Source organism: Streptomyces akebiae (assembly GCF_019599145.1).
GTDB lineage: Bacteria > Actinomycetota > Actinomycetes > Streptomycetales > Streptomycetaceae > Streptomyces > Streptomyces akebiae.
The window spans coordinates 7286787-7400965 of the sequence record NZ_CP080647.1 but is presented as its reverse complement, the minus strand read 5'-3'; the positions used below and the strand labels follow the sequence as shown (position 1 = coordinate 7400965).

96 protein-coding genes, 1 tRNA gene, 1 other RNA gene, 4 pseudogenes and 1 riboswitch (2 of these 103 cut by a window edge) are annotated in these 114179 nt (G+C 71.2%); of the genes and pseudogenes, 48 read left to right on the top strand and 54 right to left on the bottom strand.

What is annotated here, in order from left to right; translation table 11 throughout:
* Both K1J60_RS32050 and K1J60_RS32045 read left to right on the top strand, forming a co-directional pair.
* Positions 1–2218, top strand: the 3' portion of a protein-coding gene (locus K1J60_RS32050; RefSeq protein WP_220649247.1) for a CHAT domain-containing protein. The gene continues 1295 nt to the left of window position 1, outside the view; only the last 2218 of its 3513 coding nucleotides appear in the window; its start codon lies beyond the left edge, outside the window; its stop codon occupies positions 2216–2218.
* Between the two features lie 96 nt (positions 2219–2314).
* Complete coding sequence (locus K1J60_RS32045; RefSeq protein ID WP_220649246.1) at positions 2315–2818, top strand: hypothetical protein; 504 nt, start codon at positions 2315–2317, stop codon at positions 2816–2818.
* Positions 2819–2993: 175 nt separating this feature from the next.
* Here the strand turns inward: K1J60_RS32045 and K1J60_RS32040 are convergent, their stop codons facing one another.
* Positions 2994–3266, bottom strand: coding sequence for a glutamine synthetase (locus K1J60_RS32040; protein ID WP_259408021.1), 273 nt, complete (start codon positions 3264–3266; stop codon positions 2994–2996).
* 743 nt (positions 3267–4009) lie between these two features.
* On the opposite strand from K1J60_RS32040, the gene K1J60_RS32035 reads away from it, so the two are divergent.
* Complete coding sequence (locus K1J60_RS32035) at positions 4010–4720, top strand: antitoxin VbhA family protein (RefSeq protein ID WP_220649244.1); 711 nt, start codon at positions 4010–4012, stop codon at positions 4718–4720.
* Complete coding sequence (locus K1J60_RS32030) at positions 4717–5286, top strand: Fic/DOC family protein (RefSeq protein WP_220649243.1); 570 nt, start codon at positions 4717–4719, stop codon at positions 5284–5286. Before K1J60_RS32035 ends, K1J60_RS32030 begins: the two co-directional genes overlap by 4 nt.
* A gap of 58 nt (positions 5287–5344) precedes the next feature.
* Here the strand turns inward: K1J60_RS32030 and K1J60_RS32025 are convergent, their stop codons facing one another.
* The 7 genes and pseudogenes from K1J60_RS32025 to K1J60_RS31990 all read right to left on the bottom strand — a co-directional run bounded on the left by K1J60_RS32025 (position 5345) and on the right by K1J60_RS31990 (position 12370).
* Positions 5345–6217, bottom strand: coding sequence for a hypothetical protein (locus K1J60_RS32025; protein WP_220649242.1), 873 nt, complete (start codon positions 6215–6217; stop codon positions 5345–5347).
* 41 nt (positions 6218–6258) lie between these two features.
* Entirely contained in the window at positions 6259–7134 is an 876-nt protein-coding gene (locus K1J60_RS32020; protein WP_220649241.1) for a restriction endonuclease subunit S domain-containing protein, read from the bottom strand.
* Between the two features lie 290 nt (positions 7135–7424).
* On the bottom strand, positions 7425–8696 hold the full coding sequence (locus tag K1J60_RS32015; protein WP_220649240.1) for an N-6 DNA methylase: 1272 nt from the start codon (positions 8694–8696) through the stop codon (positions 7425–7427).
* A gap of 879 nt (positions 8697–9575) precedes the next feature.
* Positions 9576–9985: RNase P RNA component class A (rnpB, locus tag K1J60_RS32010), an RNA gene on the bottom strand.
* 127 nt (positions 9986–10112) lie between these two features.
* Positions 10113–10829 (bottom strand): annotated as a pseudogene (locus K1J60_RS47225) (DMT family transporter); the annotation flags it as partial.
* 82 nt (positions 10830–10911) lie between these two features.
* Complete coding sequence (locus K1J60_RS31995) at positions 10912–11736, bottom strand: helix-turn-helix domain-containing protein (RefSeq protein WP_220649238.1); 825 nt, start codon at positions 11734–11736, stop codon at positions 10912–10914.
* A gap of 55 nt (positions 11737–11791) precedes the next feature.
* On the bottom strand, positions 11792–12370 hold the full coding sequence (locus K1J60_RS31990) for a Uma2 family endonuclease (RefSeq protein ID WP_220649237.1): 579 nt from the start codon (positions 12368–12370) through the stop codon (positions 11792–11794).
* Between the two features lie 196 nt (positions 12371–12566).
* On the opposite strand from K1J60_RS31990, the gene K1J60_RS31985 reads away from it, so the two are divergent.
* Both K1J60_RS31985 and K1J60_RS31980 read left to right on the top strand, forming a co-directional pair.
* Positions 12567–13352 (top strand): MerR family transcriptional regulator, encoded by a 786-nt coding sequence (locus tag K1J60_RS31985; RefSeq protein WP_220649236.1) that lies wholly within the window; start codon positions 12567–12569, stop codon positions 13350–13352.
* On the top strand, positions 13349–14008 hold the full coding sequence (locus tag K1J60_RS31980; RefSeq protein ID WP_259408020.1) for a hypothetical protein: 660 nt from the start codon (positions 13349–13351) through the stop codon (positions 14006–14008). Before K1J60_RS31985 ends, K1J60_RS31980 begins: the two co-directional genes overlap by 4 nt.
* Here K1J60_RS31980 and K1J60_RS31975 read toward each other — a convergent pair.
* Positions 13959–15494 carry an RNB domain-containing ribonuclease gene (locus K1J60_RS31975; protein ID WP_220649235.1) on the bottom strand — a complete coding sequence of 512 codons (1536 nt, stop codon included), beginning with the start codon at positions 15492–15494 and terminating at the stop codon, positions 13959–13961. The genes K1J60_RS31980 and K1J60_RS31975 overlap by 50 nt on opposite strands.
* Positions 15495–15780: 286 nt before the next feature.
* Here K1J60_RS31975 and yaaA point away from each other — a divergent pair, with 286 nt between their 5' ends.
* Entirely contained in the window at positions 15781–16563 is a 783-nt protein-coding gene (gene yaaA / locus K1J60_RS31970) for a peroxide stress protein YaaA (RefSeq protein WP_220649234.1), read from the top strand.
* Between the two features lie 154 nt (positions 16564–16717).
* Positions 16718–17380 carry a bifunctional 4-hydroxy-2-oxoglutarate aldolase/2-dehydro-3-deoxy-phosphogluconate aldolase gene (gene eda / locus K1J60_RS31965; protein WP_220649233.1) on the top strand — a complete coding sequence of 221 codons (663 nt, stop codon included), beginning with the start codon at positions 16718–16720 and terminating at the stop codon, positions 17378–17380.
* Here the strand turns inward: eda and K1J60_RS31960 are convergent.
* Genes K1J60_RS31960 through K1J60_RS31950 form a run of 3 tightly spaced genes read right to left on the bottom strand, consistent with a single transcriptional unit; the run spans position 17366 to position 20514 of the window.
* Positions 17366–18877, bottom strand: a complete 1512-nt coding sequence (locus K1J60_RS31960) for a bifunctional RNase H/acid phosphatase (protein WP_220649232.1) — start codon at positions 18875–18877, stop codon at positions 17366–17368. The genes eda and K1J60_RS31960 overlap by 15 nt on opposite strands.
* Positions 18878–18898: 21 nt before the next feature.
* Positions 18899–19642 (bottom strand): zinc ribbon domain-containing protein, encoded by a 744-nt coding sequence (locus K1J60_RS31955; protein ID WP_220651798.1) that lies wholly within the window; start codon positions 19640–19642, stop codon positions 18899–18901.
* On the bottom strand, positions 19639–20514 hold the full coding sequence (locus K1J60_RS31950) for a Nif3-like dinuclear metal center hexameric protein (protein ID WP_220649231.1): 876 nt from the start codon (positions 20512–20514) through the stop codon (positions 19639–19641). Before K1J60_RS31950 ends, K1J60_RS31955 begins: the two co-directional genes overlap by 4 nt.
* A 194-nt stretch (positions 20515–20708) precedes the next feature.
* Here K1J60_RS31950 and K1J60_RS46220 point away from each other — a divergent pair, with 194 nt between their 5' ends.
* Positions 20709–22247: a hypothetical protein gene (locus K1J60_RS46220; protein ID WP_259408019.1), complete on the top strand. Its 1539-nt coding sequence runs from the start codon at positions 20709–20711 to the stop codon at positions 22245–22247.
* 131 nt (positions 22248–22378) lie between these two features.
* A complete protein-coding gene (locus K1J60_RS31940; RefSeq protein ID WP_192829657.1) occupies positions 22379–22543 on the top strand; it encodes a hypothetical protein in 165 nt (54 codons plus the stop codon).
* A gap of 170 nt (positions 22544–22713) precedes the next feature.
* Here K1J60_RS31940 and K1J60_RS31935 read toward each other — a convergent pair whose 3' ends face one another.
* The 4 genes from K1J60_RS31935 to K1J60_RS31920 form a co-directional block, all read right to left on the bottom strand.
* On the bottom strand, positions 22714–23691 hold the full coding sequence (locus K1J60_RS31935; RefSeq protein WP_220649230.1) for a 3-oxoacyl-ACP reductase: 978 nt from the start codon (positions 23689–23691) through the stop codon (positions 22714–22716).
* A 139-nt stretch (positions 23692–23830) separates the two neighbouring features.
* Positions 23831–24907, bottom strand: coding sequence for a Zn-dependent alcohol dehydrogenase (locus tag K1J60_RS31930; protein WP_220649229.1), 1077 nt, complete (start codon positions 24905–24907; stop codon positions 23831–23833).
* Positions 24908–24952: 45 nt separating this feature from the next.
* Positions 24953–25813 (bottom strand): MaoC/PaaZ C-terminal domain-containing protein, encoded by an 861-nt coding sequence (locus K1J60_RS31925; RefSeq protein ID WP_220649228.1) that lies wholly within the window; start codon positions 25811–25813, stop codon positions 24953–24955.
* A gap of 229 nt (positions 25814–26042) precedes the next feature.
* The gene (locus K1J60_RS31920) at positions 26043–26441 is read right to left on the bottom strand and encodes a hypothetical protein (RefSeq protein WP_220649227.1); all 399 of its coding nucleotides are present in this window, start codon (positions 26439–26441) and stop codon (positions 26043–26045) included.
* Between the two features lie 214 nt (positions 26442–26655).
* Between K1J60_RS31920 and K1J60_RS31915 the strand changes: the two genes are divergently transcribed.
* Complete coding sequence (locus K1J60_RS31915) at positions 26656–28170, top strand: MFS transporter (protein WP_259408018.1); 1515 nt, start codon at positions 26656–26658, stop codon at positions 28168–28170.
* Positions 28171–28349: 179 nt separating this feature from the next.
* Entirely contained in the window at positions 28350–29087 is a 738-nt protein-coding gene (locus K1J60_RS31910) for a class I SAM-dependent methyltransferase (RefSeq protein ID WP_259408017.1), read from the top strand.
* A 42-nt stretch (positions 29088–29129) separates the two neighbouring features.
* Here the strand turns inward: K1J60_RS31910 and K1J60_RS31905 are convergent, their stop codons facing one another.
* Both K1J60_RS31905 and K1J60_RS31900 read right to left on the bottom strand, forming a co-directional pair.
* A complete protein-coding gene (locus tag K1J60_RS31905; protein WP_220649226.1) occupies positions 29130–31280 on the bottom strand; it encodes a restriction endonuclease in 2151 nt (716 codons plus the stop codon).
* 128 nt (positions 31281–31408) lie between these two features.
* Positions 31409–32131: a hypothetical protein gene (locus K1J60_RS31900; RefSeq protein ID WP_220649225.1), complete on the bottom strand. Its 723-nt coding sequence runs from the start codon at positions 32129–32131 to the stop codon at positions 31409–31411.
* A 141-nt stretch (positions 32132–32272) separates the two neighbouring features.
* On the opposite strand from K1J60_RS31900, the gene K1J60_RS31895 reads away from it, so the two are divergent.
* From K1J60_RS31895 to K1J60_RS31880, 4 genes are all read left to right on the top strand, one after another.
* Complete coding sequence (locus K1J60_RS31895) at positions 32273–33253, top strand: N-acetylmuramoyl-L-alanine amidase (protein ID WP_220649224.1); 981 nt, start codon at positions 32273–32275, stop codon at positions 33251–33253.
* Between the two features lie 393 nt (positions 33254–33646).
* Complete coding sequence (locus tag K1J60_RS31890) at positions 33647–34492, top strand: DUF5336 domain-containing protein (RefSeq protein WP_220649223.1); 846 nt, start codon at positions 33647–33649, stop codon at positions 34490–34492.
* 117 nt (positions 34493–34609) lie between these two features.
* A complete protein-coding gene (locus K1J60_RS31885; RefSeq protein WP_220649222.1) occupies positions 34610–35620 on the top strand; it encodes an LLM class F420-dependent oxidoreductase in 1011 nt (336 codons plus the stop codon).
* A gap of 85 nt (positions 35621–35705) precedes the next feature.
* Positions 35706–35993, top strand: a complete 288-nt coding sequence (locus K1J60_RS31880; RefSeq protein WP_184894776.1) for a hypothetical protein — start codon at positions 35706–35708, stop codon at positions 35991–35993.
* A gap of 156 nt (positions 35994–36149) precedes the next feature.
* Here K1J60_RS31880 and K1J60_RS31875 read toward each other — a convergent pair whose 3' ends face one another.
* From K1J60_RS31875 to K1J60_RS31865, 3 genes are read right to left on the bottom strand one after another with little or no spacing between them, the layout of a single operon-like run.
* Entirely contained in the window at positions 36150–37217 is a 1068-nt protein-coding gene (locus K1J60_RS31875) for a prenyltransferase/squalene oxidase repeat-containing protein (protein WP_033527341.1), read from the bottom strand.
* Positions 37214–37990, bottom strand: a complete 777-nt coding sequence (locus K1J60_RS31870) for a class I SAM-dependent methyltransferase (RefSeq protein WP_220649221.1) — start codon at positions 37988–37990, stop codon at positions 37214–37216. Before K1J60_RS31870 ends, K1J60_RS31875 begins: the two co-directional genes overlap by 4 nt.
* Positions 37984–39384 (bottom strand): glycosyltransferase family 4 protein, encoded by a 1401-nt coding sequence (locus K1J60_RS31865; protein ID WP_220649220.1) that lies wholly within the window; start codon positions 39382–39384, stop codon positions 37984–37986. The genes K1J60_RS31870 and K1J60_RS31865 overlap by 7 nt, the downstream gene beginning before the upstream one ends.
* A 217-nt stretch (positions 39385–39601) precedes the next feature.
* On the opposite strand from K1J60_RS31865, the gene K1J60_RS31860 reads away from it, so the two are divergent.
* Positions 39602–40264 (top strand): TetR family transcriptional regulator, encoded by a 663-nt coding sequence (locus K1J60_RS31860; protein ID WP_220649219.1) that lies wholly within the window; start codon positions 39602–39604, stop codon positions 40262–40264.
* A 395-nt stretch (positions 40265–40659) separates the two neighbouring features.
* Here K1J60_RS31860 and K1J60_RS31855 read toward each other — a convergent pair whose 3' ends face one another.
* Positions 40660–40893, bottom strand: a complete 234-nt coding sequence (locus K1J60_RS31855) for a ferredoxin (RefSeq protein ID WP_220649218.1) — start codon at positions 40891–40893, stop codon at positions 40660–40662.
* Positions 40893–42383: an aldehyde dehydrogenase gene (locus tag K1J60_RS31850; RefSeq protein ID WP_220649217.1), complete on the bottom strand. Its 1491-nt coding sequence runs from the start codon at positions 42381–42383 to the stop codon at positions 40893–40895. The genes K1J60_RS31855 and K1J60_RS31850 overlap by 1 nt, the downstream gene beginning before the upstream one ends.
* A 162-nt stretch (positions 42384–42545) precedes the next feature.
* On the opposite strand from K1J60_RS31850, the gene K1J60_RS31845 reads away from it, so the two are divergent.
* Positions 42546–43574, top strand: a complete 1029-nt coding sequence (locus K1J60_RS31845) for an MBL fold metallo-hydrolase (protein ID WP_220649216.1) — start codon at positions 42546–42548, stop codon at positions 43572–43574.
* A 292-nt stretch (positions 43575–43866) separates the two neighbouring features.
* On the opposite strand, the gene K1J60_RS31840 is transcribed toward K1J60_RS31845, so the two are convergent.
* Positions 43867–44703 (bottom strand): phosphotransferase, encoded by an 837-nt coding sequence (locus tag K1J60_RS31840; RefSeq protein ID WP_220649215.1) that lies wholly within the window; start codon positions 44701–44703, stop codon positions 43867–43869.
* A gap of 90 nt (positions 44704–44793) precedes the next feature.
* Positions 44794–44878: riboswitch (cobalamin riboswitch) on the top strand.
* Positions 44879–45000: 122 nt separating this feature from the next.
* On the opposite strand from K1J60_RS31840, the gene K1J60_RS31835 reads away from it, so the two are divergent.
* The 6 genes from K1J60_RS31835 (at position 45001) to K1J60_RS31810 (ending at position 51693) form a co-directional block, all read left to right on the top strand.
* On the top strand, positions 45001–46338 hold the full coding sequence (locus K1J60_RS31835; RefSeq protein WP_220649214.1) for a prenyltransferase/squalene oxidase repeat-containing protein: 1338 nt from the start codon (positions 45001–45003) through the stop codon (positions 46336–46338).
* Positions 46339–46454: 116 nt separating this feature from the next.
* On the top strand, positions 46455–47066 hold the full coding sequence (locus tag K1J60_RS31830) for an SCO2322 family protein (RefSeq protein WP_259408340.1): 612 nt from the start codon (positions 46455–46457) through the stop codon (positions 47064–47066).
* Positions 47067–47272: 206 nt separating this feature from the next.
* Entirely contained in the window at positions 47273–48346 is a 1074-nt protein-coding gene (locus K1J60_RS31825; RefSeq protein ID WP_317619732.1) for a CbiQ family ECF transporter T component, read from the top strand.
* The gene (locus K1J60_RS31820; protein WP_220649212.1) at positions 48343–50094 is read left to right on the top strand and encodes an ABC transporter ATP-binding protein; all 1752 of its coding nucleotides are present in this window, start codon (positions 48343–48345) and stop codon (positions 50092–50094) included. Before K1J60_RS31825 ends, K1J60_RS31820 begins: the two co-directional genes overlap by 4 nt.
* Positions 50091–50933, top strand: coding sequence for an ECF transporter S component (locus tag K1J60_RS31815; RefSeq protein ID WP_220649211.1), 843 nt, complete (start codon positions 50091–50093; stop codon positions 50931–50933). The genes K1J60_RS31820 and K1J60_RS31815 overlap by 4 nt, the downstream gene beginning before the upstream one ends.
* Positions 50934–51282: 349 nt before the next feature.
* The gene (locus tag K1J60_RS31810) at positions 51283–51693 is read left to right on the top strand and encodes an aggregation-promoting factor C-terminal-like domain-containing protein (RefSeq protein WP_450166706.1); all 411 of its coding nucleotides are present in this window, start codon (positions 51283–51285) and stop codon (positions 51691–51693) included.
* 129 nt (positions 51694–51822) lie between these two features.
* On the opposite strand, the gene K1J60_RS31805 is transcribed toward K1J60_RS31810, so the two are convergent.
* Together K1J60_RS31805 and K1J60_RS31800 are read right to left on the bottom strand one after the other, a co-directional pair.
* Positions 51823–55623, bottom strand: coding sequence for an nSTAND1 domain-containing NTPase (locus K1J60_RS31805; RefSeq protein WP_220649209.1), 3801 nt, complete (start codon positions 55621–55623; stop codon positions 51823–51825).
* A 293-nt stretch (positions 55624–55916) separates the two neighbouring features.
* Entirely contained in the window at positions 55917–57086 is a 1170-nt protein-coding gene (locus K1J60_RS31800) for a steroid 3-ketoacyl-CoA thiolase (protein WP_220649208.1), read from the bottom strand.
* A gap of 235 nt (positions 57087–57321) precedes the next feature.
* Here K1J60_RS31800 and K1J60_RS31795 point away from each other — a divergent pair, with 235 nt between their 5' ends.
* On the top strand, positions 57322–58557 hold the full coding sequence (locus K1J60_RS31795) for a cytochrome P450 (RefSeq protein WP_220649207.1): 1236 nt from the start codon (positions 57322–57324) through the stop codon (positions 58555–58557).
* 86 nt (positions 58558–58643) lie between these two features.
* Here K1J60_RS31795 and K1J60_RS31790 read toward each other — a convergent pair whose 3' ends face one another.
* Both K1J60_RS31790 and K1J60_RS31785 read right to left on the bottom strand, forming a co-directional pair.
* On the bottom strand, positions 58644–59132 hold the full coding sequence (locus K1J60_RS31790; RefSeq protein WP_220649206.1) for a hypothetical protein: 489 nt from the start codon (positions 59130–59132) through the stop codon (positions 58644–58646).
* On the bottom strand, positions 59129–61159 hold the full coding sequence (locus tag K1J60_RS31785) for a bifunctional glycosyltransferase 87/phosphatase PAP2 family protein (protein WP_220649205.1): 2031 nt from the start codon (positions 61157–61159) through the stop codon (positions 59129–59131). Before K1J60_RS31785 ends, K1J60_RS31790 begins: the two co-directional genes overlap by 4 nt.
* Before the next feature lie 273 nt (positions 61160–61432).
* On the opposite strand from K1J60_RS31785, the gene K1J60_RS31780 reads away from it, so the two are divergent.
* Both K1J60_RS31780 and K1J60_RS31775 read left to right on the top strand, forming a co-directional pair.
* The gene (locus K1J60_RS31780; protein WP_220649204.1) at positions 61433–62770 is read left to right on the top strand and encodes a DUF2330 domain-containing protein; all 1338 of its coding nucleotides are present in this window, start codon (positions 61433–61435) and stop codon (positions 62768–62770) included.
* Between the two features lie 111 nt (positions 62771–62881).
* Positions 62882–63553, top strand: coding sequence for an O-methyltransferase (locus tag K1J60_RS31775; protein ID WP_220649203.1), 672 nt, complete (start codon positions 62882–62884; stop codon positions 63551–63553).
* Positions 63554–63597: 44 nt separating this feature from the next.
* Here K1J60_RS31775 and K1J60_RS31770 read toward each other — a convergent pair whose 3' ends face one another.
* The gene (locus tag K1J60_RS31770) at positions 63598–63993 is read right to left on the bottom strand and encodes an FHA domain-containing protein (RefSeq protein ID WP_033527320.1); all 396 of its coding nucleotides are present in this window, start codon (positions 63991–63993) and stop codon (positions 63598–63600) included.
* A 118-nt stretch (positions 63994–64111) separates the two neighbouring features.
* Here K1J60_RS31770 and K1J60_RS31765 point away from each other — a divergent pair, with 118 nt between their 5' ends.
* A complete protein-coding gene (locus tag K1J60_RS31765; protein WP_220649202.1) occupies positions 64112–64531 on the top strand; it encodes a DnaJ family domain-containing protein in 420 nt (139 codons plus the stop codon).
* Between the two features lie 96 nt (positions 64532–64627).
* Positions 64628–67288: an NACHT domain-containing protein gene (locus K1J60_RS31760; protein WP_220649201.1), complete on the top strand. Its 2661-nt coding sequence runs from the start codon at positions 64628–64630 to the stop codon at positions 67286–67288.
* A gap of 110 nt (positions 67289–67398) precedes the next feature.
* Here the strand turns inward: K1J60_RS31760 and K1J60_RS31755 are convergent, their stop codons facing one another.
* Positions 67399–67986 (bottom strand): hypothetical protein, encoded by a 588-nt coding sequence (locus K1J60_RS31755; protein ID WP_220649200.1) that lies wholly within the window; start codon positions 67984–67986, stop codon positions 67399–67401.
* A gap of 5 nt (positions 67987–67991) precedes the next feature.
* Positions 67992–68720 carry a hypothetical protein gene (locus K1J60_RS31750; RefSeq protein ID WP_220649199.1) on the bottom strand — a complete coding sequence of 243 codons (729 nt, stop codon included), beginning with the start codon at positions 68718–68720 and terminating at the stop codon, positions 67992–67994.
* A 222-nt stretch (positions 68721–68942) separates the two neighbouring features.
* Here K1J60_RS31750 and K1J60_RS31745 point away from each other — a divergent pair, with 222 nt between their 5' ends.
* Complete coding sequence (locus K1J60_RS31745; RefSeq protein WP_259408015.1) at positions 68943–69518, top strand: GNAT family N-acetyltransferase; 576 nt, start codon at positions 68943–68945, stop codon at positions 69516–69518.
* On the opposite strand, the gene K1J60_RS31740 is transcribed toward K1J60_RS31745, so the two are convergent.
* Positions 69484–71565, bottom strand: a complete 2082-nt coding sequence (locus tag K1J60_RS31740) for an MDR family MFS transporter (RefSeq protein ID WP_263013091.1) — start codon at positions 71563–71565, stop codon at positions 69484–69486. The genes K1J60_RS31745 and K1J60_RS31740 overlap by 35 nt on opposite strands.
* A 411-nt stretch (positions 71566–71976) precedes the next feature.
* Between K1J60_RS31740 and K1J60_RS31735 the strand changes: the two genes are divergently transcribed.
* Positions 71977–73116, top strand: coding sequence for a peptidoglycan-binding domain-containing protein (locus K1J60_RS31735; protein ID WP_220649197.1), 1140 nt, complete (start codon positions 71977–71979; stop codon positions 73114–73116).
* A 52-nt stretch (positions 73117–73168) separates the two neighbouring features.
* Complete coding sequence (locus K1J60_RS31730; RefSeq protein WP_220649196.1) at positions 73169–73489, top strand: antibiotic biosynthesis monooxygenase family protein; 321 nt, start codon at positions 73169–73171, stop codon at positions 73487–73489.
* Between the two features lie 320 nt (positions 73490–73809).
* Here K1J60_RS31730 and K1J60_RS31725 read toward each other — a convergent pair whose 3' ends face one another.
* Both K1J60_RS31725 and K1J60_RS31720 read right to left on the bottom strand, forming a co-directional pair.
* The gene (locus K1J60_RS31725) at positions 73810–74157 is read right to left on the bottom strand and encodes a DUF6959 family protein (protein WP_259408013.1); all 348 of its coding nucleotides are present in this window, start codon (positions 74155–74157) and stop codon (positions 73810–73812) included.
* Positions 74158–74296: 139 nt separating this feature from the next.
* A complete protein-coding gene (locus tag K1J60_RS31720; RefSeq protein WP_220649195.1) occupies positions 74297–74659 on the bottom strand; it encodes a winged helix-turn-helix transcriptional regulator in 363 nt (120 codons plus the stop codon).
* A gap of 69 nt (positions 74660–74728) precedes the next feature.
* Between K1J60_RS31720 and K1J60_RS31715 the strand changes: the two genes are divergently transcribed.
* Positions 74729–75682 carry an NAD(P)-dependent oxidoreductase gene (locus tag K1J60_RS31715; protein ID WP_220649194.1) on the top strand — a complete coding sequence of 318 codons (954 nt, stop codon included), beginning with the start codon at positions 74729–74731 and terminating at the stop codon, positions 75680–75682.
* 115 nt (positions 75683–75797) lie between these two features.
* Here the strand turns inward: K1J60_RS31715 and K1J60_RS31710 are convergent, their stop codons facing one another.
* Positions 75798–76463 carry an HAD family hydrolase gene (locus K1J60_RS31710; protein ID WP_220649193.1) on the bottom strand — a complete coding sequence of 222 codons (666 nt, stop codon included), beginning with the start codon at positions 76461–76463 and terminating at the stop codon, positions 75798–75800.
* A gap of 176 nt (positions 76464–76639) precedes the next feature.
* The gene (locus K1J60_RS31705) at positions 76640–77221 is read right to left on the bottom strand and encodes a TMEM165/GDT1 family protein (RefSeq protein ID WP_220649192.1); all 582 of its coding nucleotides are present in this window, start codon (positions 77219–77221) and stop codon (positions 76640–76642) included.
* 728 nt (positions 77222–77949) lie between these two features.
* Here K1J60_RS31705 and K1J60_RS31700 point away from each other — a divergent pair.
* The 5 genes from K1J60_RS31700 (at position 77950) to K1J60_RS31680 (ending at position 84383) form a co-directional block, all read left to right on the top strand.
* The gene (locus K1J60_RS31700; protein ID WP_220649191.1) at positions 77950–78594 is read left to right on the top strand and encodes an HNH endonuclease family protein; all 645 of its coding nucleotides are present in this window, start codon (positions 77950–77952) and stop codon (positions 78592–78594) included.
* Between the two features lie 142 nt (positions 78595–78736).
* A complete protein-coding gene (locus tag K1J60_RS31695; RefSeq protein ID WP_220649190.1) occupies positions 78737–80401 on the top strand; it encodes an alkaline phosphatase D family protein in 1665 nt (554 codons plus the stop codon).
* Between the two features lie 525 nt (positions 80402–80926).
* Positions 80927–83023 carry an FAD/NAD(P)-binding protein gene (locus K1J60_RS31690; protein WP_220649189.1) on the top strand — a complete coding sequence of 699 codons (2097 nt, stop codon included), beginning with the start codon at positions 80927–80929 and terminating at the stop codon, positions 83021–83023.
* Between the two features lie 86 nt (positions 83024–83109).
* Positions 83110–83565 (top strand): DoxX family protein, encoded by a 456-nt coding sequence (locus tag K1J60_RS31685; RefSeq protein ID WP_220649188.1) that lies wholly within the window; start codon positions 83110–83112, stop codon positions 83563–83565.
* Positions 83566–83774: 209 nt separating this feature from the next.
* Positions 83775–84383 carry a DedA family protein gene (locus K1J60_RS31680; RefSeq protein WP_033527304.1) on the top strand — a complete coding sequence of 203 codons (609 nt, stop codon included), beginning with the start codon at positions 83775–83777 and terminating at the stop codon, positions 84381–84383.
* A 116-nt stretch (positions 84384–84499) separates the two neighbouring features.
* On the opposite strand, the gene K1J60_RS31675 is transcribed toward K1J60_RS31680, so the two are convergent.
* Entirely contained in the window at positions 84500–84727 is a 228-nt protein-coding gene (locus K1J60_RS31675; protein WP_045557946.1) for a DUF2277 domain-containing protein, read from the bottom strand.
* Positions 84728–84912: 185 nt separating this feature from the next.
* Between K1J60_RS31675 and K1J60_RS31670 the strand changes: the two genes are divergently transcribed.
* Entirely contained in the window at positions 84913–85857 is a 945-nt protein-coding gene (locus tag K1J60_RS31670; RefSeq protein ID WP_220649187.1) for a ketopantoate reductase family protein, read from the top strand.
* A gap of 89 nt (positions 85858–85946) precedes the next feature.
* Here the strand turns inward: K1J60_RS31670 and K1J60_RS31665 are convergent, their stop codons facing one another.
* Positions 85947–86894, bottom strand: coding sequence for a LysR family transcriptional regulator (locus K1J60_RS31665; protein ID WP_220649186.1), 948 nt, complete (start codon positions 86892–86894; stop codon positions 85947–85949).
* Positions 86895–87069: 175 nt separating this feature from the next.
* Between K1J60_RS31665 and K1J60_RS31660 the strand changes: the two genes are divergently transcribed.
* On the top strand, positions 87070–87396 hold the full coding sequence (locus tag K1J60_RS31660) for a hypothetical protein (RefSeq protein WP_033527301.1): 327 nt from the start codon (positions 87070–87072) through the stop codon (positions 87394–87396).
* 95 nt (positions 87397–87491) lie between these two features.
* Positions 87492–87773, top strand: a pseudogene (locus tag K1J60_RS46210) (hypothetical protein); the annotation flags it as partial.
* Here K1J60_RS46210 and K1J60_RS31655 read toward each other — a convergent pair.
* From K1J60_RS31655 to K1J60_RS31645, 4 genes and pseudogenes are all read right to left on the bottom strand, one after another.
* Positions 87742–88110, bottom strand: a pseudogene (locus tag K1J60_RS31655) (IS6 family transposase); the annotation flags it as partial. The pseudogenes K1J60_RS46210 and K1J60_RS31655 sit on opposite strands and share 32 nt — an antisense overlap.
* 154 nt (positions 88111–88264) lie before the next feature.
* A complete protein-coding gene (locus tag K1J60_RS31650) occupies positions 88265–90265 on the bottom strand; it encodes an RICIN domain-containing protein (protein WP_220649185.1) in 2001 nt (666 codons plus the stop codon).
* A gap of 621 nt (positions 90266–90886) precedes the next feature.
* Positions 90887–91168: pseudogene (locus tag K1J60_RS46205) on the bottom strand (hypothetical protein); the annotation flags it as partial.
* Between the two features lie 159 nt (positions 91169–91327).
* Positions 91328–91399 (bottom strand) — tRNA-Val (locus K1J60_RS31645).
* A gap of 194 nt (positions 91400–91593) precedes the next feature.
* Here K1J60_RS31645 and K1J60_RS31640 point away from each other — a divergent pair.
* From K1J60_RS31640 to K1J60_RS31630, 3 genes are all read left to right on the top strand, one after another.
* Entirely contained in the window at positions 91594–92415 is an 822-nt protein-coding gene (locus K1J60_RS31640) for a DUF4097 family beta strand repeat-containing protein (protein WP_220649184.1), read from the top strand.
* 99 nt (positions 92416–92514) lie between these two features.
* Positions 92515–93984, top strand: coding sequence for a hypothetical protein (locus tag K1J60_RS31635; RefSeq protein ID WP_220649183.1), 1470 nt, complete (start codon positions 92515–92517; stop codon positions 93982–93984).
* Between the two features lie 147 nt (positions 93985–94131).
* Positions 94132–94788 carry a DUF4383 domain-containing protein gene (locus K1J60_RS31630; RefSeq protein ID WP_220649182.1) on the top strand — a complete coding sequence of 219 codons (657 nt, stop codon included), beginning with the start codon at positions 94132–94134 and terminating at the stop codon, positions 94786–94788.
* A 20-nt stretch (positions 94789–94808) separates the two neighbouring features.
* Here K1J60_RS31630 and K1J60_RS31625 read toward each other — a convergent pair whose 3' ends face one another.
* The 3 genes from K1J60_RS31625 to K1J60_RS31615 form a co-directional block, all read right to left on the bottom strand.
* Positions 94809–95951: an amidase domain-containing protein gene (locus K1J60_RS31625; RefSeq protein WP_220649181.1), complete on the bottom strand. Its 1143-nt coding sequence runs from the start codon at positions 95949–95951 to the stop codon at positions 94809–94811.
* A 115-nt stretch (positions 95952–96066) separates the two neighbouring features.
* Positions 96067–97353 (bottom strand): polysaccharide deacetylase family protein, encoded by a 1287-nt coding sequence (locus tag K1J60_RS31620; RefSeq protein WP_220649180.1) that lies wholly within the window; start codon positions 97351–97353, stop codon positions 96067–96069.
* 47 nt (positions 97354–97400) lie between these two features.
* Positions 97401–99527, bottom strand: coding sequence for a transglycosylase domain-containing protein (locus K1J60_RS31615; RefSeq protein ID WP_220651794.1), 2127 nt, complete (start codon positions 99525–99527; stop codon positions 97401–97403).
* A 418-nt stretch (positions 99528–99945) separates the two neighbouring features.
* On the opposite strand from K1J60_RS31615, the gene K1J60_RS31610 reads away from it, so the two are divergent.
* Both K1J60_RS31610 and K1J60_RS31605 read left to right on the top strand, forming a co-directional pair.
* On the top strand, positions 99946–100173 hold the full coding sequence (locus K1J60_RS31610) for an FmdB family zinc ribbon protein (protein WP_220649179.1): 228 nt from the start codon (positions 99946–99948) through the stop codon (positions 100171–100173).
* Positions 100174–100270: 97 nt separating this feature from the next.
* Positions 100271–100990: a DedA family protein gene (locus tag K1J60_RS31605; RefSeq protein ID WP_220651793.1), complete on the top strand. Its 720-nt coding sequence runs from the start codon at positions 100271–100273 to the stop codon at positions 100988–100990.
* Between the two features lie 19 nt (positions 100991–101009).
* Here K1J60_RS31605 and K1J60_RS31600 read toward each other — a convergent pair whose 3' ends face one another.
* Genes K1J60_RS31600 through K1J60_RS31590 form a run of 3 tightly spaced genes read right to left on the bottom strand, consistent with a single transcriptional unit; the run spans position 101010 to position 105788 of the window.
* Complete coding sequence (locus tag K1J60_RS31600) at positions 101010–101828, bottom strand: HAD family hydrolase (RefSeq protein WP_220649178.1); 819 nt, start codon at positions 101826–101828, stop codon at positions 101010–101012.
* A complete protein-coding gene (locus K1J60_RS31595; RefSeq protein ID WP_220649177.1) occupies positions 101828–104590 on the bottom strand; it encodes a phosphoribosyltransferase in 2763 nt (920 codons plus the stop codon). Before K1J60_RS31595 ends, K1J60_RS31600 begins: the two co-directional genes overlap by 1 nt.
* A gap of 31 nt (positions 104591–104621) precedes the next feature.
* Positions 104622–105788, bottom strand: a complete 1167-nt coding sequence (locus K1J60_RS31590) for an HpcH/HpaI aldolase/citrate lyase family protein (protein ID WP_220649176.1) — start codon at positions 105786–105788, stop codon at positions 104622–104624.
* A gap of 190 nt (positions 105789–105978) precedes the next feature.
* On the opposite strand from K1J60_RS31590, the gene K1J60_RS31585 reads away from it, so the two are divergent.
* A complete protein-coding gene (locus K1J60_RS31585) occupies positions 105979–106815 on the top strand; it encodes a TerD family protein (protein WP_220649175.1) in 837 nt (278 codons plus the stop codon).
* 41 nt (positions 106816–106856) lie between these two features.
* On the opposite strand, the gene K1J60_RS31580 is transcribed toward K1J60_RS31585, so the two are convergent.
* The 6 genes from K1J60_RS31580 to K1J60_RS31555 form a co-directional block, all read right to left on the bottom strand.
* Positions 106857–107597: a TerD family protein gene (locus K1J60_RS31580; protein WP_220649174.1), complete on the bottom strand. Its 741-nt coding sequence runs from the start codon at positions 107595–107597 to the stop codon at positions 106857–106859.
* Positions 107598–107706: 109 nt separating this feature from the next.
* Positions 107707–108852, bottom strand: a complete 1146-nt coding sequence (locus K1J60_RS31575; RefSeq protein ID WP_220649173.1) for a DUF475 domain-containing protein — start codon at positions 108850–108852, stop codon at positions 107707–107709.
* A 125-nt stretch (positions 108853–108977) separates the two neighbouring features.
* On the bottom strand, positions 108978–109553 hold the full coding sequence (locus tag K1J60_RS31570) for a TerD family protein (RefSeq protein ID WP_184894669.1): 576 nt from the start codon (positions 109551–109553) through the stop codon (positions 108978–108980).
* 169 nt (positions 109554–109722) lie between these two features.
* Entirely contained in the window at positions 109723–110298 is a 576-nt protein-coding gene (locus K1J60_RS31565) for a calcium homeostasis/redox stress adaptation protein (protein ID WP_033527289.1), read from the bottom strand.
* Positions 110299–110411: 113 nt separating this feature from the next.
* The gene (locus K1J60_RS31560) at positions 110412–110870 is read right to left on the bottom strand and encodes a peroxiredoxin (protein ID WP_033527288.1); all 459 of its coding nucleotides are present in this window, start codon (positions 110868–110870) and stop codon (positions 110412–110414) included.
* Positions 110871–111036: 166 nt separating this feature from the next.
* Positions 111037–111477 (bottom strand): DUF3052 domain-containing protein, encoded by a 441-nt coding sequence (locus K1J60_RS31555; protein WP_033527287.1) that lies wholly within the window; start codon positions 111475–111477, stop codon positions 111037–111039.
* A 423-nt stretch (positions 111478–111900) separates the two neighbouring features.
* Between K1J60_RS31555 and aceE the strand changes: the two genes are divergently transcribed.
* Positions 111901–114179, top strand: partial view of a pyruvate dehydrogenase (acetyl-transferring), homodimeric type gene (gene aceE, locus K1J60_RS31550; protein WP_220649172.1) — the 5' portion only. It continues 469 nt past the right edge of the window; only the first 2279 of its 2748 coding nucleotides appear in the window; it begins with the start codon at positions 111901–111903; its stop codon lies off the right edge, out of view.

Genomic DNA, 114179 nt, shown 5'->3' with positions numbered 1-114179 from the left:
CGCGCTCGCCGGGGAGACGGACGACCCGCGGATGTTCGAACTGGTGGACGCGGAGCAGCCCTGGTCCGGGCGCCTGGCCGCCCTCGCACACCTCACCGGAACCGACGCGCACGCCGGGGCGGCGGCGGAGGCTCGCCCCACGGCGGCCGGGTCCACCCGGTCGCTGACCGTGGTGCTGGACGACTTCGAGGCCAACCTGACCCGTGACCCGGAGGGCCGGACCCGTTTCACCGACCCCGAACTGGCGGACTTCCTCACCGCGTGGACCACCCTGCTGACGGGCGCGTCCCTGGTGATCGTCTCCCGTCATCCCCTCCCGACGACAGCCGGACCCGCCTCCCGGCGTCTTCGCCGGCTTCCGCTTCCTCCGCTCACCCCGGACGAGACCGATCTGATGCGACTGCGGCTGCCCCTGTCGCGCAAGCTCCCCCGGACGAAGTGGCAGGAGATCCGCCAGGTCGTCGGCGGCCATCCTCGTACGTACGCCTATCTGGAGGCGCTCCTGGGCGCCGGCCGGCCGACGGACGACCTGGTGGCCCGTGTCGGCCGGCTCAACGGTGGCCTCGACGCCGCGCGCGCCCGCGTGCGGGGGCAGGTGCGCCCCGCCCTGCGGGAGGCACTGAGCCTCACGGCCGCCGACACACTGCTCGGCGACCTGCTGTCCAGCCTGGACCCGACGAGCCGCGCCCTGCTGCACCGCGCGGCGGTGCACCGTGTGCCCGTCCCGGCCTCGGCGTTCACCGGCTCGGGGGACGCGGAGGGCTCGGGAGGCACGGGAGACACGGAGAGCACGGAGGGTACGGGAGACACGGAGGGCACGCGCGCACGTCTCGACGCGCTGGCCGCCTCCGGGCTGCTGGCCGAGGACGGCACGGGTCCGGCCGGTGCGCCGTTGTGGAGCGTCCACCGCTGGACCGCGGCCGAACTGGACCGCCTCGATCCGCGGGCCGCACACGACGCCCACCGCCGTGCGGCCGCGTACACGGAGGAGATCTTCTCCGACACCGGCCTGCCCGAACCGGTACGCATCGACGCGGCGTTCGAGTCCCTGCACCATCTCGTCGCCGTCCAGTTGCACCGGGAGGCGGGAGTGCTGGGCCGCCGCCTGTGCGGCGTGCTGCACGCGAGGGGCCGCTGGACGACCGAGCGGGCGCTGTGCCGGCGGATGCTGGAGTGGAGCGAACCGGGCACGGAGTCGGAGGCCATCGTCCACCGCCAGCTCGGTCTCATCGCCCGGGACCGGGGCGACATGAAGGAGGCACGCGAACACCTGGAACGGGCGCTATCCGTCAGCACGGCCGCCGGCGACCGGCTGGGTATCGCCTACGCCGAGCACCAGCTCGGATCCGTCGAGCACGAACAGGGCGATCACCGCATCGCCAGGGCCCGATACAGCCGGGCCCGTACGGCCTTCCACGAGTTGGGGCTGGAACGGGACGCCGCCGCCGCTCTGTACCAGCTGTCCATGCTAAACGCCGACAGCGGACGCCCGGCAGAGGCCAGAGCCGGCTTCGAGGAGGCACAGGAGATCTTCACGCGGCTCGAGGATCTCGGCGCGGTCAGCGCCTGTCACCGGAGCCTGGCCTTCCTGGCGGAGGACGACGGGGATCTGGACACCGCCATGGCGCACTGCCGCTCGGCACTCGGTCTCTGCGAGCGCACGGGTGACGTGGCGCAGGCTGAGGAACTGCGCAACCAGATCGGCACCCTGTACGTGCTCACCGAGAACTACGAGGCGGCGCACGCCGAGTTCGACGCCGCCCTGCGCTCGGCCACCGCCCGTGACGCAACCGAGGAGATGGCCCGGTCCCACCAGCATCTGGGGGTCTGCGCGGAACGCATGGGCGCCCTGGAGATCGCGGAGGAACACACCCGCACGGCCCTCGAACTGAACCGGGAACTGGAGCGTGTCGCGGCACAGGCCCAGTGCCTCAGGCGCCTCGCCGGCCTGGCCCGGCTGCGCGGCAGACCGGCGTACGGGCTCTCGTACGCCCGGCGGGCTCTCGTCCTTCTCGGCCGTACCGACGAGACCACGTACCGTCCCGACACCTACCTCACCATCGGTGACTGCCTGCGTGACCTCGGACGGCTGACGCAGGCCCGGCGCTTCTACACGTCCGGCCTCCACGGCGCCAGGAACACCCACACCGCCGAGGGCGCGCGTGCGGCCCTGGCGGAGCTGGAAGTCGACAGTAAGCAGAAAGAAGGTGAACAGTAGGCAGAAAGCAGTTGACAGCATCTCGGGTACTTTCACTATGCTGCTCTCCGTCGGGGCGTTCGCCCGCGTGGGCTTGCAGAGTGAAGGGGAATCGCAGTGATCAAAGTGACCATCGAGGCCGACCCGGCGGATATGCCCGCGCTGATTCAGGCGCTGGCGGCCCAGGGCGCCGACATCACCCTGCGCAGCACGGCCAGGTCCGGTGCGGACCGCGGCGGGCCCGCACTGGATCCGGCCGTGCTCGACCTGCTGCGTACCCGGGCTCCCGCCCAGCAGCTCGACCATTTCGTCTCCTTCGTGGAGACGGAGGTCCACGAGCACGGAGCCGTCGCCGAACTGGGCACCGACAAGACGAGCTACGTCAAGCTCTACGTCCCCGGCCCCCGCAAGGTGGGTGCGTACTGCTACGTCCGCCCCGACCGCGGCTACCTGGACTTCCGCGTGCCGATCGACGCCGCGGACGGCTGCCGCTTCGCCTACGCGCGCGACGTCCAGCGGGACAACGCTCACCCGGTGCGCTGCCCCCTGACGAAGGCGGACGCCCTGCCCGAGGCGCACCGGCTGTCAGCCCTGGCCAGGGAGATCGCGCAGAACGCGTGACGGGGCGGTACCGCCCCCTGCACTGCTCCAACTCGTCCGGCGCCTTCGCCGCCGCGTTCCTGACCGTCCGCGACCCGCCGGGCGATCCGCCAGTCGTGCTGAGGTCAGGAGCACGGGCGCCGGTACACGCGCATGCCGGATGCTCACTGCTGTCGGCCCCTTCCGGGAGGGCTCGTCAGGCTCGCGAGAACCATCGCTGCCGTTCGGCACCGGTCACCTGGCGCCGGGCATGGCCGACTTCCCTCTGGGCGAGATGGGCGTAGTGCTGGACCACCTCGGCACCGAAGGCCTCCTGGGCCAGGACACTGCTCCGGAACGTGGCCGGCGCGTCAGCGAGGGTGGGCGGCACAGATATGCCACCCCCGCTGTACACGTTGCCAGCCGTTTCAGGAGTGATGGCGAGCCGCTGCTCGATGCCGTGATCCATGGCCGCCAGGACTGCTTTCAACTCTGTCCGAGGGACTTTCTAAGGGCTTTCCGCCGTCAGACACGGCAAGCCCCCGAAAGATCAGAAAGAGCCGCCGCCCCAGATCAGAGACCCTTTTCCCAGGCAAAGCCGCAGGTGGCGGCAGACGAGTCGGGCTATACGCCCACTTTGGGTCAACCCTGGCCACGGCCACACCCCGACCCGCCTGACCAGGTACTTTACGTAAGGCGGAGGGCCCGATGCGGCCGCTGGGACTTCTCGGGGATATTCGGTCGGGAGGCTTCAGGCGTGAGGGAGGCGAACGTGCGCCCGAAGGACGTGGAGCCCTCGCCCATTGCTGGCCCTACTCGAATTCGCTGCGTCCACAGGTCTCGGCAGGACCAGGATCGCGGTGACCACAGCGAGCTCCAACTGTTGGCAGTACACGACTTGGCCTCGATGTCCGTGACCACTTCTACGCTGCTGGCGGAGCGAGCCGCCAGTCAGTACGGAGCTGGGATGCCGCCTCGCCTCAATCAATCCGAACCAGGCCACCGAGCGGATGCGCGAGGCTGGGGCGAAGACCCTGGCCCCGTACCCGGGCGCGGACGGTCCATGGCACTGCGGCCGTACGACCTGCGAGACAAGGCTCGGACTGCTGCCCTCCGGTGCAGCAAGGGGCAGCGCCGTCACTTCAAGTAGTTACACATATTGCACTTGGTTCACTTGTTTCATATGGTTGAGGGTGATAGCAGCCACTCAAAGCTGAGGACGCACCTGTGCCCGTGACCCGCCAGGAACAGAAACCGGCCAAGCAGAAGAAGCACCCCACCGACGACAGTACGACGACCTTCAGCCACGAGATCGAGACCTCCCGCTCTCGGAAGAAGGTGCCGCGCAAGCGCCCCACCGAGAACCCGCCCACACTGCGTGGGACCCAGGCGCAGCGGACGCGGAAGGAGCAGCGCAAACGCAGCGTCGAGGAGGCCGTGCCGTGCCTACGTGACGCCCTCACCAGCAGTGCCGAGACGTTCCACATCACCGTCGCCGAAGCGGGCAAGGTCACCATGGAGGTGCCACGTGAAGCCCTGACGGTCCTCATGGAGACCATGGCGCTCATTACCTCCGGCCGCACCGTCGAGGTAATCGCCAAGAGTACGGAGCTGTCCACTATCCAGGCAGCGAAGACCCTCGGCGTCTCCCGGCCGCACCTGGTCAAGCTGCTCGACAAGGGCGTGATCGACTTTCGCAGGGTCGGCACCCACCGCCGCGTGGACGCCGCATCTCTAGAGGACTACCGACGACGCGAACAGAACGAGCAAGCCCAACGTCGCCGAGTGGCGGTCGCCTCCGCCATCGGCTCCACTGAGGCCGAGGGGCTGCGCGTCAGCGCAGACACCACCGCCGGCCTCGACGCCTACGCCCGCGGAGAACTCGACGCCGCAGCCTTGCGCGCCCGCACCCTCGCCCGCTACACCCGTAAGGCCGCTGAGTGACCGACCCCTACAGCGAGCCCAACGGTGTCCTTCGAAACAGTCTCGGCATCACAGACGCAACCGAGCTCTCCGAGGCCGAAGCGGACATCGCCGCCGTGGAACTCGCCATCCTGGACGCCGAGCCGCTGCCTGGCAGCTACGACCTCGCACACCTGCAAGCGTTCCACCGGCGGATCTTCGGCAGCGTGTACCCGTGGGCCGGGGAGCTGCGAACCATTGAGATCTCCAAGGGCACATCGTTCTGCCCGTCGATCCACATCGCGTCCTTCGCAAAGGACGTGTTCCACAAGCTCGCCGACAACAACCACCTGCAAGGCTTGGACCGCCTGGAGTTCATCCGAGCCCTGGCCGACCTGTACGGCGATGTGAACGCCATCCACCCCTTCCGGGAAGGCAACGGCCGCACCCAGCGCGCCTTCCTCACCCAACTCGCCCGCGAAGCGGGATACACCATCTCCTGGCAGGACATGGACCAAGAGGAGAACATCGCCGCATCGGTGGCCAGCTTCAACGCGAACAACGACCTACTGGAGAAGATGCTCGACGCCCTCGTACGTCCCGCCTGACTGGCGTCCGCCGGCGGCGCCGTCACCGAGATCGGCCTGCCGGTCACGACCTCTCAGCTCAGTCATCGAAGGCGACGAGTTCCCATACAAGATCGTCCCAGGTTCCTTCCCGGACCGCCCGGGAAGCCGACTCCTTGAGTTCCAGAGCGACCTGAGAGCAGAGGAACTGCGTGATGCCCATAATCGTGAGCCGGACCTGATTCCAGTCACGGGCTAGTTCTTTCACATCGACAAAGCGCGGCCGGTCAGGCATGTCGGCTACATGCGACAGTGTGTTCCGCCGCTCGGCAAACTGCGAAAAGTGCCGCCCGATCAGCGTTCCCATGTGCTCAGGCAGGATCCGTCGAACCTCGACAACTAGCTGTTTGACAGCGTCTTGTCCGTTCCGCGCTTCGGGAAGCAAGCCCTCGGCCAGCCCAGCCCCTCGCCAAAAGGTGGATGTACCGATCATCTCCGGCCACGGCTCCTGCAACGTCCCGAGGTGGAGCACGTGTTCAACCAGACCTTCGTACGCGGCGCGGACGTTGACGTCGGTCGGGAGCATCGCGGGCGCTACCGGAAGGCTGTGGTCGACGCGCCCCACCACCTTGCCCAAGGTCCAGCCGAATACCACAGGCTTCCAGCGGCTCGGCAACTCTGCTGGAGGGTCCGCGATCTCGGCAACGGCTCGCTCGGTCACGGCCGCGCGCAGATCATGACCGAAGTCGTGACTGGAACCGCTCCCCCGCAGCGCTGCGAGGATCCAGCTCGCCAACAGTGAGTGGTCACTGGTCAGGCCGATCAGACCGTCCAGCTCGGCCCCCCTACGCCGGTTGCCCTGCCATGCGGCGTCGTACCGCTCCGCTGCTTCCTCCAACCAGGTCAGCTCGAGTCCAACCTCGGCTAGCCGGTCTTCCAGCAGCTCCGAACGGCCACTATCCGCGGCGAGCATCCGATAGAGCACAGCGAAGACGAGCGGCGAGAGCTCACAGTTCAGCCCCACAACGCACGCTCCAACTGCAGGTCCAAAGGCACCAGCGGTTCGGTGCTGCCGGTGAAGTCGAGAGCTTCAGGCGGCACGGGCAGACGCGCCAGGTTGTCCTTGCGCATCCCGGGGATGAAGTCACCGGTCAGGAGAACCTGGCGAAGGCCGTAGCCGGTCTGGCCGTTGAGGTAGTGCACGATCGCTGGCCCGTGGCCCTGATCTCGGAGGCGGAGGCGGAAGACGTTACGGTCGACCACCGTCGTCTCGGTCGCCAACACAGCGTGGGGGCGGGCGCCCACTGCCGCGACGAAGACATCAGCCGACTGGGCGATCACGGTCCGTGGCTCAACCAGCACCCACCGACGTACCGGCTTGCCACCAAGCACAGCGATGTCAGTGAGCGGCATCAGATCGGGCCCTGGTTGGTCGCGATACTCCTCAAGCGAGACGTGGCGTCCTCGGGTGATCTCGCTACACAGATCGCCAAGCGGGATGCCCACGTCCAGCGCATCGGGGTTCGGCGTAGCGAGAGCAATCGACCATTCGCCCCGAGTGAGGTCAGCAGTGCGCCACCAGGTCTCGCTGGCCTCTTCCTCTTCCCGATGGGTCTCAGCCTCGATGCGCAGAAGCCGTTTCTCGACAGCGTGGGCTTCGGCGAGCGGGGGGATCGGGATCATCAGATCGAGCAGCGCGGACTTGGTGGTCGCCCGCCCGATGGCACCAGTCGCCAGGTGCACGCGGAAGGCACGACCGGTTCGGCTCGTCAGTACGCCCCAGATCCAGGGGCCCAGCCCGTCACGGGGACGGAGCGCAAGGAAGGCCGACGACACGAGCGAGCCAACGTGGTCAGGGCGCACGATCAGCAGCGGCAGTTCGGGGTTCATAGGAACGAGCAGATCGCCTGGTCGGAGTCCTCGCTCGGACTCCCGCACCTGGTAGACCGCTCCGCGATACCTTCGGCTGCGCCTGCGTACGCCACCACTGATCGGATCTAGGCTCGCCGGGGTGATCACTGGAACCTCTCGCTCGACCCAACCATCTGTCGGTAGGGATGACGCCAGTTCACGCAGTGGGAGCGTCGCACTTTGCCCCCCAGCCCACGTGAGCGCAGCCGCAGTGAGGTTCGCGGGATCCCAGGACCGCTCACCCCTGAGGGATACCACCGCCGATGTGATCACGGCCGTGCTCCGTCAACGTGCACCAGCGCCGCTTCGAGCGCCGCGCCGCCAGGTGCGAGCTGCGACTCCCAGTCCTCCCCCAATTGCGCGATGAAGGTGTCACCCGGCTCGGCCTTCTCGATGACAATCAGGATCGATCGGATCGCCGTACCTGCCACGGCCCCCGGAGGAAGGCCGAGGATTGCAGCTACGCGAAAACGCGACGCCAGAAAGCGTCGGTAAGGCTCGCCGTTGCTGCGATAGGTCACACCAGCCGGCAAGTGCAGTACCGCCCGGCTGCCCTCACCCAATAGACGCACGACGCGGTCGAGGACGGCCAGGTCACCGTCCCGCGTGGTTGACCCGTCGAGCAGCTCGTAGTGTTTCTGCAGTCTGAGCGAGGACGGGGGTGCCGACACCAAGCAGGTCGAAGGCGGCACATCAGTCTTGAAGACATCGCCCGTAATGATCTCCACCGGGACCGGCGAAACGCTTCCGATCGAACGGGCTACGTCCGCCATCCGCTGGTGGACGTCATAGCCGAGGACCCTGTTAAGCCCGGTCACGTGGTCCTGCGCGTAATCGATGGCCTCCCAGAGGAATGAGCCCGCGCCGCAGAACGGATCGAGCAGATCGCGCGTTAGCCTAGATCCTGCCAGATGGGCAACCGCCTTGGAGACGCCCTTGTGGCTGGTGAACTCCCCTGCCTCCTTGTGGCGACGCTCGAAGTCAACAACGGCCCGACGTCGTGCCTGCCAGAGCGTCTCCGGGCCAACCCGCACCCGTGAGCTTGTAAACGTTTGGAAGCCCGTGAGGTCGATCGCCGCACCGAGGTCGAGGTTGGAGTCGGTGGTATGCGAACCACTGCCGCGAGCGCGTGAAGCCGCCTTCCAAAGCTCATGGCTGAGCAGTGCTGTAACGAGCTCAACGTCTTCGATCTCACCCTCTCCCCCATTGGGCGGGGCGTCCGGCCCTTCCACCTGCGTTAGCCGCCGTAGTCCCGGGTCGGCCCGGTACCACTCGGCATCGTTGACCACGATGTAATGGTCAGCGGTGCCGAGCATGTCTCGGGCACGGGCCAATGCCCGGAGACCGGCTTCGGGGCGGACAGGCGCGCGCGACTTCACTACTTCGATAGCCACCCAAGGCGTCAGGGCACCGTTGGAGTCAGCAGCCCACGCCACGACGTCGGGACGCCATCTGTCTCTCCCGCCAGGGATGGGGGGCTCGAGTTGCACGAACTCGTAGCCGACCGCCGCGAGTGCATCGCGGATCGCTTCACTACTCATGATCAGGTGTGTCCTCGTCTGCGGCCCTCGTCGCGAACCCTTCAACCAGCGAGCGCGTAAATCTTGTTGCGCATGGCAGCCGGGCCGATTCTTTCATTTGAACCAACGGCAGCAGGGCCAAGACTCCGAACCGAAGTTGGAGCGCCGGGAGGCGGCGCCGCTGGCGCAGGTGGACGAGTTGCGAGCGAGGGCACGGAGCATGGCCGGCCGGGTGTGGCCCACAACAAGCTTTCGAGGCTGGTAAGCGCGCGCCGACAGTGGCCGAGCAGCCGAGTGGGGAGGTTGCCGGTGAGGATGCGGCGGCGTCGGGCGGTCCTGCAGCCAGGGCGCGCGGCTCGCTGCGGGATGTGATGACGGTTTACCAGCGAATCGTGTCCGTCGTAGCGGCCTCGGAGCCGTTGCGGTCGGGGGGACATGTGCGATGCCTTGGAGATCGTGACTCAGGCTCGGGCCGTCGAGGCGGCGCGGTCCAAGTTCCAGCTTCTGGTCGCCAATGGGACACAAGCCTGTACCCTGCCTCCGCCCCATGGGCCCAGCCTCGAACCAGGAGAGCCGACCTCCCCGGGACAACCAGCAGCCCGGCCACCAACCTCGCCTACAGGTGGATTTGGGAAGAGTCTTCACACGCTCAGCTTCATCTCCGGCAACCGTTCCGGCTGAGGGGCGATGATGGACATGCAGGCCGAGCACGACCATCCCCGCTCTGCATCAGACCTGCTCAACCATCCCAAAACAAGATCATTCCTGGGGACTTTTCAGCTCTGTCTGAGGGACTTCCGAGGGACTTTCCGCTGCGTAATACGGCAAGGCCCCGAAAGATCGGAAAGGACCTCCGACGCAGGTCAGAGGCCCTTTCCAAGGCAAAACCGCAGGTGGCGGCAGACGAGTCGGGCTGTACGCCGGGTTCTGTCGCCCGGCCGCCTCGCGGCGGCCGGGGAGACGGCCATCCATCTAGGGCCGGCGTTGCCGCCGGCCTCGTGCGGTCTACCCGCGGACTCGGGCGGGCAGCCCTCGAACGTCCGCGCAGGGCCGCTTTTTACGGCGGCCCCTCTTGACCTTGCTCCGGGTGGGGTTTACCTAGCTGCCCAGGTCACCCTGGGCACTGGTGGTCTCTTACACCACCGTTTCACCCTTACCGAGGACCGAGGTCCCCGGCGGTTTGTTTTCTGTGGCACTGTCCCGCGGGTCACCCCGGGTGGCCGTTAGCCATCACCCTGCCCTGTGGAGCCCGGACGTTCCTCGGGAAGTTCCCCGTCAGGGGGACTCCACGCGGCCGTCCGCCCGGCTCGTCTGCCGTGTGGACCATGCTACCGGGCGCCCGCCGGTCCTCGGCCCCGATGGCCTCGACGACGCCGTCGCCAGGAACGAGCCCGCCAGGATCAGGGCGAAGGACGCCAGGATGCCCGGCGTGAGGCGCTCGTCCAGGAACAGCGCGCCCGCCGCCACCGCCACCGCCGGGTTGACGTACGTGAAGACCGTCGCCCGGGTCGGGCCCACCTCTCGGATCAGCTCCAGGAACGCCACGAAGGCCAGGGCCGTGCAGATCACTCCCAGGGCGGCCAGGGAGATCAGGGCCGGGGTCGACGGGAGGGTGGACGGGCGGGTCAGGGCCGCCGCGGGGGCGTAGACGACCGCCGCCAGGAGCAGCACCGGGGCTATCAGCTGCAGCGTCGGGACCTGCTTCAGGTGGCGGGCCATGATCAGGGGAGCGGTCGCGTAGCCGATCACCGTGATCAGGACCTCCGTGAGGGAGAGGACGTTTCCGCCGGTCAGGTGGGGGATCGTGAGGACCGCCACGCCTCCCAGGCCCAGGGCCAGGCCCGTCATCCGGCGGGCTCCCAGCCGTTCCGTGTCGCCGAAGAAACGGGCAAGGAGCACGCTCACGATCGGGACTCCCGCGATCAGGAGGCCGGCCGTGGAGCTGGAGAGGTGGCGTTCGGCGTCGGTCAGGGTCCACCAGGGGCCGATGACCTCGATCACGGCGAACGCGAGCATCGGGCGCCAGTGCTGTCGGACCACGCGGGTCAGGTCTCCCTGGCGGATCGCGAAGGGGAGCAGGAGGGCCGCGCCCAGGGCACAGCGTACGAAGACGACCATGGACGGGGAGACCTCGTCCACAGCCACTTTGATCATCAGATAGGGAATGCCCCAGAGGACTCCCATCAGGGAGAAGAGGAACCAGCCGCGTGCAGTCATGCGGTGAGTCTCGGGCAGGTCAGCGGTGTGCGTCTTGAACGCTGTTGCGGTACGCCGCCGGGGTGACCCCCAGTACCTTCCTGAACCACCGCGTCATGTGCGCCTGGTCCGCGAAGCCCACCTGCCCCGCCACGTCCGCCGGGCGGGCGCCCGCCTCCAGCAGGCCTCGGGCCCGGCTCACCCGGTGCTGGGCCAGCCACGCGTACGGGGGCATGCCCATCGTCGTACGGAAGGCTCGCAGGAGTTGGTAGCGGGAGAGGCCCAGGTCGGTGGCCAGGTCGGCGAGGGAGGGCGGGGAGAGGAGTTCGTCCGCCAGGCGGTCGCGTACGGCGTGGGCGATCTTGTCGGCGCCGGGGAGTCTGTCGGAGGTGAGACGGGACGTCGAGTGCCGGCGGGCCAGGGCCGTGAGCAGCCAGGGGAGGCGGGACTCGGACTCCAGCGGGTCGGGGCAGGTGCTCAGCTCGGTGTGGGCGGTGCGCAGGGCGGCGGCGAGTTCGGGGTCGTGCAGGAGGGGGTCGCGGAAGTGCGGGGTGCCGCCGAGGATGCCGTCGGTGAGGAGTGCGGGGGCCGGGTAGAGGGCGCGGTAGGCGTAGGTGCCGAACGCCGATTCGCCGGTGTGGACCTCGCCGGGGGCCAGGACGACGATCGAGCCCTCCCCCACCGTGAGGGCGCCGCCCCGGTAGTCGATGCACGAGGCGCCCTGGACACAGATGCCGATGCTGAATTCCTCGTGGGTGTGCGGGGCGTAGCGGTGGCGGTCGAAGCGGGCGGTGAGGAGGTCCAAGGGGTGATCGGGGCGGCCGAGGGTGGTGCGGGTCCACCGGGTCTCACCGCGTGAGCTCACCTCGACCTCCCCCGTCGTCGGCCCCCAGGCTACGCCGGGCAGGGTCAGAGGAAGGTCAGAGGAAGTCCGAGGTCTCCAGGTCGAAGGCGAACGGCTCGGGGAGGGCAAGCGGCTTGCCGAAGGGGACGGTGCAGTGCTGGCGGTAGTCGTCCTCTCGCGGATCGCTGAGTAGTGTCACCTCGGAGGTGTCACGGTCGACGAGCAGATAGAGCGGGACACCGCCGCGGGCGTAGCAGCGGCGCTTGACCTCACGCTCGGCCTTGGGCCTGGTGGAGGTCACCTCCAGCACCATGGAGACGCCCTGGCAGGGCATCCATGAGTCCGCACCCCGGTAGAGCCGCAGAGTCCGGGCAGCGAACGTACCGTCCGGGATCACGTGGTCCCTCGGGCACCCTTCCGCCTTCCCCAGCTTCAGCCCTTTGTTCCCGGAGAACTGCATGTCGGTCCGGGACCGCCTGTACACCTGCTGCACGATCAGCTCGATGTAGTCCTCGTGATCCCCGTCCGGCGGCGGTGTCACAACGATCTCCCCCTCGATCAGCTCCGCCCGGAATCCCTCCGGGGTGTCCAGGGCGAGAAAGCCCTCCAGCAGGACGTCTTCCTGCGAGAGCGGCTCGTGGGCCATGGCACTCATGTCACGCCCCTCCTTCTTCGGTCGCTCGCCAGACTGGGACATCGGCTGATCACCTGGCCCTGAGATCGGGAACCGTTCCCTCGATCGTGGCACATGATCTCGGTCACCGTCAGTCGCCGAGCCCCGACCCCGGCGACTGACGGTGACCGGGCCCGTCGCTTGACCCTGCCGCAGCGTCAACGTTTCTACTGGTCGTATGCGGATCGGAGAACTCGCCGCGGCCGTCGGTGTCACGCCGCGTGCCGTGCGGCACTACCACCACCTCGGCCTGTTGCCGGAGCCGGAACGGCGGGCCAACGGGTACCGGGACTACACGTTGCGGCACATGGTCGTGCTCGCGCGGATCCGGCGGCTGACGGAGCTGGGGCTCGGGCTGGCCGAGGTACGGGACGTGCTGGCGGACGACGCCGGGCGTGAACTCGTCGAGGTGTTGGGCGAGTTGGACGAGGATCTGGCCCGGCAGGAGGACGAGATCCGGGAGCGACGGGGGCGGTTGCGCGTCCTGATGGAGGAAGCACGTGCCGGGCGGCTGCCTGCCGAGGGGCCCGTTTCACCTGAACTCGCCGCCCTCTTCGGCAAGTTCGGGCACGCGCCGCACTCTCCGATGGCCACCAAGGACCGAGAGGTGTTCGCCCTCCTGGAGACCACCGCGACACCCGAGGTACGGGCGGAGATGCTCGCGGGCCTGGAGAGCATGATGTCGGTTCCGGGCGCGGTGGAGCGGGCGCACGAGGCGTACGCGCTGCTCGACGCCCTCGCCGACGCCGAGCCCGACGATCCCCGGGTGGCGGAGGCCGCCCGCGTCCTGGCCGGCCTCATCCCGCCGGAGATGGTCCCGCAGGACACCGGCATCGATCTCGACAACAGCGGGGACGACGGCGGCACCGTCAGCTTCCTGCGCGCCTTCTACGCCGACTTCGCCCCCGCCCAGGCGGAGGCCATCCGCCGCACGCTCCGGACACTGAGGGAGGACCGCCCGTGAGGACGATCGGGACCGGCGAGAGGGGTGGCGGTGGCGCCTACAGGGTCGCCCGCTCCCTCGTGCGCCATGAACTCCTGCTGCTGGCAAGCCTGTTGCGCTGGGTGGCGCGGCGGCCGCACGGTGTCGGGGAGGAGGGTGCGCGGGCGTACGGGTACGCCCGGGGGCAGGGCGCCATGATGTTCGGGTTCGGCTTCGTGTGTGTCGTCGAGACCGTGACCATGTCCGTCCTGCTGCGCGGCTTCCCGCTCGCGCACTCGGTCTTCCTCGTCCTCGACCTCTATACGGTCCTCATCGTCGCCGGGCTCCACGCCGCCTCCGTGACCCGGCCCCACGTCCTCACCGGCACCACCCTGCGGCTGCGGCGCTTCGCCACCGTGGATCTGCGCGTCCCGCTGGGCGCCATCGCCTCCGTCCGTCGTGAGCTGCGTACGACGCACGAGAAACGGGACGGGGAGCTCAACATGGAGATCGGGTCGCAGACCACCGTCACCATGGAACTGGCCGAGCCCGTCGCCTACTTGACCTTCTTCGGCCGTCGTAGGGAAGTACGCCTGGTGCGTTTCCACGCCGACGAGTCCGATCAACTCATGCGGGAGATAAGAAAGTTCACTCCGCAACGAAACGCACCTTCGCCGCTCCCGGCTCGGCCTGCGTGAGCCGTACCCGCAGCCGCTCCCCCAGCGGCAGTCGGCCGCCGGGGGTTCCCGCCAGTCGGCCGACGACCGCCGGGGACGCCAACTGCACGATCCCGACCGCTGGTCGGTCTTCCTCCACGTCCACCACGCTCCCCTCGAACACCTCCCCGACCCGGTCCTTCAGCAGCGCCGCCTCGACGAGGTCCACGCACTCGCGCTCCACGCGGCCGGCCCGCCGGGTGCCCTCGGCCATCTCGTCGGGGAGGGCGTCGAAGGCGGCCAGCACCCAGTCGGGGGTGGGGGTGCCGGCTGCCGCCGCGAGGCAGATCTCCGAGGAGTAGCGGTCGACGAGGCGGCGCAAGGGGGCCGTGCAGTGGGCGTAGGGGGCGGCGACGGCGGAGTGCGTGGTGATGTCGGGGAGGTCGCCGTCGCGGAAGGGTGTGTAGTGCGCGCCGCGCAGCAGGGTCGTGCACTCCAGGAGGAAGGCGGCGTGACGGGGGTCGTGCGGGTCGAGGGAACGGACGAGGTGCGCGTACGAGACGTGGTGCGGCCAGTCGATGCGCAGGGCGTCGGCCGTACGACGGAGGCGGCCCACCGCGCCGTCCGGGGCGGCCGGGAGCGTGCGCAGGACGCCGGTGCCGTGGGCCAGCATCAGGTCGGCCGCGGCCATGCCGGTGAGGAGGGAGATCTGGGCGTTCCAGCGTTCGGCGGGGAGCGGGGCGCGGTACGTCAACTCGTAGGTGACATCGGCCGCTTGGTGGGCGGAGGTGTCGGCGATGGCCGCGGCTGCGGCTCGGTCGGCGGGGGCGGCGCGCTCGATGATCTCCTGTTCGGGGACGGCGAGGGAGATGCCGCCGCGTTCGATCTCCAGGTGCTCGCGCAGCTGTCCGATCTCCCGGAGCAGGGCGAGGGGTTCCTCCGCGGTACCCTCGTCGATCTTCTTCTGTGCGTCGGCGTAGCTCAGCTTGGCCCGGCTGCGGACCAGGGCACGGCGGACGTCGACGGTCTCGGTACGGCCGTCCGCGTCCAGGTCCAGGGTCCACAGGACCGCCGGGCAGATGTGGCCGGGCAGCAGGCTGGCGGCGCCCTCGGAGAGGCAGGCGGGGTGCAGGGGGACCTTGTCGTCGGGGAAGTAGAGCGTCGTCACCCGGCGGTGGGCCTCGGCGTCGAGTGCGCCACCGGGGGTGACGAAGGCGGCGACGTCGGCGATGGCGTAGCGGACGCGGTAGCCGCCGGTCCCCGGACCCGTACCTGAGGCCGAGCCCGGCCTGCGCGACAGGTGCATCGCCTGGTCGAGGTCGGTGGCGGTGGGCGGGTCGATGGTGAAGAGGGGGAGGTCCGTGGCGTCGTACGACGGCAGGCGCGGTGATTTCGCGGCGTGCTCGGCCTCGACGAGGACCTGGAGGGGGAAGGCGCCGGGGACATCGAGTTCCGCGCGGAGTGCGCGCAGGGCCGCCCGCACGGGAGCCTCGGGGGCGCCCTTGAGGCGGAGATGGCGGCGGGGCATGGGACGAGCGTAGGGCGGGGTGGGCCGGGTGGCATCCCGACGGCAGGTGTTTCCCGGCCGGGGTTGCTTCACAGCGGCAGGCGTCCCGGCCGGGGTCGCTTCACAGCAGCAGGCTTCCCGACCGGGATCGCTTTTCGACGGCAGCAGGCTCCCCGGCCGGGGTAGCTTCACGGCGGCAGGTGGCATCCCCACGGGAGGCGTCGTCCGCACGGCAGGCGGACGGGGCGCCGTCGGTCGGTCCCGCACCCCGTACGCTGTCGCGGAGCCCCGCGAACAAGGAGTACCCGTGCTCGTCCTGCTGCCCCCGTCCGAAGGCAAGGCACCCTCCTCGGGTGGCGCTCCCCTGAAGCTGGAGGGGTTGTCACTGCCGGCGCTCACCGGGGCGCGGGAGGCGGTCATCGGTGAGCTGGTGGAGTTGTGCGCCGGTGACGAGGACAAGGCGCGTGAGGTGCTCGGGCTGAGCGAGGGGCTGCGCGGTGAGGTCGCCAAGAACGCGGAGCTGCTGACGGCGGGCACCCGGCCGGCCGGGCAGGTCTACACCGGTGTGCTCTACGACGCCCTCGACCTGGCCACCCTGGAGACCGCCGCCAAGCAGCGCGCGGCGCGTTCGCTGCTGGTCTTCTCGGGGCTCTGGGGCGCGGTCCGGGTGACGGACCGGATCCCCTCCTACCGTTGCTCGATGGGCGTGAAGCTCCCAGGTCTGGGCGCGCTCGGCACGCACTGGCGTACGCCGATGGCGACGGCGCTGCCCGAGGCCGCCGGCGACGGGCTCGTCCTCGACCTGCGGTCCTCGGCGTACACGGCGGCGTGGAAGCCGAAGGGCGAGGTGGCCGGGCGGACCGCGACCGTACGGGTGCTGCACGCGCCCACACGGAAGGTGGTCAGCCACTTCAACAAGGCGACCAAGGGCCGCATCATACGGAGCCTGCTGTCCGCCGGCATCGCCCCCAAGGGCCCGGCGGAGCTGGTGGAGGCGCTGCGGGACCTCGGATACGTGGTGGAGGTGGAGCCTCCGGCAGGAGCTGGGCGGGCGTGGACCTTGGATGTGCTGGTGGACGAGGTCCACTGACCCGCCACCCCCTCACCCCCTCACCCCCTCACCCCCTCACCCCCTCACCCCCTCACCCCTCACCCCCTCACCCCTCACCCCCTCACCCCCTCACCCCATTGCAACATGCGCAACGCGCGTTGTGCATGCTGTTCACCCCGGGCAGGATGACGGCATGTCCTCATCCCCGTCCCCGTCCTCGCGCGTCTCCGTTCTCGACCTGGCGCCCGTCCTGCCCGTGGTCGTCGTCGACGATCCCGCCGATGCCGTGCCGCTCGCGCGGGCGCTGGTCGCGGGCGGGTTGCCGGCGATCGAGGTGACCCTGCGGACGCCGGGCGCGCTGGATGCCGTACGGGCGATCTCGGCGGAGGTTCCGGGAGCGGTGGTCGGCGTGGGTACCGTCATCACCCCCACGCACGTGACCGACTCCGTCGCGGCGGGCGGGCGCTTCCTGGTCAGCCCGGGGTGGACGGACATGCTGCTGCGGGCGATGCGGGAGTCCGGGCTGCCGTTCCTGCCCGGGGTCTCGACCGCGTCGGAGGTCGTGGCGCTCCTCGAACGCGGGGTGCGGGAGATGAAGTTCTTCCCGGCCGAGGCGGCGGGCGGTACGGCGTATCTGAAGTCGCTCGCCGGGCCACTGCCGCACGCGCGCTTCTGTCCGACCGGCGGGGTCGGGCCGGTCAACGCGCCGGAGTACCTCGCCCTCCCCAACGTCGGCTGTGTGGGCGGTACCTGGATGCTGCCGGCCGATGCCGTGGCCGCGCGGGACTGGGCCCGGATCGAGGCGCTGGCGCGGGAGGCGGCGGGCCTGGGTGACCGTCGTTCAGCGCAGGTGTGACGTGTCGTTGAGGAGGCGGAGCGTGGCGTTGCCGTCGGCGTAGTACGCCAGGGCCGACAGGGATGCCGCCGACAGTTCCATACGGAACAGGGACTCCGGGGGCGCACCGAGGGCCAGGCGTACGAGGGTCTTGATCGGGGTGACGTGCGTGACGAGCAGGACCGTGCGGCCCCGGTGCGCCGCGACCAGGGCGTCCCTGGTGGCGGCGACGCGCCGGGCTACGGCCGCGAAGCTCTCTCCGCCGCCGGTGGGTTCGGCGTCCGGGGAGGCCAGCCAGGCGTCCATGTCGTCCGGGTAGCGCTCCCGCACCTCGCCGAAGCTGAGGCCCTCCCACGCGCCGAAGTCCGTCTCCCGCAGCCCGTCCTCGACGGTGACCCGCAGCCCGAGCCGGGCCGCGACGATCGCCGCCGTCTCCCGGCAGCGGGCCAGCGGCGACGACACGACCTCCTGGATCGTGCCGCGAGCGGCGAGGGCCGTGGCGACCCGCTCGGCCTGGTACCGGCCGACCTCGGAGAGGGACGGGTCCGAACCACCGCTCCCCGAGAACCGCTTCTGGGGAGTGAGGGGCGTCTCGCCGTGGCGGAGCAGCACGAACGTTGCGGGCGTGCCGAGGTCGGGGGCGCCGGAGGCTACGTTCTTGGCGGCGCGGAGGTCGGCGGCATTTCCGGCGGCGCGGAGGTCGGCGGCGTTCTTGGCGGCGGTCCGAGTCCCGCTCGTGGCAACGGTCTCGGCTTCAGCCGTGCCCCCGGCATCAGCCGCGTCGTCGGCTTCAGCCGCACCCTCGGCATCAGCCGCGCCCTCGGCTACGGGAGCGCCGGGCGCAGAGGAAGCCTTTGGAGCCGAGGGAGCCGAGGGAGCCGAGGGAGCCGGGGGAGCCGGGGAAGCCGAGGGAGCCGAGCGGGAAGCACCCGACGAGGGGGCGTCGGCTGGAACGCCCCGGCCCCCCGCCAGCGCCGCCCTCGCCCTCGCCGCACCCGCGGCCGCGTCCCCGGGCGGCCCCGCCGGGTCGGGCGCAGCGGTGGCCGCGGCGGAGCGTGCCGCGCGCGTGTCCAGGTCCGCCGTGGACGCGGCGGCCGACCACTGTTCGCCGCGCTTGCCCGCGTCCATGGCCTCGTTGGCCAGGCGGTCGGCGTGCTTGTTCTGGTCGCGCGGGATCCACTCGTACGTCACACGGCCGGGCGGGAAGATACGCGCGGCCTCGGCGGCCAGCGGCTTCATGGCGGGGTGTTTGATCTTCCAGCGGCCCGACATCTGCTCGACGACGAGCTTGGAGTCCATACGGACCCGGACGGAGGCCTCCGGGTCGAGCTCCCGCGCCGCCTTCAGGCCCGCGATGAGGCCCCGGTACTCGGCGACGTTGTTCGTGGCGACCCCGATGTACTCGGCGGCCTCGACCAGCGCCTCGCCCGTCACCGCGTCGAGGACGACGGAGCCGTAGCCGGCGGGCCCCGGGTTGCCCCGGGAACCGCCGTCGGCCTCGACGATGAACTCCCGCACGCCGAAAGCCCCTTGCCGCCTCTAGAGGCCCGACTCGGACGTACGCACCAGGATGCGGCCGCAGTTCTCGCAGCGGACGACCGTGTCGGGCGAGGCCTTGCGGACGTCGTTGAAGTCGGTGATCGACAGCTCCTGGCGGCAGCCCTGGCAGGTGCGCTGGTACAGCCTGGCCGCGCCGATGCCGCCCTGCTGGTCGCGCAGCTTGTCGTAGAGCTTGAGGAGGTCCGCGGGGACCGAGGCGGAGATGACCTCACGCTCCTTCGTCACCGTCGCCACCTCGCCGTCGATCTCCTCGAACGCGGCGTCCCGGCGCGCGGTCGCGTCGTCGATCTTCCCCTGGACGGCACCGACCCGCTCGGTCAGCTCGGCGACCCGCTCCTGCACGGACTCCCGGCGCTCCATGACCTCCAGGACGATGTCCTCCAGGTCGCCCTGCCGCTTGGCGAGCGAGGCGATCTCGCGCTGCAGGTTCTCCAGGTCCTTCGGGGAGGAGACGGCACCCGAGTCCAGGCGCTGCTGGTCGCGGACGGCGCGCTGGCGCACCTGGTCCACGTCCTGCTCGGCCTTGGTCTGCTCGCGGGCGGTGTCGCTCTCCTCGGTCTGCGCGGCCACGAGCAGGTCGCGCAGCTGGGTGTGGTCCTTCGTCAGCGATTCGATCTCGGCGTGCTCGGGCAGCGACCTGCGCTTGTGCGCGAGCTGCTGGAGGCGTACGTCCAGGGCCTGGACGTCGAGGAGTCGGATCTGGTCGGCGGGCGCGGCGTTCAGTTGGGGGCTCCCAGTGTTTCGGTGGCGGTGGAGGACGCCGCGTGGGCGGTCCAGGGGTCGGTGACCGTCTGGGAGACGTGGACGCGCAGGTCCCATCCCTCCCGGTCGGAGATCTCGTCGAGCTGGGCGGCGGCCAGCTCGCACCAGGGCCATTCGGTGGCCCAGTGCGCGGCATCGAGCAGCGCGAGAGGTGTGTGGGCGGCTTCCGTGGTGCGGGCGACCGCCTCGGAGGCCGGGTGGTGGCGCAGGTCCGCCGTGAGGAAGGCGTCGACGCCGGCCGCGCGTACGTCGTCGAAGAGGCTGTCGCCGGAGCCGCCGCTGACGGCGACCGTGCGGACGAGCGCCTCGGGATCGCCGGCGACCCGGATGCCCTGCGCGGTGGCGGGCAGCCGCTCGGCGGCCCGCGCGGCCAGTTCCCGTACGGTCAACGGATGGTCCAGCTCGCAGACGCGGCCGAGACCGCGCCGCCCGGCGGGGTCGGCGGGGTCGGGTACGAGGGGGCCGACGACCCGGAGGTCCAGCGCGCCGGCGAGGGCGTCGCTGACACCCGGGTCGGCGGTGTCGGCGTTGGTGTGGGCGACGTGCAGCGCGATGTCGTGCTTGATGAGGGTGTGCACGACGCGGCCCTTGAAGGTGGAGGCCGCGACCGTCGTCGTACCGCGCAGATAGAGGGGGTGGTGGGTCACCAGCAGGTCGGCGCCCAGCTTCACCGCTTCCTCGACGATCTCCTGGACCGGGTCGACGGCGAACAGCACGCGGCCGATCTCCTGGTCGGGGTCGCCGCAGACCGTGCCGACCGCGTCCCACCCCTCGGCCCTCTCGGGCGGCCAGAGGGCGTCGAGCGCGGCGATGACTTCAGACAGACGGGGCACGCACAAAGGCTACCCGCACTGCTCCGGTCCCCGACCGGCCCCGGGTCACTTGACCAGCGACCTCGCGACCAGCACATCCGTCGCCGTTCCCTCAGGCGAATCGCCGGACGAGCACCCTTATGTGTGAAGGGGGTGCGGGTTGTCCCACGTCTGTGCGTACGAAAACTACCTTCGTCGCCGGAGGTGATCGAACGATGACGGCCTGTACACCCCCCTCCCCCACCACGGGCCACGGGAACGACGCGGGACGGGAGAGCGACGGGAAGAACGCCGGCCCGGGAAGCGGAGAGAGCGGCGGCGACGGCTCGGACAGGTACGACACCAGGGGCGGCGGCCCGGGCGGAGGCGATGTGATCGACGAGCCCGCGCCGCCCGGCTGTGTGATCACCGCCGACGGGACGTACGCGGCACGGCTCGCGCTCGACGGCGAGTCCTGGTTCCCCGAGCGCTGGACCCTCGACGGCCACGAGCCGTACGCCGTCCCCCTGCCCGGCAACCAGCCCGAGGAGCCCGGCACCGAAGTGCTCCCCCTGACCGACGGCCGGGTCCTCATCCACCGGGTGGCCGCCGACCTGCATCTGTTCTCGCTCCTCTATCCCACCGGACCCGGCACCGGCGAACTCCCGCTCGGCGCGGTCGAATGCCCCGACCCGACGACCCGGATGCGGCTGCTGCCGCCCTCGCCGTGCGGGGAGCGGGCCTACGCCCTCGCCCTGAGTCCGAACGCGACGGCGGTGTGGCTGGTGGCAGGCGGAACGTTCGGGCCGGAGCTGCTGGCGCAGGTGCCGGGCCGCTGCTCGGGCGGCGTCTGGCTGGACGCGGCGGGCCGGCTGCTCGCCCTGGACCAGGAGTCGGGCGGCCGGACGAAGTCGGTGGTCGTCGATCTGGAGGAGGGCGGCGCGGTCTCGCCGCTGTTGCAGATCGCGGACGACAGCAACGACCGGGTGCTGCTCGCCGACCCCGACAGCGGACTGCTCCTGATCCGCTCGGACGCGCCCTCCCCCGGCCACGACCGGGTCGGCTGGGGCGTGTTGGGCAGTACGCTCCCGGTCCGCTTCCCGGAGTGCCTGCGGGTGCCCGAGGGCCATCGCATCACCCCGTTCGCCATCCAGCCGGGCCAGATCCTCACCCCCGAGAGCTGCGCGGTCGCGTTGCGCGTCGACGGCCCGCGCGGCAGCTGGGTCGGCGTCTGGCGCCCGGCCGCCCGCCGGCTCCTCCATCTTCCCGCGCCGGAGGGCTGGTTGGCGGGGGCCGGGCTGTGGAGCCGAGAGGGCGTGCTGCACCTGCCGTACGCGACGGGGGTGGTGCGGTGCGGGGTGGCTCGGGTGGGGGTGCCCTGGGCGGAGGAGCCGGAGGAGGTTCCGGAGGAGTCCCGGGAGGGGGTCGGGGACGGGGCGGGGGTGGCCGGGGCGGGGGCACCGCGTCCCGGTTCCGGACCGTCGGGGGCGGGACCGTCGGGGGCGGGACCGTCAGGGGCGGGACCGTCAGGGGCGGGACCGTCAGGGGCGGGACCGTCAGGGGCGGGAACCTCGGGTGACTTCCCGTCGGATGCCGTGTCGGCCGGAGCACAGTCGGCCGATACGCAGTCGGCCGGTGCACAGTCGGCCGGTGCACAGTCGGCCGGTGCGCCGACGGCCGGCGGGGAGCCGGCCGTGCCGGTCGCCGCCCGGCCCGTGCCCTTGCAGCAGGCGCCGTTGGAGGGGCGCGTGCCCGAGGAGGTGACCGTCGGGTGAAGGTGATGTGGGGGCCGCGGGCCAAGTGGACGGGGTGCGGGCGACACGCGCTCGGGCGGCTTCGGGGCGAGCGGGGCGGCCCGTTAAAATCACCCGCCGATAAGAAGATCATTCGACGGGGAACACTTCCAATGAGCGACGTGCACACCACCCAGCCGCCCACTGCCGACCCTCACGAGGCGGAAGGCCACGGCAGGCACCGGGGTCAGATCTCGGCCCACGAAGCCGAGAAGACGAGCCCTCGCGGACGCCACCGCAAGCCGGCCGAACACACGGAGGCGACGACGTCCGCCTGAACGGCGACGCGACTCCCTCCCGGTCATCTCTGGAGAAACGTCAATTCGACACCGGAACCGACCACACGACGGCGTCGGCCCCGCCCGTCACCCACGGGCGGGGCCGACCCTGTTCGGGACACGGAGCCTGCCAGTCCGGACCTCCCCGTCCGCGCGTCGTTCCGTCCCCGTCAAGGCCGCGGTGGCTGAGCGGTCGGCCCATGCCGCAGTCCCAGCACCTCCGCCGCCGCGAACGTCTCGCCCTCCGGTCGGTCCAGGTAGTACGGCGTCAGCAGGCCGTCCAGCTCGTCGTACGTGAACGCCTCCTGCTTGGTGTCGAACTTGGCCTGCACGCGCGGGCGTTCGACGATCGCCACCATCCCGCCGTGCACGACGAAGAGCTGGCCGTTCACCTGGGCGGCGGCGGGCGAGGCAAGGTAGCCCACGAGGGGGGCGACGTGTTCGGGGGCCAGCGGGTCCAGGCCCGCATCGGTGCCGTCGGGCGCCCCCGGCAGACCCGCGAAGACGTCCTCGGTCATCCGGGTGCGGGCGCGCGGGCAGATGACGTTCGCGGTGACGCCGTACTTGGCGAGGGCCAGGGCCGTGGAGGTGGTCAGCCCGACGATCCCGCCCTTCGCGGCGGCATAGTTGGGCTGGCCTGCGGACCCGGCGAGGAAGGCCTCGGAGGAGGTGTTCACCACCCGCCCGTACACCGGCCCGCCCTCCCCCGACTTCGCCCGTGCCCGCCAGTGGGCGGAGGCGAACCGGATCGTGTTGAAGTGCCCCTTGAGGTGCACCCGGACGACCGAGTCCCACTCGTCCTCGGACATGGAGAAGACCATCCGGTCGCGCAGGATGCCCGCGTTGTTGACGAGGATGTCGAGCTTGCCGAACCGGGCCACCGCCGACTCGACCAGTTCCCGGGCCTGTTCGTGGTCGGCGACGTCCCCGATGTGCGCCACCGCCTGACCGCCGGCCGCGCGGATCGACGCCACGACCTCCTCTGCGGGCCCGGTGGACACCTCGCCGGAACCGTCCCGTCCCGGCCGACCGTAGTCGTTGACGACGACGGCCGCGCCCAGACGGGCCAGTTCCCACGCCTCGGCCCGGCCGAGCCCACGTCCCGCGCCGGTGACGATCGCGGACAGTCCTTCAAGGGGCAGTGCCACTTCCGAGTCCCTTCCGCCGAAGCCGATTCAATCGCCGGCCGGAGTCATGCGCCGGGCGGTCGAAGCCGCTTCGCCCGGCTCCGTGACCGACGCACTCCGTGACCGACGCACTCCCGAGACCGACGCACTCCCGAGACCGTCAGATCTCGATACAGGTGCGGAGCGACACGCCCGTCCGCATCTGGTCCAGCGCCTCGTTGATGTCGGTGAGCGGCACACGGTGGGTGATCAGCCCCGCGAGGTCGATGCGGCCGGCGCGCCAGAGGGCGATGGCCCGCTCGTAGGAGCGCAGGACGTCTCCGCCGCCGTACATGGAGGGCAGGATCCGTTTCTCGTCGAAGAACAGCTCGAACATGCTGAGCTGGAGGAAGTCGTCCAGTGCGCCCGCGCCGACCACGACGAGGGTGCCGCCGCGCCGGGTGGCCTCGTAGGCGGTGCGGGCGGTGGCCGAGCGTCCGACGACCTCGAAGACGTAGTCGAATCCCTCGCCGCCGGTGACGGACTGCTTGGCGTCGGCCAGCTCCTCCGGCGAGATCGCCTTGGTGGCCCCGAACTTGAGCGCGGCCTCGCGTCGTGAGACCACCGGGTCGACGGCGACGATCTCGGCGGCACCCTTGAGCCGGGCCCCCTGGATCGCGGAGATGCCGACGCCGCCGCAGCCGATGACCGCGACCGACGAACCGGCCTCCACATCAGCGGTGTTGAGGGCGGCGCCGAGCCCGGTGGTGACGCCGCAGCCGATGAGGGCGGCGATGTCGAAGGGCACGTCGTCCGGTATCGGCACGGCACAGCCCGCGTCGACGACGACCTCCTCGGCGAACGTACCGGTGCCCGCGAAGCCGAAGACGTCCCCGGCGGGCCGTTTGAAGTTGGGCGTGCCGGCGTTGAGGAACCCGGCGAGGCAGAGGTGCGTCTGGCCGCGCTTGCAGGCGGGACAGGCGCCGCAGGCCGGCAGCCAGCACACGACGACCCGGTCGCCGGGCTTCAAGTGGCCCACGCCGTCTCCGACTTCGACTATCTCGCCGGCGCCCTCGTGCCCGGGGACGAACGGTCCGGGCTGCGGCAGCACCCCGGCCATGGCGGACAGGTCCGAGTGGCACAGCCCGGTGGCCCGCACCCGGATCCTCACCCTGCCCGGCCCGAAGCCCACCGCCTCGACGTCGTCGAGCACGTCCAGCTTGTCCTGGCCGATCTCGTGCAGTACGGCTGCGCGCATGGTGCAGCTCCCCTCAGGAGTACCTGTGATCTGCTGATTCGCTGCTCATGCGTGTTCGACGAGCGTGTCCGCGAGGGCGGGGGCGTCGTCGCGCTCGACGGCGGTCACCGTCACCCGCACCGCGTGGTCGTCCGTCCGCCACATCCGGATGCGGAGGGTCTCCCCCGGGAAGACGACGCCCGCGAAGCGCGTCCCGTACGAGCGGACCCGGCCGACGTCCCCGCCGAGGACCGTGTCCACCACGGCCTTCAACGTCATCCCGTAGGTGCACAGCCCGTGCAGGATCGGCCGGTCGAACCCGGCGCGCGCCGCGAACCGCGGGTCGGCGTGCAGCGGGTTCCAGTCGCCGGAGAGGCGATAGAGCAGCGCCTGGTCCTCGCGGACGGTCCGCTCCACCTCCTTGTCGGGCGCGGTCGTCGGCGGTTCCTGCCGGGCGGACGGGCCACGCTCACCGCCCCAGCCGCCCTCTCCCCGTACGAAGATCTGCGCCTCGTTGACCCACAGCGGGCCCTCGGCGTCGGCGACCTCGGTCCGCATCACGAGGACGGCCGCCTTGCCCTTGTCGTACACCGCCGCCACGCGTGAGGTCGCCGTCGCCCGCCCCTCCACCGGGATCGGCCGTCGGAGCTCGACGCGCTGGCCGCCGTGCAGGACCTTGGCGAGGTCGACATCGACACCGGGTGCGTTCAGGCCGCCGATCACCTCCGGTGAGCCGGCGCCCGCGACGGTCGCGAAGCTCGGCAGGACGTGCAACCGCGACTCCAGCGTGTAGCGCAGTTCGTCGGGGTCGGTCGCGGGGATGCCCGCGCCGATACCGAGGTGGTAGAGCAGGACGTCCTTCCGTGTCCACGCGATCTCGGCGGAACGGGGGTCTGCCGCGAGCGCCTTGGCTGCGTCGATGGGCATGGGGCTCCTGGGCGGTCCGGGGCGGATGGCCTGGGCTGAGGAACCTCGGTACGACCGTCCGCACCAGCGGCCGCACCGAGGTCGTCACGGCCGACCCGGAACCCGCCCACCTAGAACGCGTTCCAGTCCGGCGACCCTCTGTATAGCCCAGCCTCGTGCACAAGTGAAGACTCCTGACAGTACGTCAGATCGAGTCGGCGGGAGAGGGGGACGGAGGGGCACCGGGGGCTCACCCCGTCACCTTCGCCGACTCGCACTCGACCCCCTCCGGCGCCGGCGCCACGAACCGGCTCGCCCGGGCTCCCTCGGGGCGGACGATGCGCGGGTTGCGCAGGTCCGCGCGCCAGCCGCCGCCCCCGTCCCGCTCGACGTCGACGTCGACGAAGGCGCCGTCGAATTCGGACCAGGTGACGCGCACTTCCTGGACACCCGGGGCGACCGGGCCGACGACCCGGCGCTTCGAGGTGCCCCCTGCACCCCCGTCGCCGGTGGGCAGCACCGTCGCGAACACCTCCAGGTCCGTGCCGGAGAGCAGGTCCGCCTCGCCGTCGAGCAGCGCGTCCGCCCTGCCCGGGAAGCTCTGGAACCCTTCGCCCTGAGCGTCCCTGGCCTGCTTCCGATCCCCCATGAGCACCTCCCAGATGCCTTTGACAGTCCATGGGGGCCCGAATCCGTTGCCTCGACCCGCGCGGACATCACGAGCCCGACGACCCACCCTGACGCACTGTCACTTCCCCATGAGCAGGTCAAGATTTCATTAGTCACCCGAAACAACGGAATAGTTGCCCAGGCGCACGAGGTTCAGATGGCACGCACCCCACCCGGCCAGGAGGCCCCGCTCCATGACACCGCACACACCGCCGACCGTTGAACGGCCCACCACACGCGCCGGCGGAGCGCTCGTCCCGGTGCTGGCCTTCGCGGGAATCGTGGTCGCGGTGATGCAGACCCTGCTGGTCCCGGTGATCAAGGATCTCCCCCAGCTGCTGGACACCTCTGCCGGCAACGCGACCTGGGTCATGACGTCGACCCTCCTCTCCGGCGCCGTGTCCACGCCGATCATGGGCCGTCTCGGTGACCTCTACGGCAAGCGCCGTATGCTCCTCGTCAGCCTGGCCGTGATGGTGGTCGGGACGCTGATCAGCGCTTTCACCAGCGCGCTCGTGCCGATGATCGTCGGCCGTACCTTGCAGGGCTTCGCCATGGGCGCGATCCCGCTGGGCATCGGCCTGATGCGCGACGCGCTCCCCCGCGAACGCCTCGGCTCCGCCATGGCCCTGATGAGCTCCTCCATAGGCGTGGGCGGCGGACTCGCGCTGCCGCTGGCCGCCGCGGTCGCCCAGAACACCGACTGGCACATCCTCTTCTTCGGCGCCGCCGGCCTCGGTGCGCTCGCCATCGTCCTCACCCTCGTCGCCGTACCGGAGACGAAGACGCGCGCGGAGGGCACCTTCGACCACCTCGGCGCGGTCGGCCTCGCCCTCGGCCTCGTCCTCTTCCTCCTGCCGATCACCAAGGGCGGTGACTGGGGCTGGACCTCATCGACCACGCTCGGACTGTTCACCGCGTCCGCCGTGGTCCTGCTGCTCTGGGGTGTCCTGGAGCTGCGTATCCCCGCGCCGCTGGTGGATCTGCGGACCACCGCCCGCCGTGAGGTCCTGCTCACCAACCTCGCCTCGATCATGGTCGGCGTCTCCTTCTACGTCGTCTCCCTGGTCCTGCCCCAGCTCCTGCAACTGCCCTCCGCCACCGGTTACGGGCTCGGACAGTCGATGGTCGTCGCGGGTCTGTGCGTGGCCCCGCTCGGGCTGACGATGATGTTCACGGCGCCGCTCTACGCCCGGATCTCCGCCAAGTACGGGCCCAGGAGCACCCTCATCCTGGGCCTGCTGATCATCGCGATCGGCTACGGGGCCGGACTCGGCCTGATGAGCGCCGCGTGGCAGACCGTGGTGGTGTCGGCAGTGCTCGGCGCGGGTATCGGCCTCGCCTACTCCTCGCTCCCGGCGCTGATCATCGGCGCGGTCGACCCGTCCGAGACGGGAGCGGCCAACGGTCTCAACACGCTCATGCGCTCCATCGGTACGTCCATGTCGAGCGCCGTCATCGGCATGGTGCTGGCGAACACCGCGAACGAGGTCGGCGGGGTCGCGATCCCCACCATGCACGGCTTCCGCGTCTCCTTCCTCATCGCCACGGGCGCGGTCGCCGTCGGTCTCCTGCTGGCTCTCTTCCTCCCGAGCCGTCGTCCGAACACGGGCCCGACGCTGCGTGCGAGCAGCACGGACGGGCTGACGGGCGAGGCCGCGAAGACCGTCGCGGCCCCCAGGGAGAACACGACAGCCACCGCCCACTGAGCCGCCGCCCACGCGCCACGCAGGCGGAACGGCAGGCGAGCGCGCGGACGGAGAGACGGAGGGCCCGACGGGCAGACGGGCGGGCGGAACCGCATGGCAGCATGGGGCGCCCCCAGTGGCGTGCGGGTCGGAGGGCCCGGGCTGTGGGGGTCAGTGCGTACGAACTACACGGAGGACCCATGTCCGCGGCACCGAACTCGCACCCGGCCGTGTCGGCCCCCAAGCCGGAGATCCTTGAGGCCTTCGAGAAGGCCAAGGGGTTCATGCCGCTCGGGGAAGGGCTGGCGTTGTACGCGGCGGCGGTCGAGGCGGGGCGGCTAGGGCTGCCGTTGCTGGAGGTGGGGACGTACTGCGGCCGGTCGACGATCCTGTTGGCGGACGCCGCCCGTGCGGCGGGGGTCACGGCGATCACGGTCGACCACCACCGGGGCAGCGAGGAGCAGCAGCCGGGCTGGGAGTACCACGACGAGTCCACCGTCGACCCCGAGGTGGGCCGCATGGACACGCTCCCCACCTTCCGCCGCACCCTCCACAAGGCGGGCCTGGAGGACCACGTCGTCGCGGTCGTCGGCCGTTCCCCGCAGGTCGCCGCGTTCTGGGGCACCCCCCTGGCGTTCGTGTTCATCGACGGCGGCCACACGGACGAGCACGCCACCGCCGACTACGAGGGCTGGGCCCCGCACATCGCCCCGGACGGTCTCCTCGTCATCCACGACGTTTTCCCCGACCCCGAGGACGAGTTCACCGGCCAGGCCCCGTACCGCGTCTACCTCCGCGCCCTGGCCTCCGGCGCCTTCACGGAGGTCTCGGCCACGGACTCCCTACGGGTGCTGCGGCGGACGGGGACCGGAGCGACGACGAGGACCGGAACGACGACGGGAGCCGGGACGACGACGGGGACCGGGTCGGGGAGCTGACCCGCACCGGTCCCACGCCACGCGACGGAACGGCCGCCACTCCTACGCCACGTCTATGCCGTAGTCCTGGACCAGTTCCTCCAGACCGCCCCGGTACCCCTTTCCGCCGACGACGAAGTCCCAGTCGCCGCCCGCTCGGCGGCGGAAGGAACCGAGGGTCAGGGCCGTTTCGGCGGCGCGGCCGTCGGAGACGTCCAGGCGGCCCTGTTCGGCTCGGGAGGGGTCCAGGAGGCGGATGCCGGCGTCGGTGAAGCCGGAGAGGTCGGCGTCGGGGTTCGCGGCCGGGTCGATGGCGGCCACCAGGACGACACGGTCGGCCTCCGCGGGCAGCGCGTCGAAGGCGACCTGGATCGCGGCCTTGTCGGGTGCGGTCGGCGGGACGGCGCGGACCGTGCCGTCGGGGGTGCGGAGGTTGTTGTAGAACACGAAGTGGTCGTCGCTGAGGACCCGGTTGCCGTGGCAGACGAGCGCGCAGACGTCCAGGGCGACGGCGCCCGTCCAGTACATGCCGAGCACGCTGTGGTCCTCGGGAGAAGGCGCCGGGTCCGGGCCCGGGGCCGTCCGTCCCGTCGCGTCCGGTGAGGTCCGCTGGGCGGGCAGCGCGGGCAGCACCACCGTGGGATCGGTCGACGACACCGGCACGGGGCGTTCGCCGGTGCCCAGGCGCCCCCGTAGCCCGTGCCGGTGGAGCAGGTCGACGAGTTCGCGGCCCGAGATCAGCTCCAGCGGTTTGCCGTTGGCGAAGGTGTGGGAGCCGGGGCCGAACTTGGACGTCGTCACCAGGACGCCCTTGTTGGCGCCGGCGTCCTGGACCGTGCCGTAGAGGTCACGGACGGCGGTGGGCGGGACGGTGTTGCGGTAGCGCTTGACCTGTACGACGATCTTGCCGCCGCGGATCGGGGTGGGGTCCAGGGCGTCGACGTCCACCCCGCCGTCGCCCGAGCGCTGGGTGGTGACGGCCTGCATGCCCATGGCCCGGAAGAGCTCCGCGACCAGCGACTCGAAGGCGAGGGGGTCCATCTCCAGGAGGTCGGGCTCGTCCTCGCCGCCGTGGGTGACGACGCCGTCGCCCACGTCGTCGGGCCTGCGGCCGGGGCGGACGGGGGTGCGCTGGTCCGGTCGGGCGGACAGTTGGCCCCGGAGGGCGTCCGTCAGGCAGTCGACGGCGCTCACCTGCTCCAGGTGCAGTGCGGCGAAGACGGGCCGGTGCACCATGACGGTCACCAGGAAGAGCTCGGCGCGGCGCCCGGTGGCCGGGTCGTGGTCGTCCACGAACCCGTTCAGGACGACCGACTCCAGCGCGCCGAACTCGTCGGCGGCGAAGAGGTCGTGGAGCACCAGGAGGGTGCACTGCGCGAGGACGTCGCGGTAGAGGGCCCGCCGCTGGGTGACCGGGCGCGGGCGCTCCTTGTCCTGGTCGACGCTCGGCATGTAGACGACGGTCTTCGTCTCGGGGACGACGTCGTACCTGGGCAGCTCCCAGTCCAGGACCAGCTGCCGCGCCGCCGGGTCGTAGGCGGCGCGGACGCCGCGGGGAAAGCCTTCGGGCCAGGCGGACGAGGCGTAGAGGGCGGCCGAGAAGTAGTCGACGGCGGCTTCCGGGTCGCCGTCGCGCAGCGCGCTCGCCATCTGGGCCAGTCCGGCGTTGTGCCGCCGGATCTCCGTCCGCTGTCCCTCCGCCCACTGCTCGTACTGCCGCTGGTACTGGGCCAGTTGCTGCTGCCGCTGGGCCTCGGCGGCCTGGGCGGCGTGCCAGTCGTGCTCGAACCGGGCCCGCGCCTCGGCCTGGGCCTGTGCGCGCCGCCCGGCGGACCAACCGCCCTGCGCCTGGTAGTGGTTGGGATCCGGCATGGGCACGGGCTGGGCGAGGGGACCCGGCGAGAACGGCTCCAGGCGTTCGGAACGGGTCAGGGAGGCGGCCCTGAACGCCGGGGCCCGGCAGCCCTCGGCCAACAGGCCCTCCAACGCCCTTACGCGCGCGTCCAGTTCCTCGGTACGCCGCCGCGCCTCCGCCTCGCGCTGCTGCCGGTAGGCCGCCTGCTGCTCGCGCTGGCTGCGGGCCACCTCCCGCTGGTACGCGCGCTGTTGTCGTTCGTACTCGCGCTGTTGCCGGGCCCGCTCCTCCGACTGACGTTGCTGCTGACGTTGTGCCTCGGCCCAGATCCCGGCCAACCCGTTGGAGCGACGACTCATGCGCTACAGGCCCTCCCACCGGGGCCCCGACCGCACGCGAGGCCCCGCCCCCACAACCGGACGTAATCGCACGACTTTATCCCGCGACGGCACGTGCGCCTACCGCTGGTCAGCCGGTGGAGCTCCACCTAGCCGACGTATCGAACGATCAGGTAGGCCGCGATCAGCACCGCACCGGCCAGCCCCAGTGCGAGCGCGGTGCGGAGGGGGAGTTCGCCCTCGTCCCCGGCCCAGAGCCGTCTCGACAGACGCCTCGGCCGCGCGGGCTCGCTGACGGGAGGTGTCCCGCCGGGCTCCGGCGCGCCCCGCCCCGCCGTGAAAGGGCTGACGATCGGCGCGACCGGCGCGTGCCAGTGCTCCTCGCCTCCGGTACCGGGCGCCCACGGCTGCAGCCGGCCGGTCGCCAGGCGGCGCCAGCGGCGGTCCGAGGTGTCCGTGAACTCGACGGAACAGAGGAGGGGCGAGGGCGGTGAGCCGACGACGGAGGTCATCGGGAGATCGACGGTGAGAGCGCCGCCGGCGGGCAGGACCTCGCGGCCGTCGAGGCGTACGCCGTCGTACTGGACTGCGACGTGGACGAGCGGCTGATTGCTGGTGTTGACCGCTTCGAGGTGCCACCGCTCGTATCCGTCCGCGAGCACCGAGGGGCTGCTGACCATCGCCAGGTGCAGCATCGACGGCTGGATCAGCTTCTCCCGCTGGTCCGCCTCACGTTCCCGGTCCTCGACGCGGCGCTCCCGCTCGGTCAGCCGGGCGGCCTGACGGACGTTGTGACGGTGTCCGGCGATGCTCACGACGAGCGCCGAAGCCCCTACCACGGCCCCGAGGACCGCGATCACCACCTCGATCATCTCCGTACTCTGGCCTGCCGGTGACCGACGGGTCCAGTCCGGGACGGGCGTCGACCCCCATCCGCAGGCGGGGCGCGGGGAACCGCGCGACCAGCCCCCACCGAACCCGCACCCGACAACCGACGCCGTAAGGTGGCACGCGTGTCGTACGTAGGCCCGGACTTCGATCCGCCCCAGCCCCGCCGATCAGCCCTTCGCCGTCCGCTGACCGTGGCGGTGGCCGCGGTCGTGGTGGGGGCGGTGGCCGGGTGGGGGGTCTGGCAGGCCGTGGGGGACTCCGGGGGCGGGGACGGCGGGTCGGCCGGCGCAGTCGGACCGCAGACCCGGTCGGCGACCACTCCCCCGGCGACCGGAGAGCCGACCGCCTCGGGCGACGACGGCGACGGCAACGGGGCCGGCGGCGAGAAGGCGAGCCCCTCCGGCTCCTCCTCCGCGCCCGCCGCCACCGGCCCCCTCAAGGGCAAGGTCGTCGTCATCGACCCCGGTCACAACCCCGGCAACTTCCGGCACACCACCGAGATCAACCGCAAGGTGGACATCGGGACGCACACGAAGGAGTGCGACACGACGGGGACGACCACCAACGACGGCTATCTCGAAGCCGAGTTCACGCTGGACGTCTCCCGTCGGCTGCGCACGCTCCTCCAACAGCAGGGCGCCACGGTGAAGTTCACGCAGGACGACGACCGGGCCTGGGGCCCGTGCATCGACGAGCGGGCGCGGATCGGCAACGAGGCGAAGGCGGACGCGGTGGTGTCGATCCACGCGGACGGTTCCGGGTCCGGCAACCGCGGCTTCCACGTGATCCTGCCGGGCTCGGTGCACGAGGGCGCCGCGGACACCCGGCCCATCGTCGCCCCCTCCCGCGACCTCGGCGAACGCATCGCCGGCTACTTCGTCCGCGCCACCGGCAGCGCCCCCTCCAACTACGTCGGCGACGGCACCGGCCTCGTCACCCGCACCGACCTGGGCGGCCTCAACCTCTCCACCGTCCCGAAGGTGTTCATCGAGTGCGGCAACATGCGCGACAGCAAGGACGCGTCCCTGCTCACCAGCGGCACCTGGCGGCAGAAGGCGGCCCGGGGAATCTCGGACGGCATCACGAGCTTCCTGAAAAATTGAACAACTTTCCCTTTCTGGGAAACAGTCGGGACTCCGGGCGCTAAGCCGGAGTACCACGGAATGACGGGCGCGCGGTCTCAATCTGTCAACGGTTGCCGCCGAGTTCGCCGGGTGCGCGGGAATACGCGATATCCATGACGGGGCGCCGCTGACCAGCGGTGCCTGGCGGACAGGAAGCGCGCAGGGGAACCTCTGAGGGAATCGTGAGTTTTCTGCGCGGGTAGGGGGCGAGTCGTGATCGTCGCGTTGATCCCGGCGGACACCCACGTCGGTCGGACGATAAGGTCGTCCCTACGATGAGGGGCCACCCCCGCGCTTCCCACCACGGCCTGACGGCGACATGGTGACGGCGACGCCTCCACCGATGACGAGACGACTGACGAAGGACCTGAAGTGAATATCCGCTCCCTCACCAGAGGCGACGGCGTCGTGATCGGAGCAGCGGTATTGCTGTTCATCGCGTCGTTCCTCGACACGTTCGACGGCTCCGGCGACGACATCCCCAATGCCTGGGACAACCTCGGCTTGGTGATGAGCATGTACGTCGGCGGCATCATCGGGGCGGTGCTGATCGTCATCGCCCGTGCGCTGCCGCAGCCGCCCAAGGTCATCGGTCTCGACCTGGGCCAGCTCGGGGTGGCCCTGACGATCTTCGCCGCGTGGACCGCGTTCTGGTCGATCATCGACCCGTTCGGGGCCATGGAGGAACTGCTCGGCGCCTTCGGAGGCTCGGAGCCCGACTCCGGCGCCGGTCTCATCCTCGGTCTGATCGCCGCGCTGCTCCTGGCCGCCGCCGCCATCGCCACCCCCCTCGTCCCCGCCCTCAAGGCCGCCCTCGTCGGTGCCCCGCGGCCCGCCGCACCTCAGCCGTACGGGGGCCAGCCGCCCGGTGGTTACGGGTACCCGGGCGCCGGTGCGCCGGGGCCGTTCGGGGTGGGGCAGCCGCAGCCCGGACAGCCGCAGCCCGGGCAGCCGGGGCCGGGGGCGCCGTTCGGTGGCGCTCCGCAGCAGCAGGCCGCGGCGCCGCAGCCGCCGGCCAGTGACTTCTCGCCGTTCTGGTTCGCGGTGCCGGTGGCCCGTCCGCTGTTCGCGGAGGACGGTTCGCAGTCGACGATCGCCGAACTGGCGCCGGGCACCTGGTACTTGGCAGTCGAGCAGCGCGGCCCCAACCTGGTCGCCCAGACGCAGGACGGCCGTCGCGGTGTCCTCCAGGACACCAGCGGCATCCAGCGCGGCTGACGCCGAACACCTCACCGCACAGCCGTACAGCGGCCCCTCGCTCTTCCGGGCGGGGGGCCGTTGCCGTACAGTCGCCTCCCGCCCCGTACAGCTGACGCACCGTCAGGAGGCAGGCGTATGCGGCTCGGTCTGGCACTCGGTTACTGGGGACGCGGCCCCTCGGCGGACCATGTCCCGCTCGCCCAGGAGGCGGAGCGGCTCGGGTACGACTCGGTGTGGACCGCCGAGTCCTGGGGCTCGGACGCCTTCACGCCGCTCACCTGGATCGCGGCGCACACCTCCAGGATCAAGCTGGGCACGGCGGTCGCGCAGATGGCGGCCCGGTCGCCCACGACCACCGCGATGCACGCGCTGACCCTGGACCACCTCTCCGGCGGGCGGGCCCTGCTCGGGCTCGGGCTCTCCGGGCCGCAGGTCGTCGAGGGCTGGTACGGGCGGCCGTTCCCGAGGTCCCCGCTGACCGCGACCAGGGAGTACGTCGACGTCGTACGCCAAGTCCTCAGGCGTGAGGCCCCGGTTGAACTCGACGGACGCTTCCATCCGCTCCCGTACGACGGACCGGACGGTTCCGGCATCGGCAAGGCGCTGAAGCCCATCACCCACCCGCTGCGGGCCGACCTCCCCGTCCTGCTCGGCGCGGAGGGGCCGAAGAACATCGCGCAGACGACCCGGATCGCGGACGGCTGGCTGCCGTTGTACTGGTCGCCGTCGCGGACCGATGTCTACGAGGCCTCCCTGACCGACGTGCCCGACGGCTTCCTCATCGCACCCATGGCACGGGCGAGGGTCTGTGACGACGTCGCCGAGGGGCTGTTGCCCGTGAAGGCCATGCTCGGTTTCTACATCGGCGGGATGGGGCACGCCCGGCGAAACTTCCACGCCGACCTCATGGCCCGCATGGGGTACGAGGAGGAGGCCCGGCGCATCCAGCGGCTCTTCCTCGACGGGCGGCGTGAGGAGGCCGTGCTCGCCGTACCGGACGCCTTCGCGGACGAGATCTCACTGGTCGGGCCGCGGGAACGGATCGCGGAACGGCTGGAGTCGTGGCGGAAGGGACCGGTGACGGACCTGCTCGTACTGGCCCCCGATCCGCATACGTTGCGGGTGCTGGCGGAGCTCAACTCCTAGGCCACGAGGAGGCTTCGGGGGGCGCCGAGGGGGATCGCGGAGTCGAACGAGGTTTCGTCGGGGCCCGACGGGCAACCCGTCAGGCATGTCTCGATATAGCGGTTCCAATCAGGCGGGCCGGGTCATCGCGATCGTCGCCGATGTCATGGCGTTCATCCTCGGCCTGTGGATCCTGATGTACCTGCTGGGCGCGAACGGCACGAACGACTTCGTGCAGTTCGTCCATGACGCGGCCCGCTGGCTCGCCGGCTGGTCGCACGACCTGTTCACGTTCGACGAGCAGTGGGCCCGGGTGGTGGCCGGGTACGGCCTGGCGGCCGTCGTCTACCTGTTCGTGGGACACGCCATCGCCAATCGGATGCACCGTCATTGACGCACCGTCATTGACGCACCGTCATTGACGCACCGTCATTGAGCGAGTGCGGGTCCGGTGGGGGCTGGTCGCGCAGATCCCCGCGCCCCTGACAGGCAGGGGCCGCGCCCCGTGCTTTCCGGGCCACCGGGCCGGCGGTCGACCGCCGGCCTCGGCTCAGCAGCACTCCGCGTCCAGCCCACGCGGCAGACGCTCCCCGCCGAAGACCGCGCACGTGGCCTCGTCGCCGCCCAGCGCGGCCACGGCCAGCAGGAGCGACCCCGCGGTCCAGGAGGTCAGTTCCTCCGGCCAGACGGCCCTGTCCTCGAAGACGTAACCCGTCCAGTACAGGCCCGACTCGGGGTCGCGAAGGTGCTGGATGGACTGCAGTATCTCCAGGGCACGGTCGGACTCGCCCATCGCCCAGAGGGCCAGGGCGAGTTCGGCCGACTCGCCGCCGGTCACCCACGGGTTGGGGACCACACAGCGGACACCGAACCCGGGGACGACGAAACGGTCCCAGCCCTCCTCGACCCGCGACTTGGCCTCGGCGCCGGTGAGCGCGCCACCGAGCACCGGGTAATACCAGTCCATCGAGTAGCGGTCCTTGTCGAGGAACCGCTCGGGATGCCTGCGGATCGCGTGCCGCAGCGTGCCGACCGCCAACTCCCAGTCGGGCTGCGGCTCCTCGCGCTGCTCGGCGATGGCGAGGGCGCAGCGCAGGGCGTGGTGGATGGACGAACTGCCCGTCAACAGGGCGTCGTCGACCGGTGTGCCGTCGTCCTCGCGCTTCCAGCCGATCTGGCCGCCGGGCTGCTGGAGCCGCAGGACGCATTCGATCGCCGCGTAGACGGCGGGCCACATGCGGTCGAGGAAGGTGTCGTCGCCGGTGGCCAGGTAGTGGTGCCAGACGCCGACGGCTATGTACGCGACGAAGTTGGTCTCCCGGCCCCGGTCGGTGACGTCGTGGGCGTCGCCGTCGGCGTACGCGGCGTACCAGGAGCCGTCCTCGTTCTGGTGGCGGCGCAGCCACTCGTAGGCGCGCTCGGCGGCCTCGTGCTCACCGGCCGCGTCCAGGGCCATGGCCGCCTCGGTGTGGTCCCACGGGTCGAGGTGGTGTCCGCGGAACCACGGGATGGCACCGTCCGCGCGCTGCACCGCGAGGATGCCCCGCACGGTGGCGTCGGCCTCCTCCGCGGTGAGGACCCCGGGCAGGACCAGGTGTTCTGTCCGGGGGGTCGTCACTTGGCGTCCGCCGAAGCAGCGGCGGTGGCGGCGGACGCGGTGGTGGCAGCGGCGACCGGCAGGTGCGGCTTGGTCGCGTACGCCACGAAGCTCTTGCCGATCAGCGGGTTCAGCGCCTCCTCGGCGACCCGCGTGGCCAGGGGCTTCTTCATGATGTCCCAGACCAGCAGCTTGTGGTACGCCCGCACGGGCAGCGCCTTGTCGTTGTCGACGCCGAACGCGCACTTCAGCCACCAGTAGGGCGAGTGCAGGGCGTGGGCGTGGTGGGTGCCGTACGGCTTGAGGCCCGCCTCGCGGATCTTGGCCAGCAGTTCGTCCGCCTTGTAGATGCGGATGTGGCCGCCCTCGACCTCGTGGTACGCGTCCGAGAGCGCCCAGCAGACCTTCTCGGGGCCGTAGCGCGGGACGGTGACGGCTATGCGGCCGCCGGGCTTGAGCACCCGGACCATCTCGGCGAGTACACCCTTGTCGTCGGGGATGTGCTCCATCACCTCGGAGATGATGACGACGTCGAAGGACTCGTCGGGGAAGGGCAGCGCGAGGGCGTCGCCCTCCATCGCGGTGGCGCTGGCGCCCTCGGGGGCCTCGCCCGCCTCCTTCATCGCCGCGAACCACTTGGCGACCTCGCGGATCTCCTCGGCGTTCTGGTCGAGGGCCACGACCTGGGCGCCGCGCCGGTAGCACTCGAAGGCGTGCCGGCCCGCTCCACAGCCGAGATCCAGGACCCGGTCCCCGGGGGCGAGGGGGAACCGGGAGAAGTCGACGGTCAGCACGTGGCCCTGCTTTCGCGGTTGGCGCTTTCGCGGTTTGCTTCAACTACTTCTTCGACGGCTTCGGCGCCTTCGAGCGCCGTACGGGCGATCGCCTCGCGGTAGTGGGCGACCGTGCCCTCGGCCGCCTTGGCCCAGGTGAATCGCCGCAGTACGCGCTCGCGTCCCGCGCGGCCGAGCCGCTGCCGCAGGTCGGGGTCGCCGAGCAGCCGACCGAGCGCGGTGGCCAGGGCGCCCGGGTCACCCGGGGGCACCGCGAGGCATGTCTCGCCGTCGGGTCCGGCGACCTCCGGTATGGCTCCGCCGGTGGTGGCGACCAGCGGCGTACCGGTGGCCATGGCCTCGGCGGCGGGCAGCGAGAACCCCTCGTACAGCGAGGGCACGCAGGCGACCTCGGCCGAGCGGACCAGGTCGACGAGTTCGGCGTCGGAGATGCCCTTGACGAACTCGACGGCGCCTTCGAGGCCGTACCGCTCGACCGCCTGGGCGACCGGGCCCTCGGTGGGCCGCTTCCCGACGACGACCAGATGGGCGGTGGTGTGCTCGGTGCGCACCTTGGCGAGCGCCTCGACGAGGAAGACGAGTCCCTTGAGCGGCACGTCCGCGCTGGAGGTGGTGACGATCCGGCCGGGCACCTGCGGCACGGCGGAATTCGGCGAGAAGAGGTCGGTGTCGGCGCCGATGTGCACGACGTGCATCCGGTCGTCGCGCACGCCGAGGTGGTCGACGATCTCCTGGCGGGAGGTGCCGGAGACGGTGAGCACGGACGGCAGCCGTCGCGCGACCCGCTTCTGCATGCGGGTGAAGGCGTACCAGCGGCGTACGGACATCCGGCGCTGCCGGCCCTCGGCCGCGTCCAGCTCCAACTGCCGGTCGACGGTGATGGGGTGGTGGATGGTGGTGACGAGCGGGGCGCCCACGTCCCCCAGCAGCCCGTACCCGAGGGTCTGGTTGTCGTGGACGACGTCGAACTCGCCGCGCCGGGCGCGCAGATGACGGCGGGCGCGGAGCGAGAAGGTCAGCGGCTCGGGGAAACCGCCGGTCCACATCGTCGCCACTTCGAGGGCGTCGATCCAGTCGCGGTACTCGTCCCGCTTCGGGGTGCGGAAGGGGTCGGGCTGCCGGTAGAGGTCGAGGCTGGGCAGCTCGGTGAGGGAGATCCCGCCCGGTCCGTCGACGGGGACGGCGTCCTCGTCGAGCACGGGGTAGGGCTGGGAGCCGATCACCTCGACCCGGTGGCCGAGACGGGCCAGCTCGCGCGAGAGGTGCCGTACGTAGACGCCCTGGCCCCCGCAGAACGGGTTCCCTTTATAGGTGAGGAGCGCGATGTCGAGCGGTCGCCCGCCGTCGGCGGCAAGGTCACGTCGGGACCCCGCCCGACTGGCCTCAGCGGTCACTCCTGGCCCCCTTCTCACTGCGATTTCCCGTGAGATTACGACGAGACGGTAATCTAGAACAAGTTTCAGAGTTGATCGTTCAAGAGGCTCTGAATCTACCGGCTGGTAGAACCGCTGTGAGAGATGGATCAGGTGATTCACGCCACGGCACCCGCCCTGGCATGCTCTGTGATCGCATATCCTCACCGACCGTCACGACTGTCACGGAACGAGAACCATGCCTGCGGAAGCCAAGGTGGAGACCAAGCTGGAGGCCAAGGTGGATGCCGGCAGCACGCGACCGGACTCGCCGCCCCTCACGGAGCGCCAGGAGGCACGCCGGCGCCGCATCCTGCACGCCAGTGCCCAGTTGGCCAGCCGGGGCGGTTTCGACGCCGTGCAGATGCGGGAGGTCGCGGAGTCCTCGCAGGTCGCCCTCGGAACCCTCTATCGCTACTTCCCCTCCAAGATCCATCTGCTGGTCGCCACCATGCAGGACCAGCTGGAGCACATGCACGGCACGCTCCGCAAGAAGCCCCCGTCCGGCGAGACGGCCGCCGAGCGCGTCGCCGAGACCCTGATGCGCGCCTTCCGGGCCCTGCAGCGCGAGCCCCACCTCGCCGACGCCATGGTGCGCGCCCTGACCTTCGCCGACCGCAGCGTCAGCCCGGAGGTCGACCAGGTCTCCCACCAGACCACCGCGATCATCCTCGACGCCATGGGGCTGGAGAGCCCGACCGCGGAGCAGCTGTCGGCGGTCCGCGTCATCGAGCACACCTGGCACTCGGCCCTCATCACCTGGCTCTCCGGCCGCGCCTCCATCGCCCAGGTGAAGATCGACATCGAGACGGTGTGCCGGCTGATCGACCTGACGGCCCCGGAGCGGCGGGAGCGGGCGTAGCCCGAAGGAGCCGGAAGGAGCCGGAAGGAGCCGGAGCGGAGCCGGAAGGAGCCGGAAGCGGGCAGCCGAAAGGGCCGGCGGGCACACGAAAAGACCTACGAGACGGGTTCCCTGCGCCGGTATTACCCGGATCAGGTGCTGGGGGTCGCCTTCCGGCCCTGTCCTGCTGCCTTCCGGCCTCTCAGCCCGACCGTCGACGTCGGCACCGGCGGATCTGCTACCTCGCGCCCATGTCGGCTACTCCGGTCGGCTCCCTCACTCGCCTCGTAGGCTGATTTCTACGATAGAACGCCCATACGAGAACACAACCCCCGAAAGGGATTTTTTACCTTTCGGTCCCGTTCCCGCCCCGCGTGCGGTGATCGTTTCGCGTGCCGACCGCAGAGCGCAGACCCCTACTCCTCCGGCGGGAACACCGGCTCCCCGCTTCCGAGCAGGGCGATGGAGATCGCCTCCACCGGGCAGCCCTCCGCCGCCTTCAGGACGCGTTCGTGGGCGTCGGTGTCCGGTTCGGTGGGGTGGGACTGCATGGCGGAGTCGAGGCGGAAGGCGTCCGGGGCGAGGTGGACGCACTGGGCGGAACCGATGCAGAGGGCGCGGTCGACCTCCACGTGCCAGCGGTCGCCCATCACCCGACCCCCTTGCCCGCGCTGACGCCGGCGGGCGGCTCGTAACCGGCGGGCAGATGGATCATCTTGTGTTCCAGGTACTCGCCGTAGCCCTCGGGGCCGAACTCGCGCCCCAGGCCCGAGTTCTTGTAGCCGCCGAAGGGGCCGAGCATGTCGAGGCTGAAGGTGTTGACGGAGTAGGTGCCGGTGCGGACCCGGCGGGCGATGTCGATGCCGCGTTCGTCGTCGGCGGTCCAGACGCTGCCGCTGAGCCCGTAGTCGGAGTCGTTGGCGATGCGTACGGCCTCGGCCTCGTCGCCGTAGGGCAGGAGGCAGATCACCGGGCCGAAGATCTCCTCCCGGGCGATGCGCATGGAGTTGTCGACGTCGCCGAAGAGGGTCGGTTCGACGTACCAGCCGCGCTCCAGGCCCGCCGGACGGCCGCCGCCGGTGAGGATCTTCGCGCCTTCCTCCTGCCCGATGCGTATGTAGTCGAGGCTGCGGCGCTGCTGGCGGGCGGCGACCAGCGGGCCCAGTTCGGTGGCCGGGTCCAGCGGGTCGCCGACCTTCAGGGCGGAGGCGTAGGCCGCGAAGGCCTCGGCGAACTCGTCGTAGCGGCCGCGCGGGACGAGGATGCGGGTCTGGGCCACGCACGCCTGGCCGTTGATCATCCAGGCGAAGGGGGCGATGCCGTTCACGGCGGTCTGCGCGTCGGCGTCGGGGAGGATCACCGCCGCCGACTTGCCGCCCAACTCCAGGGTGACGCGGGTGAGGTTGCGGGCGGCGACCTCCATGACGCGTTTGCCCGCGGCGACCGAGCCGGTGAAGGAGACCTTGTCGACGCCCGGGTGCCCGACCAGGTACTCGCTGACCTCACGGTCGGCGGGAAGGATCGAGAGCACGCCCTCGGGCAGTCCGGCCTCGGCGGCGATCTCCGCCAACAGGTAGGCGTCCAGGGGGGTTTCGGGCGAGACCTTCAGAATGGCCGGGCAGCCGGCGAGGAGGGCGGGGGCGAGTTTGGCGGCGGCGGTGAACTGGGGCACGTTCCAGGGGACGACCGCCGCGACCACCCCGACCGGCTCGCGCCGGACGAGGATCCGGCCGAGCACGCCGTCGCGCCCCTCCTCGTACGTGAAGTCGCGGGCGGTGGTGATCGCCGCGTCCCACGCCATCATCGACGCGAGGGCCTGCACCATCACGCTGGAGGTGAAGGGGGTGCCGTTCTCGGAGCTGATGATCCGGGCGAACTCCTCGTGGCGCACGGCGAAGGCGTCCTTGATCCGGGCGACGACCTCGATCCGCTCGGCGAGGGTCGTACGGGGCCAGGGGCCGTGGTCGAAGGCGTGGCGCGCGGCGGCCACGGCCCGGTCGACGTCCGCGCGCGAGGCGTGCGGGACGCGGCCGATGACCTCCTCCGTGTGCGGCGAGACCACCTCGATGACGTCCGTGCCCAGGGGGTCGGTCAGCGCCCCGCCGATGAACAGCTGTCCGTGTTCCACGAGTTCGGTCATGGCCGTCGCCTCCCGGAGCCACTCTCTGACATACCGTCAGATTCGAATAGGGAACTGATACCAGTTCCAGGAGAAGGAGTCCATGTCGTGCGCCGGCCGACGGGACACCCGCGCGCCCTCACATCCATCCCTGGTGGAACTCGTTCTAGTTATAGTGACCCCATGACACAGGTGACCGATCACGGCGGAGGCGTACGGTCCATCGAGGTCCCCATCCCGGACAACCCGCTCGGCCACACCCTCGTGTACGTCGTCGACACCGACCGCGGGCCGGTCCTCGTCGACACCGGCTGGGACGACCCGGCGTCCTGGGACACGCTCGCCGCGGGCCTGAGCGCCTGCGGTACGTCGGTCGCGGAGATCCACGGGGTCGTGATCACGCACCACCATCCCGACCACCACGGCCTGTCGGGGGCGGTGCGCGAGGCGTCCGGGGCGTGGATCGCGATGCACGCGGCGGACACGGCGATCGTACGGCGCACGCGGGGGACCGGCCCCGAGCGCTGGTACTCCTACATGACGGACAAGCTCACGGCGGCGGGCGCGCCCGAGGAACACCTCGCGCCCCTGCGGGCCCCGCGCCGCCCGCGCGCCCTTCCCGGCTTCTCCCCCGCGCTCCCCGACCGCGAGATCATCCCCGGCGAACTCCTCGACCTCCCCGGCCGCCGCGTCCGCGCGATCTGGACGCCGGGCCACACGCCGGGACACGTCTGCCTCCACCTGGAGGAGCAGCACCCGTCCCAACTCCCCGGCCACGGACGCCTGTTCTCCGGCGACCACCTCCTGCCCGAGATCAGCCCGCACATCGGCCTCTACGAGGACCCGGACGACGACACCGTCACCGACCCCCTGGGCGACTACCTCGACTCCCTCGAACGCGTCGGCCGTCTCGGCGCCGCCGAGATCCTCCCCGCCCATCAGTACGCGTTCACCGACCCGGCCGCGCGTGTACGGCAGTTGCTGGCCCACCACGAGTCCCGCCTCACCGACCTGCTCACCCTCCTCGCCTCCCCCCTCACCCCATGGCAACTCGCCGAACGCATGGAGTGGAACCGCCCCTGGCCCCAGATCCCCTTCACCTCCCGCAACATCGCGGTCTCCGAGGCGGAGGCCCACCTCCGCCGCCTGGTGAAACTGGGCCGAGCGGAGGCGGTGGCCGGGGGCGAGCCGGTGCGGTATGTGGCGGTGTGAGGGGATGGGCGTCCGGCCGTGATCGGTGGGGAGGACCGGTGGCCAGTTGCTGAGGGCCGGCGACCGTCGGTCTGCGGCTGGCCGCCTGTGTCGGCGACCGTGGTCCGTGGCCGACGGTCGGTGGCTGAGCGCCGGTGGCGGCCAAGGGCCGACCGGTCGGTGGTTGGTGGCCGAGGGCCAGCGGGCGACGGGCGACCAGCGGCAGGCGGCTGTGCGGCGGGGCAGCGGCCTGCGTCAACTCGGGCCTTTCAGGACGGCGTTCGCCCAGGCCGAGGTGTTGCCCGGTCCCCGGCTATGCGGACCCTCGTTCCCCCACACCCCCGTCCCCTCGGCCCACCGCTCCCGGCGCCGTGAGGTGGTGGATCAACTCCTCTGCCGCTCCCATGAGTTCCACCTCGCGCGCGGACATCGTCGGAGTGGCCGTCCGGCGGCGTCTCGCCTCGGCCAGCCCGTCCTTCGTCAATGCGGAAGGGCCGTCGAGCCGGTGGCTGAGGAGGGAGACGAGGGTGGCGTGGGCCAAAGGGGCGCGGGGGTCGGACTCGTCGACGGCGACCTGGGCGAGGATCATCGCGGAGACACCCCAGTCGAGGCCGGGCGGCCCCTCCTCGGCGTTGTTCCAGTCGATGACCCGAGGGCCGTGCGGGGTGAGAACGACGTTCTCGGGGTGGAGGTCCAGGTGCAGGACCCGGGATGCGGGGCGGCGCCGGGGCGGGAGGGCATGGAGGGTGCGCAGGAGTCGGGCCAGGGTGGCGCCGGCCGCTGTCGGGTCGATCGAGCCGGCGGCGCAGGCCTCCAGCAGGGTCGGGCCGGTCAGGCGCTCCAGCACCATCTCCGTGCGGGTCGCCGAGCGCACGCGCGGAACGGGATACCCATGGCTCCGCACGTACTCCATGACCTCGGCCTCGGCGGCCGCGTCGCCCCACTCGTCCCGGTAGCGCCGCAGCACCCAGGCACCGCCGTGTCCGGTATGTGTGTCGGCTCCGTCACGGTCGGCGCGGCCGCCGGCGGCGCCCGCCCCGGTGTCCGCGACGAGGTCGCCGTGGCCGTGCGGTCCGTACTCGCCCTCGTCGGCGAGGAGTTCGTACACGTCGGCCGTGCGGCCCGCACCCAGCAGTCTCCCCGTACGCATGGCCCGAACCTATCGCGCCCCATGGGCGACCCTCAGAATCCCGGCTACCGGCAGGTAGAGTGACCGCGTCGTCATCACACCCGTACAGGGGGAAGCCGGTGCAAATCCGGCGCTGACCCGCAACCGTGAGCCGACCTCGACAGGGGTGGCAAGTCGGACTGCCCTGTGCGGAATCGTGACCGGCTCGCGTCACCGGCGGTCCGCCGGTGCACGGCACCGTCGAGGAATACGGAGCCGAGCCGCCCGGCGCTTCGCCGTGCCGCCCGGCTCCCCGTCAGGGAGAGGCAGCCGCCGATCATGAATGTCCGCCGCAGCGCCGCGGTCGTCGCCGTACTGGCCGTCACATCCGGACTCGGTACCGGACTCGGCACCGGACTCGGTCTCGGTCTCGCGCCGGCCGCCTTCGCCGACGACACGGCTTCCGAGGCGTCCGGCTCTCCCTCCGCCGCGCCTTCCCAGGCGTTCCCCACCGGTCTGTACGGTTCCACCGACCCCACGTACGACGGTGTCTGGCGGCAGTCCCTCACCCTGCTCGCCCTGGACACCGTGGGTGAGAAGCCCGGCGCCGGGGCCGTGGACTGGCTCGTCGGGCAGCAGTGCGCGAGCGGGGCGTTCGCGGCGTACCGCGCCGACGCGACCGCGAAATGCGACGCCGAGACGCCCCTCGACACCAACAGCACGGCGGCCGCGATACAGGCGCTCGCCGCGGTCGGCGGGCGGGACGCCGAGGCCGGTCGGGCGGTGCGGTGGCTGAAGGAGAACCAGAACGAGGACGGCGGCTGGGGCTACACCGCGGGCGGGCCCAGCGACGCGAACTCGACGTCCGTCGTGATCGGTGCGCTGGCCGCCGTGGGTGACGCCCCCGAGAAGCAGCGGAAGGACGGCAACTCCCCCTACGACGCCCTCCGTGCCCTCGCCCTCCCCTGCGGCGACGGGGAGGCGGGCGGCGAGAGCGGTACGAAGGACGGCGGGGCCTTCGCCTATCAGCCCGACAAGAAGGGCGGCCTCGCGGCGAACGCCGACGCCACGGCCGCCGCCGTGCTCGGCAGCCTGGGCGAGGGGTTCGTGGTCGAGGCCAGGCGCGGCGAAGGGAAGGGCGCGGCCTCGTTCGACGACTGCGCCCCGGGTGACGCTCCGGAGGATCTCGCGCACAACGGGGCCGTCCATCTGGCCGGCGCCCTCGCCGCCGACGGCTATCTGAAGTCATCCCTCGCGGGTGCGGAGGACCAGCCCGACCACGGCAACACCGCCGACGCGGTCGTCGCGCTCGCCGCCGCCGGGGATCTGGACGCGACCGGGAAGCCGCTCTCCTGGCTGCGGAAGAACTACGGGGTGTGGGCGGCCAAGGCCGGGCCCGCCGCGTACGCCCAGCTCGTCTTCGCGGCGCACGCCTCCGGCGGCGACCCGCGTGACTTCGGTGGCGCCGATCTCGTGGCCCAGTTGCGGGAGACCGGTCCGGCCGGTGACGTGGACGACTACTCCTCGGTCCCGCACGAGGACACGGCCGCCGGGGACGAGGCGGGCGACGGTCTCGGGGCGGGTGCGTGGTGGGGGATCGGGCTCGGGCTGGTCGTGGTCGCCGCCGTCGTCGGGTTCGTGCTGGTGAGGGTCGGCCGGAAGCGGCCGGAGGCGTGACCGGGCGTCGGAGGGGTGCCGCGCGGCGGTCGGCCGCCGTGGCGCCACGGGGCGCGGTTCGACCGCCACGGGGTGCGGTGTTCGCGTTGCTGAGCGGGCTGCTGCTCGTGCTGGGGATGTCGGGGCAGGCCCAGGCCGCCGCGTACCGGTACTGGTCCTTCTGGGAGCGGGACGGTTCCGCCTGGGCGTACGCCACGCAGGGGCCGTCGACCGCGCGGCCGACGGACGGGGCGGTGCAGGGCTTCCGGTTCGCCGTGAGCCGCGACTCGGCGGACGCGGTCCAGCCGCGTGGCGCCGCCGACTTCGCCTCGATCTGCGGGGACACGGCCGCGCGCGGCGGGGAGAAGCGGGTCGCGCTGGTCATCGACTTCGGTACGGCGGCGGACGCGCCGGAGGGTGAGACGCCTCCGGCGGCGCGTACGGCCTGTGCGCGCGTGCCGGACGACGCGACCACGGCCGAGGCGTTGGCGTCCGTCGCGAAGCCGCTTCGCTACGACACGAACGCACTGCTCTGCGCGATCGGGGGATATCCGGGGAAGGGGTGTGGGGAGGCGGTCGGTTCCGATGCCGGATCCGCCTCCGACGGCCGTACGGACGCCCCGGGTTCGTCGGCCGGGGGCGCCGCCGAGGAGGAGTCGGGGCCGTCCGTCGGGTTGTTCGTGGGTGCGGGTCTCGTCGCCGTGCTGGGGGCCGCCGCGGTGTGGCGGGCGCGGCGGCGCCGGGGGTAGGCGGCGCGATGCGGTGGTTCACAGGGCGGCCGGAGGCGGGGCCGGCCGGGGGCAGGTCCCGCGGCTCGGCGGTACGAGGTGCCGCCGCGCCGAACCGTGCCGTCCCGGCGGCACGACTGCCCGCGGCCCGGACGACGCCCCGGACAGCGGGAGAGGCCGTTCCGGCGGTGCGGTTCCGCGGGGATACGGGGTGGCGACGGGGCGGGGTGCATCCCCTCGCGTGGTGGGGCTGGGCACTCGGGCTCGGGACCGCCGCGTCGCGTACCACCAACCCCCTGCTCCTGGCTCTGCTCATCGCGGTGGCCGGATACGTCGTGGCCACGCACCGCACGGACGCCCCCTGGGCCCGCTCGTACACCGCGTTCGTGAAGCTCGGGCTGGTGGTGCTGGGCGTTCGGCTGGTGTTCGCGGTCGCGCTGGGGTCACCCATCCCGGGGACGCACACCCTGTTCGCGCTCCCCGAAGTGCCGCTTCCCGCCTGGGCGCAGGGGATCAGGCTGGGGGGTCGGGTGACGGCGGAGGGGCTGCTGTTCGCGCTGTACGACGGGCTGCGACTGGCCACCTTGTTGATCTGCGTCGGCGCCGCCAACGCCCTGGCCAATCCGGCCCGCCTCCTCAAGTCCCTCCCCGGCGCGCTGTACGAGGCCGGTGTGGCCGTCGTGGTGGCGATGACGTTCGCGCCGCATCTGGTGGCCGACGTACAGCGGTTGCGGGCCGCGCGGCGGCTGCGGGGCCGGCCCGACCGGGGCCTGCGGGGTCTGCTGCACGTCGGACTCCCGGTCCTGGAGGGCGCGTTGGAGCGGTCGGTCGCGCTCGCCGCCGCGATGGACTCGCGCGGCTACGGCCGTACCGCCGAGGTCCCGGCACCCGTTCGCCGTACGACCGCCGCACTCACCCTCGGTGGACTGCTCGGCGTCTGCGCGGGAACGTACGGTGTGCTGACCGCCGAGGGCGGCGGCTACGGCCTGCCCGTGCTGCTCGCGGGAGTCGCCGCCGCGCTGGCGGGACTGCGACTGGGCGGGCGCCGCTCACCGCGCACCCGCTACCGGCCCGACGTGTGGGGGGTGCGGGCGTGGCTGGTGGCAGGCTCCGGGGTGGCCGTCGCCGTGCTGCTGATCGTCTCCGCCGCGTACGACTCCGCCGCCCTGCACCCCGGCGTCGTCCCCCTCACCTCACCCGACCTCCCGCTCCTGCCCGCCGCCGCGATCCTGCTGGGCCTGCTCCCCGCGTTCGCCGTACCGGCGCCTACCGCCGCCCCGTCCGAGGAGGAAACCCCGTGATCCGCTTCGAGGACGTGTCCGTGACGTACGACGGGGCGGCCGAACCCACCGTCCGGGGCGTGGACTTCGAGGTCCCGGAGGGTGAACTCGTGCTGCTCGTCGGGCCGTCGGGCGTCGGCAAGTCGACCGTGCTGGGGGCGGTGAGCGGGCTCGTGCCGCACTTCACCGGGGGCACGCTGAGCGGCCGGGTGACGGTGGCCGGGCGGGACACCCGTACCCACAAGCCGCGGGAACTCGCCGACGTGGTCGGCACGGTGGGGCAGGATCCGCTGTCGCACTTCGTGACGGACACGGTCGAGGACGAACTCGCCTACGGGATGGAGTCGTTGGGCCTCGCCCCGGATGTCATGCGGCGCCGGGTGGAGGAGACGCTCGACCTGCTGGGTCTCGCCGACCTCCGTGACCGCCCCATCGCCACGCTCTCCGGCGGCCAGCGTCAGCGTGTCGCGATCGGGTCCGTCCTCACCCCGCACCCCCGGGTGCTCGTCCTCGACGAGCCGACCTCCGCCCTGGACCCGGCCGCCGCCGAGGAGGTACTGGCCGTGCTGCAGCGGCTCGTCCACGACCTGGGCACGACGGTGTTCATGGCCGAGCACCGCCTGGAACGCGTCGTCCAGTACGCCGACCAGGTCGTTCTGCTGCCCGCCCCGGGCGCGCCGCCGGTCCTGGGCACGCCGGCCGAGGTGATGGCGGTCTCGCCCGTGTACCCGCCGGTGGTGGACCTGGGCCGCCTGGCGGGCTGGTCCCCGCTGCCCCTGACCGTCCGGGACGCCCGCCGCTGCTCGGGTCCCCTGCGGGAAGCCCTCGCCCCAAAGGGGCGCGGGGAACCGCGCGATCAACCACGACCCGCCCGCACCCCGCACACAACACAAGCCCCCGAGCTCTCCCCGCCCCCACGATCCCCCCTCCTGCGGCGCCTCCTGGGCAAGCGCTCCCCCCTTCGCGCCCCCTCGTTCCCCGCCGCTCCGGCGACGGTCACGGCCCTCGATGTCCACCGCGGTCGCGTCCACGCCCTCACCCATGTCTCCCTCACCGTCACCCCCGGCGAGACGATCGCCCTCATGGGCCGCAACGGCGCGGGCAAGTCCACGCTGCTGTCCGCGCTGGTCGGGCTGGTGGAACCGGCGGCCGGTTCGGTGCGGGTGGGCGGGCTGGTCCCCCATCGGACGGCGCCCTGGGACCTCGTGCGCCGCGTGGGCCTCGTACCGCAGGAACCCCGTGACCTGCTCTACACGGACACGGTCGCGGCGGAGTGCGCGGCGGCGGACCGGGACGCGGGCGCCGAACCGGGCACGTGCCGGGCCCTCGTCTGCGAACTGCTGCCCGGGATCGGGGACGACACGCACCCGCGCGACCTGTCGGAGGGGGAGCGGCTGGCCCTCGCGCTGGCGGTGGTCCTCACGGCCCGCCCGCCCCTGCTCCTGCTCGACGAACCGACCCGGGGCCTCGACTACGCGGCCAAGGCCCGCCTGGTCACGCACCTGCGTGCCCTCGCGGCCGACGGGCACGCCATCGTCCTGGCCACGCACGACGTGGAACTGGCCGCCGAGCTGGCCCACCGCGTGCTGATCCTCGCCGACGGGGAGGTCGTCGCCGACGGCCCGACCCCCGAGGTGCTCGTCGGCTCCCCGTCCTTCGCCCCACAGGTCACGAAGATCCTCGCCCCGCAGACCTGGCTGACCACGACCCAGGTGCGGCGCGCCCTGCGAGCGACGGCTGCGGCACCCGGGCCGGAGGAGCCCCGATGAGCAGCCCCTCGCTCCTGCCCCGCCCCCGCCGCCGTCGCCCCGTCCCCCTCTCTCCCCGTACCGTCGCCGCCCTCCTCCTCGTCAGTGCCGTCGGGGCCGCCGCGTTCGCCTGGCCCTTCTTCGCGGACCCCGGTTCGCAGGTGACCGCGCACGCGAAGGACGCGCCCTGGCTGTTCGCCGGGCTGCTCGTGCTGCTGGTCGGCGTCGTCGGCGCCACGCTCTCCGAGGCGGGGCTCGGGGCGAAGGCGGTGGCGATGCTCGGGGTGCTCGCGGCCGTCGGCGCGGCGCTGCGCCCCATCGGGGCCGGGACCGCCGGGATCGAGCCGATGTTCTTCCTCATGGTGCTCAGCGGCCGTGTCCTCGGCCCGGGGTTCGGCTTCACCCTGGGCGCGGTGACGATGTTCTCGTCCGCGCTGCTCACGGGGGGCGTGGGCCCGTGGATGCCGTTCCAGATGCTGGCGATGGGGTGGTTCGCGATGGGCGCCGGGCTGCTCCCGGGCGCCCACCGCCTGCGCGGCCGCGCCGAACTCGCCCTGCTCGCCGGTTACGGCTTCGTCGCCGCCTTCGCGTACGGCACGATCATGAACCTCTACGGCTGGCCCTTCATCGACACCCTCGCCTCGGCCATCGCCTACGACGCGGCGGCGGCCCCGGCCGCCAACCTCACGCGTTTCCTCGCGTACTGCCTGGCCACGTCCCTCGGCTGGGACCTGGGCCGCGCGGTCGTCACCGTCCTCCTGACCCTGACCCTGGGCACCCCGGTCCTCAAGGCGCTGCGCCGGGCCACCCGCAGGGCCGCCTTCGAGAGCGCGGTCACCTTCACCCCGCCCGAACGGTGACTCTCCGGCCGGGAACCACTCACCGTCCGTCGCGTGAGCCGTGAACCACCCCACAGGGCCCACGTCACATACGTACGGGCTTCGTAGATCGAAGTGCTTGGCATGCACGCGCCCTTAGCGGTGCTGACCTGGGCTTTGAGAGCCACGTCACAGAAGGTGCTTTGCGTACGGATACGACCACAACTAGCAAAAGGGGTCATTGCGGACGGCCGCTCCGGCTGTTTCTCTGGATGAGTCGCAACGGCGCCGACGTGCCCACCCGGGCCTCGGCGCCGACGTACGCCCCCACCGCGCCTCAGGTGGTGAAGGCATGCCCGCGACGACCACGTCCCCGAAGAAAAGGATCCCCGTGACCCGCTCCGCTCTCCGCCGCATCGCCTCCCCGAAGAAGGCCCTCGCCGGTGCCACCCTGGCCGTCGCCGCCACCGGTGCCCTGCTCGCCGCCGCGCCCGCCCAGGCCGCGTCGGAGGCCTCGCAGGCCCAGGCGGTCGCGAAGAAGATGATCGGGGACTCGGCGCAGTACAAGTGCTTCTCCAACATCGTCGACCACGAGAGCGACTGGGACGTCAACGCGACGAACGCGTCCTCCGGCGCCTACGGTCTGGTCCAGGCGCTCCCCGGCTCCAAGATGGCCTCGGCCGGCTCCGACTGGAAGACCAACGCCGCCACCCAGATCAAGTGGGGTGTGGACTACATGAAGGACCGCTACGGCAGCCCGTGTGGCGCGTGGAACTTCTGGCAGGCCAACAACTGGTACTGATCCGACACGAGCGGTACCACCGGCGCGCGGCCTGGCGCCGACACAGACCGAAGGCGGCGGCCCCCGATCCCCGGGGCCGCCGTCTTCGTGTCGGACGGCGCGTCGCGGGGCCACCGTGAGACGACGGCCTCATCCACCGCTCGACGTGGCCGCCCCGCAAGCACCCCCCGATTCCCCGTCCGGCAGGTAGAGCGCCTTCTCCTGCCGGGAGAGGTCGCGGTGGACGGCTCGGCAGATGTCGTCGACCGCCTCGGCGGGCAGGGGCAGGTCGACGTCCCACAGACGGAGCCGGTCGCCGTGGTCGCCGACCGCGAGGGTGCGGCCGTCGGGGCTGAACGCCAGCCTCGCCGCGCCGCCGGGGAAGGTCGCCCGGGCGTACCTGGTGGTGGTGTCCCACAGCCGTACCGTGCCGTCCCCGGCCGTGGCGAGCGTCCGGCCGTCGGGGCTGAACGCCAGCGCGACCGGGCCCTGTGTGAGGCTGACGCCGAGCGTGGCGTCGAGGTCTCCGGTGCCGGTGTCCCACAGCCGTACGGTGCCGTCGAAGCCGGCGGAGGCGAGGGTGCGGCCGTCCGGGCTGAAGGCCATCGACTCCACCTGCCGGAACATCATGGCCGGGTCGTCCCGCGCCCCGGCGGGCGTGGCGCTGCCGGCCGGTTCCGTGAGCGTGCGGCGGACACGTCCGGTGGCGGGATCGCGCAGCCGGATCTCCCCCTCCTGCCCCCCGGTGGTGGCGAAGACCTCGCCCGTGGGGCTGAACGCGAGCGGCGCGCCCTCCTCGGCCTTGGGGAGTTCGGCGCGGGGGCGCCCGGTCCGGGGGTCCCACAGGACCAGGCCCTCGCCCACCGTCACCAGGGTGCGGCCGTCCGGGCTGAACACCATCCCGTTGACGAACCGCCCGGGGAGAGTGAGCCGCTGCCGGCGGGTGCGGACGTCCCACAACTGGGCCCGGGAGTCGGCGGTGAGGGCGAGCGTCCTGCCGTCGGGGCTGAAGCTGACCTCCCCCACATGGGTCGGCCCCTCGTCGAGCACGGCGCGGGTGCGGCGGGTGGCCGTGTCCCAGAGCCGCACCGTGCCGGTCATGTCCCAGGGGTCGTCGGACATCCGGACGCTGCTGGTGGCCAGGGTGTCGCCGTCGGGGCTGAAGGACACCGACTGCAGGTCGCCGCCGGGGACGTCCAGCGTGGCCCGGGGACGGTTCGCGCCCACCTTCCACAGCCGGATCCCGACGTCACCGCCGCCGAAGGTGTCGGCCTCGTTGCCCGTGGCCAGTTCGCGCCCGCCGGGATCGAACGCCACCGACATGACGGGGCTGGTGTGGCCGGTGAGGGTGGTGTCGGCACGGCCGGTGGCGAGGTCCCAGAGGCGTACCGTGCCGTCGTAGCTGCCGGCGGCCAGGGTCCTGCCGTCCGGAGCGAACGCCATGGACTCGACCCTGCTGCTGGCGCTGGTGAGGGTGGTCCGCTGCTTGCCGTCGGCCACGTCCCACAGGTGGACGGTGCCGTCCTCGGTGCCCGTGGCCAGGGTCTTCCCGGCCGAGTCGAAGGCCAGGGAACTGACCACGCCGGTACTGCTCTTGAGGGTGTGGAGCACCTTCCCGGTGTCCAGGTCCCACAGTTGTGCGGTGCGGTCGCGGGTGCTGGTGGCGAGGGTGCGTCCGTCGGGGCCGAACGCCACCGCCATCTCCAGCCCGGTGGGGCCCTTCAGGGTGGTGGCCACCCGGCCGTCGGCCACGTCCAGCACCTGCCCGCCCTCGGCCACGGCGAGCGCGCGGCCGGCGTGGTCGAAGCCGACGGCCGCCATGTTGTCCTCCTCGGGTTCCCGGAGGGCGACCGTGGCCCGCACGCGTCCGGTGTCCAGGTCCCACAGCCGCGCGTCGTCACCGTGGCTCGTGGCCAGCGTCCTGCCGTCCGGGCCGAAGGCCACGGTGCGGACGAGGTCGGGGTCGTCCGCGTCCGCGCGGCCGGCGAGCACCTTCCGGGTGCGTCCGGTCCCCGTGTCCCACAGCCGTACCGTGCCGTCGAAGCCGCCGCTGGCGAGGGTCTTCCCGTCGGGGCTGTAGACCAGCGCGGACACGGTCGCGCTGTGTCCGGTCAGCCGGCGTTCGAGGGGGACGGCCGCGGCGGCGTACAGACTCCGGGTGGCCTCTCTGGTGGGGCTGGTGCGGTACGCCTTGATGGCCAGCAGCGACGCGAGGTCGGTGTCGCTGTCCAGCAGGGCGGCGGACTGCGCGGCCAACTGGCGCGAGAGACCTTCGCGTTGGGCGTCCAGGGCGCTCTGGCGTTGCCAGTAGGCGACGGCGGTGGCGGTCAGGGCGAGGGCGAGGAGGCAGGCCAGCGAGCTGACGAGGACGCGCAGCCGGCGGGTGGTGCGGGCCTTGGCGCGCTCCTCCTGCTCCAGCGCGCCGATTCCGGCCGCGAGGAAGTCGGCCTCCTGGTCGGTCAGGTCGTCGGTGTGGCCCGGACCCGCGAAGTACTCCCGCGCCCTGGCGAGGCGGCTCCCCCGGTACAGCGCGCCCGCGTCGCGGCCCAGCTCCTCCCAGGATCGGGCGGCCTCGGTCAGTTGCCGGTGGGCGCGCAGCCGGTCCCGGTCCTCCTCGATCCAGCCGCGCAGCCGGGGCCAGGCGGTGATGAGCGCCTCGTGGGCGAGGTCCACGGTCGGGCCGTCGAGGGTGAGGAGACGGGCCCGGGTGAGCGCCTCCAGCACCCGGGCGACCTCCTCCCGTCCGGCGCCCGTGGTCTCCAACTCGGCCCGTTCGGCGGGCCGGCGGGTGTCGGGCGTGCCGTCCCCGGGCGAGATGAGCCGTAGCAGCACCCGGCGGGCGGTGGCCGCCTCGCTCTCGGTGAACCGGCTGTGGACGTCCTCGGCGGTCTTGGCGATCGCCCCGTCCAGACCGCCGGCCGCGTCGTACCCGGCGAGGGTCAGTGTCTTGCCCCGGCGGCGCCGCCAGGTCTCCAGCAGGACGTGCGACAGCAGCGGCAGCCCGCCGGGCGCGTCGGTGATCTCCTCGACCAGCCGGGTGGTCAGTGACCGCTCCACGGTCAGTCCGGCGGCCGCGGCCGGCTTGACGACGACCTCGCGCAGCTCGGCCGGACTCATCGGCCCGGCCAGCAGGTTGGCGTCGCCGAGCGCCTCGGCCAGCGCGCGGTGCTCGGCGCACCGGCCGTAGAAGTCCGCGCGCACCGCCAGCAGCACCTGCAGCCCGCTCCCCGGTTCGCGTGCGGTGAGCAACAGGTCGATGAACCGGGCGCGTTCGGCGGGGTCGTGGCAGAGGGTGAAGACCTCCTCGAACTGGTCGACGACGACGAGCGTGTCACCGCCGCCGGTGCCGCCACCGGTGCCCCCACCGCCGCTCACCTCCCGCAGCAGCTCGTGGGTGCGGGCCAGTTGATCGCCGGGGGTCAGGATCCGGATCGCGGACGGGCGCAGGCCCGGCTCCTCGGACTCCCTCAGGACGGGGATCAGACCGGCCCGCAGGAGGGAGGACTTGCCGATGCCGGAGGGACCGAAGACCGCCGCGAACCGTCGGCGGCGCATCAGGTCCACGAGGTCGGCGGTGAGGCGGTCCCGGCCGAAGAAGAGGCCGCTGTCACCGGTCTCGAACCGGGCGAGCCCCCGGTACGGCGGCTCCGCGGCCGTCTCGTCGGCGTCCGGGTCGAACGCGGCGGCCTCCTCGACCGCCTGGTGCCACCGGACCTCCCACTCCGCCGGGTCGCCCCCGCAGGCCCGTACGAAGGCCAGGGCCACCGGCAGGGTGGGCAGCTGCTCGCCGCCCGCGGCCTGGGAGAGGGTGGTGATCGAGTAGCCCGCCCGTTCGGCCATCGCCCGGTAGGTGAGGCCGCCCGCCTCGGTCCGCAGTTTGCGCAACTCGAACGCGAACCGTTGTACCGGCCCGGCCCCCGGATCGACCGGCACCTCACGACGACCCGCCACCGCGCTGTTCCCCTTCCACCACACCCATACCGTCCGCCACCAACGTACGCATCCGGCCACCCGGCGGAGAGATGGCGTCCGGCCATTGTTTGGCAGCCTCGACCCCCCTGCCTAACAATGCCCGACCCGGTGAAATCAGTGGTGTGGGCGGTACGGGGGCCGCGCACGACGGGGGAACGGGCGGCACGACCGACCGCCACGGGGGAGGACGGCGGCACGGGGGACTTGCCGCCACGGGGGAAGGCCCTGCTGGCCGCGGGACGACCAGCAGGGCCCTTTCTCCTCCCCGCCCGTCAGAGCCGCTGGATGATCGTCCCGGTCGCCAGCCCGCCGCCCGCGCACATCGTCACCAGCGCGAACTCCTTGTCCGTACGCTCCAGTTCGTGCAGCGCGGTCGTGATGAGCCGCGCTCCGGTCGCGCCCACCGGGTGCCCGAGGGCGATGGCGCCGCCGTTGACGTTCACCTTCGCCAGGTCCTGGTCGAAGACCTGGGCCCAGCTCAGCACCACCGACGCGAAGGCCTCGTTGATCTCGACCAGGTCGATGTCCCTCAGCGTCATCCCCGCCTTCCCCAGCACGGCCTGGGTGGCGTCGATCGGCCCGTCGAGGTGGAAGTGGGGGTCGGAGCCGACCAGCGCCTGCGCGACGATCCGTGCCCTCGGCCGTAGTTTCAGCGCCCGCGCCATCCGCTTGGACGCCCACATGATCGCCGCCGCGCCGTCGCTGATCTGGGAGGAGTTGCCCGCCGTGTGGACGGCCGTCGGCATGATGGGCTTCAGCCGGGCCAACGCCTCCATCGAGGTGTCGCGCAGCCCCTCGTCGTGGTCGACGAGCCGCCACATGCCCTGCCCGGCGCCCTGCTCCGCCTCGGTCGTCGGCACCTGGACGGCGAACGTCTCCTTCTTGAACCTTTCCTCGGCCCACGCCGCGGCGGCTCGCTCCTGGGAGAGCAGCCCGAGAGCGTCCACGTCCTCCCGGATGAGCCCCCGGTGCCGCGCGATCCGTTCCGCCGCCTCGAACTGGTTGGGCAGGTCGACGTTCCACTCCTCCGGGAACGGTTTGCCCGGCCCGTGCTTGGACCCCGACCCGAGCGGCACCCGGGACATCGCCTCGACCCCGCAGCTGATCCCGACGTCGATGACGCCGGCCGCCACCATGTTGGCCACCATGTGCGACGCCTGCTGCGAGGAGCCGCACTGGCAGTCGACGGTGGTCGCGGCGGTCTCGTACGGCAGGCCCATGGTCAGCCAGGCCGTGCGCGCGGGGTTCATGGACTGTTCGCCGGCATGGGTCACCGTGCCGCCGACGATCTGCTCGACGCAGTCGGCGGGGATGCCGGTGCGACCGAGGAGCTCACGGTAGGTCTCGCCCAGGAGATAGGCGGGGTGCAGGTTGGCGAGCGCGCCGCCGCGCCTGCCGATGGGGGTGCGTACGGCTTCGACGATCACGGGTTCCGCGGCCATGGGGAATCCTCTCGACGGTTACCCGCGCGGCGCGGGGCGTCCCGGCCCGGCCCGCCACGCAGAACTAGTACGCGTTCTAGTTCTCTTGAGCAGTCTGCGGAGGGGCACTCCGGCACCGCAAGGGGCGTGCGGCAATTGGCAGCCGATTGAGGAGCCCGCACCCCTTGCTACTTCTAGAACCCGTTACTACCGTCACCGCAATTCCCTCTATCTGATGCTCCGTCAGGAGTTGCCGATGCCCTGTCCAGCGCTGCCCGACGGGTTCGACTTCACCGACCCCGACCTGCTGCACCACCGTGTCCCCCTCCCGGAGTTCGCCGAACTGCGCCGCACGGAACCGGTCCACTGGGTCCCGCAGGCACCCGGCATCGCGGGCTTCGCGGACGAGGGCTACTGGGCCGTCACCCGGCACGCGGACGTCAAGTACGTCTCCACGCACCCGGAGTTGTTCTCCTCGACGGTCAACACCGCGATCATCCGCTTCAACGAGCACATCGAGCGCGACGCCATCGACGCCCAGCGGCTGATCCTGCTGAACATGGATCCGCCCGAGCACACCCGGGTCCGCCAGATCGTGCAGCGGGTGTTCACCCCGAGGGCGATCCGCGCGCTGGAGGACAACCTGCGCCACCGGGCCCTCACCATCGCCCGCGAGGCCGCCGCCCGTCCCGGCCCCTTCGACTTCGTCACCGAGGTCGCCTGCGAACTCCCCCTCCAGGCCATCGCCGAGCTGATCGGCATCCCGCAGGAGGACCGCATCCGGATCTTCGAGTGGTCGAACCGGATGATCTCCTACGACGACCCGGAGTACGCCATCACCGAGGAGGTCGGCCAGCAGTCGGCGATGGAACTCATCGCCTACGCCATGAACATGGCCGCCGACCGCAAGCAGTGCCCGGCGAAGGACATCGTCACCACCCTGGTGGCCGCCGAGGACGAAGGGAACCTCACCTCCGACGAGTTCGGCTTCTTCGTGCTGATGCTGGCGGTCGCGGGCAACGAGACGACCCGCAACGCCATCACCCACGGCATGCACGCCTTCCTCACCCACCTCGACCAGTGGGAGCTGTACAAGCGCGAGCGCCCCGCGACGGCGGCCGAGGAGATCGTCCGCTGGGCCGCCCCGGTCAACTCCTTCCAGCGCACCGCCACCCAGGACGTGGAACTCGGCGGCAGGCTCATCAAGAAGGGTGATCGCGTCGGCATCTTCTACGCCTCCGCCAACCACGACCCGGACGTCTTCGACCACCCCGACACCTTCGACATCACCCGCGACCCCAACCCCCACCTCGGTTTCGGCGGCGGAGGCCCGCACTTCTGCCTCGGCAAGTCCCTCGCGGTCCTGGAGATCGACCTGATCTTCAACGCGATCGCCGACGCGATGCCGAACCTCAGACTCGCCGGTGAACCCGACCGGCTGCGCTCGGCCTGGATCAACGGGGTGAAGCACCTCCAGGTCACCACCGGCTGAGGGCGTCCGCCCCCACCACCCCGCACTCGGGCCGACGGCCTCCCGGCGCCGTCGGCCCGTCCCCGTCCCGGCCCGGTGGGCCCCGGTCAGTCCAGGGGAGCGGACAGCAGTGTCTCCAGGGCGACGCGGGCCTCCGCGACGCGGGAGCGCCACCGAGCGCCGCGCAGGGCCGTGGTGTCCCCTGCGGTGACCGGCTCGCCGCCGCTCACGCAGTAGCCGTAGACCTGGTGGGCCACCTGCTCGGTGAGCAGTTCGTCGTAGTGGAAGGAGCCCTCGAAGGCGGTCCAGGCGACGGCCCGCGCGCCCTCGCAGACCCGGCGGAGGACCGCCCGCGTGTAGGTGTGGAGATCGAGCGAGTCGTCCTCGAAATCGAGGTCGTACGAGACGAGGCCGAGCCGCGCCACCGCCGGCGGCGGCTCCATCAGCGGGAACGCCGACACGGCGTCGGGCACGAGCCCGGCGAGGTGGAAGGCTTCCTTCGGCAGGGGCGTCCCGCCGGCCCCCAGGACGAACACGTTCACCGAGAGCGGCCCCCTCCAGCAGAGGGCCTCGCGCAGGGAGTCCACCGCCGTCACCCGCTCCTGCGCCGCCCGGCCGGGGTGAGCCCGCCGTCCGGCCGGGCTCCGTCGCGCGGTCCCCCGTCGTCCTCGTGGGCCGTGTCCGTGCGGGGCCCGGTCAGGAGGTAGGTGAGGCCGAAGCCGGCGCCCACGACGGCCGCGCCGCCGACGGCGTCGAGGATCCAGTGGTTGCCGGTCGCGACGATCGCCAGGACCGTGAAGAAGGGGTGCAGCAGACCCAGGACCTTCATCCACACCCTGGGGGCGACGATCGCGATCGTGAGCCCGCACCACAGGGACCAGCCGAAGTGCAGGGACGGCATCGCCGCGTACTGGTTGGTGAGTTCGGTCAGCTTGCCGTAGTCCGGCCGGGAGAAGTCCTGGACGCCGTGGATGGTGTCGATGATGCCGAGGCCGGGCATCAGCCGCGGCGGCGCCAGCGGGTAGAAGAAGAAACCGACGAGCGCGAGGACCGTGGTGAAGCCGATGGCCGTGCGGGCCCAGCGGTAGTCGGCGGGGCGGCGCCAGTAGAGGACGCCGAGGACGCTCAGCGGGACGACGAAGTGGAACGACGTGTAGTAGAAGTCGAAGAAGTCCCGCAGCCAGTCGATCCGGACCACGGCGTGGTTGAACCAGTGCTCGACGTCGAGGAACAGGGCCTTCTCGACGGAGAGGATCTGCCGGGCGTGCTCCTCGGCGGTGGCCCGGCTGGCGGTCGCCTCCAGGCGGGTGCGCTGGTAGGCCGCGTACGTGACGCGGATCAGCAGCAGTTCGAGGAGCAGGTTCGGCCGGGTGGCCACCCGGCGCAGCATCGGGGCCCAGCTGAAGCGGGTCTCCGCCCTCGGTGCGTACTCCGTGGGGATGGGCGCCCGGTAGTACTCCGAGGTGCGGGACAGGAACGGCACGACGAGGGCGGCGGCGAGCGCGGCCAGCAGGACTACGTTGTCACGGACCGGGTGCAGGACGTCCACGTTCGGGACCATCATCTTCGCCGGCAGGGTCATCACCAGGACGACCGCGACCGGCCACACGTACCGCGAGGACGCCTTCGTGCCGACCCGGCCGACGACCGCGAGCAGCACCCACAGCAGCTGGTGCTTCCAGGACGTCGGGGAGACGGCGACCACGACACAGCCGGTGATCGCGACGGCGAGCAGCAACTGTCCGTCGCGGGCGTAGTGGATGGCCCGCCGCATACCGGCCACGGCGACGGCGACGGCCAGCGCGAAGAAGACGACGATCTCCAGCGGGCCTTCCAGGCCGAGCCGGAGCAGCGCGCCGTGCAGGGACTGGTTGGCGAGGTCGTCCGCCCGGCCGCCGAGGCCGACGCCCGCGAGGTGGTGCACCCAGTAGGTGAACGAGTCGTGCGGCATCGCCGCCCAGGCCAGCGCGGTGGCCCCGGCGAACGTGATCCCGGTGCTCGCGGCGGCCCGTCTGCGGCCGGTGAACCACAACAGCGGCACGAACAGCAGCACGGTCGGCTGGAAGGCCGCGGCCAGCCCTATGAAGGCCCCGCTGGTGCGCTCCCCCCGGACCGCGAAGCAGCCCGCCAGGACGAGCAGGACGGGGATGATGCTGGTCTGGCCCAGGTAGAGGGTGTTGCGCACCGGCAGCGACAGCATCAGCAGGGTGACCGCGACGGGCGCCGCGAGCAGGGCGGTGCGGCGGGTGACGGGCTGGGGCAGGGCGCGGGCGGCGACCAGGCCGAGGGCGACGACCAGCAGGAGGGTGCCGAAGGTCCAGCCCCAGCCGAGGGCCTGTTCGGCCGTACGGGTGAGGGGCTTGAGGACGAGGCCGCCGAAGGGGGTGCCGGTGAACCGCGTCGAGTCGTAGAGCGAGCCGTTCACATGGAGGACGCCGCTGGGCCCGACCCAGGTCTCCAGGTCCGTCAGCCGCTCACCCTTGGACGAGCGGAGCGCGACCGCGAGCTGACGCACCGCCAGGATGCCGGCGACCAGCCACAGCACGGCCCGCAGGGCCCCCAGCCGCGCCGCCGTCGCCCCCGTACCCGCGGCACCGCCCGGTCTGCTCTGCTCCGTCGCCACGCGCTGTCGTCCTCCCGCCCCGTCGACCGTCCCACCGAGAAGGCTCGCACCGTCCCGACGGTGAGACGCGGGCAACCCCGACTTCACCTGAGAGTCGCCCCTGTTTTGTCCGGATGACGATAGTGGGCGGAAGGCCGCCCGCCCGCTCAAGGGCACGACGCGGAGCGACGGATGCGCGTCACGGGCACGCTGGTGACAGGCCACTGACAAACACCTGGAACCATGGCTCCCGAGCGGTACGGCACGTCAGCGGGTGGCGAAAGGGCACGGGGGATGAAGGGTTTCGTACGGGGGCGCGCGCGTCCGGCACAGAGGGCGCACGGGGGGCGCGACGTACGCGGACGGCTTGTGGTGGTCGTGCTGGCGCTGCTGGGGCTTCAGTTGGCGTCGCTCGTGGCACCGGCGTACGCCTGCGGCTGCGGTGCGATGGTGCCGGACGACGAGCGGAGCGTGCGGGTGAGCCGCGAGCGGTCCGTGGTGCGCTGGGACGGCCGCGAGGAACAGATCGTGATGAGTCTGACGGTCTCCGGCGACGCCCGGACGGCCGCGTGGATCATGCCGGTGCCGAACCGGGCGACGGTGGAGCTGGGCGACGCGGCCCTCTTCGACCAGCTCGACGAGGAGACCGCGCCCGCGTACGAGAGGCGCGAGTACTTCTGGCCGCGCTCGGACGACTGGCCGTTCGACATGTTCCAGGGCGACGGCATGGCGGGGGACGCCGCGCCCGGCGACCCGCGGTCCTCGGTGGACGTCGTCGGCCGTGAGCGGCTCGGCCCGTTCGACGTGGCCCGGCTGACCGCCACCGACTCCGGCGCGCTCGGCGACTGGCTGGACGAGAACGACTTCCGGCTCCCGGACCGCCTGGACACGGCGCTGGAGCCGTACGTCCGGCTGAAGTGGGAGTACGTGGCGATCCGCCTGGCGCCGGAGGACCCGGCCGACGCCGCCCCTCTCTCCGGCACCCTCGACCCGCTCCACCTCACCTTCGCCAGCGACGAGCCGGTCTACCCGATGCGGCTTTCGCGCCTGGCCGCCACGCCGCAGGCGCTCGGCCTGTACGTGCTCGCCGAGCACCGGATGGAGCCGAGCTCGGCGATCGGCGGCGCCGAGCCGGAGGTGACGTTCGCCGGCCGTCTCGGCGCGCCGGCCGGTGCGCTCGGCGACCTGACCGAGGGCGGCACGGACTTCCTCACCGCCGTCGAGCAGGACTTCCCGCGGCCGGAGCGGATCTCCGGCGACCACACGCTGCGGCGGGCCGCGGCCGACGACACCTATCGAGAGGTCATCCACGTGGACGAGATGTGGACCGTATGGGGCATCCCCGGCTGGCTGCTGTCCTTCGGCATCGGCACGGCCGTGCTGGCGATCAAGGCGGTGGCCGTCGCGATCGTGCTCAGACGCAACGCCAAGCGGCAACTGCCGCCCGTACCCCCGCCGGGCGCGGTCTTCATGCCGCCGGGGGCCTACCCGCCGGGGACACCGGGCGCCTACCCGCCGGGGGCGCACATGCCGCCGGGAGCGCCGGTGCCGCCCGGGGCTCCGATGCCGCCGGGGGCCCAGCCGCCGGCACCCGAGGCCCCGGCCGGCCCCAAGTCCGCACCGAACGGCTGAAACACGTCCGGTAACCGCTGACAGAGAGCCCGCCCCGCGCCTATATTCATTAGCGCACCTACTTAGCTGTTCTAAGTAATTACCCGACGGAAGGCGCGGAGGCACAGCTTCATGAGCGAGTCACGGACCTGGGACGACGTCGACGCCTACTTCACCACCCACCTCGCCCCGAACGACGAGGCCCTGGCGGCGGCACTGCGCGACAACGAGGCGGCCGGACTCCCGGCCATCGACGTCGCCGCCAACCAGGGCAAGTTCCTCCACCTCCTCGCCCTGATCCAGGGCGCCCGGCGCATCCTGGAGATCGGCACCCTGGGCGGCTACAGCACCATCTGGCTGGCCCGCGCGCTGCCCGCCGACGGCCGCCTGATCTCCCTGGAGTACAGCGCCCGGCACGCGGAGGTCGCGTGCCGCAACATCGCGCGCGCCGGCCTCGACGGACTCGTCGAGGTACGGGTCGGCCCCGCCCTGGAGTCGCTGCCCAAGCTGACCGACGAGAACCCCGAACCGTTCGACCTGGTCTTCATCGACGCGGACAAGGCCAACAACCCGCACTACGTGGAGTGGGCCCTCAAGCTCACCCGGGCCGGCAGCGTCATCGTCGTCGACAACGTCGTACGCGGCGGCCGGGTCGCCGACGCCGACAGCACCGAACCGGACGTCCGCGGGACCCGGGCCGCCATCGAACTCATCGCCACGCACCCGAGGTTGAGCGGCACGGCACTCCAGACCGTGGGCAGCAAGGGGTACGACGGCTTCGCGCTGGCCCGGGTGCTCGACTGAACCGCGGCCTGACGGCGCCGGGGGTGCGGAGGCCCTGGGAGCCGTCAGGCCTCGTGGTAGAAGCCCACGTTGACGCTGCGGGGGCCCGTGCGGTCGTAGATGACGAGTTCGCCGGAACCGCCGTGCGGGAGCTTCGCGGTACCGCCGTACGGGAGCGGCGAGGGCTGGTGGCCGAGCAGGGTCAGCCGCACCTCGGAGGACGGGTCGGCGTGCGAGCCGCGCAGCCAGGTGACCTGCCAGCTCCCGTCGGGGGCGCACAGGAACTCCAGATGCACCCGGGAGACGAAGAGCCAGTCGTCCGGTGTCGCGAGCCGGCACACCGCCCGATCGCGGCCCACCCGGAGCACGCCGCCCGGCTCGCTGGGCGCGTCGGCCATCTGCATGCCGGCCGTCGCCCCGGCGTCCGCCTCGGAGACCGAGGCCATGGTGAGTTCGAGCACGTACCGCTCCTAACGGGTCAAACTCCGATTGTCGCTGCGCACGGCGCGTTTGGCGCGCCGCCGCCGCATGATAATTCGCCGGATCGTCCTGTTGTGCGGGCTCCGGCACAATGGACGCATGACCGAGCGAAAGCCCCCCGGTGTCAGCTTCGAGTCCTTCGTCGACAAACAGATCCGCGACGCCGAGGCGCGTGGCGACTTCAAGTCCCTCCCGGGCGTCGGCCGGCCCCTGGAGGGCGACGACACCACGTACGACGAGCTGTGGTGGATCAAGCGGAAGATGGCCCGCGAGGGCATGTCCGTCCTGCCCCCGACGCTGGCCCTGCGCAAGGAGGCCGAGGACGCGCTCGCGACGGCCGCCGAGGCCCCTTCCGAACGCGTCGTCCGCAAGATCCTCACCGAGATCAACGCCAAGATCCGCGACATGATGCTCAAGCCCCCACCGGGACCACCGCTCGGCCTGAAGCCGTACGACGTGGAAGAGGTCGTGCGCGAGTGGCGAGAGCGCCGGGAGGGACGGCAGAGCCAGGAGGGCTGAACCCGCCGCCCGGCCACCCGGCACCGGTGCGGCCGAGCCGCTCCCCCGAAGCCCCCGGCGTCCCTATGCTGTGGGGCATCGGGGGAAGGAGTACGTGTGGACGCTGCTGCCGTCGGTGCTCGCCTGGCGTCGAGCGTGGTCGCTCCCCTGGTCAAGAAACTCTTCGTACAGCAGGGCGCCGGCGCCGGTCTCGTCTCCCGGCCGGTGCGGGTCTCGGGCCTGGTGTCGTTCCGCGGTGAGAAGCGGACCCTCGGCGAGAAGGAACTCCAGAAGGTCGCGGCGGAGCTGGTCGCGCGTGCCGTCGGTTCGGCCGGCCCGGTCGAACGGCCGGTGGCCGTCGACGAGGAGGAGGCCGTCGCCACGGCGCTGGCCCGGACGCTGAGCGCGCTCGGCGATCTGGAGATGGACGACGTCCAGGCGGTGCAGCTCGGCCACCGGGCACTGGCCAGACGACTGCGTGACGCGGACCCCCGGGTGACCTTCGACCTGTCCGACGACGCCGCCCGACTGCACGACACCCTGGTGGACGTCGCCTGCCTGCACATCCTGCACTTCTTCACCCAGCGCTCGACGTTCGTCGCCCGCACCCTGGTCAGCCAGAGCAGCCTGCTCGCCGAGGCCGTCACCCGGATCGACCTCCTGCTGGAACGCACCCCCTCACGGATCGGCGAGGACGCCGCCTTCGAGGCGCGGTACGCGGCGTACGTCATCGAGAAGTACGGCACGCTCACGATCTACGGCATCGACTTCACCAACTCCCCGGCCCAGTGGCCGTTGGACACGGCGTATCTCAGCCTGGAGCTGGGCGTCGGCGACGGCACCCGCCAGCTGCCGATCCGCGCCGATCACGTACTGGACGGACGTGACCGGGTCCTGCTGCGGGGAGTCGCGGGGTCCGGGAAGACCACGCTCGTGCAGTGGCTGGCGGTCACCGCCGCCCGGGGGACCACGCTCGACGGCCATCTGGCCTCCCTCGCCGGCCGGGTCCCGTTCGTGCTGGCGCTGCGGACACTGACGCACTCCTGGCACGACCTGCCCACGCCCGGACGCTTCCTGACCGCCGCCCGCAATCCCCTCGCCGACGCCCAGCCCCACGGCTGGGCCGACCGGGTCCTGCGGGACGGGCGCGGCCTGCTCCTGGTCGACGGCATGGACGAAGTGCCGTCCACCGTCCGGGAGAAGGCCAAGGAGTGGCTGCGTGACCTGATCGCCGCCTACCCCGGCAACCTGTGGCTGATCACCTCCCGCCCCTCCGCGGTACGGGAACACTGGCTGGACGGCCAGGGGTTCACCGAGGGCTCCCTGGCGCCCATGAGCAAGGCCGACGTCAACCACTTCATCCGGCGCTGGCACTCGGCGGCCCGCGCCAGCGACACCTCCGACTGGGAGCTGCTGGACAGCTACGAGCAGTCACTGATGGCGGCCGTGCGCACCAAGGGCGATCTCTCCCGGCTGGCCACCAACCCCCTGATGTGCGGCCTGATCTGCGCCCTGCACCGGGACCGCCGGGGTTTCCTGCCCCGGGCCCGCAAGGACCTGTACGACGCCGCCCTGTCGATGCTGCTCTCCCGCCGTGACATCGAAAGGAACATGGGACTCACCGACAGCATCGACCTCACCGAGGAACCGAAGACCCAACTGCTGCAGAAGCTCGCCTACAAGTTCCTGCTGAACGGCAAGTCGGAGATCGACAGCGACCAGGCGGAGCGGATCATCGCGCACACCCTGCCCTCGGTGTCCGCCGCCGCCAGCCAGGGCACGGCCCCACAGGTCTTCCGGCATCTGCTGCTGCGCAGCGGGGTGTTGCGCGAACCCGTGCCCGGCACGATCGACTTCGTCCACCGCACCTTCCAGGACTACCTGGGCGCCAAGGCGGCCGTGGAGGAGGGGGATCTGTCGCTGCTGGTGCTGCGCGCCACGGACAGCCAGTGGGAGGACGTCATCCGGATGGCCATCGCGCACGCGCGGCCCAAGGAGCGCGCGGTCCTGCTGAGCGAGCTCATCACCCGCGGCGACGTGGCCGTCCCCCGCCGGCGCACGCTGCTGCATCTGCTCGCCATGGTGTCGCTGGAGCACGCGACGGAACTCGAACCCTCGATCCGCGCCCGGGTGGAGGAGCGCGCCGCCCGGCTGATCCCGCCCAGGAACAACACCGAGGCACAGGACCTGGCCCAAGTGGGTCCCGTGGTCCTCGAACTGCTCCCCGGCCCGGAGAACCAGGAGGCCGACACCGCCGTCCACACCGTACGGACGGCGACGCTGATCGGCGGCGACGCGGCGATCCCCGTCCTCGCCCGCTACACGGACCACCCAGACCCGGTCGTACGCAGCCATGTCGCCCAGGCCTGGCACCGCTTCGACACCGAGCAGTACGCGAGCGAGGTCATCGCGCGGCTCCCCGGTGACGACATCTACTTCGAGATCGTCACCGAGGCCGAGCTCTCCGCGATCAGCCGCCTCGGCGGCCGGCCCCGGCTGCGGATCGGGGACGACCTCACCCCGGACGACCTGGTGAACGCCCTCGCCCCGGAGAGCCTCACCTGCCTGTGGCTCCGCGCCGACCGGACCCCCACCTGGGAGTGGCTCGCCGCCTTCCCCCACCTGCACACCCTGCTGCTCGACCGCAGCTTCACCGCCGTGGACCTGTCGGCGCTGGCCGCCCACCCGACGCTGCGGACCGTGGGCATGGATCCCAGACAGCGCACGGTCGAAGGGGGTCGCCCCGACCCCCGCTTCGAGATCACGACCATCGTCTGACGGGACTGCCCGAGGCCGACCACCCCGTCCCCCGTCCCCCGTCCCCGCACAGGAGACCGCGCCCCGGGGCACGACCCGGGGCGCGGTCTCGTCGTGTGCCGCTGTCGCCGTCAGAGGCGCAGCAGCCGTTCGGTCAGCTCGCGGTAGTCGCGCAGGGCGAGGCGGAGCTGTTCGGTGTCGGTCGCGGTGGCGCGGTCGTCGGCCGTGGTCTCCCAGGAGTTGCGGAGGGTGCGGCGCCGCTGGGTCATCGCGTCGGTGAAGCGGGCCGTGACCTCTTCCAGGACGTGATCGGCCTCCTCGACGGCGGACCGGGGCCCGTCGACGAACCCGCCGACCGCGTGCTGCATCCGCAGCGTCAGCTTGTCGCTCTCGTCGTGGGACAGCAGAGAAGATCCGGCGGACCGGGAGCCGCCCTCGCCGGAAGCCTTGGCGGCGTCCTCGCCCCGACCCCGGCCGGGCTCGTCGCGGACGCCCATCGTCCGGTGCTCGGTACGACCGCCGGTGCGGCCCTCGGTGGTGTCGTGGCCGGCCACCAGCGGAGCGCCGGTGCCGCCCGCCGCGGAGCCGGTCGCGTCGGCCGCGCGGGTGCCCGCGGGGGTACCGCTCGCCCGTGTGCCCTCGCTCCTCGGGTCCGCCTCCCGCGTATCACGCGGACCGCTTTCGCGGATGCCCTCGCCCCTCGTCACGTCGTCAGTCATCCCCCTCAACTCCCTTTCACGTGGCGCCTGGCCGGCGCCCATGGCAGATGGGACCGGTGGCGGCCGTCGGCAGCCGCACCGTCGCGCCCGTCGCGTCGCACCGAGCCGTCGCGGTGGCCCGGGTGTCCGGCCGAGGCGTCACGGTCCGCCCGCGCGTCCCGGCGGTCCGGTGTCACCAGGTCCTCGAACAGGGCGCGGGCCTCGATCATGGCCTCGCGCATGTCCTCGGTGCCGGTGCCGGTGCCGGGGCCGACGCCGTTGGCGTCACCGGTGGTGTGCGCCGCGAGGTGCACCCGGCGGTAGCCCTGCACATGGTGGGCGTGGTGGACGGAGAGCGCCTCCAACTGGGTCTCGTAGCGGCCCTCTTCCGGGAAGCCGCGGGCCGCGGCCACCTCGGAGAGCAGCCGGTCCGCCTCGGCGACCGCCTCACGGGGCGAGTCGACGAAACGCTCCTGGGCGGCGGCCCAGCGCGACTCGTACCGTTCGCGCTCGGCGCTCGGCAGCGGCCGCTTCTCCAGCGAGCCGTGCCGCTTCACCCGCTCCGCGAGCTCCCGGGCGGCGGCCCGCTCGTCACCGTCGTGGCGGGCCACGGCCCGGTCGTACTCGGGTCCGAAACGCCGCTTCAGCGAACCGCCGCCACCCGCGCTCCTACGTGCGCGCAGGGTCAGGACGGCGGCCACGACGACCACGACCGCCACGATCACGATCAAAGCGATGATCAATCCTGTGGACATGAATGCCTTCCAGAGTCCTCGGCCCGGGCGTCTCGCCCCGTAGGGCCGTTTCGCACCGGGTTGCCCGAACCCGGTCGTTCAAACGGCAAGCGCGTGCCCGCGGGACGGACGGCGTGGCGGACGGGACGGACGGCGTGAGGCGCGGGACGGACGGCGTGACGCACGGGGCAGCGGCGTAAATCGTTTGCGAGCGGCCCGCCCCCGCTCCCGACAATGACCGCCATGACCCGTTCGACGCCCACGCCGACTTCGCCGCCCACCCCACCGACGACACCCACCCGGCCGGCTCCGGCCCGCTGGTCCGTGGCCGCCGAGCCCTACGACTCCCCCGTCGCCGCGGCCCTCTGGCGGGCGTACTACACGGAGGTCAGCGACCGCTGGTATCTGCTGCACGAAGGGCATGCCACGGACCCGGACGAGCTGGAGCGGGAGATCGCGGCGGACACCGGGGAGTACCTCGCGCCGCCGGGCGGGGTGCTGCTGGTGGCACGGTACGGGGGCGAGCCGGTCGGCACGGCGGGGGTGCGGTTGGCGGACGCCACGACGGCCGAGCTGAAGCGGGTCTTCCTGCGGACCGAGGCCCGGGGCAGGGGCGGCGCCGCGCTGCTCGTCGCCGCGGCCGAGGACGCGGCCCGCGCACGGGGCGCCGAGCAGATGGTGCTGGACACCCGGGGAGACCTGGTGGAGGCCCGGGCACTCTACGCACGTCTCGGCTACGCGGAGAGCGCCCCGCACAACGACCACGAGTACGCGGACCACTGGTTCACGAAGAGACTGACGGAGAGGTGGGAGTCGTAGGAGGCGTGGGCGGCGTGGGTGGGGTGGGCGGTGTGGGCGGCGTACCGGAACCGGAGGACGTCGGCCTGACGGTCTGTCGGCGGGTGATCGCCCCTTCGGCGTGCGGACGTTCGTCGTCGGAGCCGCACAGCTCGGCGTTGAGTTCCTCGACGAGGCGGACGAGGTCGGTGGGCCGGTCGCGGCCCCACCAGTCACCGAGGAGTTCGGCGAGGGAGTCCTCGCGGGCCTTGGCGAGCCGGTCGGCGGCCTGGCGGCCGGTGTCGGTGAGGACGAGGTCGATGCCGTCGCGACGGGCCAGCCGGCGCTCCTCGACCTGCCGGGTCGCGGCCATGACCACGTCGAGCGGGACGGTGCTGCGCTCCGCGAGCACGGCGGGTTCGGCCCAGCCGTACCGCCGGATCCGCAGCAGCAGCCAGCTCGTGGCGGGCAGCAGGTCGTAACCGGCCCGCGCGGTGATCTTCCGGTAGATCTCCCGGCGGCCCTCCCGGGAACCGAGCACCGACAGCGCCCGGCACACCTCGTCGTACGACGACCGCTCGACCGGGTTGCTGGCCAGCGTCTCGGTGGCGTCCGGCGCCGTCACGGACGCCCGCAGCCGGTCCTCGCGCAGGAACCAGGCGAGGACGAAGCCGAGGAGGGCGACCGGGGCGGCGTAGACGAAGACGTCGGTGATGGAGGCGGCGTACGCGTCGAGGACGGGCGGGCGCAGCGCGGCGGGGAGTTCGGCGATCTCACGCGGGTCGGCCTTCAGCCCCTCCACCGTGACGCCGGAGGGCAGCGCGGCCCCGTCGAGCGCGTCGGTGAGCTTCTCGCCGAGGTGCCCGGCGAAGACCGTACCGAAGACGGCTACGCCGAACGAGGCGCCGATGGACCGGAAGAAGGTCGCGCCGGAGGTGGCGACGCCGAGGTCCTCGTAGGAGACGGCGTTCTGCACGATGAGGACGAGGACCTGCATGACGAGGCCGAGCCCGGCCCCGAAGACGAAGAGGTACGCGCTCATCTCACCGTCGCCGCTGTTCGCGTCCAACTGGTGCAGGAGCAGCAGTCCCAGCGTGGTGACGGCCGTGCCGGCGAGCGGGAACACCTTCCAGCGACCCGTACGGCTGACGATCTGCCCGGAGACCGTCGAGGACAGCAGCAGCCCGAACACCATCGGCAGCATGTGCACGCCGGACATGGTCGGCGACACGCCATGCACGACCTGCAGGAACGTCGGCAGGTAGGTCATCGCGCCGAACATCGCGAACCCGACGACGAAGCTGATCACGGCGGACAGGGTGAAGGTGCGGACGCGGAACAGCTTGAGCGGGAGGACGGGTTCGGCGGCCCGCCGCTCGGCGGCGACGAAGGCGGCGACCAGCAGCACGGCCAGCACGGAGAGACCGATGATCTGCGGCGAATTCCAGTCCCAGGTGGTGCCGCCGAGGGAGGCGACCAGGACCAGACAGGTGGCCACGGAGGCGATCAGGAAGGTCCCGAGGTAGTCGATGACATGCCGCTCGGACCGCCGCGGGATGCGCAGCACGGCGGCGATGACGACCAACGCGACCGCTCCGACGGGCAGGTTGACGTAGAACACCCAACGCCAGCTGAGATGTTCGGTGAACAGCCCGCCCAGCAGCGGCCCGAGCACACTCGTCGCACCGAAGACCGCACCGAACAGCCCCTGGTAGCGCCCGCGTTCACGCGGCGGGACGAGGTCCCCGACGATCGCCATCGACAGCACCATGAGTCCGCCGCCGCCGAGGCCCTGCAGCGCGCGGAACCCGATCAACTGGGGCATGTTCTGGGCCGCTCCGCACAACGCCGACCCGATGAGAAAAATCACGATCGCCGTCTGGAACAGCCGCTTCCGGCCGTACTGGTCCCCCAGCTTCCCCCACAGCGGGGTGGCCGCCGTCGCCGCCAGCATGTACGCCGTGACCACCCACGACAGATGCTCCAGCCCGCCGAGTTCACTCACGATCGTCGGCAGGGCCGTCGACACGATCGTCTGGTCCAACGCGGCCAGCAGCATCCCCAGCAGCAGGGCCCCGATGGAGACCATCACCCCACCGGGCACCCGCTCGGAGGTGGGGACGCCGTGACCACGGGGGCCGGGCGGGGGTGTGCGTCCGGCGGTACCCCCGTCGGCGGGGACGCCGACGGGGGTACCTGCGGGGCCGGGCCCACGGGACGGCCCTTGCGTGGGCCCCTGCGCGGGCTGGTGCGCGGGCCCCTGCGCGGGCTCGCGACTGGTGTCGTCGGTCATGCGGACCTCCTGAGGACCCGAGGGCCTCGTACAGCGCCCTCAGTCTCCTCTCCTTCTTCCTCTTCCTCCATGTCCGTTCCATGGTGGTCGGTGTGACCGGTTATGGCCTGTCGAGGCTTTCCGGAACCCGTGATTCCCGTGGCGCCTGGGAGATTCTGTGTCGACCTTTTGCTTAAACTCTGGAGTCTTCGCGGGGAGGAACGACACGTGAGTGAACCGACCAGTCACATATGCCCGGAGTGCTTCACACCCCGGGCCTCGGACGGCACGCCGTCCTGCGCGTGCGGCCGCCGCGCGTCCGAGGCCCTGCTCGAGACCCGTACGGCCGAGGCGGCGGCCGCGGAGGACTTCGACCCCCTTCGGATACGCCCTTACGTGGAACTGGGCGACGAGTACGAGGTCCCCCCGGGCGCCCCGCAGCACTCCGAGACCCCCGAATCACCCAGAGCCCGCGGAGCCCTTGATCCTGGCCCCGACCGGACGCCGACGATCGCGCTGCCGATGACCGCGATGCCGATGACCACGGCACCGATGACCACGGCGCCGACGGCGACGCCCGCGACCGCGCCGGACGCGTCAGCCGAACGGCGGCCCCTCCTGTCCGGCCCCGCGACCTCGGCGGCGCCCGCGACCCCCTTCACCACCCCCTCCTCCGCCACCGCCGCACCCTCGGCAGGGCGCCCCCGGGGCCGGCGCCGCCGGCGTACGGGGCTGATGGTCGCCCTCGCCGGGACGGCCGCCGCCGGAGTGATGGCGGCGGCCGGGTTCGCGAGCGGACTGTTCTCGTACGAGGCCCCCGAGCGGGACCGCGCGCTGCCGGACGACCTACGTGCGAGCGTGCCGGACACATCGCCCGACGGGGAGGCGTCGCCGGTGGAGCCGTCCGGGGAGGGCGGCGGTGGGGGCGGGGCACCCGCACCCGCGCCGTCGAGCGGCGGCGCGGGGTCGCCGAGCCCCACGAAGAACCCGTCTCCCTCTCCGTCACCCTCGGAGCCGTCGGGCTCACCGTCGCCGTCCGTGTCGCCGACCCCCGAGCAGAGCGCGCCGAGCGCGGGCGCCTCCACCGGCTCCTCGGCCGCCGGCGCGAACGATGCGGACGACAGCCGACTGGTGGTCCCCAAGACGCTCCGCGTCGGCGACGACGACCCCGAGGTCACCGAACTCCAGCTCCGGCTGCGCCAGTTGGGCATCTACACCGGTGACATCGACCAGAACTTCGACGAGCAGGTCGAACAGGCCGTCCTCGTCTACCAGAACACCCGCGGCATCACGAAGGACAAGGAGGAGCCGGGCGTCTACGGCCTGGTGACCCGGCAGAGCCTGGAGTCCGAGACGAAGGAGCCGTGACCGACGGGGGTCGGCCGGTGCCCCCTCGTCGTGCGTGATGCAGGATGAGGCCATGAGCATCGTCAAGATCAACGTCCTCACGGTTCCGGCCGAGCAGCGCGAGACGCTGGAGAAGCGGTTCGCTTCCCGCGCCGGGGTGGTCGAGAGCTCCGACGGCTTCGAGTGGTTCGAGCTCCTGCGCCCCGTCGACGGCACCGACAACTACCTCGTCTACACCCGCTGGCGCGACGAGGCCGCCTTCCAGGCGTGGATGGAGGGCCCCATGAAGCAGGCCCACCAGGGTGGTGGCGACCGCCCGAGGCCGGCCGCCGCCGACTCCTCCGTCTGGACCTTCGAGGTCCTCCAGCAGACGGGCCCGAAGACCGACTCCTGACCCCGTCGGACGCACGCCCCCACACGAAGGCCCCCGCCCGCACCAGTGCACCCGGGCGGGGGAACCGCCCCCCTCAGGACGAGGGCTCGGCCCGCCGGGAGTACCGCACGGGGCGGGGTCGGCGAGAGGCCGGAACCGCCGCCCCCATGCCGAATCCGCCCACCGGGCGCCCGTCCGACGTCACCGCGACCGCCAAGCCGCCCCGGGCACCAGGGCCCCCTCCCCGCCTGCCCGCCCGTCCTCGGCCATGTCCCCACCCGCCCGGCGTCGTAGACGCGCCCGCCATCCCCACCCACGAGCCACAGGCCCCGGGACACCGGTCAGGGCGCCTGGTGGAAGGGGACGGGGACGCCGTTGTCCTTCAGAGCCTTCGTGTAGCGGGCCAACAGCTCGTCGAGGCCGGAGAGGACGAGCGCCGCGGTCTCTCGCGCTTCTGCGATGTCGCCCTGGTCGCAGGCTTCCACGATTCCGGCGACGTCGGCGCGGAGAATCGACAGGGAATCTCCCTGGATCAGCACGCCCGGAAACCTGCGCGGGGGCAGGCGGACGACCGCGTCGTTACCTGGATCCGTGAACAGCTCGGCCTCGATGCGTTCCATCCAGTCATCCAACATCAACTCGACGCCGTCCTCCGGCGTACGCACCGCGGTAGCGCGACCGGAAGCCATAAGTACCCACCTTTTTGTGGGTACTTGGCGGCCGGGCGGTGTCGGACGATCCTTGTGGTGAGGGAGCGGCCGACGGGGCGCGCCACTGAGCGGGGACGGAAGACGAGACGATGACGAGACGATGACGAGACAGCGAGGCCTACGGCGATGACGTCGCCGACTGCGACGCTCCGCTGAGTGTCTCCAGGCGTCGGTGCCCCCAGTCCGACAGGGGCCCCAGCGCCTCGGAGAGTTCGCGGCCGAACGGGGTCAGGGAGTAGACGGTCTTCAGGGGCAGCACGTCGTGCACCTCCCGGTGCACGAGCCCGTCCGTCTCCATCTCGCGAAGCGCCTGCGTCAGCACCTTCTCGCTGAGCCCCGGCAGGAGCCGGCGCAGCTCACCCGGACGGTGCGGGCCGGACTCCAGCCGCCAGAGCAACGACGTCTTCCACTTCCCCTCGATCACGGCGATCGCCGCGGTCACCCCGCACACACTCGCGTCCTGGGCACGCCTGCGCCTCATTCCCGCTCCCCCAGCCCCATCAGTCGCGATTCCACGAACTGACCCATTCTCCACAGGAGTTACCGAGCCATGCCCGCACACACCGAACAGCACACGGCCACCACCCCCGCCTCCTCCGTCTCCTCCGGCGCGGCCGGCGGCACCACCCCCACTCCCACCGTCACCGTACTCGGCCTGGGCCCGATGGGCCGGGCCCTCGCCGGTGCCTTCCTGGACGCCGGGCTGCGGACCACGGTCTGGAACCGTACGCCGGGCCGGGACGGGGAACTGGTGGCGCGCGGCGCGATCGGCGCCGGGTCTGCCGCGGAGGCGGTGGCCGCGAGCCCGCTGACCGTCGTCTGCGTGGTCAACTACGACGCCTCGGACGCGATACTGCGCACCCCGGCGGTCACCGAGGCCCTCAAGGGCCGCACGGTGGTCAACCTGACCGCCGACACCCCGCACAGGGCCCGGGACACCGCCGCGTGGGCGGCCGAGCACGGAGTCGGCTACCTGGACGGGGCGATCATGACGCCGACGCCCACCATCGGCACCCCGGACGGCGTGTTCCTCTACAGCGGCGACGCGGACCTGCACCGCGCCCAACGGCCCGTACTGGACGCGCTGGGCGGCACCCACACGCACCTGGGGGAGGACATCGGCCGGGCGGCCACGTTCGACGTCGCGCTGCTCGACCTCTTCTGGACCGCGATCGCCGGTTACACCCATGCCCTGGCGCTGGCCCGGGCGGAGGGTGTCAGCGCACGGGAGTTGACCCCGTTCGCCCAGGGGATCGCCGCGATCCTGCCGCCGCTCTTCGAAGAGGGCGCGAAGGAGGTCGACAGCGGCCGGCACTCCGGCGAGGGCAACCCGCTCACCTCGGCGTTGTCGACCATGACCCACATCGTCGAGGTCTCCGAGTCCCACGGCATCGACGCGAGCGTCATGCGGTCGGCCGAAGGCTTCGTCCGCCGTGCCATCGCCCAGGGCCACGGCACCGACGGCTTCACCAGGCTGACGGAGGTACTCGACGACCGCCGCTGACACCGAAAGCCTCAGTCGGCCACAGGGCGCAACCGACTACACCGACTACACCGACTACACCGACTAGAGGGCTACACCGACCGCAGGGCGCGACCGACCACGCCCACCACGCACCTCATCCCACCGTGAGCCGGATCAGACCGTCCGCTGCGACCTCGACGCGCAGCGTGGTCAGGTCCGGCACCACGACGTCCGGCCCATGGGGCCGGGCCCGTTCCCCGACCCCCACGACCCGCATCCCCGCGGCGCGCCCGGCCCGGATCCCCGCCTCGGAGTCCTCGAACACGACGCAGTCCTCGGGCGCGACGCCCAGTTCGGCGGCACCCTTCAGAAAGCCCTCGGGGTCCGGCTTGCTCGCGCCGACCGACTCGGCGGTGACGCGCACTTCGGGCAGCGCCAGCCCGGCCGCGCCCATCCGTGCGGTGGACAGCGCGACGTCCGCCGAGGTCACGAGGGCGTGCGGCACGCCGCCGGCGACGAGGGAGGCGAGGAACTCGGGCGCGCCGGGTATCGGGACGACGCCGTCCACGTCGGCGGTCTCCTCGGCCAGCATCCGGGCGTTGTCCGCGAGGTTCTGCTCCATGGGCCGGTCCGGCAGCAGGACGGCCATCGTGGCGTACCCCTGGCGACCGTGGACCACCTTCATGATCTCGGTGCCGTCCAGCCCGTTCCGCTCGGCCCAGCGCCGCCAGACGCGTTCGACGGCGGCGTCCGAGTTGACGAGGGTGCCGTCCATGTCCAGCAGGAGGGCGCGGGCGGTCAGAACGGTCGTGGCCGTCATCAGCAGCTCCAAGGCGCGAAAAAGGGGGCCGCGGACGGGGTCGCACCCGGCGAGGCGGCCCGGAGGGAACAAGGCGGCCCCGCCCACCGGTCAGGGAATGCGGGCGGGAGCCACTTTGTTCCCTCACGGTACAAAACAATTCCGGCCCCCGCCACCCCCTCACCCGTACGGCCCACTCATCCCGCCACGGCCTCCCACAGGCTCCACACACCGAGTCCCAGCATCAGCACGGCGGCGATCCGCGTGATCAGCACCAGCGGAACCCGCTTCATCAGGGCCTTGCCGCCGACGATGCCGAGCCCCGCCACGGCCCACAGGGCGAGGACCGCCCCGAGCCCGACGGAGAGAGGGTCGTCGTACCGGGCCGCGAGATTCGCCGTCATGATCTGGGTGAGGTCACCGAACTCGGCGACCAGGATGAGCATGAATCCGGCGCCCGAGACCTTCCAGAAGCTCTGGTCCTCGGGCCTACGGATCTCCTCCTCACCCTCGTCCTTCTTCATCAGGAGCACCGCCGCGCCGCCCAGGAACAGCACGCCGGTGAGCGCGTGCACGATCTGCTGCGGCAGCAGCGTGAGGACGCTGCCCGCGGCCACCGCGAGCGTGACGTGCACGGCGAAGGCGGCGGCGACTCCGGCGAAGACGTACGAGGCGCGGTAGCGCGTGCCGAGGACGAGACCGGCGAGGGCGGTCTTGTCGGGGAGTTCGGCGAGAAAGACGACGCCGAAGACGAGCACCGTGACACTGAAGCTGATCAAGGTTCCTCAATCGGTCGGGCCACCCCACCGAGAGAAATCATCCGCTGACGCGACACCTCGGCACGGCAGCACAGGTCGGCCCGCGCCGGACGGCACGGACGATGCACTGCTTGCCGAAGGTCTCGCTGGCAGGGCCCCGGTCAACGGGACCCGCCTCCGGGCGCCGGCTCAGACGAGCTGAGCAGTATGTCGACGGTCCGGCGAAGAGCTACTCCCCTTCTGCGCGGTCCATGGTACGCCGAGGCACAGAAGGTTTCGGGGGCGGGTGATCGTACGGCGGATGCGGCCGACTGCGAGTCCTCGCACGGCTCCCCCACCCTCGAAGGCCAGGCCTGCGAGCCTGAACGGCGACGGGCTGCGGGTTGCGGGCCGCGGGCCTGTACGGCGACGGGTCACGGGCGCCCGTCGCCGGTCACCTGCTAGGGGCTGCGGCCCTGACGGCAACGGAACGCGGGCCCCAGCCGCAAACCCCCAACCGAAAAGCACGGGGCGCAGCCCCTGCTTTTCTGGGGCGCGGGGAACTGCGCGAGAAGCCCCACCGGACCCGCACCCGACAACGCACCCCAGACACCCCACCCCGAAGGCGCCCGGCCACAATCACGACCGCACCCCTTGTCGTGTCATGCCCACGTCATTAACTTCTCACCCGACGCACATCCGCCGGTAACACCACGACGCGACCCTTCAATCGCCGCTCCCCAACACCCCCGGCCCCACAAGGAGTTCACATGCGCAGGTTCTACGCGCGTCGACGAGTAAGCATACTCGCGGCGCTCAGCGGATTGATAGCCTCCGCCGCGCTCTTCAACGCTCCCACCGCCTCCGCCGCACTCCCCACCCCCGTCAGCGCCGCCACCGCCCGCTCCTACCTCGCCACCCTCACCGTGGCGACCGAGGACCGCACCGGGTACAACCGGGACCTGTTCAACCACTGGATCACCATCAGCGGCACCTGCAACACCCGCGAGACGGTCCTCAAGCGCGACGGTACGAACGTCGTCACCGACTCCGCCTGCGCCTCCACCAGCGGCAGCTGGTACTCCCCGTACGACGGCGCCACCTGGACACTCGCCTCCGACCTGGACATCGACCACCTCGTACCGCTGGCCGAGGCCTGGGACTCCGGCGCCGACGGCTGGAGCAGCGCCACCCGTCAGGCCTTCGCCAACGACCTCACCCGCCCGCAGCTCATCGCGGTCACCGACAACGTGAACCAGTCGAAGGGCGACCAGGACCCCGCCACCTGGATGCCGTCGCGCACGGCCTACCGCTGCACGTACGTCCGCGCCTGGGTCCAGGTGAAGTACTACTACGACCTCTCGGTCGACTCCGCCGAGAAGAGCGCCCTCACCAGCTACCTGGCAAGCTGCTGACTCTCGCGCGAGAAACGAGAATGTGGTCCGGAACCTCCCCGTTCCCCTCCGTCGTTCCGTACCGTACGGGGCGACGGAGGAGGGTGAGCCGAAGGGGCGCGCCCGGAGGTGAACCCGGCAGAGAAGGAGTGAGTGATCGCTCATGGCGGGGCTACGTCTGGGACCACTGCTGAGATACGTGGACGGCTCGTCCGCGACCGTCTGGGTCGAGACGAGCCGTCCCTGCGTCGCCGAGGTGCGCTGCGCGGGCGGCGGGCGCGGCGAGGCCCCCACCTTCCAGATCGCCGGCCACCACTACGCCCTGGTCCCGGTGACGGGACTCGCGCCGGGCACGGTCTCGGCGTACGAGGTACTCCTCGACGGCAAACCCGTGTGGCCCCTCCCCGACTCCCCCCACCCGCCCTCCGAGATCCGTACCCCCGCCGAGGGCGACACCGTCCGGGTCGCCTTCGGATCCTGCCGCTGGGCCGCACCGCCCGCCGGGCAGCCGGACCCGGTGGGCCCGGACGCCCTCGACACGCTGGCCGCCCGCCTGGCCGCCGAACCGGGCACGGAGCGCCCCGACGTCCTCCTGCTCCTCGGCGACCAGGTGTACGCGGACGAGACCTCCGACGCCACCCGCCGCTGGCTCACCGCGCGCCGCGATCTCGCGGACCCGCCCGGGGACCAGGTGGCGGACTACGAGGAGTACACCCACCTCTACTACGAGTCCTGGCTCGACCCCGAGATCCGCTGGCTGCTCTCCACCGTCCCCAGCTGCATGATCTTCGACGACCACGACGTCATCGACGACTGGAACACCAGCGAGGCCTGGCTCGCCGACATGCGGGCCACCCCCTGGTGGCGCGAGCGGATCCTGAGCGGCCTGATGTCGTACTGGGTCTACCAGCACCTCGGCAACCTCTCCCCCGCCGAACTGGCCACCGACCCGGTCCACGCCGCCGTACGCGCCACCCCGGACGGTACGGACGCGCTGCGTGCCCACGCCGCCGAGGCCGACCGGGACCCGGCCTCGGTCCGCTGGAGCTACCGGCGGGACTTCGGTCGCGTACGGGTGCTGATGCTCGACTCACGGGCGGCCCGTGTCCTCGACGAGGGCAAGCGCTCGATGCTGAACCCCGGCGAGGCGCGGTGGCTGCGGGAGCAGGCGCTGGACGCGCGCGGCTCGTACGACCATCTCCTCATCGGCACCTCCCTGCCCTGGCTCCTGCCCCACCTCGTGCACGACGCCGAGACCTGGAGCGCCGCGCTGTGCAGGGGCGAGCGCGGGGACCGCTGGGCGCGGTTCGGGGAGAAGCTGCGCCAGGGCGCCGATCTGGAGCACTGGGCGGCCTTCCCCGATTCCTTCGAGGCCCTGACCCGGCTGATCGCCGAGACCGGCAGCGGCGCCGACGCCCCGGCGAGCGTGCTGGTGCTCTCCGGGGACGTGCACCACGCGTACATCGCCGAACCGTCGTGGCCGGAGAGCGAGTCGGGCGGTCCCGGGCGCCCTGACGCCCGCGTGCTCCAGCTGACCTGCTCCCCCGTGCACAACTCCATCCCGCTCTCCATCAAGCTCGGCTTCCGCTTCGGTTGGAGCGGGACGGGGCAGGTACTCGGCCGGTGGTTCGGGCGGCACGGGCGGGGCGCGCGGCCGTCCATCGACTGGCGCAGGACGGGCGGCCCCTGGTTCGGCAACCACCTCATGACGCTGACGCTGCACGGTCGTTCGGCACGGCTGCGGCTGGACCGCGCACGTGCCCGGAGGGGCGGCAAGGCGCGCCTCGAAACGGCGTCGGAGTCCGTACTCACCGTTCCTGTGGACTGAGCGGGAGTGAGCCCGTTCAGCCGCGCGCCCCGAACGGTCTCGGGCGAGCTGGTCCCCGGCGTACTCGACCCCGGGGCGGCGACACGCATCCTGTGCGTGGTCCGATCCCGGGAGGCCGGTTCCCTGCGCGACCCGGCCATATGGATACGGCCAGAGGCGACGGGCAGGCCCTGAGCCATCACACCGGTGAAACAAGGGCCCCGCACGCTGACGCCGTACCCGGCGTCCCAGGTCGCACGATCACGCCAACCCGAACGGCCCAGGACACCGCACACCGCAAGCCCGGAAGTCGACCATCACACCATCGAGCTGCTTCGACCTCGCTCGCACTCCTCGGCAAGCAGCTCATGCCCCCTAATCCACCCATTGCACACGGTTGTTGCCCCTGTTGTCCGAGATGCTCGTGAGGCATCCCACACCCGGCGCTCTCGTTGCGCCCCAGGGCTCCGTTCCCGTCGCGTACGACGGCATGATGAGGCGGACCGTCCGCTTACCGGCGGGCGGTCCGCCGCACCGCGCCCCACGATGCGCCCCACACGCACGGGAGTTACCCCTTTGTCCGAACGGCCAGGGATCAGTGACATCGGCATCGCCCTCGTCGGAGCCGGCCCGCGCGGCACCAGCGTCCTGGAACGCCTCTGCGCCTCCGCCCCCGAACTGCTCCGCCCCGGCACCCGTCTGACCGTCCATGTAGTCGACCCCGCGCCGCCGGGCCCCGGCCAGGTCTGGCGCACCGACCAGTCCCCCCACCTGCTGATGAACACCGTGGCTTCGCAGGTCACCCTCTTCACCGACCACAGCGTGGACTGCTCGGGCCCGATACGCCCGGGCCCGAGCCTGTACGAGTGGGCGAGCGGAAGGGCGGCCCAACCGGGCGGATCGAAGGAGCCGGGCGGGCTGGGGGAGCTGAGCGGGCTGGGGCCCGACGACTATCCGACGCGGGCCCAGTACGGTCGTTATCTGGAATGGGTCTTCGCCGAGGTGGTGCGCGGCGCGCCGCCCGAGATCCGGGTCGAGGTCCACGGCACCCGTGCGATCCGCCTCGAAGACGCCCCCGACGGCCGCCAGCGGCTCACGCTCGCCACCGGCCGTGTCCTCACCGGCCTCGCCGCCGTGGTCCTCACCCAGGGCCACCTTCCCACCCTCCCCGACCAGGTCGAACGGGACCTGACCGCGTACGCCGCCCGCCACGGCCTGCGCCACTTCCCGCCCGCCAACCCGGCCGACCTCGACCTCTCCTCCATCGCCTCCGGTGAACCCGTTCTCCTGCGCGGTCTCGGCCTCAACTTCTTCGACCACATGGCCCTGTTGACGACCGGGCGGGGCGGGGTCTTCGTATACGACGCCGAGAAGGGGGGCCTGCGGTACGAGCCGTCCGGCCGCGAGCCCCGTCTGTACGCCGGCTCCCGGCGAGGCGTCCCGTACCAGGCACGCGGCGACAACGCCAAGGGCCCCTACGGCCGCCACACCCCGCTCGTCCTGACCCCCGAGGTCATCGCGGCGTTCCGCAAGCGCGCGGACTCCGGCGAGGCGCCGGACTTCCTGACGGAGATATGGCCCCTGGTCGCGAAGGAGGCCGAAACGGTCTACTACGAGGGCCTGTTGGCCCCGCCGCCCCACCCGTCGGCGCCCGCCCGAGCCGGTGGGCGCGGTGGTGCGCGCGGTGGTGCGCGTACCGGTTCGGCGTACGGGCCGTTTCCCGTGCCCTCCCGCGATCTCTCCGGCGGAGCCTCCGCCTTCCGCGACCGTTTCCTCGCCGTACCCCACCGCTCCCCGCAAGAGGCCTCCGTTCTCGACGAGTTCGGGATCACGGAGGCGGACCGCTGGTCGTGGGAACGGGTTTCACGGCCGTACGCGGGGCGGGAGTTCACCGGCGCGGCGGACTGGCGGGGCTGGCTGCTGGCGTATCTGCGGGAGGACGCGGCACAGGCCGCCCTCGGAAATGTCGCGGGCCCGGTGAAGGCCGCGCTGGACGTGCTGCGGGACCTGAGGAACGAGCTGCGGCTGATCGTGGACCACGGCGGGCTGGCGGGCGCGTCACGCAGGGAGCATCTGGACCGCTGGTACACGCCCCTGAACGCGTTCCTGTCGATCGGCCCGCCCCGCAGCCGCATCGAGGAGATGTCCGCGCTGATCGAGGCGGGTGTCCTGACCGTGCTGGGCCCCCGACTCCGGACGCGCCCGGAGGGCGGGGCCTGGCTGGCGCACTCGCCCGACGTGCCGGGGTCGACGGTCCGGGTGACGACGGTCGTCGAGGCACGCCTCCCGGAGCCGGACCTGCGCAGGACGGGCGACGAGTTGCTCGCCGACCTGTTGGCGACGGGGGGCTGTCGTCCACACCGGGTGGACGGCTACGAGACGGGAGGGCTGGACGTCACCCCCCGGCCGTATTACCTGATAGACCGTCACAATGCGGTGCACACAAGGCGGTTCGCGTTCGGTGTGCCGACGGAGGGCGCGCACTGGGTCACGGCGGCGGGCGCCCGGCCAGGGGTGGATTCGGTCACTCTTTCGGATGCGGACGCCGTGGCGCGAGCGGCTCTACGTGCGACGACACCCGCGAAAGTCCCTCAAGCGCAGGTAAAGAGCTGGCCAAATGTTGAACTTGCAAGCATCGATTAGGTCTGCCTAACGTGGGTGACTCACCGGTAACAACCGTCCCCACCGGTCTCACGAGGACCGGGTTACCACCGAAGGAGTCCCCCACCATGACCGGACGCCTCAACAGCGCCCAGCCATACGCCCTCGGTCTCTTCCGCATCGTCATCGGCCTGCTCTTCACCTGCCACGGCGCCATGACCCTCTTCGGCGTCCTGGGCGGCGCGGACGGGCAGGGCGGCACCGTCGCCGCCGGCACCTGGCCCGGCTGGTACGCGGCTGTCATCCAACTCGTCGGCGGCGCCCTGGTGCTCCTCGGCCTCGGCACCCGCTTCGCGGCGTTCGTCGCCTCGGGCTCCATGGCCTACGCGTACTTCAAGGTCCACCAGCCGCAGGCCCTGTGGCCGGCCGAGAACGGCGGCGAGGCCGCGGCGTTCTTCTGCTGGGCCATGTTCCTGCTGATCTTCACCGGCTCCGGCGCGCTCGGCCTCGACCAGCTCTTCGCCAAGCGCCAGGCCGCGTCCGCCGACAGAACCGCCACGAGCAAGACCACCGTGACGGCCTGACCCCATACCGGCGGCCACCCCCCAGCCCTCTCCGCCCGACTCCCCCTCCCCCTGCTGCCCCTTCTGTCGTCCCTCTGTCGGCGAACCGTCCGAATGAACGCGGTGTGACGGACACATGAGCCCCTGTCGGCTGTCCGTCATACCCGGGGCGTACGCTGTTCGGCTGTCACGGGTCACCGTGATGTCGGGGGAAAACAGGAGAGTGCTCGGTGCTTGAGAGTCTGGGTTGGCTGGCCGCCGGCCCATGGATCTACGCCGTGGTGGGCGTGTCCATCGTGCTGGACGTGTTCCTCCCGGTCCTCCCGAGCGGCGTCCTGGTCGTCGCGGTGGCCACGGCGGCAGCAGCGGAGACGGCGGCGGGCGCGATGGCCCGCGAGGTCCCCGACATCCTGGTGCTGATGCTCTCGGCGGCGACCGCGTCCGTGCTCGGTGATCTCGTGGCATACCGGCTGGCCTGGCGGGGCAGCGCACGACTCGACCGCGCCATCGCCCGCTCCCGCCGTCTGACCACCGCGCAGGAACGTCTCGGCTCCGCGCTCGTCCGCGGTGGCGGCCTCCTGGTCGTCGTCGCCCGCTTCGCCCCCGCCGGGCGCTCCGTCGTCTCCCTCGGCGCCGGCGCCGCCCGCCACCGCGCCCGCGACTTCCTCCCCTGGTCCGCCCTCGCCGGGCTCGCCTGGGCCGCCTACAGCGTCGCCCTCGGCTATTTCGGCGCCCAGTGGCTCGGCCCCACGTGGCTCGCGACGGCGGTGTCCTTGGCCGCCCTCTTCGGCGCGGGCGCGGCAGCGGCGTACTTCATGCGCCGCCCGCAGCCCAACTGACCGCCGCGCCGGGGGAAACGCGGGGCGCGGGCCCCTGCTGTTGCAGCGGCGCGCTGCGCGGGGACGGCGGGGGTGGAGGGGGTGGCGGGGTGGCGGGGTGGCGGGGGCGAGAAGACCTACCCCGCCCGCCGCGCGGCCCCCCGCACCTCCAACCCGGCCAACAACGCGGCAGTGGCCTCCGCGACCGCGTCCACCGCCTGCTCGAAGACCTCACGGTTGTGAGCGGCGGGCGCGCGAAAGCCGGAGACCTTGCGGACGTACTGCAGGGCGGCAGCCCTGATGTCGTCCTCGGTGGCCTCTTCGGGAAGGACAGGCGGTCGAAGCGTCTTGATACTGCGGCACATGCCCCCAGTCTCCCGCGTCCGCGCGCCCCACCCCAGTCCGCGAAGGCGGCAGGTCAGCACGACGCTCCAGCAGACCCAAGCACCCTCTTGGATATCAGCAAGTTCCCCCGAGGATTGACTGCACCCGGCACCCTTGTGATCATCGCCGAAGCCGGCTCGACCCACCCGGCGGAAACGAGGGGACCATGACGAAGGATCGGCTCACGGTGGCGGTACTGGGCCCCGGCGGCGTGGGCGGACTGCTCGCCGCCCTGCTGGCCCGCGCCGGCAACCGCGTGATCTGTCTGGCCGGCGAGCGGACCGCCGAGGCCCTGGAGCAGGACGGCATCCAGGTCACCAGCGCCCGCTTCGGCGACTTCACCGCCCGCGTCGAGACCGCGACCGAGCTCCGCGAACAGGTCGACGCGGCCCTGATCACGGTCAAGCAGACCACGCTGACGGCCTCACTGGACCGCCTCCCGGCAGCGTCCCTCGGCCCCGACACCCTGGTCGTGCCGTTCCTGAACGGCGTGGAGCACCCGGCACACCTCCGCGCCCACTACGGCGACGACGTGCCCCTCGCCCCCGCCACCATCCGCGTCGAGTCGACCCGTCTCGCCCCGGGCGTCATCGAACACGGCAGCCCGTTCGCCGAGGTCGACCTGACCGGCGACAGGGTGCCGCGCGATCGCCTCAACTCCCTTGCCGGAGCGTTGGAATGGGCAGGCGTGGGCACCCGCGTCCTGCCGGACGAGACGGCCGTACTGTGGGCGAAGATGTCCTTCCTGGCCCCGTTCGCCCTGTTGACAACCCGTCACGGCCTGCCCCTCGGCGAGATCCGCACCCGCCACCGCGAGGAGCTGACCGCCCTGGTCGAGGAGACGGCCGCGGTCAGCACGGCCGCCGGCGCCCCCGTCGACCCGGCCGAGACGCTCCGCCGCTACGACGCGTTCCCACCCGCCACCAAGTCGTCCATGCAACGCGACGCCGAGGCCGGCCGCCCTCTCGAACTGGACGCGATCGGCGGCGCGTTGCTCCGTTCGGCCGAACGCCACGGCGTACGGGTACCGGTGGCGACGGAGGTGGTGGCGGAGCTGCGGGCAGCGGAGGAACGGCGGGTGGCCGAAGAACCCCGAACGGCGAGCCACTGAGCCGACGGAGGGTCGGCCCGGACCGCGAACAGCCGACGGCGCCCGACGGAGCATCACCGGGCCTCCCCGGTCGATCCCGGCGATCCCGGTCAACCCCGGCCCACCCCGTCTCCTCCCTCGACCGCCCGCACCCCACCCCCCACCCGCACCGCGTGCCGCGCCACCGTGTCGGCGAAGGCGCGGGCCGGCGGTGACAGGGCGTCCCAGCGCCGTACGGCCCAGCCGACGGTGAGCGGGGGCAGGTCGGGGACCGGGACGAAGCGGAGCCCGGGGTGGCCGGGCCCCGTCCAGCCCGGGAGCGCGGGGACCACGGCGTGACCGACGCCGAGCTCGACGAGGAGGATCGCGGTGTCCCAGTCGGCGACCCCGGCCCCGGAGGAGCTGACGGAGATACCCAACTCCCGGTAGGCGGCGCCGAGATGGGCGTACGAGGTGGAGTTCTCCGGCAGCCCGATCAGCCGCATCCCGTCCAGTTCCCCGCCCTCCACCCGCTCCCGGCCCGCGAGTTCGTCGTCGGCACGCACGGCGAGCACCCAGGGCAGCTCTGCCACGGCCCGCTGTTCGATGCCCCGGACAGCGGGCCCCAGGGTCAGCCAGGACAGGTCGAGGTCCCGGGACGGGTCGGCCAGCGCGTCACAGCACCCGGCGCTCGACCGCACGGTCTGGAACTCCAGGCCCACGTCCGGGTACGAGCGCCGGAAGTCGACGATGCCCTGCGCCATGAAGTGCCGCACGGTCGTGCCGCCGGTGGCGACCCGTACGACGCCACCGTCACCGCGCACCAGCTCGGCCAGCCGGCGCAGCGCGACATCGAGCCCGGTGATGCCCTCGGCCGCCGCCTCCTGGAGCACCCGGCCGGCCCGGGTGGGCACGACCCCACGGGCCTGCCGCTCCACCAGCCCGACGCCGACCTCCCGCTCCAGCCGCCGCACATGCTGGCTCACCGCCGACTGGGTGCACCCCAGCTCCCGGGCCACCGCACTGAGACTCCCGGCCCGGCAGACGGCGACGAAGACACGGAGATCGTCGAGGGTCATGCGAGGACGATACCCAAGGTCGAGCTTGGGTCACACGACCCATCCCCTCGCCTGATCGCACCCTGATCTCGCCCGGACTCGCCGGATCCCGCCATGACGCCGCCGCGACCTCACTCCCCCGCGAAACGACAGAAGGAACTCGCATCCCAAATTCGAACAGGCGTACCATTGCCGTGTGGCTAAGACCTATGACTTCCCAGACGACCTTCTCGCCGGTCAGGAGGAGCTGCATCAGGTCCGGGCCGAGCTCCTGGCGCTGCTGAAGCGGCTGCCCTGGTCGGTCGAGCCCCTGGACGGTTTCAGCGACGACAACGGCTGGCGGAAGGTCGAACGCCCCGCCTCGCCGGGCTGGACGCCCGACGAGCAGGCCGAGGTCGAGAAGCTCCGCGAGCGCGAGCGGGAACTGGCGGTCTTCGTGAGCTGCCACCGCTTCTGGTCGGAGATCGCCACCGAGGAGAGGGTCGAGGCCCGCACCCACCTGAAGCACGCGCGGGATTCCTGAGAGGTCGTTCTCTTTCGGAAACCTCGTGTGTGGTTTCTGCTGGTCAGGCATGAGATCGCAGTTGTCGCGGGAGTCTCGGTCCGTCGCTGGCCCAGATCGGCGTGGAGCAGTATCTGGAGGCGCTGGCGGAGACGGATGCGCCCACCGTGGTGGCCGACGGGTTGTCGCGGAACAAGCTGGCGGGGCCGCGGCGGGCGGTGCCTCACCGCCAGGACGCGGCCGGAATCGAGGTGCTGTCGGTGGACTACCAGGCGGTCATGGCCGCCGCCCGGGAGGCCGGGGCGGAAGGACTCGGTGCCCGGAAGGCAGCGGTGGTGCTGGGGTGGGACAGCGCGTCCGCTTCCCGCGTCGAAGGCGCGCGAGCCCGTCTGAAGCGGCCCGCCGGTTCTGCACCAGGGTGTCCAGGACATTGCCGTTTTGGTCGACGGCCCGCCACAGGTACCGCAACCGCCCGTTGATCTTGATGAAGACCTCGTCCTGGTGCCACTTGTCACCGGGCCGGGGCTGCCGGCGGCGCAGCGCGTTGGTGTAGGCCTGCCCGAACTTGCCGCACCAGCGGCGGATCGTCTCGTAGGAGACGGTCACGCCGCGCTCGAGCATGAGCGCCTCGACCTCGCGGAAGCTGAGCGGAAAGCGGTGATACAGCCACACACAGTGGGAGATGACCTCGACCGGGTACCGGTGTCCCTCGTACGACAGCGACGCGCTCCCCACGGACGCCCCTTCCCACTGATCAACCAGAAGATCATCCCACCGGTCAGCCAACGTGACAGCGCCTGTAGGAGGGCTTGCGCACAGTGGGTTCCGGCAGCCGTCAGCAGGGCTGCCGGAACCCACGCGTGCCGTGGTGGTCAGGTAACCGGGGGGCTCAGGTGAGTGTCCACTTCTGGTTGGCTCCGCCGTTACAGGTCCACAGGATCAGCTTGGTGCCGTTGGCGGTTGCCGCGTTCGAGGCGTCCAGGCAGAGCCCGGAGAGGTTGTTGGTGATGGTGCCGTTGGAGTTGGCGGTCCACTTCTGGTTGGTGCCGCCTGTGCAGTCCCAGATGATGACCTTGGTTCCATTGGTGGTGCCGTTGTTGTAGGCGTCGAGGCACTTGTTGCCGTAGACGACGAGTTCGCCGCGCGAGGTCTGCTGGAAGGTCTGGTTGCGTCCGCCGGAGCAGTCCCACAGCTGTGTTTGGGTGGCGTTGACGTAGGTGTTCTTCTCGATGTCCACACAGCGGCCCGAGGCGGAGCCGACGAGGGCGGCGCCGTCGGTGCCGGGGACGCCCTGGACGCGGAGGGCGTCGATGTCGGGTGCGGTGCTGCCGGAGACTGCGGCGAACTTCACGGTGTTGGCGCCCTTGGCCAGGTGGGCGAGCACGGAGACGGTGCGGTAGGTGGTGGCCGAGCCGGTCGGCGGGAAGGCCACGCGGTACGTGTACTGGCCGTTCACCTGGATGGTGGCCTTGCGTGCCGTGGTGCCGCTGTTGGCGTAGGTGATGTCGACGAGCTTGGTGCCCGCCGTGGAGGCGGTGACGTTGCCGAACGTCGGGGTGGTGGCGGTGGTGGTGTCCTCGAAGGTGGAGCCGGACGCCTCGGTGCCGGAGACGGTCAGCAGGACTGCGTCGTTGGCCGGGACGGAGGCGGTGTAGCCGGTGGCGAACGATCCGGCGTCGGTACGGGTCCAGGCGTTGCGTACGGTGGCGGAGGCCGAGGTCAGGCCGAGGTCGGCCCAGCGGACGGTGATGTTCGCGGCCGAGCCGGTGCGGTTGAACAGCATTACCGCGCGCTTGCCAGTGCCGGAGAGCACCTTGCCGTATACCTGCAGGCCCCTCGTGTCCTCGGCGACCTTGACGCCCTGTAGCCCGCGCGGGTCCTGGTCGATGGCGAGGATCTCGGGGTTGGTGAGGATGTCACGGGTCTCGGTGCTCATCGTGGCCAGGTTGTTGCCGGCCAGCAGCGGGGCGCCGGAGATGGACCACAGGCTCATGTGGAGCCGGTTGCGCTGGGCGGTCATGCTGTTCAGGCCGACCATCAGCATGTCGGGGTCGTTGTAGTAGCCGGTGTGCTGGGCAGCCGGCTGAAGGGATTCGTCGAAGTTGCGGTACATCTTCGTCAGGCTCGGCGTCTCTCCCCGCAGGAAGACGTCGTGGCTGGTGCGCCACAGGTCGCCGTGACCGGTGGCCCAGTTCCAGGGCAGTCCGGTGCCCCACTCGCAGAAGGACAGCACCAGCTTGCGGCCGGTGACAGCGGACGCGGCCTCGTTCGCGGCGGCGATCTGCTTGTACGCCGTCTCCTGGTCCAGCTTCTCCGCCTGGCCGCCGCACCAGTCGATCTTGACGTAGTCGAAGCCCCAGCGCTGGAAGGTCTCCAGGTCCTGCTGGTAGTGGCCCTCCATGCCGGTATTGGGGGCGGCGGGGCGGGTGGTGGGGAAGTAGTAGCCGCAGCCGTCCTTGCCCGCGTCGGTGTAGATGCCGGCCTTCAGGCCCTTGCTGTGGATGTAGTCGGCGATCGCCTTCATGCCGCCGGGCCACAGATTCTCGTCGACGACGATGTTGCCGTTCGCGTCACGGGCGCCCTGCCACCAGCCGTCGTCCAGGTTGACGTACTCGTAGCCGGCGGCGGCCATGCCGGAGGAGACCAGGGCGTCGGCCTGCTGCTTGATCACGTTGTGGTCGATGCTGCTGAAGAAGGTGTTCCAGGACGCCCAGCCCATCGGCGGCGGGGAGACACCGATCTGGCTGGTGCTGACAGCGGCCGGTTCGGCGGACAGGGGCACCGACGGCTCAGGACGGTCGAGGGTCGCCAGACCGGCGACGGCGAGTCCGACAGCGAGGATCTGGGCGGCGATGCGCCTGGTCCATCTTCGTACGGCGGGGTGGAACATGCGGCTCTCCAGGGAGGGGAAGGGAGGGAAAGGCAAAGGAGGTCGGCCTCACGGCGTCCCAGACCGAAGGGTTTCCGCCGGAGCCGGACCAACGTGCCTGCGGCTGCCAGTTCGTTGGGCCCCGCGGCGCCGTGTTGAGCCAGGGCATCAGTAGACGATGGAGCAGGTGGCGTCCGAGCGGTGGGGGCGGTGGAGATGGGATCGATGCGCAGCGTGTAGTTCAGTGCGTGATGTGCCAGTCAGGAAGTTGTTCGACCCGAAGGACGTCCAGGTGGCCCGCAGGTAGCGGGTCGGGTAGCTATCCGACAGAAAGGACACCCCGCGGCGTCTGCGAGTCCGGGAAGAGTGGATCTTGTGCACATCTGCTCTCCAACGGACCTGCGGGAAACGGGCGCCCGGCGAACCAGGACCCCGTGAAGGACATGCCTGCCCGGCATTGTCACCGCCGTCCGATATGCCGACCACGGTCCGGGGAAGCGGTCAAAAAGTAGAGGTGGGACATAGGGAGGTCAATGGTTTTGTCGAAGTGCGTTGGATTTTGTGGGGTTGGAGAGGCGACGCCCCTGCGCTGGATCGAGCAAAACGGCAATGTCCTGGACACCCTGGTGCAGAACCGGCGGGCCGCTTCAGACGGGCTCGCGCGCCTTCGACGCGGGAAGCGGACGCGCTGTCCCACCCCAGCACCACCGCTGCCTTCCGGGCACCGAGTCCTTCCGCCCCGGCCTCCCGGGCGGCGGCCATGACCGCCTGGTAGTCCACCGACAGCACCTCGATTCCGGCCGCGTCCTGGCGGTGAGGCACCGCCCGCCGCGGCCCCGCCAGCTTGTTCCGCGACAACCCGTCGGCCACCACGGTGGGCGCATCCGTCTCCGCCAGCGCCTCCAGACACTGCTCCACGCCGATCTGGGCCAGCGACGGACCGAGACTCCCGCGACAACTGCGATCTCATGCCTGCCCAGCAGAAACCACACACGAGGTTTCCGAAAGAGAACGACATCTGAAGCCCACGGGCTCCGGATACGCGAAGACCCCGGCCGTGATCGGCCGGGGTCTTCGTCTCGGTGGGCATGGACGGTTTCGAACCGCCGACATCCTGCTTGTAAGGCAGGCGCTCTACCCCTGAGCTACACGCCCGAGTACGAGTCGACAGCCTACATTGCCCGAGGGCGTGCCCAGCAAACCCGTATCGGGCAACGCTCCGGCCCGCGCCCGGGGTCGGCTCGGGGGTTATCCCCACCCTTGATCCGGGCGTGGCCCGGATCCCCCCGAACTCCCTTGCTCCGTACGGTCGAAGGACAGCGGAGGACCAGCCCCAGGGGGAGATCGTCATGACACGCACCGCCCGCACCGCCCGCCCGGTTCATACCGCCCGTACGGCTCGTACGGCTCGCAGGTCCCGCGCGGGAGCGGTGGGGGTCGCCGGTCTCGCCGTCGTGCTCATGGCGTCCGTCGCCGCGTGCGGGGCCGACGCCGGGGAGGACCGGGATCCGGAGCACCGGAGCTTCGCCCTGGAGGGCCGGACTCTCACGGTCGACTCGGACGACTCCGCGCTGGAACTGGTCGCGGCGGACGTGGACGAGGTCGAGGTCACCCGGTGGTTCGAGGGGCGGGTCATGGTCGGCGGGAAGCCTCGGGTGACCTGGGAGATGCGGGAGGACCGCCTGGAGCTGCGGCTGAAGTGCGACGGCCTCGTCGCCGACTGCGCGGCCAAGCACCGGATCGAGGTACCGCGCGGGGTCGCGGTCGCCGTGCGGAGCGACGACGGGAGTGTGACCGCGAAGGGCTTCGCCGAACCGCTGGAGGTCCGGTCGGCCGACGGCGCCGTGCGGGTCGGCGACACCACCGGGCCGCTGGAGCTGCACACCGACGACGCTTCCGTGCGGGCGCTCGGGGTCGCGTCGCGGAGCGTCAAGGTGAGCACGCGGGACGGTTCGGTCAAGCTCGAACTCGGGGTCGTACCGGACCTGGTGGAATCGCGCAGTGACGACGGTTCGATCAGTATCGGGCTGCCGCGGGACACGTCGTACCGGATCGAGACCGGGAGCGACGACGGTTCCGTGGACGTCTCGGTGCCCCGTGACCAGGGCAGCTCCCATGTGGTGACCGCCCACACCCAGGACGGCTCGGTGACGGTCCGCAACGTCGACTGAGCGGCGGCGGCGAACCTCGAACCGCTCGGCCCGTGTTTTCGTCCTTGACCGGTGGGAGAATGGCACCGGTCAGGGTGGATGACAGCACGGGAGAGGGAAGTGACGGCGACACCTGCAGAGCCGTACACACCGAGGGTGCGGAGCGCACCACAACCCCACAGCCGTGCACCACGACCAGCCCCCGACCCCGCGTTTCCACCGGCCCCCGGAGCCCGGCAGGACCGGCAGAGCCGACGGGCCCGCCGCCGGGCGGCGGCGCTGGACCGTGCCGTTCTGCTCGTTCTTCCCCTCGTCGCCGGTCTCGTGGTGCCCGCGGCGTTCGCCGGCGGCGGGACGCGGCGGTGGTTCGGAGGGCGCGCCGAGGGACAGCGGGCGGAGGCGCAGGCGGCGAAGGACGCGGCGGCGGCCGCGTTCTACGAGCTGGACACCGCGCAGCGGGACCTGCGGATCTCCATAGAGACGATCACGGCGGTGGACGACTCCCCGGGCGCCCGCCGCGCGGCCGACGGCTTCGAGGCGCTGGGGCGGCGGATCGACGAGGTCAGCCACCAGTACATCAACGCCGTCGACGCCCACGACCTGGACCGCGACGACCTGGAGGCGTCCGCGGCCTCCCGGGCCCGCACCGAGCTGACGGCCGCCAAGAACGAACTGGACCGGGTCAAGCAGGAGCTGGACCGGTTCGCCCAGGGCCTCGGGCCGCTGCTCGGCAGGGCCGAGACCGAGCTGGCCCGGCTGGCCCCGGCGGTGGAGCGCGCCCGGCAGGGCCTGCTCGCCGCCTCGGGCGCCCTGGACGCCGTACGGGGTTCGGGGCTGAAGGCCGACGATCTCGCCGCCCGCCTCGCGGCCCTCGCCCCCGAGCTGACCAAACTGAACCAGGGGGCCGGGCAGCACGGCGTACGGGAGACGCTGGAGCGGGCCGACCGGGTCGTGCGCGAGGCGGAGGCGGTGCGCGCGGAGGCCGAGCGGCTGCCGGAGAGAGCCGCCGAGATCGACCACCGGCTCGTGTCGCTGCGTACCCGCGCGGAGGCGCTCGGCACCCGGGCGGAGCAGGTGCCGCAGGTGCTGAGCGAGCTGCGGCGGCGGTTCGTGGCGGCCTGCTGGCAGGACCTCCAGCAGGTGCCGGACCAGGCCGCGCGGGACGTCGAGCAGGCCCAGTTGAAGCTGCGCGAGGCGCGGGCCGCGCGGGACGCCCAGCGCTGGCCGGACGCGACCTCGCTGCTGTCGACCGTGCGGGCCCTGCTGAACCACACCGACGAGGCGGTCTCGGCCGCCGGGGACCGGTTGCGGCGGCTGAACGCCGTGCAGAAGGACTCCCAGCAGGAGATCGAGCGGACGCGGTTCGCGATCCGGGACGCGCAGCGGCTGGCCATGGCCGGGCGGTCGACACCGGATCCGCGGCACGCGCGCCCGTTGGACGAGTCCGTGGCACGGCTGGACCGGGCGATCGCCACGCTGGAGGGGCGGCACCCGGACTACTGGCACTTCCTGGGCGAGACGGAGGCCGTGCGGCAGGCGGTGGCGCGGGTCGTGGACCAGATTCGCAAGGAGCGCGGGGCGGGGGCCTGATCGCCTTCGCCCTTCCCTCGCCGTGTCCGCGCTCCCGCCGCCCCGCTGTCCCGCTGTCCCTCCCCCGGACCCGGTTGCCCGGCGGAGCCGCCCGGCGGATGCTGAAGGGGTACGCAGGCCTCCGCTCACACCCGATGGGAGGCGGACATGGCCACGCACGCCACGCACACGCTGCGTCCGGGCAAGGGCAGGCACGCGGGTTCCCGGCGGCGGATCAGGATCGACGAGCACCTGCCCGTCGACCACCGCCTCAGCAGGGTCTACCGGATCGGAGCGGGCCTGATGGGTCTGTTCCTGCTCGCCTTCGGCATCCTGGGGCTCACCGACAACGTGGGCTGGTTCGACACGAACGGCGACGAGGTCGTGGGTCTGAGCACCAACGGCACGCTGAGCGTCCTGTCGATCGCCGTGGGGCTGCTGCTGCTGGTCGGCATGGTGATCGGCGGCAACTTCGCCTCCACGCTCAACATGACCCTGGGCGTCCTGTTCATCCTGAGCGGCTTCGGCAACATGGCGCTGCTGGACACCGACTCCAACTTCCTGGCGTTCCGGATCCAGAACGTCCTGTTCAGCTTTGTCGTCGGCATCCTGCTGATGACGTTCGGGATGTACGGCAGGGTCGGCACGGCGCTGCCGCACGACAACCCGTACTGGCGGGCCCGCCATCCCGAGGAGTCGGAGCGTGAGACGCGGCGCGAGGCTGGTGCGGGGACGGCCCGGCTGGAACGAGCCGACGCCCTCCCCGATGCCACGGCGGAGACCGGATCGGACACGGCCGCGCAGGACGGGAAGGGCGCCGGTTGAGGCACCCGTGAGGGCTGGGCTCAGGTGCGGTACGCGTAGTAGTTCGCGGTCGGGTACGAGGCGATGATGCTCGCGACCGAGCGGCGGTAGGTGTCCGCGTCGTGGTACGTCAGGTACGGGACACCGCTGGAGCTGCGGTAGGTCGTCATCATGGAGTGGTCCTTGGACCCGTCCTTGTCGAAGTCGACCTGGAGCACGTCACCGACGTCCATCTGGTAGACGTTCGCGAGCGCGGTGGTCCGCTTGGCGGTCTGGGTGAACCAGGACCACTCGTTCACGCCGATCCAGGCGTCGGCGGTGCCGTTGGAGGCGTAGTACCAGGTGTCGTACTCCTCCGGCGTCACCGTGGAGATCTGCTTCCAGCCGCCCGCCAGGAGGCCCTGGCTGAGGTAGTTGGTGCAGTCGCCGCCGAGCGAGTTGTACTTGCGGTACGCCGGGTTGTAGTTCTTCCAGTACTTCTCGGTGTACGTCGCCATCGCCTTGTAGTCGTAGGCGCCGCCGGTGAGCGTCTTCGGCTTGGGGGCGGGGTTGCGCGTCGTGGCCGCCTTGGGGGCCTGGATGACGGCCATCGGCGTACGGCTGAGCTTGGTGTCCGCGGTCGCGGTGACGGGCTCGTTGATCCGCGGGGCGCCGCCGTCCGTGGAGCGCATCGCGGTCAGCTGCCAGGTGCCGTTCGCCTGGGCGGTGAAGGTGAGCACGTGGTGCGCGTCGAAGCCCGTGGTGGCCGGCTCGTCGCCGCGTATCTTCTTGTACTTCAGGGTCGTGGTCTCGGTGACCTTGACCGTGGCCTTCTTGCCCTTGACCTTGGCGCTGTCGACGGTGACCTTGGTGTCGGCCGCGGTGTAGGCCTCGTCCAGGGAGGCCAGGCGGGACTTGGTGCCCTTCAGGGCGGACAGCTTGCCGTCCTCGGCCTTCTTCTGGCCGGCGGACAGCTGCACGCCGCCGGTCGGCTTCAGCGACTTGCGCGCGGCCTTGCCGCCGAGCAGAACGGCCGTACGGTCCGTGAGCACGTTGTCCGCGACGCGACCGAAGGCGTCCTTGGTCGCCTTCGTGACCTTCGGCGTCGACGCGGTGGCGTTCGCCGCGGCGACGGGCAGCAGAGCGGAGGCCACGACGGCCGCCGCGAGGGTCGAGCCTGCGAGGCTCAACGTCCTTGATCTCACTGGGAATCTCCTTGACCCCGAGTTGGTCGTACCCGGGAGGGAATCTTTACATGACCTCCTCAAGCGAAGTGAGGTCGGGGGGCGTAACAAGTGAGCAACATGGGTATCTGTGGGGCTATTTCACGACCGATGCCCAGTCGGCCGGGGCCTGGGCGGGGTCGAGGCCACGCAGGTTCGCCAGCGTCTCCGGGGACTGGACGTCCATCCAGTCGGCGAGTTCGTCGAAGGACACGCACTTCACGTCCTTCTTCACGCACACGGTCTTGATGACCTCGTCGACGGCGTTCATGTAGATGCCGCCGTTCCACTGCTCGAAGTGGTTGCCGATGAGCAGGGGCGCCCGGCTGCCGTAGTACACGCGGTTGAAGCCCGCCATGTAGGTGTCGATGGTCTCCTGCTGCCAGGTCGGGTACATGGCCGGATCACCGTCGGTCTGCCCGTCGGACTGGTTGTAGAGGAAGTTGAAGTCCATCGACAGGGCCTGGTAGTCGTCGTTGAACGGGAGCATCTGCAGCGGGAAGTCCCAGATGCCGTTCTTCTTGCCGGGCCACACCTGGAAGGCGCCCGGGGAGCTGGCGTCGTAGCGGTAGCCGAAGTCCTTGACGGCCTTGACGAGGTTGTTCTGGCCCTCCAGGCAGGGCGCGCGGCCGCCCTTGACGGCGTCGACGGTGAAGGGCAGCGGGTCGAGGTCGGTGGCGCCGGTGTTGGTCTTCCAGTTGGCGAGGAAGGAGTTGAACTCCTTGATCTCCTGCTTCCACTCCGCGACGCTCCAGTCGGCGCCGCCCTTGTCCCCGCAGAAGTGGCCGTTGAAGTGGGTGCCTATCTCGTTGCCCTCCTCCCACGCCTTGCCGAGCTCCTCCAGGGTGGTGCGGATGTGTTCGTCGGTGGGGTAGCTGATGGCGGCGGCGCCCTTGTCGTGCTGCGGCGGGTCGTAGAGGTCCCGCTTCTCCTTGGGCAGCAGATAGATGCCGGTGAGGAAGAACGTCATGTGGGCGTCGTACTTCTTCGCCATCTGCCGGTAGTGCTCGAAGAGGTTGTCGTCGCCCGCCAGCGCCCCGTCCCAGGAGAAGACGACGAACTGCGGCGGCTTCTCGCCCTTCTTGAGCCGCACGGCCTTCAACCGCCCCTTCTGCGGGCCGGTGTAGGAGGTGGAGCCATCACCGATGATCTTCGTCTTGCCGTCCCAGACGGGTTCCTTCTTCGTGGCCCCCTTGTCGCTGTCGCTGCCGGCCGACGAAGCGGTCGGCGCGGTGTCGGCCGACTGGTTCAGCACCAGGTAGCCGCCGACCAGGGAGGCCACCACGAGCAGCGCGGCCACCGTCAGGAACTGCGGACGGGTGGTGCGGCGCGGCGGGCGCGCCTTGCGACGGCGGCCTTTGTGCGGCTTGCTGCCAGACTTCATGTACGGCTCATTCTGCGAGGGTGGCGGGTGCGGGTGCTCATCGGTGGTCAGCCGATCCTCATCGCACTGGACCAGATGTCGTAGGGGACCCCGGCATTGGGTGTTCCGGCGATCCCGTCGAGCTGCAGCGGCTCCAGGCTCTTGGCCAGGTCGATGCGGTAGACGACGACGGCGGTCGACACGTCGTCGGCCGTTCCCACGTACCAGGCGGCCTTGTCGTCCTGAGTGGTCCCGCCCTTGGCGGCCACCTCGTAGGACGCGGCGCCGGGCGACGTGGGGTGGGCGGTGCGGTAGGCGTCGGTGAGTGCCGAGGTGACCGCGGCGGCCACCTTGCCGCTCATCGCGCGCTTGGGCTTCGGGGTGTTCAGGGCGACCGGGGACCCGTTGTGGGTCACCTTCCGCACGGAGTACGGCTCGGTGTGCTTGCCCAGCGCGGCGAAGGTGCTGTAGCCGCTGGCCATACGGATCGCGCTGGGCGTGGCGCTGCCCACGGACAGCGCCGGCACCTGTGCGCCGAAGCTGGAGGGGAGCAGTCCGGCCGCCTCGGCGGTGCCGCGCACCTTGGCCAGCCCGGTGTCCATGCCGAGCTGCATGAACGGGGTGTTCACCGATCCGGCGAGCGCGTCGTGCAGGGTGATCGGGCCCCAGGACTTCTTGCCGTCGTTGTGGGCGGAGACCTGGTCGCCGTCCCGGTCCCAGTAGGGCCCCTCGGGGGTGGTCACCGGCACGGCGTCGTTGCCGTCGTAGATCGTCTGCGGAGTGACAGGTGTAGCCTCGCCGCCGCGCTCCTTGACGACACCGTGTTCCAGCCCCGCCGCGTAGACGAAGGGGAGGAAGGCCGAGCCGGCCGGGACGGTGGTCGCGTTCGACTCGTTGAAGCCCTGTCTGCGGTGGTCGGGGCCGCCGTAGACGGCGAGGATCCGCCCGTCGGCGGCGACCGAGGAGGCCCCGATGTGCGCGGTCTTCGCCTTCTTCGGGTTGTCCTCGCGCACGTCCTTGCGCGCCTCGGTGACCGCGTCGGTCAGCTCGTTCTGCCGGTCCTTGTCGAAGGTCGTGTAGATCTGGTAGCCACCCCGGTCGAACTCCTGATCGGTGAGGTTCGCCGCCTTCTTCGCGTACTGGGAGGCCAGCTCCACCAGGTAGTCGCTCTGCTTGCCGGTGTCGTACTGGTTCGACTGTTCGATCGGCTCGGGGAACTTCGTGTACGTGGCGCGCTCGGTCTTCGACAGCTTCCCGATGTCCACCATCCGGTCCAGGATCCACTCCCAGCGCTCGACCGCCCGCTCACGGTTGGCCTTGCTCAGGGTGGGGTCGTAGAGGCCCGCGCCCTTGAGGAGGGAGGCGAGCACCGCGGCCTCGCTGACGTTGAGCCGGCTGACGTCCTTGCCGTAGTACGCCTGGGAGGCCCGCTGGATGCCGTAGGTGCCCCGGCCGAACCAACTGGTGTTGAGGTAGCCCTCCAGGATCTCGTCCTTGCTCATCTGGTTGTCGAGCTTGAGGGCGAGCAGCGCCTCGTCGAACTTGCGGCCGAGCGAGCGGTCCTGGGTCAGATAGACGTTCTTGACGTACTGCTGGGTGATGGTGGAGCCGCCCTGGGTGTCCCCCTCACCGACGGTGCGCACCAGCGCGCGGGTGATGCCGCTCACGGAGATGCCGGGGTCGGAGTAGAAGCTCGCGTTCTCCGCCGCGAGGACCGCCCAGCGCACGTCCTCGGGGACGTCCTTCAGGGGCATCGCCTGGCGTCGCACCCAGCCGGTGCGGGCCATGGGGGTGCCGTCGGACCAGAAGTAGACGTTGTCCTGCTGGGTGGCGAAGGTGTTGAGGTCCTCGGGTATGTCCGTGGCGGCGTAGGCGACGGACAGGAACATCCCGCTGACGCCCACGGCCAGCCCGGCGGCCCCCAGCGACTGCCGCCAGGACGGCACCCAGCGGCGCCAGTCGGCGCGGCCCGGACGGGGGTACTGCGGACGCAGACGGCGGGCGAAGGGGGCGAACGGGGACAGTCGCGCGCCGGCCACGGTGGTGAACCTGGCCAGAACGGACGGCCTGGGCGCCTTGCGTCTGCCGCGCCTGCCCGATGCCGACGGCTCCTGCGGGAGGTCGAACGTGCCCGGCTCGGGCACCCGCAGCTGCATGGTCTCGTCCGCCGGGGCCGGCGGGAGCTTCAGCTGCATGGTGAGGTCGGACTCCTCCGGCACCCCCTCCTCCTGCCCCTTCCCCCGGCTAGCCACGGCGGACCCCCTGGTGCGGACGGCCCGAGCGATGCCCAGCAACGATTAGGCGGTGCGCGGCAACCTTTCGCCCGCGCACGGCGACTATGCGACCGGGACACGTGGCTCCCGATCGACAAAGGACAGCGGTCACTACTGTCCCCCCTCCCCACTTGGCATCGCCGCGCGGATGGTCACAGCCGCCACACCCGCAGCAGTGAGCCCCCGGCTCCCCCGGCCTTCCAGCCTCCACACGACGACCACAAATTATCAGTCGCTTTCACAACTGCTTCTGTCGGTAGCGTGAAAATTTCGCCAGTGTGACCGACCAGGCAAAACGCGGCACCCTTGCCGCCCCCCTGACGCCGGTTAGCCTGACTCCATGCCTCGCTACGAATACCGCTGCCGGACCTGCGGCGACACCTTCGAACTGAGCCGTCCGATGGCCGAGTCCTCCGCCCCCGCGGACTGCCCCGACGGCCACTCCGACACGGTCAAACTTCTGTCGACGGTCGCCGTCGGCGGTTCGGCCGCCGCGTCCGCCCCGGCGCCCCGGGCGGGCGGAGGTGGTGGTGGCGGCGGGTGCTGCGGTGGCGGCTGCTGCGGTTGATCAACACACTTCGATCAACGGCCCCCGCGTCCCGAACGTTCACCCCCGCCTCAGGCTCCCTTCAGCTTCGCCCGCCTAGCGTGCCCCCATGACAGCCATGCAAGCGGAGTCGATGAGCGGCGCGCCCCTGTGGATCATCGGTCTGATGGATCTGCTGGGGGCGCCGGGCGCGGGCCTCGCCGTCGCGCTGGAGAACCTCTTCCCGCCGATCCCCAGCGAGGTCATCCTCCCCCTGGCCGGCTTCGCCGCGAGCACCGGCCAGATGAACCTCTTCGCCGCCCTGCTGTGGACCACCGCGGGCTCCGTCGTCGGCGCCCTCGCCCTCTACGGCGTCGGCGCCCTCCTCGGCCGCGACCGCACGGTCGCCATCGCGGCCAGGCTGCCCCTGGTCAAGGTCTCGGACATCGAGCGGACGGAGGCCTGGTTCCTCCGGCACGGCACCAAGGCGATCTTCTTCGGCCGTATGATCCCCGTCTTCCGCAGCCTCATCTCGGTCCCGGCCGGCGTGGAACGCATGCCCCTGCCCGTCTTCACCCTCCTCACGACCCTGGGCAGCGCCATCTGGAACACGGTCTTCGTCCTGGCCGGCTACTTCCTGGGCGCCAACTGGACGGAGGTCACGGCGATCGTCTCGACGTACTCGAAGATCGTGCTGGGGGGAGCAGCCGTGGCGGTCCTGCTCTTCGTCCTGGCCCGCATCCTGAGGAGGGCCCGCTCCTCCGGGGCGCGGGGCGCTGACACAGGCGGCTCCGCCGCGCGGGCGCGACGAACCACGACGGACCCACAGCCCGAACCGCACAGCACCCCCACCCCCTGACCGGAACGGCCGAAAAACCTCACCGCTCCCGCGAGGCCCGCAAGAACTCCCGCAGAATCCGCTCCCCGGCCAGCACACCCCGCTCGGGCAGCGCGCTCACCCCCGGCCCCACGAACCCCGCTTCCGCCAGCTCACCGTGCCCGGGCCGCCAGGCCCGATCCGCCGCGAGCAACAGATCCGCGTCGAGCAACGAATCCCCGGCGGCCAGGGTCGACTCCACCCCGGTCCGCCGCGCGACCTCCCGCATGGCCGCCGACTTGGTGAGCGGCTTCGGCACGGCGTAGAGCTTGCGCCCCTGCAGGGACACGGTCCAGCCCCGGTTCTCGGCCCACACCGCGAGGTCCTTCACCCACTCCTCGGGGAGCAGCTCACGCTCGACGACGAGATAGACGAACAGTTCCTCGGCGACGCGGTGCTTGCGCACCCACGCCGGGTGCGCCGTGGCCTCCAGGTGGTCGCGCACCTCGGCGAGCGGCGCGCACTCCTGGGCGAGCCGGGCCGTCACCCGCTCGTGCCAGGCGACGTCCGTGACACCGTCCACCAGCAGGTGCCCGCCGTTGGCGCAGATCGCGTACGTCGGCTCCGGGCCCGGGAGATTGATCCGCTGGTACTGCTTGCGCGTCCGGGTCGTGGTCGGCACGAACACCGCCGTGTCCCCCAGCTCGGCGAGCAGCCGCGCGGCCGTCTCCGTCATGTACGACAGCGGCTTGCTCTCGTGCACCTCGACGGTGAGCAGCCGGGGCGCCCGGGCGTCCGGCATGGTCAGCGCGAGCGCGGCGGACGAGTAGATGAGCGTACGGTCGAGATCGCTCGCGACGAGAACCCGAGGGCCCGGCATCAGACCGTCACCGCCTTGCCGTCGGCGCCGGTGGCGCCCCGCGTGAACTTCGGGTGGATCAACCCCACGCACGTGTACGGCAGTTCGGCCACCTCTTGCACCGGTACCCCTCTCTGTTCGGCGAGCAGACGTACGTGGTCGAGGTCCGCGCCCGCCCCGGCCCGCGCGAGGATCTTCCACGGTACCCGGCGCAGCAGCACCCGAGTGGTCTCACCGACACCGGGCTTGACCAGGTTGACGTCATGGATCCCGTACTCCTCGCTGATCCGCTCGACGGCCGCCCAGCCCTCCCAGGTGGGGGTGCGGTCGGCGGCGAGCAGTTCCTTGGTACGGGAGTCCACCGCGTCCACGACCTCGTCGAACCGCTCGGACACGGCGTCCAGGAAGTCCACCGACACATCGACGCCGGCCAACTCCCGGTAGAACTTGGCCCCGTGGAAGTCGTCGGGCCCGACTAGGTCCGCGCGCAGCACGGTCCGTGAGATCAGCCCGGAGACGGTGGAGTTGAGGCAGGCGGAGGGAATGAGGAAGTCCTCGCGCGTGCCGTACGTGCGCACGCACGAGCCCGGGTCGGCGAGTACGGCGATCTCGGGGTCGAACCCGGTGATCTTGTCGGACGCCTCGAACTCCTCGATCGCGGCGGCGAGTTCCCGGGTGATCGCGCCCTTGCCGGTCCATCCGTCGACGAACACGACGTCGGCGGGGTCGTGATGGGCGGCGAGCCAGCGCAGCGCGTTGGCGTCGATGCCGCGGCCCCGCACGATCGAGACGGCGTAGTGCGGCACCTCGATCCCGTGCCGGTGCCGGGCCCACCGTCGCATCAGCACGCCGACCGGCGTCCCGGCCCGGGCCAGTGACACGAGGACGGGCCGCGCCGACCGCTCGGCCAGCACGGTCTCGGTCACCACGCCCACGGCGACGGCGATGCGCTCGGCGGAGATGTCGAGGGCGCTGTGGAAGAGGGCCTGGTACTGCTCGCTCGGCTGGTACTCGACCGGCAGCGACTCCGCGTAGTGCGCGCCCCCGCTCTGGATGGCCTCCTCCCGCTCCTCGGTGGGCGCCTCCAGCGTCACGTCCGAGAGGTCCTGCAACAGCCACCCCACCTCGTCGGCCGCGTAGGAGGAGAAGTCGGGGCCGCGGAGGGGCTCGGGGAGCATGGATGGCCTTTCGGGGAGGGGCTGCTCGGGGGTGTGGGCGACGGTGGCGAGGGGCGTCGGCGGCCGAAGGGGCGGTGGTACGGCCGGAGAGCCCGGGGCGGCCGCCCCGGCGGACACGGGCTCTCCGGCCGCGACCTCCGCCTCCGAAGCGAGCCCACTCGCCGTGGCCGCCTCGAGACGCCGGTCCCCCTCACCCACAGCGAAGGCGGCGCCCGGAGTCGGCGCGTCCCGACGGTGCCCGACGGGGGGCACGTACGACGGTCTGTACGACGGCACGACGGCGAGCAGCACGCCAGGGGTGTGTGCAGCGAGGGTGGCCAGGAGGCCGTCGGGGGCGTGCAGTGCGGGAGTGTCCGCGACCGAGTCCACGACCGCGACCACCGCGTCGAAGCCACCGCCGGCCACGTTGTAGGCGTAGCGCTCCCCCGGCCCGTCCGCGGGGTCGTCGTGAGCGGGGAAGACGATGCGGCTGCGTATCGCGTAACCGGGGTCGTCGACGGCGAGGACGGGCGACCGTGTGGTGGTGGAGAACCGTATCTCCAGCCCCTTCGCGGCCGACTTCTCCAGCTCCCGCGCGAGCGCCAGCGGGGCGTACATCAGCTCTTCGAAGCCGAGCACGAGCACCCGGCGGGCGCCCGGCGGCAGGGCCTCGGCGAGGCGTGCGGCCATGGCGGGCAGCGCGCACTCCAGCCGCGAGCGGTGCGCGGGGGTGAAGCCGTGCCGGCCCCCGTCGGGCACTCCGGCGGGCCACCCCAGCTCGACCCGGGTGACCCCGGCCGCCGGAGCCCCGGTCGCACCGGCGCCCGTGGCCGTCCCCGAAGAGCCGGGCACGGCACCGGCCGCACGCCCCGGCGCGGCCTGCGCCGCCCCTTCGTGCTCCGCCACGAGCGCCTGCCCCTTCTCCAGCACGCCCTCCGGCAGCCGCACGGTCCCCTTCGCGGCGGTCACCAGGTCGACCCGCGCCCCGATCTCCCGGGCGAACGCGGACAGCCGTCCCTGGTCGGCGGTCGAGCGCATGTCGACCAGTGCCACCACGACGTACCGCTCCCGCGGATACCGCTCGTGCAGCGCGCGAACGGTGTTGAGGACCGTGTTCCCGGTGGAGAACTCGTCGTCGACGAGCACCAGCGGCCCCGGTCCCGCGAGCAGCGTGGGGTCCTCCGGCAGCAGCAGGTGCGAGGTCGCGTGGGAGTGGGACTCCTCGAAGCCCCCGGCCTGGGCGACGCCTTCGACGGGACGCCGGGTGGAGTGCAGGTAGGGCGCCTCGCCCACCCCGTCCGCGACCGAGTGGCCGAGCCCGGTGGCCGTCTCGGCGTACCCGAGGACGACCGCGGCCCGCGCCCCGTCCTCCCCCAGCAGCTCGCGCACCCGGCGGCCCAGCGCGTACCCGTGCCCGTGCACGACGGCCGGGGACTGCGGCACATGCTTGCCGAGGACGTTCGACACCAGCAGATGCGCCCGCTTGGGGTTGCGGCGCAGCGCGAGCCCCAGCAGACCGGTCAGCTCCTCGTCCCCGACCAGTTCGACCCCGAGCCGCTCACGGACCCAGACCCCGGACCAAACCTCGCCGGACGTCCCGGTCATGTCGTTCGCTGCGTTAATCATCGATTCCTTAGTCGGTACGGCGAGTGGATGGTCAGTCGGGCAGGCCCGCGGCCAACAGGTCCACGAACCCGATGTCCTCGTTGGCGACACCGAACACCTCGGCGCGCTGCAGGACCCTTTCCGCCCAGGCCCGGTGCGGCTTGACCTCGTTCATCTTGTTGCGGGAGGCGGACCGCAGGACCCCGCCCCCGTTGCGGTCCGGCCGCACGATGTCCTGGGCGTCGCAGAACTCCTCATGGCTGACCACGGACAGCGCGTGCACCGGCAGGACGTGCGAGGGATGGATGCAGGTCTTGCCGAGCAGCCCGTTGGCCTGGTCGAGGGAGATCTCGCGCAGCAGACCGTCCAGCGCGTGCTCGATGAGCGACTCGCGCAGTTCCACGGCCCGGTTCGCCAGGAAGGGGCTGCTGCGCAGCTGTGGCTTGAACATGCGCTCCTGGACCCGGAAGTACTCCCACACCGGCCCGGTCACCGTGAACCCGGTGCCGTCGGCGCGCCCCAGCACGTTCACCACGTCCGCGATCACGGAGGCGACGATCTGGACGTCGTACGCCGTCATGTCCGGCGCCCGGCGCAGCGCGTAGGAGGAGCAGAAGTCGGTGACGCCGAGGCGCAGCGCGAGGACCCGGTCGCGGTACTTGTCGACGGTGTGGGCGATGCCCTGGAGCGCCTCTACGCGCGTCTCCCTGTACATCAGCTCGGGCGACTCGAGGACCGGCATCCCGAACAGCCGCCGTCCGCTCGCGGCCTCGGCGGCGGTGAGGGCCTCCAGGAAGGCCACGCCTCGTTCCTCGGTGAACTTGGGGAACACGAAACCGGACAGCAGCCGTGCGGCCGGACCGAACCGGCTGACCAGGTCGGGTATCTGCTCGGGATGACGGACTCGGATGAAGAGCAGCGGAAGCTCGGCGTCCGGCCGGCCGGCGAGGTCGGTGAACTGCCGCACGAGGTTCTCCTCGGCGCCCGCGACCTCCGCGTCGTCGATGGAGTCCTCCAGGCACAGCACCATGGAGACCACACCGCGCCCGGCCTGCTTGACGATGTCGTCGGCCAGCCGCTCGCGGGTCGCCGGGCTGTAGAGCGTGGCACCGAGTGCGGCGGCGAGCACACGGGCCGGGGAGTCGGCGTCGAAGACGCCGGGCTCCCGGTAGAAGAGCCGCTGCCGCTCCTCAGGGGCGATGTGCCCGAAATGACGCATGTGATTCCCCCGTGGCTGCTCGGCGTCCGGTCACGATTGTGGCCGGTAATAGTACGTACAAATGTGTGACATCAGTTCCCGCCAGGCGTGAAGTTCTGGTAACCCAGCCATGTCGGGCGCTGAACGATTTCCCCGGCGGTTCGCCGCCCCCGCGTTGTCGTGATCAGGACCGAGAGGGCAGGATGACCGCATGACGCACGCGATGCTGAAGGGGTCGAACGTCCCGATCGAAGCCACGGCGGTCCGCGCCGTGCTGCGCTGGGCGCCCGGACAGGGCGTCCCGGTGGTCGACGCCTCGGCGCTGCTCCTCGGTCCTGACGGTCGCGTACGGTCCGACGAGGACTTCGTCTTCTACAACCAGCCACGCCACCCCTCGGGCAAGGTGTGGCGACTCGGCCAGAAGCGAGTGGCCGAAGGCCTCACGGACACCATCCAGACCGACCTGGCCGGTGTCGAGTCCCCCATCAGCCAGATTCTGCTCGTGGCCTCCGCCGAGGGCGTCTCCTTCGACCGCGTACGGTCCCTGCGCATCCTGCTGTACGACGCCACCGTCTCCGACGCCGAGCCGCTGGCGTACTTCGACATCAAGCCCGAGACGGGCGACGAGACCGCCCTCATCTGCGGCGAGCTCTACCGCCGGGGCGGCGGCTGGAAGTTCCGTGCCCTGGGCGAGGGGTACACCAACGGCCTCCAGGGCCTCGCCGTGGACTTCGGCATCTCCGTCGACGAGTCGGAGGCGGCGGCCGCGGCGGCCGACGAGACCGACACGACCCAGACCCCGGCTCCGGCCCCGGAGATCTCGGCCCCTCTGCCCCCGGAGCAGCCCCCGACGGGCGTCCCGACCCAGCCCGCGTACGGCTATCCCCCGGCGGCCCCGACCCAGCAGTCGGGCTACGGCTATCCCCACCCGCAGCCGACCCCCGCCACCACGAACGGTCCGGCCTACGGTTACCCCCAGCCCACGGCGGCGGCCCTGGACCCGAACTTCCGCCTGCCCCCGCAGGGCCCGCAGTTCATCGGCCGCTGAGCAGCGCCCCGTGAAGGGGCTCGGGGGTGCCAGGAGCCGGGTCAGCGCTGCTCGGTCCTGGTCTTGTATCCCCGGCCCCACTGCAAGCCCCACCCGTACAACCGGTCGAGCTCGGCCTGGAAGCCGTAGACGAACTTCACCTCCCGGCGCACGGTGATCTCCCCCTTGACGTTCTCGATCATCACCACCGCACACGAGCGAGCCTGCGGATGCCGCTCGTCCAGGCCTATCTCGATCCGCGGCCCGTTGCTCGGGTACAGCGTCACGATCGCGTGCGTACGGTCGAACGCCGGCGTCTGGTCGTAGATGTAGACGAAGACCAGCATCCGCTTGAACTGGTCCCGGTGATCGAGGTTGATGTACATCGTCTCGCCGGACCCGGAACCGAACCGGTCGTCCCCGCTCAGCCGCATGTACGGCGCTTCGTTGATGTCGCCGAGGAAGCCGCCCAGCGGCTGTACGACCCCCTTGGTGCCGTCGGCCAGCTCGTAGAGGCAGCCGAGGTCGAGGTCGACGTTCACCATGCTCTGGCTGTGCGCCTGCACCTCCTCCGGCCTGAGGGCCTTGAAGGGGTGCCGCAGCACGCTCTGCCGTTTGGGGCCGCCGATGTCGGACGTCCGCATCCGCCAGGACAGGTTGACGCGCAGATGGCCGGCCGCCGCGTTCTGCTTGGAGAGGGACACCTTCTGGTGCCGCTTGGTCAGCTCGATCGCGTTGGTCGCCGCGTTGCCCGCGTCGAACTCCGAGGCCCGCCCGCGCCACAGGTTGTCCAGAAAACTCATGCCCGCCCCACACCTGCCGTGTCGTCGCGTCAACCACCAGCGGGGCGGCCGACGAGGATGCGTCCTCGTCGGCCGCCCCGCCCAGAGCCTGCCCTCACCTCACGGGTGGTCACACCCCTGAGGTGACCTCCGCCTTGTCGGCGGCGTCAGCTTTTCCCTCTTCGGCCGCCAGCGCCTTGTTGCGGCGCACGGAGGACCAGAAGGACCAGGCGATCAGGATGACACCGATGGAACCGGTGATGAACTCGTTGATCTCGTACTGGATGGTGACGAGGAGGATCGCCGCGAGCGCGCCGATCGCGTAGTGCGCGCCGTGCTCCAGGTAGACGTAGTCGTCGAGGGTGCCCTGGCGGACCAGGTACACGGTCAGCGACCGGACGTACATCGCGCCGACACCGAGGCCCAGCGCCATCAGGACGATGTCGTTGGTGATGGCGAAGGCGCCGATGACACCGTCGAAGGAGAAGGACGCGTCCAGGACCTCCAGGTAGAGGAACATGAAGAACGCGGCCTTGCCGGCGAGGGCGACGGCCGAGCGCGGCTTGCCGGCGCGCGCCGCCTCTTCCTCCTCCTCGTGCTCGCGCTCCTCGTCCTCCTCCAGCTTGTTCTCGAAGTAGCCGGAGAGACCACCGACGATGAGATAGGTGATCAGACCCGCGAGTCCGGAGATCAGGACCGTCTGCGCCTTGTCGGCATGGGTGCCGCCGTGCTGGTGGGCCTGGGTCGCGAAGGTCATCGAGGTGATCAGCAGGATGATCATCGCAATGCAGGCCGACAGCATGTCGATCTTGCCCAGCTTGGCCAGCGGACGCTCCAGCCAGCCCAGCCACTTGATGTCCCGGTCCTCGAAGATGAAGTCCAGGAAGATCATCAGCAGGAACATACCGCCGAAGGCCGCGATCGACGGGTGCGCGTCGGTCACGTACTGCTGGTACTGGTCCTTGTCGGTCAGCGCCAGGTCGACGGCCTCGATCGGCCCGAGCTTGGCACTGATGGCGACGATGACGACGGGGAAGACCAGCCGCATACCGAAGACGGCGATCAGGATGCCGATGGTGAGGAAGATCTTCTGCCAGAAGGCATTCATCTTCTTCACGATCCCGGCGTTGACCACCGCGTTGTCGAACGACAGCGAGATCTCCAGGACGCACAGGATCGCGACGAGCCCGAGCGCCGTCCATCCGTCGTAGAGAACAGCTGCTACCAAGCCGAGCGCGGTGACCGCGAACGACCAGCCGAAGGTTTTCAGAACCACTGGCTACCCAATCGTGTGTGTACGGGGTTCCCCCGCGCCGCGCGCGGCTTTACGAAACTTTGAACCCGAAGTCTAGTCGGGTACCCCTCGCACCCCACACGCCCCCGGCTTTTGCGCATATAGCGCTACGAGACGTTCACCCCGAAGTCGAGAGCGATGCCCCGCAGGCCGGACGCGTACCCCTGTCCCACCGCTCGGAACTTCCACTCCCCGCCGTAGCGGTAGACCTCGCCGAAGATCATCGCGGTCTCGGTGGAGGCGTCCTCGGAGAGGTCGTAGCGGGCGAGTTCCTGGCCGTCGGCCTGGTTGACCACACGGATGAAGGCGTTGCTGACCTGGCCGAACGCCTGGCCGCGGTTCTCGGCGTCGTGGATGGAGACCGGAAAGACGATCTTGTCGACGGCGGCCGGCACCCGGGAGAGGTCGATGATCAGCGACTCGTCGTCGCCGTCGCCCTCACCGGTGAGGTTGTCGCCGGTGTGCTCGACCGAGCCGTCCGGGCTCTTGAGGTTGTTGTAGAAGACGAACCACTCGTCCCCCAGCACCCTGCCGCCCTGGCACAGCAGCGCGCTGGCGTCGAGGTCGAAGGGGGCTCCGGTGGTGGTCCGGACGTCCCAGCCGAGTCCGACCAACACTTGCGTGAGGTTCGGCGCGGCCTTGGAGAGGGAGACATTGCCTCCCTTGGCGAGTGTGACGCCCATGGTGCTGGTCCTCCCCGATTTTCGAGCTTCAGTGGCTCAACTGTTCAGTTGTTCCGTACGACGAGGGCGGCCCGCCCCCGTCGTACGAGCGCGTCCGGCGCCGCGGTCGGTGTCGACAGCGGCGCCGGACGTGGTGAGTCGGTGGTGCACGGGGGTCTTCCCCCGCGACTCAGACGTTCACACCGAAGTCCTGGGCGATACCGCGCAGGCCCGAGGCGTAGCCCTGGCCGATGGCGCGGAACTTCCACTCGGCCCCGTGCCGGTAGAGCTCACCGAAGACCATGGCGGTCTCGGTGGAGGCGTCCTCGGAGAGGTCGTAGCGGGCGATCTCCGCCTCGCCCGCCTGGTTCACCACGCGGATGAAGGCGTTGCGGACCTGGCCGAAGGACTGCTGACGGTTCTCGGCGTCGTAGATGGAGACCGGGAAGACGATCTTCTCGATCTCGGCCGGGACGGTCGCGAGGTTGACCTTGATCTGCTCGTCGTCGCCCTCGCCCTCACCGGTGAGGTTGTCGCCGGTGTGCTCGACCGAACCGTCGGGGCTCTTCAGGTTGTTGAAGAAGATGAAGTTGGCGTCGCTGCTGACCTTGCCCGACGAGTCCAGCAGCAGGGCGCTGGCGTCCAGGTCGAAGTCGGTGCCGGTCGTGGTGCGGATGTCCCACCCCAGACCCACGATGACCGCGGTCAGGCCCGGCGCCTCCTTGGTCAGCGATACGTTGCCGCCCTTGCTGAGGCTGACTCCCACGAAGTCCTCCGTTTGGTTTCAGGGGCGGGGAGCCCCGTCGTGCGTTGGTGTCGGATCAACGTGTCGATCCTAGTGACGGGTTCCCGTTCCCCGCAGGGTGTGGAACCGAAGAATCACAAGGTGTCGAGCGCCGCGAGGTACTCGTTCAGGTCGCGGGCGTCGGGCAGGGCGTTGACGACCGACCAGCGGACGAGGCCCTCCTTGTCGACGATGAAGGTGCCGCGCACCGCGCAGCCCTTGTCGGCGTCGAACACGCCGTACGCCCGGGAGACCTCGCCGTGCGGCCAGAAGTCCGACAGCAGCGGGTACTCCAGGCCCTCCTGCTCGGCGAAGACCCGCAGCGTGTGGATCGAGTCGTTCGACACGGCCAGCAGCTGCACGTCGTCGTTGACGAACTTCGGGAGGTTGTCCCGCAGCTCGCACAGCTCGCCCGTGCACACCCCGGTGAACGCGAACGGGTAGAAGAGCACCACCACGTTCTTCTCGCCGCGGAAGTCCGAGAGCTTCACGGTGGCGCCGTGGTTGTCCTTGAGCTCGAAGTCGGGGGCCTTGTCGCCGACCTGGATCGCCATGATCTACCTGAGTCCCTTCATGGACTGTTCGGGTGACCCAGCCTAAAACGACGCCCCTCGAAGGGCCCCGCAGGGGCACCTTCGAGGGGCGCGGGGAACTGCGCGACAAGCCACGACGTACGCGCGGCCGCCCTCGCACAGAACCCACCGAGCTCCTAGGCGAGCGTCACCTCTTACCGGACTTGGCGGCCTTCGGCGTCACCAGCCGGCTGCCGCTCCAGTCCTTGCCCACGCTGACACTCTTCGACGCGGACAACCCCGCAGTCGTCGCGGCCTCCGAAATGTCGCTGGGCTCCACATAGCCGTCGCGCCCGGTCTTGGGCGTCAGCAGCAGGATCGAGCCACCTTCCTCGATGTACGTGGTGGCGTCCACCAGCACATCCGTCAGGTCGCCGTCGTCGTCTCGGAACCACAGCACGACGGCATCGGCCACGTCGTCGTAGTCCTCGTCGACGAGCTCACTGCCTACGACTTCCTCGATGGACTCGCGGAGCTCCTGGTCGACATCGTCGTCGTAGCCGATCTCCTGGACCACCTGCTCGGGCTGGAACCCCAGCCTCGCGGCAGGGTTCGTCCGCTCCTCCGCGTGGTCCGCGGTCGCGCTCACGGGTTGCCTCCTGATCATGTTCGGGTGGGGTCGCCCCCTGGGAATGAGCCACGCGCGTGCGCGAAGCATTGGCCGTAGTCCACACGGGCGGGACGGATCGCGCAAGTACCCAGCCTTCGAGACCGCCGAAACGGTGACGATCCGGGCTGTGTCACCGCAACTCTCTACGCGGATTCACAGCCTCCCGTGACGCACGCCACACCGTTCTGCCCGTTTTGCGCATTCGGCAACCATCCGGGGGTACGAGCATCGAATACCTTTACTACCTTTGTCGAGCGGGTAATCGCCCTGGTTACCTCTCGGTAGAGATGACGTTTGCGTCCCCGAGGTACACGATGGGGGACGGTGCAGGCAACTAGAGAACCTCCTGAAGAACCCCTGCAGAACCACTGAAGAGCGGCCCTCTGACAGCTAAGGAACAGCGTGGCTTCCGGATCCGATCGCAATCCGATCATCATTGGCGGCCTTCCGAGTCAGGTCCCTGACTTCGATCCCGAGGAGACCCAGGAGTGGCTCGACTCGCTCGACGCCGCCGTGGACGAGCGCGGCCGTGAGCGCGCGCGCTACCTGATGCTCCGGCTCATCGAGCGGGCCCGCGAGAAGCGCGTGGCCGTGCCCGAGATGCGCAGCACGGACTACGTCAACACCATCCCGACCAAGGCCGAGCCGTTCTTCCCCGGCAACGAGGAGATCGAGCGGAAGATCCTCAACGCGACTCGCTGGAACGCCGCCGTGATGGTCTCGCGCGCCCAGCGGCCCGGGATCGGCGTCGGCGGTCACATCGCGACCTTCGCGTCCTCCGCCTCCCTCTACGACGTGGGCTTCAACCACTTCTTCCGCGGCAAGGACGAGGGCGACGGCGGCGACCAGATCTTCTTCCAGGGTCACGCCTCCCCGGGCATCTACGCCCGCGCGTACATGCTGGACCGGCTCGACGACCAGCAGCTGGACGCCTTCCGCCAGGAGAAGTCGAAGGCGCCGTACGGCCTGTCCAGCTACCCGCACCCGCGGCTGATGCCGGACTTCTGGGAGTTCCCGACCGTGTCCATGGGCCTCGGTCCGCTGGGCGCGATCTACCAGGCGCGGATGAACCGGTACATGGAGGCGCGCGGCATCGCCGACACCTCCAAGTCCCATGTCTGGGCGTTCCTCGGCGACGGCGAGATGGACGAGCCGGAATCACTCGGCCAGCTGACGATCGCCGCCCGTGAGGGCCTCGACAACCTGACCTTCGTGGTGAACTGCAACCTCCAGCGCCTCGACGGCCCGGTGCGCGGCAACGGCAAGGTCATCCAGGAACTGGAGTCGGTCTTCCGGGGCGCCGGCTGGAACGTGATCAAGCTGGTCTGGGACCGTTCCTGGGACCCGCTGCTCGCGCAGGACCGCGACGGTGTGCTGGTCAACCGGATGAACACCACGCCGGACGGCCAGTACCAGACGTACGCCACGGAGACCGGCGCGTACATCCGCGACCACTTCTTCGGTGACGACCACCGGCTGCGCGCGATGGTCGAGAACATGACCGACGACCAGATCCTGCACCTGGGCCGCGGCGGTCACGACCACCGCAAGATCTACGCGGCGTACAAGGCGGCCTACGAGCACAAGGGCCAGCCGACGGTCATCCTGGCGAAGACGGTCAAGGGCTGGACCCTGGGGCCGAACTTCGAGGGCCGCAACGCCACGCACCAGATGAAGAAGCTGACGGTCGACGACCTCAAGCGCTTCCGGGACCGGCTGCACCTGCCGATCTCCGACAAGGAGCTGGAGAGCGGGGCCCCGCCGTACTACCACCCCGGGCGGGACTCCGAGGAGATCCAGTACATGCACGACCGCCGCAAGGCGCTCGGCGGGTACGTGCCGACCCGGGTCGTGCGGGCGAAGCCGCTGGCCCTGCCGGACGACAAGACGTACGCGACTGTGAAGAAGGGATCCGGTCAGCAGTCGATCGCCACGACCATGGCGTTCGTCCGGCTACTGAAGGACCTCATGCGGGACAAGGAGATCGGCAAGCGCTTCGTGCTGATCGCGCCCGATGAGTACCGCACCTTCGGCATGGACTCGTTCTTCCCGAGCGCGAAGATCTACAACCCGCTCGGCCAGCAGTACGAGGCGGTCGACCGTGATCTGCTGCTCGCGTACAAGGAGTCCCCGACCGGGCAGATGCTGCACGACGGCATCTCGGAGGCGGGCTGCACGGCGTCGCTGATCGCCGCCGGTTCGGCCTACGCCACGCACGGCGAACCGCTCATCCCGGTCTACGTCTTCTACTCGATGTTCGGTTTCCAGCGCACCGGTGACCAGTTCTGGCAGATGTCCGACCAGCTGGCACGCGGTTTCGTCCTGGGCGCGACCGCCGGGCGCACGACCCTGACCGGTGAGGGTCTGCAGCACGCGGACGGGCACTCGCAGCTGCTGGCGTCCACCAACCCGGGCTGCGTGGCGTACGACCCGGCGTTCGGGTACGAGATCGCGCACATCGTGCAGGACGGTCTGCGCCGGATGTACGGCGAGACCGCGGACGGCAAGCCGGGCGAGGACGTCTTCTACTACCTCACCGTCTACAACGAGCCCATCCAGCACCCGGCCGAGCCGGCGGACGTGGACGTCGAGGGCATCCTCAAGGGCATCCACCGCTACCGGGCCGGCGAGGCGGGCTCCATCCCCGCGCAGATCATCGCCTCCGGTGTCGCGGTGCCGTG

What these genes read in the sequence shown, in the direction of transcription:
- K1J60_RS31725 (WP_259408013.1), bottom strand. Translation starts at nt 74,157, where the DNA reads ATGGCTTCCGGTCGCGCTACCGCGGTGCGTACGCCGGAGGACGGCGTC.
- K1J60_RS46220 (WP_259408019.1), top strand. Translation starts at nt 20,709, where the DNA reads ATGACGGCCTGTACACCCCCCTCCCCCACCACGGGCCACGGGAACGAC.
- K1J60_RS31615 (WP_220651794.1), bottom strand. Translation starts at nt 99,527, where the DNA reads ATGCAGCTGAAGCTCCCGCCGGCCCCGGCGGACGAGACCATGCAGCTG.
- K1J60_RS31600 (WP_220649178.1), bottom strand. Translation starts at nt 101,828, where the DNA reads ATGCCGGGCCCTCGGGTTCTCGTCGCGAGCGATCTCGACCGTACGCTC.
- K1J60_RS31780 (WP_220649204.1), top strand. Translation starts at nt 61,433, where the DNA reads ATGAAGGGTTTCGTACGGGGGCGCGCGCGTCCGGCACAGAGGGCGCAC.
- K1J60_RS31815 (WP_220649211.1), top strand. Translation starts at nt 50,091, where the DNA reads ATGAGCAGCCCCTCGCTCCTGCCCCGCCCCCGCCGCCGTCGCCCCGTC.
- K1J60_RS31585 (WP_220649175.1), top strand. Translation starts at nt 105,979, where the DNA reads ATGACGCACGCGATGCTGAAGGGGTCGAACGTCCCGATCGAAGCCACG.
- K1J60_RS31885 (WP_220649222.1), top strand. Translation starts at nt 34,610, where the DNA reads ATGCGGCTCGGTCTGGCACTCGGTTACTGGGGACGCGGCCCCTCGGCG.
- eda (WP_220649233.1), top strand. Translation starts at nt 16,718, where the DNA reads ATGTCCTCATCCCCGTCCCCGTCCTCGCGCGTCTCCGTTCTCGACCTG.
- K1J60_RS31975 (WP_220649235.1), bottom strand. Translation starts at nt 15,494, where the DNA reads ATGCCCCGCCGCCATCTCCGCCTCAAGGGCGCCCCCGAGGCTCCCGTG.
- K1J60_RS31740 (WP_263013091.1), bottom strand. Translation starts at nt 71,565, where the DNA reads ATGGTCTCCATCGGGGCCCTGCTGCTGGGGATGCTGCTGGCCGCGTTG.
- K1J60_RS31775 (WP_220649203.1), top strand. Translation starts at nt 62,882, where the DNA reads ATGAGCGAGTCACGGACCTGGGACGACGTCGACGCCTACTTCACCACC.
- K1J60_RS31910 (WP_259408017.1), top strand. Translation starts at nt 28,350, where the DNA reads ATGTCCGCGGCACCGAACTCGCACCCGGCCGTGTCGGCCCCCAAGCCG.
- K1J60_RS31665 (WP_220649186.1), bottom strand. Translation starts at nt 86,894, where the DNA reads ATGACCCTCGACGATCTCCGTGTCTTCGTCGCCGTCTGCCGGGCCGGG.
- K1J60_RS31695 (WP_220649190.1), top strand. Translation starts at nt 78,737, where the DNA reads ATGGCGGGGCTACGTCTGGGACCACTGCTGAGATACGTGGACGGCTCG.
- K1J60_RS31605 (WP_220651793.1), top strand. Translation starts at nt 100,271, where the DNA reads ATGCAAGCGGAGTCGATGAGCGGCGCGCCCCTGTGGATCATCGGTCTG.
- K1J60_RS31730 (WP_220649196.1), top strand. Translation starts at nt 73,169, where the DNA reads ATGAGCATCGTCAAGATCAACGTCCTCACGGTTCCGGCCGAGCAGCGC.
- K1J60_RS31900 (WP_220649225.1), bottom strand. Translation starts at nt 32,131, where the DNA reads ATGATCGAGGTGGTGATCGCGGTCCTCGGGGCCGTGGTAGGGGCTTCG.
- K1J60_RS31940 (WP_192829657.1), top strand. Translation starts at nt 22,379, where the DNA reads ATGAGCGACGTGCACACCACCCAGCCGCCCACTGCCGACCCTCACGAG.
- K1J60_RS31845 (WP_220649216.1), top strand. Translation starts at nt 42,546, where the DNA reads ATGACACAGGTGACCGATCACGGCGGAGGCGTACGGTCCATCGAGGTC.
- K1J60_RS31715 (WP_220649194.1), top strand. Translation starts at nt 74,729, where the DNA reads ATGCCCGCACACACCGAACAGCACACGGCCACCACCCCCGCCTCCTCC.
- K1J60_RS32020 (WP_220649241.1), bottom strand. Translation starts at nt 7,134, where the DNA reads ATGAACCCCGAACTGCCGCTGCTGATCGTGCGCCCTGACCACGTTGGC.
- K1J60_RS31690 (WP_220649189.1), top strand. Translation starts at nt 80,927, where the DNA reads ATGCGCCCCACACGCACGGGAGTTACCCCTTTGTCCGAACGGCCAGGG.
- K1J60_RS31610 (WP_220649179.1), top strand. Translation starts at nt 99,946, where the DNA reads ATGCCTCGCTACGAATACCGCTGCCGGACCTGCGGCGACACCTTCGAA.
- K1J60_RS31985 (WP_220649236.1), top strand. Translation starts at nt 12,567, where the DNA reads ATGCGGATCGGAGAACTCGCCGCGGCCGTCGGTGTCACGCCGCGTGCC.
- K1J60_RS31595 (WP_220649177.1), bottom strand. Translation starts at nt 104,590, where the DNA reads ATGATTAACGCAGCGAACGACATGACCGGGACGTCCGGCGAGGTTTGG.
- K1J60_RS31720 (WP_220649195.1), bottom strand. Translation starts at nt 74,659, where the DNA reads ATGAGGCGCAGGCGTGCCCAGGACGCGAGTGTGTGCGGGGTGACCGCG.
- K1J60_RS31800 (WP_220649208.1), bottom strand. Translation starts at nt 57,086, where the DNA reads ATGGCCGCGGAACCCGTGATCGTCGAAGCCGTACGCACCCCCATCGGC.
- K1J60_RS31915 (WP_259408018.1), top strand. Translation starts at nt 26,656, where the DNA reads ATGACACCGCACACACCGCCGACCGTTGAACGGCCCACCACACGCGCC.
- K1J60_RS31640 (WP_220649184.1), top strand. Translation starts at nt 91,594, where the DNA reads ATGACACGCACCGCCCGCACCGCCCGCCCGGTTCATACCGCCCGTACG.
- K1J60_RS31860 (WP_220649219.1), top strand. Translation starts at nt 39,602, where the DNA reads ATGCCTGCGGAAGCCAAGGTGGAGACCAAGCTGGAGGCCAAGGTGGAT.
- K1J60_RS31990 (WP_220649237.1), bottom strand. Translation starts at nt 12,370, where the DNA reads ATGAGTGCCATGGCCCACGAGCCGCTCTCGCAGGAAGACGTCCTGCTG.
- K1J60_RS31840 (WP_220649215.1), bottom strand. Translation starts at nt 44,703, where the DNA reads ATGCGTACGGGGAGACTGCTGGGTGCGGGCCGCACGGCCGACGTGTAC.
- K1J60_RS31745 (WP_259408015.1), top strand. Translation starts at nt 68,943, where the DNA reads ATGACCCGTTCGACGCCCACGCCGACTTCGCCGCCCACCCCACCGACG.
- K1J60_RS31750 (WP_220649199.1), bottom strand. Translation starts at nt 68,720, where the DNA reads ATGTCCACAGGATTGATCATCGCTTTGATCGTGATCGTGGCGGTCGTG.
- K1J60_RS32015 (WP_220649240.1), bottom strand. Translation starts at nt 8,696, where the DNA reads ATGAGTAGTGAAGCGATCCGCGATGCACTCGCGGCGGTCGGCTACGAG.
- K1J60_RS31590 (WP_220649176.1), bottom strand. Translation starts at nt 105,788, where the DNA reads ATGCGTCATTTCGGGCACATCGCCCCTGAGGAGCGGCAGCGGCTCTTC.
- K1J60_RS31675 (WP_045557946.1), bottom strand. Translation starts at nt 84,727, where the DNA reads ATGTGCCGCAGTATCAAGACGCTTCGACCGCCTGTCCTTCCCGAAGAG.
- K1J60_RS31930 (WP_220649229.1), bottom strand. Translation starts at nt 24,907, where the DNA reads ATGCGCGCAGCCGTACTGCACGAGATCGGCCAGGACAAGCTGGACGTG.
- K1J60_RS31835 (WP_220649214.1), top strand. Translation starts at nt 45,001, where the DNA reads ATGAATGTCCGCCGCAGCGCCGCGGTCGTCGCCGTACTGGCCGTCACA.
- K1J60_RS31630 (WP_220649182.1), top strand. Translation starts at nt 94,132, where the DNA reads ATGGCCACGCACGCCACGCACACGCTGCGTCCGGGCAAGGGCAGGCAC.
- K1J60_RS31925 (WP_220649228.1), bottom strand. Translation starts at nt 25,813, where the DNA reads ATGCCCATCGACGCAGCCAAGGCGCTCGCGGCAGACCCCCGTTCCGCC.
- K1J60_RS31670 (WP_220649187.1), top strand. Translation starts at nt 84,913, where the DNA reads ATGACGAAGGATCGGCTCACGGTGGCGGTACTGGGCCCCGGCGGCGTG.
- K1J60_RS31765 (WP_220649202.1), top strand. Translation starts at nt 64,112, where the DNA reads ATGACCGAGCGAAAGCCCCCCGGTGTCAGCTTCGAGTCCTTCGTCGAC.
- K1J60_RS31755 (WP_220649200.1), bottom strand. Translation starts at nt 67,986, where the DNA reads ATGACTGACGACGTGACGAGGGGCGAGGGCATCCGCGAAAGCGGTCCG.
- K1J60_RS31580 (WP_220649174.1), bottom strand. Translation starts at nt 107,597, where the DNA reads ATGAGTTTTCTGGACAACCTGTGGCGCGGGCGGGCCTCGGAGTTCGAC.
- K1J60_RS31880 (WP_184894776.1), top strand. Translation starts at nt 35,706, where the DNA reads ATGTCTCGATATAGCGGTTCCAATCAGGCGGGCCGGGTCATCGCGATC.
- K1J60_RS31855 (WP_220649218.1), bottom strand. Translation starts at nt 40,893, where the DNA reads ATGGGCGACCGCTGGCACGTGGAGGTCGACCGCGCCCTCTGCATCGGT.
- K1J60_RS31850 (WP_220649217.1), bottom strand. Translation starts at nt 42,383, where the DNA reads ATGACCGAACTCGTGGAACACGGACAGCTGTTCATCGGCGGGGCGCTG.
- K1J60_RS31570 (WP_184894669.1), bottom strand. Translation starts at nt 109,553, where the DNA reads ATGGGCGTCACACTCGCCAAGGGAGGCAATGTCTCCCTCTCCAAGGCC.
- K1J60_RS31620 (WP_220649180.1), bottom strand. Translation starts at nt 97,353, where the DNA reads ATGAAGTCTGGCAGCAAGCCGCACAAAGGCCGCCGTCGCAAGGCGCGC.
- K1J60_RS32025 (WP_220649242.1), bottom strand. Translation starts at nt 6,217, where the DNA reads ATGCTCGCCGCGGATAGTGGCCGTTCGGAGCTGCTGGAAGACCGGCTA.
- K1J60_RS31795 (WP_220649207.1), top strand. Translation starts at nt 57,322, where the DNA reads ATGCCCTGTCCAGCGCTGCCCGACGGGTTCGACTTCACCGACCCCGAC.
- K1J60_RS31830 (WP_259408340.1), top strand. Translation starts at nt 46,455, where the DNA reads ATGTCGGGGCAGGCCCAGGCCGCCGCGTACCGGTACTGGTCCTTCTGG.
- K1J60_RS31700 (WP_220649191.1), top strand. Translation starts at nt 77,950, where the DNA reads ATGCGCAGGTTCTACGCGCGTCGACGAGTAAGCATACTCGCGGCGCTC.
- K1J60_RS31920 (WP_220649227.1), bottom strand. Translation starts at nt 26,441, where the DNA reads ATGGGGGATCGGAAGCAGGCCAGGGACGCTCAGGGCGAAGGGTTCCAG.
- K1J60_RS31710 (WP_220649193.1), bottom strand. Translation starts at nt 76,463, where the DNA reads ATGACGGCCACGACCGTTCTGACCGCCCGCGCCCTCCTGCTGGACATG.
- K1J60_RS31905 (WP_220649226.1), bottom strand. Translation starts at nt 31,280, where the DNA reads ATGAGTCGTCGCTCCAACGGGTTGGCCGGGATCTGGGCCGAGGCACAA.
- K1J60_RS31650 (WP_220649185.1), bottom strand. Translation starts at nt 90,265, where the DNA reads ATGTTCCACCCCGCCGTACGAAGATGGACCAGGCGCATCGCCGCCCAG.
- K1J60_RS31560 (WP_033527288.1), bottom strand. Translation starts at nt 110,870, where the DNA reads ATGGCGATCCAGGTCGGCGACAAGGCCCCCGACTTCGAGCTCAAGGAC.
- K1J60_RS31685 (WP_220649188.1), top strand. Translation starts at nt 83,110, where the DNA reads ATGACCGGACGCCTCAACAGCGCCCAGCCATACGCCCTCGGTCTCTTC.